Origin of the sequence: Hymenobacter frigidus (genome assembly GCF_014640435.1) — a bacterium.
Taxonomy (GTDB): domain Bacteria; phylum Bacteroidota; class Bacteroidia; order Cytophagales; family Hymenobacteraceae; genus Hymenobacter; species Hymenobacter frigidus.
The window spans coordinates 1-115,060 of sequence record NZ_BMGY01000002.1 but is presented as its reverse complement, the minus strand read 5'-3'; the positions used below and the strand labels follow the sequence as shown (position 1 = coordinate 115,060).

Genomic DNA, 115,060 nt, shown 5'->3' with positions numbered 1-115,060 from the left:
TCCTTGTAATAGGCAGCTTGTTCCCCCGGTTTCCGGTGCAGCGTTTGGTGAGCGGTTATACGGCGGCAATTGGCATTGTACTGGCGCTGCTGATTACGGCCGACCTTGAACTGTACCGCGCCTGGGGGTTTCGGCTTGATGATACACCGCTACAATACCTCAACTCACCGACTGAAATGGCCGCGTCGGCGGGCAGCGCGCCGCTGCTGCTGCTGGCGTTGGCACTGCTAACCCTGGTGGGTGGCGGCTGGTGGCTTTACAGAAAAGTAGCGGGGCACCTTGCGCCACTACCCGCTTGGTTTGGACGCGGCCGGGCCACGTTGGCGGCCCTGCTCTACGCCACGCTGCTGGTAGTGCCGTTGCGCGGGGGCACGCAGCAGATTCCGGTGAATCAAAGCGACGTGTATTTTTCCCGCATTGCCTTTGCCAATCACGCAGCCGTCAACGCTCCTTGGAACCTGATGAGTGCGCTGGTGCTGCGGGCCGCCGAGCGCCCGCCACAGCCTTTTATGGCCGATAGTACGGCCCGGCGGCTGGTAGCAACTATCTACCCGCGCGCCGTGGGGAAGCCGGCCCCGGCCGATTCTTCGGCTTCCATCCTGGCCGAAGCCCGGCCCAATGTGCTGTTCATCATCCTGGAAAGCTTCACGGCCAAGCTGGTGGGCAGCGTGGGGGGCGAAGTCGGCGTGACGCCAAACCTGGACAGCCTGGCCCGGACGGGAGTATTGTTCAATAATATCTACGCGGCCGGCGACCGCAGCCAAAAAGGGCTGGTATCGCTGCTATCGGGCTACCCCAACCAGCCCACAACCAGCATTATCAAGTTCCCACGCAAAAACGAGCACCTGCCCCACCTGTGCCGCTCGCTGACGGCAGCGGGCTATAGCTCGCGCTATTACTACGGCGGTGAGCTGGCGTTCGCCAACATGAAAAGCTACCTGCAAACGGCCGGGTACGACCAACTCACCGAGCGCAATGACTTTGCTGCGGCCGACCAGAACTCAAAATGGGGCGCGCACGATGGGGCATTATTCAGCCGAGTGCTGAGTGACCTGAAGCAGCAGCCGCAGCCTTTCTTCGTCACGGCCTTCACCCTGAGCAGCCACGAGCCCTTCGAGGTGCCCATGAAGCCGCGCTACCCCAGCACCAATGAAGCCGACCTGTTTCGGAACTCGGTAGCCTACACCGACGCCACGCTGGGCCAGTTTCTACGCCAGGCCCGCCAGCAGCCCTGGTACGCTCACACGCTGATAGTATTGGTAGCTGACCACGGCCACGTACTGCCCGGCAACTCCTCCAACCAAAGCCCGGCCAAGTTCAAAATTCCGTTGCTGCTGGCGGGCGGCGCGCTGCGGCCCGAGGCCCGGGGCCGAATTATTTCAACCCTGGGCTCGCAAACCGATGTAGCGGCCACGCTGCTCCACCAGCTGCAGCTGCCGGCCGCCGCCTTCCACTGGAGCCGCGACCTGCTCGTGCCCCATGCGGTGCCCTTCGCCTACTACTGCTTCAACAACGGGTTTGGCTCGGTGACGCCAAACGGCACGATTACCTTCGATAACGTGAGCCGCCAAGTGTGGGAGCGCGACCCCGCCGTGACCGATGCCCAGCTGCAGTTGAGCCAGGCGATGCAGCAGGTTTCATTGGAAGATTTCGCCCGCAAGTAGGTCCGCAGCCCGGCCTTACCTTTGTGGGGCCATGACTACCCCCCAATCCGTTGCCTTTTACACCCTCGGCTGCAAGCTCAACTTTTCCGAAACCTCGGCCATTGGCCGGCAGTTTGAGGAAAAAGGCTTCCAGAAAATCCCCTTCGAAGCCGGGGCCGACCTCTACGTCATCAATACCTGCTCCGTCACCGACCACGCCGACCGCAAGTGCCGGAAGGTGGTGCAGCAGGCCCTGAAGCACAATCCCGAAGCATTTGTGGCCATTGTGGGCTGCTATGCCCAGCTCAAGCCCCAGGAAATTGCCAACATTCCCGGCGTGAGCGCCGTGCTGGGCGCGGCCGAGAAGTTCATGCTGGTTGATATTCTGGCTGATTTCAAGAAGCCTGCCGCTGGCCAGCCGGGCCAGGTGTACGCCTCGCCCATTGCCGAAGCTACCGAGTTTCACGCCGCGCACTCGTTCGGCGACCGCACCCGCACCTTCCTCAAAGTGCAGGACGGCTGCGACTACTCCTGCTCCTTTTGCACCATTCCGCTGGCGCGTGGCGGCAGCCGCTCCGGCAGCATCGCCAGCGTGGTAGCGCGCGTCGCAGCCCTGGCCGAAACCGGCGTGAAGGAAATTGTGCTCACCGGCGTCAACCTCGGCGATTTCGGTCTGCAAGGTGCCGAGCGCGAGCGCCGCGAAGATTTCACCCAGCTGGTCGGAGCCCTGGATAGCGTGGCCGGTATCCGCCGGTTCCGCATCAGCAGCTGCGAGCCCAACCTGCTCACCGACGAGATTCTGGACACCGTGGCCGCTTCGGCGCGCTTCATGCCGCACTTCCACATCCCGCTGCAAAGCGGCTCCGACAAGATTCTGAGCCTGATGCGCCGCCGCTACAAGCGGGCGCTCTACGCCAGCCGCGTGGCCCGCATCAAAGAGCTGATGCCGCACGCCTGCATTGGGGTTGATGTGATTGTGGGGTTTCCGGGCGAAACGGATGCGGATTTTCTGGACACGTACAATTTTCTGAACGAACTGCCCATCAGCTACCTGCACGTGTTTCCCTACTCGGAGCGGCCCGATACGCTGGCCCCCACCCTGCCCGGCCGGGTGCAGGACCGGGTGCGGCACGAGCGCACCACCCAGCTGCGCAGCTTGTCAGAGAAGAAAAAGCGGTTTTTCTATGAGCAACACCTTGGCCTGGAAACCGAAGTGCTTTTTGAAGACGACGTGACCGACGGCTACATGGAAGGCTTCACGCCCAATTACATCCGCGTGGTGGCGAAGTACGACCCCCTGCTGGTGGGCGAGCTGAAGCTGCTACGCCTGACCAGCGTAAATGCTTTCGGGTTGATGGAGGCCGAAGAAATGGGTGTGTTTGCCTAAACCATGGCCTGCCGAGCCATGGCCAGCATTTCACGCAGCATTTGCTGCTGCTCCACCAAGTGCTGGTTGCGTATTTCAGCCAGCGCCAATTGGTGCTGCAGGTGCTGGGCATGCAAGGCAGCCGTCACATAAACCTCGGGGGAAACGCCAGTGGGTGCCGCCTGCACAGGTGAAGCCACCGCAACTGGTGCCGTGGCAGCAACTGGGGTAACGGTCGCCTCGGGAAATGGCGTAAACCGGGCCGACGCCGGAGCCCCGGCCGCGACTTCGGGAACTGGCGATGCAGCGGGCGACGCCGCTAGCTCAGCTTCCTGATTCGGACGCGGAATTTCGGCAGCTTCGTGGGGTACCGACGCGGTGGCGCGGGCGGGCTGAGCTACCGCAGCCGCCAGCACCAGGGTGGCCGTTATTTCAGCGGGCTGAAGGCGGGAACCCGCTACGCCTGCCCCGGCCCGACGCTGAACCGGCACTTCTACATCGGTCAAATCAATGGGTTCCAGCGGTGGCTCAGCCGCGACTAGCGGCGCAACGGCAACTGGTTTTGGCGCGTGTTCGCCGCTCACCAGCATGGGTCCGCGACCAAGCAGCAGCCAGTCGCGCGACACATTTGGATAAATTTCAAAAACTTTGCAAAGCAAGTCATAACCGGGCTTATTCCGCCCATCGATGAGGTGCTGAACCACGCTCGCCGTTTTGCCCAGCGAAATTGCAAAGCTGTTTTTAGTCAAGCCAAACTGCTTGATAAGCTGCGCAAAGCGTTGGTCGATGGGAACTATAGCGGAGGCAACCATGGTATTTGCACAAATGAGTAGTTGTGCAAATGTATAAAGAACCCTCTTAGCAGTCCGCATTAACGACTTATTTGGCAATTGACACATATCCACAGAAAAGCCCCGCAAGAATAGTCCGAAGCAATATCGGCTCACTCTTGCGGGGCTTTGCTTTGGGCCAAAGGCCGCTCAGGCCAAGGCGTTATTTATTCGTAGCGTAGCGAATCAATCGGGTCCAGAGCGGCAGCCTTGCTGGCAGGATAGTAGCCCGAGGCCAGCCCTACGCCCACGCAGATAACGAGGCCCACAATCATCCAAACCCACGGCACGAGGAACGAACCGGAGCCGACGAACTTGGCCACAGCGTTGCCGCCCAGCACACCGAGGATAATGCCCAACGTGCCACCCAACAAGCAGATGACGATGGCCTCAATCAAAAACTGCAGACGGATTTGCTTGGCCGTAGCCCCCAGCGCCTTGCGGATACCGATTTCGCGGGTGCGCTCGGTCACCGATACCAGCATGATGTTCATGAGGGCGATGCTGGCCCCGAGTAGCGTGATAAAGGCCATGATGCTGCCCCCTACCCGCACTTTGCCCGAAATAGAATCCAGCGACGAAGCCAGTGACTCGCTGCTTTCCACCACGAAGCTGTCTGGCCGGCCCAATTTGTCCTGCCGCACGGCCCGCATGATGCCGGTGGCCTGGCCCATCACAAAATTCAGGGTTCCAGACTGGTCAGTGGCGGTCTTGATGTCGAAGGAGAGCGCCCGCTGCCGGGGCATGTGGTTGCCGGTTTCGAGGGGTACTAGGGCCAGGCGGTCGGCCCCGCCGCCGCCCATGCTGGCACCGCTCTTTTCCAACAGGCCCACAATGAGAAACCGGCGGCCCAGGGCAGCCACGTACTGGCCCACCGGACTCTGCTTGGGAAACAGCTTGAGGCGAATTTCATCGCCCACAATCAGCACGTTGGCTCCGCTATTGAGCTCGGTTTGCGAGAAGGTGCGTCCTTCGGCCAGGTTGTAGCCCTGAATTTTAAGGTAATTCTCATCGCCCGCAATGACCTGCATGTTGGGATTGGTTTTAATGCCGCTGGCTTTCATTTCCACGGCCCCGGCAATGAAGGCCGACACGCCTACCTGGGCTTCGTCGCCCATGGCTTTCTTGTATTGCCTGGCCTGGAAATAGCTGATGGGCGGGTACTGCCGCGCCTGCACCCCGCCGCGCCGGCCGCGATTGCTGTAGCCCTTGGCGTGCAGCTCGAACGAGTTGGCACCCAGGCTGGCGAAGGTTTCCGAGAGCGAATTCTTCATGGCATCGATGCCGGTGAGAATGCCGACCAGCGCAAACAGGCCAATGCTGAGAATAAGGGCCGTGAGGATGGTGCGCAGCAGGTTGGTGCGGATGGAACGGAAGGCTTCGCGAACGTTTTCGAAGGGACTCATAGTCGGTGATTACAGCCGGGGGCTGAATAATCGTGGAGAGGGAAATAGCCGGTTGCGCCGGCCCTGCGCCGACGGCGGGCCCGGCGCAACTGCCCAAAGTTCGTTGGGCGGCGCTTAACTTGAACCACTGCCCCACAAACCTCGTTGGTTCGGTGCCATTATTTCTCCCCTAAATATGCTGCTTAAGCGTCTTCTGCTCGTTCTGCTGCTGGCTGTAGCCGGCGTGGCCGCGCCCTTGGCGGCCCGCGCCAACCACGTGTTCATCCCGATGGATAACACCCAAAAAGAATGCCTCAAGGCTTACGGGGTGGCCTTTTGGCTGCTCCAGCGGGAGGTGCCCGTCGACTGGCTGCTGAACTACCGGGGCGGCTCGTTCGCGTTCGAAACCACGCCCGGGGCCGAAAATGAGCTGGCCGTGCGCGGCGTCACCTTTCAGGTTATCAGCGAAGCCCAGTACACCGGCATTCTGCAGGAAATAGCCGAGCCGAACGCCAACATGGACGTAATGAAGCTGGAAAAGGTGCCCAAAATTGCGGTGTACACGCCCAAGGGCAAGCAGCCCTGGGACGATGCCGTGACGATGGTATTGGCCTACGCCGAAATTCCTTACACCCAGATTTACGACGATGAAGTGCTGGCCGGTGCCCTCCCCAAGTACGACTGGCTGCACCTGCACCACGAAGATTTTACCGGCGAGTACGGCAAGTTCTACGCCGTGTACCGCTCCTACCCCTGGTACCAGCAGCAGGTGCGCGACGCCGAAGCCGCCGCCAAGCGCAACGGTTTTGCCAAAGTGAGCCAGATGAAAGCCACTGTGGCCGTGAAAATGCAGGAGTTTATCGCCGGCGGCGGCTTCCTGTTTGCCATGTGCTCGGCTACCGACAGCTACGACATTGCCCTGGCCGGCCTGGGCGTGGACCTGGTGGAAACGATGTACGACGGCGACCCCGCCGACCCCCAGGCCCAGTCCAAGCTCAACTACAACCGCTGCCTGGCTTTTCAGAATTTCCAGCTGACGCGCAATCCCTACGAGTACGAGTACTCTAACATCGACATGCAGCCCAACGAGCGCGGCCTGGGCGAGCAGAACGACTACTTCTCGCTCTTCACGTTTTCGGCCAAGTACGACCCGGTGCCCACCATGCTCTGCCAAAACCACGAGAAAACCATTCACGGCTTCATGGGCCAAACCACGGCTTTCCGCAAAAACCTCATCAAGTCCGACGTCATTTCGATGGGCGAAACCAAGCAGACCGGGGAGGCCCGCTACATTCACGGCACGTTGGGAAAAGGCACTTGGACCTTTTATGGCGGCCACGACCCCGAAGACTATCAGCATTTGGTGGGCGAAGAGCCGACGGACCTGGCCCTGCACCCCAACTCGCCCGGCTACCGCCTGATATTGAATAATATCCTGTTTCCAGCGGCCAAAAAGAAGAAGCAGAAAACCTAAGCCGACCCGGCCGTGTGCAAGTTTGAAGAAGCCTTGGCGAGTACAGCCAGGGCTTTTTTGTGCGCTGCCCTCAAAAGATTATGGCCAAGAGCCAAAAGACATTTATAACGGGCAACCAGCATGTAACTTTCAGGGCCCCAAATACAACTTACCCAGAAGTTATGCGTTTGCGCCTCGTTTTGCCTTTGTTGATTTTATGCACAGGGTTGCGGGTGCAGGCCCAGGTGCCGGTTGCGGACAGTGCCGCGGTAGTTGTAGTACGCCCGTTGCCGCCCAGTAGCTTGCGGTCGGTAGCGTTGCGCATAGCCGTGCCGTCGGTGCTGGTGGGTGTGGGCGTACTGGCCCACAGTCCCCGCTTCAACCAGACCTTATATGAGGCCAAGCGGGAGATGCAGGCAGAAACCCGGGAGATTTTTGGCGGCTTCAACTCCCACGGCATCGACGACTACACCCGCCATGTGCCGCTGGCTGTGGCCTACGGCCTAATGGCGACCGGCCACCGCGGCGAACGTACGGCCCTGGGCTTCACGCTCATCTACCTGGCCGCGCACGAGCTGGACGCTGGTGTGGTGAGTAACCTCAAGCGCATCACGGCTGAGGCCCGGCCCAACAACGCGAACGATTTGACCTCCTTTCCGTCATCGCACACGTCGCAAGCCTTCCTCACCGCCACGCTGCTGCACGAGCAATACGGCCGCCAATATCCCTGGGTGAGCGTGAGCGGCTACGCCGTGGCGGCCGCCACGGGTGCCATGCGCGTGCTCGGCAATAAGCACTGGGCCACTGATGTGCTGGCGGGCGCGGGCATCGGCTTTTTATCAGCCGAGACGGTGTGGCATTTGTATCCGGTCCTCACTCGCCTGTTGCCCAAAGGGGTTGCCCACAAGCTGCTCGTAATGCCCACCTATGCCGCGGGCGGGGGCACAGGTTTTGCCCTGGCATATCAACCCTAAGCGCCCCCAAAGGGCTGAGCGTTGGGAAGAATAGGGGTCTTGTAGCGGCATTTTCGAGCCAACGCCTTATTCGTTCTGCGCGGGATGAATGAGCTATTGCCGTCAAATGCATCGCTGGCCAGCGGTTAGCCGTTAGGCCTACATCATAGTCAGAATGCGGCTTTAAGACATGACCCGGGCCGCCGACTCTCATTTCAGCTTCTGCATGCACCCGTTGCTCCCCACCAACTACAGCACTTCGGTAAGTCGCGAAGAGCAGCCCACCCCGGCCAACCTCCTGCCCCGCGCCGTACTGCGGTCCAACAGCTACTTGCTACTCGATGGGCCTTGGCACTTTGCTCACGACATCGACGACCAGGGCCTGATTCACAACTGGGCCCAGGGCCACTCCTACGAACACATGGCCCAGTGGCCCGGGTCGGTTGAAACGCATTTGCGCGAAGCCCGGGGCCAGAAAGAAGGCAGCGCCTGGCACGACCGGGTGGTGGTATGGTACGAGCGCGAATTCGACCGGCCCGCTATGGACGTGCCGCCGGCGCTGTCCATGCTTCAACTCACGTTTGGCGCCTGCGGACATGAAACGCGGGTCTGGCTCAACGGGCAGCTCCTGAAAACCATCGAGGGCGAAGACGTGCACTACGGCGAGTACACGTCGTTTACCTACGAGCTGGACGAAGCCGCTTTGCTCCCCGTGAACCGCCTTACCGTGCGCATTGCCGATACCATGGATGCCGAGCTGCCCCGCGGCAAACAGGAGTCGCACGTGTACAAGCGCGGCGGAATCTGGTACCAGACGTATACCGGGGCCGTCCGTAGCGTGTGGCTCGAAGCCGTGGAGCGCAACCGCCTGCGCTCGCGGGTGGGTGTGGTGAGCGAAGTAGAAGACCAGCTGGTGCGCTTCAACCTGACGCTACGCCTGCACGATGCCGGGGATTACGTCATCCGCTTGCAGGTGTTTGACCCCGCGCAGCCGAATGATGCGCTGCCGCTGGCCGAGTCAGACTTTGGCCTGCACATGGCCGCCGGCCAATGGCAGCAGCGCGTGGTGCTGGAAGTGCCCGAAGCCCGCCTCTGGGCGCCCGAATCGCCGAACCGCTACCGCCTAGTGGCCCAGCTCATCGATGCCAACGGCTACGCTGCCCGCATCGAAACCCTGTTTGGCCTGCGTAAGATTGAAGCCCGTGGCCGCCATGTGTACCTCAACAACAAGTCGATTTACCTCGACGGCATACTGTATCAACCCGGTGAGGCCACTTACGAGGAAATGCAGCGCCACATGCACGCCATGAAGGCCTTGGGCTGCAACCTGGTGCGGGTGCACATTGCCGGCATCGACCCCCGCATCTACAACCTGGCCGATGAGCTGGGATTACTGCTGTGGGTGGAAGTGCCCAGCCCGCACAGTTCCACCGTGCGCAGTCGCATCAACCACCGCGCCGAGCTGCTGCGCATGCTCACGCTGAGCGAAACCCACCCGTCCATTGTCATTTGGAGCCTGTATAATGAAGATTGGGGCGTGCAGGACATCGCCACCAACGCCGACACCCGCAAGTACATCATCGACACCTACCACTTCATGCAGATTGCCTACCCCCAGTTTCTGGTGGTAGACAACGACGGCTGGCACCACGTGTCCTACACCGGCCGCCTAAAATCGGACCTGCTCACGGCCCACCTCTACACGCCGGATTTGGGGCGTTGGCAGGAGCTGCTCGACCGGCTGATAAATGGCGAGATGAACGGCACGGCGGCCTACCCGCTGGTCGTCGGCGACCCGTTCTTTTACCGTCATCAGGTTCCGCTCATCGTGAGCGAATGGGGCGGCTTTGGTTTTCCTGACTACGGCGGACCGCAGGACGCGGAAGCGCGCACGGCCAGCATCAGCGCATTCAAACAGGAGCTCCGCCGCCGGCCCATCGCGGGCGACGTGTACACGCAAGCCACCAACATCGAGGACGAGCGCAACGGCCTGATTGACCCGCAAACCGGAGCCCTTAGCGTGCCGGCGGGGCTGCTTGCTTCGGGGAAGTAGCTAATCGGGATAGTTCGGATTGGGGGCGCGGCGCAGCCGCTCAGTGTCTGAGCGATAACTCGGGCCGGCTCTCAGGTTGCGACCAGGGTAGCCGTGATGCACCAGACCGAACCCAGGGCCGTGTTGTTGGTCCGTAGTTGGGTGAGTATTTGCTTGGGCACAGTGCTCGTGATGGAAGCCGGATGCACCAGTTTGGCTACTGCCACGGACTGGCTCAGAGCAGGCACTTTGGCCGCTACGGGCACTACCAATTCAAAGGTAACTGATTGCTCGTTTTCTTCGCAATCAGCAAAGCAGCGCATATCTACGCTGCCGGAGGCGGAGGTTTTGTCGAAGTCTTGCATAAAAAAAGCGGATAGGGCGGTGCGTACTGGGCTTGAAGTCAGCCTGGTGAGGATGGGGTGAATTTATGAATTTATTTTGATTTATTTTAATAAAAATGCTAAGGCTGTGCTAATAACTATATTTTTTCTGCTAATACACTTTCCGGCACGCTGAGCAACCCAACTACCCCGGCAAGCGGACTTGCCATTCCCGGTGCAATATTTTTAGCTCACGATTGCCTGTACCTTGAAAAAGGCAATTTGCGCCGGCCCGAACCGGTCCGGCGCTTCCGGGGTTATCTTTGCGAGCCGCCATTTTCCGGCGCTTTGCAGCCTTATGACCATCACCAAAGAAGCCGTTCTCAAAGCATTGAGCTACGTGGAAGAGCCCGACCTGGGCCAGGACCTCGTGACCCTCAACATGATTGAGAATATTGAGATTGACGGGCTTACTGTCGCGTTCACCGTGGTGCTCACCACCCCGGCCTGCCCGCTCAAGCAACTCATTCACGATGCCTGCGAACGAGCCATCCACACAATGGTTGACAAGGATGCTAACGTAGTGATTACCATGACCTCGCGCGTGACCACGCTGCGCAACAACCGTGGCGACCTGCTGCCCGGCGTGAAAAACATCATCGCCATTGCCTCAGGCAAGGGCGGCGTGGGCAAAAGCACGGTTGCGGCCAACCTGGCGGTGGCGCTAGCCGCCACCGGAGCCAAGGTTGGCTTGGTCGACGCCGACATTTCAGGTCCCAGCATGCCCGTTATGTTCGGCGTAGAAAACGAGGCTCCGCACGTGTTTCAGGGGCCCAATGGCAAAAACCTGATTCAGCCCATTGAGAAATACGGTGTGAAACTGATGAGCATCGGTTTCCTGGCCCCGGCCGAAAGTGCCATCGTATGGCGTGGGCCCATGGCCTCGTCGGCCCTCAAGCAATTTATCACTGAAGTAGACTGGGGCGAGCTCGACTACCTGCTGCTCGACCTGCCGCCCGGTACTTCCGATATTCATCTCACGCTGGTACAAACCGTGCCCGTGACGGGGGCCGTTATCGTGACCACGCCGCAAAAAGTGGCCCTGGCCGATGCCCAGAAGGGCTTGCAGATGTTCCGCCAGCCCCAAATCAACGTTCCCGTGCTGGGCGTAGTCGAGAACATGGCGTGGTTCACACCGGCCGAGCTGCCCGACAACAAATACTTCATTTTTGGAGAGAATGGCGGACAGCGTCTGGCCGAGCAGCACGATGTGCCGCTGCTGGGCCAGCTGCCGCTGGTGCAAAGCATTCGGGAAAACGGTGACGAGGGCCAGCCCGCCGTGCTCGACCCGACTTCGGTAGTGGGCCAGCTATTTGCTAATTTAGCCGAAGCCGTGGCCCGTCAAATAAGTATTCGCAACAACGTGGCCCCCAAAACGGCCGTCGTGCAGATGAACTCCTAAATGCCCGTGGAAGAGACTATCAACATTGCGCCCGCTTTCGAGCATCCGCTTATGCCCCGCATTGAGGCGGCGCTGAATACGCTACGCCCCTACCTCGCCACCGACGGCGGCAACGTGCGCGTGGCCAACATCACGCCCGAGGGCGTGCTGCAGCTGGAATGGGAAGGCGCCTGTGGGGCCTGCCCCATGTCGCCGATGACCCGCGCCGGCCTGGAGGACACGGTGAAAAAAGCCGTACCCGAAATCACGGCTGTAGAAGCGCGATAAGCGTTTTTGGGCGGCTATGTTCGAAGAATAAGAAGAACGTCATGCTGAGCGTAGTCGAAGCATCTCTACCGCGTAAGTAATCATTTACTTGCGAAGTAGAGATGCTTCGACTACGCTCAGCATGACGTTTTTTTTCGTTTTGGTGCTCCGTCTGCCTTATTTTTGCCCCGTACCTCCCCCCTGCTATGCCCAACGCGCTCAACTCGCCCGCCCTCCGCTCCTGGATTGACATCCGCCCGGAAAGCGACTTCCCCATCCAAAACCTCCCATTTGGCGTGTTCGAAACCGAGGAGCGGGGTCCGCGGCTGGCGGTGGCTATCGGGGGCTACGTGCTTGACTTGTACGCGGCTAGTCAGTTGGGCTTTTTTGAAGACCTGACGGAGTTGGGGGATGCGCAGCCCAAGGTGTTTCGCCGCCGCTCGCTCAATGCCTTTTTACGCCTGGGTCGCCCAGCCTGGCGGGCCGTGCGCCAGCGCGTGAGCGAGCTGCTGCGCCACGATGAACCCCGCCTGCGCGACCACGAAGAAGCCGTGCGCGACTGCCTGCTGCGCCAAACCGAGGTGCGTATGCTGCGCCCCGTGAAGCCCGCCAACTACACCGATTTCTACAGCAGCATCGAGCACGCCACCAATGTGGGCACGATGTTTCGTGACCCCGCCAATGCCCTGCTGCCCAACTGGCGGCACTTGCCCATTGGCTACCACGGCCGCACCAGCAGCATCGTGGTATCGGGCACGCCCATCCGGCGGCCCAATGGCCAGCGCAAGGCCCCGGACGAAGCCCTGCCCACCTTCGGCCCCAGCCGACAGCTCGATTTTGAGCTGGAAATGGCCTTTGTGGTAGGCACCGGCACCGCCTTGGGCGAAACCGTACCGCTGGCTGATGCTGAAGCCCATATTTTCGGCCTGTGCCTGTTCAACGACTGGAGCGCCCGCGACCTGCAAAGCTGGGAATACGTGCCGCTAGGGCCCTTTCTGGGCAAGAACTTTGGCAGCAGCCTCGCGCCCTGGGTCGTCACGCTCGATGCCCTGGAACCCTTCCGCGTGGCGGGCCCCATGCAAGAACCAACGCCCCTGCCTTACCTGGCCCAATCGGGGGAGCACAATTTCGACGTGCACCTCGAAGTGGCCCTCACGCCCGCTCACGGCCCCGCCACGGTCATCAGCCGTGCCAATTTCGGCCTCATGTACTGGAGCATGGCCCAGCAGCTCACCCACCACGCTTCCAACGGCTGCAACCTCGAAGCCGGTGATTTGTACGCCTCCGGCACCATCAGCGGCCCCACGCCCGACTCCCTGGGCTCGATGCTGGAGCTGGCCTGGCGCGGCACCCGCCCCGTGCCCCTGGCCGATGGCTCCGAGCGCAAGTTCCTGCTCGACGGCGATACGGTGACCATGCGAGGCTACGCCGAAAAAGATGGCGTACGTATCGGTTTCGGTGAGGTTAGCGGCACCATTCTGCCGGCTGAATAATGCTAGAATTTATAATAAAATAACGTCATGCTGAGCGCAGCCGAAGCATCTCCACCGCAACACTGGAAGTTAATTAGTGGCGCAGTAGAGATGCTTCGGCTTCGCTCGGCATGACGTGCTAATTTACACCTCTTTCAATTAGTGCATTCTATCGTCGCGCACGGGCAGGTTGGTCACGATTTCACCTTCAATTAATAGCAATTCCTGCAGGCGCTCTTCTACCAGTTTCGGGTCGGCGTATTCTTTGGCTAATTCGACGTAGGCCACGAAATGCGCAGCTTCCGAAACCATCAATTCATAATAGAATTTACTCAGCTCTTTATCGGCGATATTCTGCCACAATAATTTGAACCGCTCGCAGCTACGAGCTTCAATCAGGGCCGAAACCAGGAGCTGGTCTATGAGCTGACGCTCGCGGGCTCCGCCCTTGCGCACGTGGGCCAATAGCTGCACCACGTACTCATCCTTGCGGGGCCGACCAAGCGCAAAACCGCGTTTGCGTAGCTCCAGCAGCACTCGCTCGAAGTGGCTCCACTCCTCGGCCACAAGGTCAGTGAGCTCATCTACGAGGCGCGTTTTCTCGGGATAATGGATAATCATGCTGATGCCGGTGCTGGCGGCTTTCTGCTCGCACCAGGCGTGGTCGACCAAAATATCTTCGATATTTTTCTCAGCAATATCTACCCAGCGCGGGTCGGTATTCAGCTTTAATTTTAGGATTGTTTTTTCTTTCATCTACTGATTTCTAATTAAAGAAATTCCATTTTAAACCCAGGGTGAAACGCCGCGGATACCCGCTGTAATATGGCGTCGTGAAATAGCCGTCATTGAGTATTCCTTGGTTAACGTATGATGCTTTCAGAAAGATGGAAACAGCCCTGATATCAGCGGAAAAAAACACGTTGACCACCGGATAATTCCGAATAGTGAAATGGTCCTGCTGATAAAACTGCTGCGTGCTAGGGCTGTAGTCAAAAGCCCGCAGGCGCGACTGGTAATACATTTCAGCCCCCACTTGGCTGAACATGGCTTTGCGGAAAATATAGCTCTCGTAATAAATCCGTGAGTTGCTCACCAGGGTGGGAATACGTACCCCATCGACGTTGCCGCCCTGGGTGTATGTGGCTTCATTATCAATCCCAACCCGGCCCAGCCGCACCTGATGCCGCGCATGGACAATCTGCAGATTGCGGGCAACGCTGGCTTGCTCCGGCACACCTTGCGTGTTGTAGAATATGAGGTCGGCAATATTTACGAGGCTGGCGCTGGCTTCGAAGCGCTGCTGCGTGAAACTACCGAAATCGGGCAGCTTAAGGCGCAGTCGGCCCGTGAGCTGGGTAGTAGAAGTATTTCTAAAAGCACTATCGCTTTTTGGCAAGTGGTGCCACTCGTAATTATTACCTACCAGCTCCTGCTGCGTGAGTGTGGGAGCATAGGATGAGCGGAGTATTTCGGCCGACAGCGGACCGGTGCGCACGGAAGCCCGCAGCCAGTATTCATCAAAGAATTTATATTCGCCCGCCGCCTCAATGGCATAGATTTTTCGGTAGTTAAATGCCGCCGTACCGCCCACGAATCCCTGCCAGATATTGCGCGTGGGAGCCCCTTGAACCAGAGCCAAACCGGTGGTGGCCGGCGTGGCCGAAAACTGGTTGATGGTCAGTGATTGGGAAGTTAAATTAGCATTACGCAAGCGGCCGTAGAGGCGGTATTCCACGGCTTCAGTGCGGCCGAGTACGCCCACGGTATTTTCTACTTGCTGGTATTCGGCGCGGTCCAGTATCGCAGTCGTGTTGCGTATTACGCGGGGATAAAACAGCACGCGTGGGTAATTCACCTCTCGGGTATTTAGTCGAACCAAGGATTGGTCTAAATAGCTGTTGTATTGTCGCTTGGCATCAAAGGTATGGTACACCGTGAGGCCACGACCGAGCAGGCGGTAGGTTTGGGTGAAGTAGAGTTCGTCGCGGGCTTCGGTGTTGGCAGCTTGGGTTAAATACACCCGCTGTTGCGCGTAGTTGAACAGGTCGCGGGGGCGGGTTTCGCCCGTGGGGATGCTGTCGCGACCAGCAGGGTTTTTCACAAGCCGCGTAATGGGCCAAATTCCACCCTGCTCGATGGACCGATGACGCACGTTACTAAAATTGAAGAGCAAATGGTACCGCTCGTTCTCCGACTGCAGACGCCCAAAAACCAGCAAGTTGGAGTGCTCCACCAGAGCATCGCGCGAGGAACGGGCTGCCAGAATTTTATTCGAGGCAATCCGTTCATAGACGAACCCGATGCTGAAATTCTTGCGCAGGCTCCGGCTGTAGCTAAGCTCGAACACCTGCTCGCCCGAACCCGACTGGATTACCCGAAAGAATGAATAAGGCGAACGGGAATCGTAGTACGGCACGGCCGTGGCATCGCGGGCATACCTATCAAATACGTTGCGGCCGAAGCGGGCCCCCAGCTGCAAGTTGGGCTGATAAAGCAGCGGCCGCGAAGCCGTGCCCAAAGCCCCCAAATCCTGCTGAAACGTGGTGTCGTGGACCCAGTACCGGGACTGCGGAAAGCGCGTGAGCGTGGTATCGAGCAGGGTGCCGCCAGTGGAATCGCGCAACACCTCGGCCTCGTAGATGACGCGCGTGGTTTTGGGGCCATAAAGAACCTTGGTGGAGTCGTCGAGCACCTGGGCGCGGGCGGCGGGCACAGCCAGCAACAGCAGGCAAGCCATTATGAGCCCCCAAAGTGGCCACAGCAGTAATGAATTTCGTTGCAGGGCCTTCAAGCAGGTAACAAATACGCCGGGCTTCGAGGAAGCAGCCGGCTGCGTAAGGGGTAAATCAGGGTTTCGAGGCAAACGCTTCGGGCAGGAGGCGACACAACCGTGCGGCTCCATCGCCCAAAAACGCCACCCGCACCGGAATGATATAGAGGGGCAGCCCGGTCAGAGCAGTCCGCAGTTCGGGGGCGAGCAGGCGCGTGGCGTCCTTTTCGGTCGTAAAAATAGGCCAGGCCGCCCGCCAATGCGCCCGCACCGCCACCAAGTCAGCGGGCTGGAAGGCGTAGTGGTCGGGAAAAGCAGCTTGGTATTGAATAGAGTAACCCCAATGTTCAAGGTGTTCGCGCAACGGGCCGGGCTGCGCTATTCCGGTGAGCAGCAGCGCCGGGACCGGCCCGGAACCGGCAGCTGGCAGCGTTAACGGCAGCGTTTCGGACATCACGGCCGTTGGCTGACCATAGTCATACGCTGAAAAAATAACCGGAATCACCGGCTGGCAATACCGCCGAACGCGCTGAACTGCAGCTTGCTGTGCGGCCAACGACAGGTCAATGGGGCACTTCGTGAAAATGATAATATCGGCCCGGCTCGCGCCGCCCCGGCTTTCGCGCAGGCGGCCCGCCGGCAGTACCTCATCGTCGTAAAAAGGCCGGGCAAATTCCGTTAGCAGCACATTCAGGGTGGAGCGCACGGCCCGGTGCTGGTAGGCATCGTCGAGAACGATGACCGTGATTTCGGGATGATAACGCAGAAGCAGATGAGCTCCCAGTCGGCGCTCTTCAGCTACTGCCACGGGCACGCCCTGCGCCGCGAAGGCCTCCATGTACTGCCAGGGCTCGTCGCCCACGGTCGCGGCCGAATCGGTGGGGCCAGCCAGCCGAGGGCCCTTCGTGCGGCGGCCGTAGCCCCGGCTCAATATGGCTGGGTGGTGGCCCTGGCGCAGCAATTCTTCCACCAGCCACATTACGTGGGGGGTTTTGCCGGTGCCGCCCACCCGCAGGTTTCCCACATTGAGCAGAGGCACCGCAAAGACTTCGGACCGTTTCCAACCAATGTCGTACAGCCAGTTGCGCACCGCCATCACCGCGGCGTAGAGCCAGGAAAACGGCAGCAGTAAAATAGCCAACACGGACAGCATACGGGGGCAAAAGGCCAAAGCAACGGCCCGCAAAAGTACGGAAATGGCCCGGCCGCCCGCACAAACTCACGGCGAGACGGTTGCTTGACCTCATTACGCTTCTCCAAAATGACCATTCCCATGCGCCTGCCCCCGCTCATTTTTGGGCTGATGAGCCTGCTGGCCACGCCGCTCGCCCAAGCCCAGGCCTTGGCCGACTCCCTGCCCAAAGCCTCGGCCGCGCCCCCGCTGGCCCTGGCCGATTTTGCCGCCGGCCGCACCCGCCTCGACCAGCGCGGGCTGACCGTATTAGGCGGCTGGGCCGCGGGCAATTTGCTGGTCAGTGGCATCGCCACGGGCCAAACCACCGGCTCCGAGCACTATTTTCACCAAATGAACATTGGCTGGGGGGCGGTGAACCTGGTGCTGGCCGGCACGGGCTACCTGGCCGCCCGCCGGGCCACCCGCCGCCCCGCCAACGACCGCGCCAGCAACGTGCGCGTCCAAATCAAGACCGAAAACCTGTACCTCTTCAACGCCGGCCTTGACGTGGCTTACCTGGCCACCGGGCTGTATTTGCTGGAAAAAAGCCGCAACCCCACCGCCGCCGGCTCCTCCGACCGCTGGCGGGGCTACGGGCAGTCGCTGCTGTTGCAAGGCGGCTTTTTGCTGCTCTTCGATGGGTTCCAGTACGCCGCGCACCACCGGCACGGCCAAAAGCTATACCCGCTGCTCAGCCGCGTAAGCATTGGCCCCGGCGCGATAGCCGTGACCTGGCCGCTGGGCCCGGCCGGGGAATAAAACTGCGGTTATTTGCACCGCGTGTTTAAAACCAAAACAGAAAAAATGCCCACCGTTCAAGACCTGGCCCGCCTGCTGGAAGCGGCCGCCCCCCTCGCTTACCAGGAAAGCTACGACAACGCCGGCCTGCAATGTGGTGACCCACAGGCCGAAATAACGGGCGTGCTGATAACGCTGGACTGCACCCCGGCCGTGGTGGCCGAGGCCCTGCGGCGCGGCTGCAACGTGGTGGTCGCGCACCATCCGGTCATTTTTCGGCCCCTGAAGCGGCTTATCGGGGCCAATGAAGTCGAGCAAACCATCATTGCCGCCCTCAAAAACGACGTGGCCATTTACGCGGCCCACACCAACCTCGACAACGTGCGCGGCGGCGTGAACGACAAGCTGGCCGAAAAGCTGGGCTTGACAAAAACCCGCGTGCTGGCCCCGCAGAGCGGCACCCTGGCCCGCCTCATCACCTACGTACCCAACCGGCCCGAAGACCAGCAAGCAGACCTGGCCGACCGCGTGTTGGCCGCGCTCTACGCCGCCGGAGCCGGCCAGGTGGGCCAGTACGCCGACTGCAGCTTCCGAACTGCCGGCACTGGCACCTTCACGCCCGGCGTGGGTACCCAGCCAGCCATTGGCACGGTAAATCAACCCGAAATCGTGCCTGAAGTGCGCCTCGAAGTGCTGCTGCCGCTGCACCGGCAGGCGGCCGTGCTGCGAGCCCTGCGCGCCGCGCATCCCTACGAAGAAGTGGCTTACGAGCTGATTAAGCTAGAAAACGTGCACACCGAAGTGGGGGCTGGACTGGTGGGCGAGTTACCCACCGCGCTGGCTCCGGCCGCGTTTCGGCAGTTGCTGAAGCAACAGCTGCTCGTGCCCGTGGTGCGGCACACGGCCTTTGAACAAGACATTAAAACCGTGGCCATTTGTGGGGGTGCGGGGGCGTTTCTGATTGGCGCGGCGCGAGCGGCCGGGGCCGACGCCTACGTGACCGGCGATGTGAAATACCACGAGTTTTTTGGGGCCGAAGGCCAACTCATGCTCTGCGACGTGGGCCATTTCGAGAGCGAACAGTTCACAAGTGAGGTGTTTCAGGATTTGCTAACCGCCGGATTTGGACGTACTTTTGCGGTCTTAATCTCCGAAACCCCTACGAACCCCGTTCAGTATGACTGCTAAAAGTGCCGCCGTGGCCCCCGCCGACGTTCCCGTAGCCGCCAAGCTCGAAGCCCTGCTCACCTTGCAGCACCTCGATTCGCAGCTCGATGAAATCCGGCGCGTGCGCGGTGATTTGCCCGAGGAAGTCCGGGATTTGGAAGACGAAATTGCTGGCTACGAAGTGCGGGTCAAGAAATTTGACGAAGAAATTCAGGGTCTGAACGACTTCATCAAGAGCCGCAAGCAGGCCAGCAAGGACGCCGAAACGCTCATTAAAAAGTACGACGAGCAGCAGCAGAACGTCCGCAACAACCGCGAGTTCGAAGCCATTGCCAAGGAAATTGAGCTTCAGCGCCTGGAAATCCAGATTGCCGACAAGAAAATCAAAGAGTCGCAGTACCAGATTGACGTGAAAAACGCCGAAATCAGCGGTACGAAGTCGAAACTGGACGAGCGCCGCAAGGACCTCGACAACAAGAAAGGTGAACTCGACACGATTGTGGGCGAGAACGAAGAGGAAGAGCGCGGCATCATGGTGCAGCGCGAAGCCGCCACCCAAGTGGTGGAAGCCCGCCTGCTGACAGCCTACACCCGCATTCGCGGCAACGTGCGCAACGGCCTGGCCGTGGTGCTGGTGCGGCGCGATGCCTGCGGCGGCTGCTTCAACACGGTGCCGCCCCAGCGCCAGGCCGACATCATCTCGCACAAAAAAATCATCGTGTGCGAGCACTGCGGCCGTGTTCTGGCCGACGTGGAAGCTCGCGCGGTTTAAGTGCAGGCTTGGGCAACTTCAGTTTTTGATTTGCTGATTGAAATTGTGAAAAGGAACGGCCCGGTGCCGTTCCTTTTTTTGTTGAGAACAAGTAGCTGATGGCGATGCTGGCCGAATTATTTCGAAATCTGCGGGGGCTTGGGCGGGTACCGGCGCGCCGGTGGCGGGGGACGCTGGGCGTAGCGGGCTGGGCGCTGGTTTCGGGTTTTATTATCCCACCGCAGGCTGCCACGCCCGCCACCGCTGCCACCAGCCTGCCTGCGCCCGCAGACGGGCAACTCACGCCCAATAGCCGCCGCGCCTACGCGGAAGTGCTGAAACTGCGCCTGGGTCCGGCCCGCGAGCTGCTGCGGCTGGAGTTGGCCAGTACCCCCACGGCCCCCGCTCCCCTATTGGTAGCCAACTGCGCCGATTTTGTCGAACTCGTGGTTTCGCAGGATGCCCGCCGTTTTAGTGAGTTGGAGGAAGCGCAGGAGGCCCGCCTGGCGGCGCTCGATAAAGCGCCCGCCAGCGCCCTGCGCGACTATGCCCGCGCCGAAATCACCCTGCACCTGGGCCTGAGCCAGCTGCTGTTCCAGCATCTGGTGATGGGCGGCTACCATTTGCGCAGCGGCTACCACCAGATGCAAAATGTGGTGCAGCGCTACCCGGCATTTGCGCCGGCCCGCAAGACGCTGGGCGTGTGCGAGTTTGCGGTAGGCTCGTTGCCCGAAGGCTACCACTGGCTCCTGCGCCTGCTGGGCTTCACGGCCAACGTGGATACGGGCCTGAAAAACCTTGCCCTGGCCGCCGCCCAACCCAACGACTTCCAGACCGAAAGCCAGATTTACCAGTCCCTGATTCGGGAGAGCTACTACAAAAAGCCGGAAGACTGCCTGCGGCTTACCGAGCGCCTGGTTGCCCAGCAGCCTGACAACCTGCTGTTTGCTTACCTGATGATGAGCGTGAGCAAGCGCCAGCACAACGGCGAAGCCGCCTTGGCGGCTTATCGGGCCCGGCCCACCGGTGCTGGCTACCTACCGGTGCCTTACCTCCACCACATGGCTGCCGATTTGTTGCTCTACAAGGGCGACTACGCAGCATCGGAACGCGAAAATCTGGCGTTTCTGCGCGATTTCAAAGGTCTGCATTATCGCAAGGATGCGGCGTTTAAACTGTATCTGGCCGCGTGGCTGGGCGGGCAGCCCGTCGTTAGCGTGGGCCGCTACCGCGAGCAAATCAACCGCCCTGGCCCTTCCGATGTGGAAGAGGACAACTATGCCCAGCACTACTACCACGAGGCCCAAGCGCTAAACCCCATTCTCACCCGTGCGCGCCTGCAATGCGATGGCGGCTACAACCAGCAGGCGCTGATTACGCTGCGCAGCTTTCGCGTCTCGCCCACAATGCTGTGGCGCGACCGGATTGAGGAGCCCTACCGCCGTGCCCGCGCCTTCCAGGGCCTGGGCCGGCTCGACTCGGCTTGGTTTTATTTTGAGCGCACCCAAACCGTGGCCGGCCCCAAGGCCCCCTACTATTTCGCCCCCCAGGCGGCGTTGCAGCAAGGCTACATGGCCCAAAACGTGGGCAAAAACGCGCAGGCCCGCTTCTATTTCGAAAAAGCGTTGCGCTACCCCTGGCACGAATACAAAAACAGCACCGATGCCAAAGCCAAACTGGCCCTGCGCGAGTTGAGATAGAGCCAAACCGAGCACTTTCTTGTTGAGTGAAAGCCCAGCCCTCGGGGTGTACTCTTTGATTGATTTTCTGTGTCTACTGCCTCTTCCACTACTACTCCCCTAAGCGTCGCGCTGGCTGACCTGCCCGCCGATTTTCGCGAACGGGCCCTGCAGTGGGCGGCCGGATTTGTGCACTGCGCGTATTTCGAGCCCAACGGGCTGGATTACCCATATGGTCCCTTCAGCCGGCTGCTGGCCGTGGCTCCCGCCGAAGCCGGCGGCGTGGACTCGCTGGCCGGATTAGCGGAGCCGTCGCCCGGGCAAGGGCCTCACTGCGGCTTTCTTACCTACGATGTTAAAAATGATATTGAGGCGCTGACCAGTCACAATTTCGATGAGCTGAATTGGCCGTCACTGCACTTTTTTACACCCCAAACCTGGCTGTATTGGCGGGCTGAGCAGGTGGAAATTCATGGGCAAACGGCCGGAATTCTGGACCTGATTCTGGCGCAGTCGGTACCGGCCGTGCCCGCGCCACAGGTACCGGCTATGCTCCCCCGCTTGCCCAAAGCGGATTATTTAAACGCCGTGGCCGCCATTCGCGAGGACATTCTCAACGGCGAAGTGTACGAGTTGAATCTTTGCCAGGAATTCTACGCCGAGAATGTGACGCTGGCTCCCGTTGATGTGTTCTTACGCTTGATGGCGGCTTCTCCCGCGCCATTTGCCGGTTTCGTGCGCTGGCACGACCATTTCCTGCTCTGCGCCTCGCCCGAACGGTTTTTGGCGCGTCAGGACTCCCGCATCATTTCCCAACCCATCAAAGGCACCATCCGACGCGGGGCCACCCCCATCGAAGACGAGCAACAGCGCCAAACCTTGCTCAATGACGAAAAAGAGCGCGCCGAGAACCTCATGATTGTGGACCTGGTGCGCAACGACCTCGCCCGCGTGGCCCAAACCGGGACCGTTCGCGTGCCCGAGCTTTTTGGTCTTTACCCCTTTCGCCACCTCTGGCAAATGATTTCGACCGTCACCGCTGACCTGCGCCCCGACACGAATTTGGCAGACGTGCTGCGCGCCACCTTCCCCATGGGCTCGATGACCGGGGCTCCAAAAATTCGGGCTATGCAGCTCATCGAGCACTACGAGAACAGCCGGCGCGGCCTCTACAGCGGCAGCATCGGCTACGTGTGGCCCAACGGCGATTTCGATTTCAACGTGGTTATTCGCTCGCTGCAGTACCGCCAGGATACCGGCTACCTCAGCTTCCAGGTCGGGTCGGCCATCACCTACGACTCCGACCCCGAGCGCGAGTACGAGGAGTGTTTATTGAAAGCCAAGGCTTTGCTGGAAGTGTTGGGCACCAGTATTTCGTAGGGGCGGGTTGCACCCGCCCGGCGTTACCCGATTCCTTGCGGCGTGGCTTAGGCGGCCAGTTGATTACCAGCGAAGTTGACTTGTCCGGCGTTGTCCGATTTCCGCCTGAGCGCTCAACGCCGGGCGGGTGCACCCTGCCCCTACATTATTCTGCCATTCTGTCATTTCTACCCATACCGACGTATCTTTGTGCCCCGCCGAAACGCGCCTTTATTATGTCCCAAGCCCTGTTAACCCTTGATTTTTTAGACAAAGAAGCGCCCGCTGCCGAAGCAACCCCCAGCGGTGAAGTGCGCATAACGGCCCCTACCCGCACTGGGCGGCAACGCAAGCTCTACATCGAGAGCTACGGCTGCCAGATGAACTTCTCGGATTCCGAAATCGTGTCGAGCATTCTGTTCGACGAAGGGTTTGACACCACCGACGACCTGGCCAGCGCCGATTTGGTGCTGCTCAATACTTGCTCTATTCGGGAAAAGGCCGAGCAAACGGTGCGCATGCGCCTCTCCCAAATCAACTCGCACAAAAAGCGCAACCCCGGCATGCTGGTGGGCGTGCTCGGCTGCATGGCCGAGCGCCTGAAAAGCAAGTTTCTGGAAGAAGAAAAGATTGTCGACTTAGTGGTGGGCCCCGATGCCTATCGGGATTTGCCCCAGCTTATCAGTCAGGTCGACGGCGGCCAGAAAGGCGTGAATGTGCTGCTTAGCCGCGAAGAAACCTACGCCGATATCACACCGGTACGCCTGAATTCCAACGGCGTATCGGCCTTTATCAGCATCATGCGGGGTTGTGATAACATGTGCTCGTTCTGCGTGGTGCCCTTCACCCGCGGCCGCGAGCGCAGCCGCGACACCCACAGCATCCTGCGCGAGGCCGCCGACCTGATAGCCGCTGGCTACAAGGAAGTAACCCTGCTGGGCCAAAACGTGGATTCCTACAAGTGGGCCAGCACCGACGGCACCGAGCACGTCAACTTCGCGCAGCTGCTGGAGCGCGTGGCCCTGCTCAGCCCCGCGCTGCGCGTGCGCTTCTCCACCTCGCACCCCAAAGACATTACCGACGAGGTGCTGCACACCATGGCGCGCCACGAGAATATCTGCAAATTCATCCATTTGCCCGCCCAGAGCGGCAATTCCCGCGTGCTGGCCCTCATGAACCGCACCTACGACCGCGCCTGGTACGAGGAGCGGGTGCAGGCCATCCGCCGGATTCTGGGCGATGACTGCGCCATCAGCTCCGACATGATTTCGGGCTTCTGCTCCGAAACCGAAGAGGAGCATCAGGACACCCTGAGCCTGATGAACCACGTGCGCTACGACATGGCCTACATGTTCTTCTACTCGGAGCGCCCCGGCACGCTGGCCGCCCGCAAGCTGGCCGACGATATTCCGCTGGAAACCAAAAAGCGCCGCCTGCAGGAAATCATCGACTTACAACAAGTCCACAGCGCCGAGCGTAACCAGCGCGGCATCGGCCGGGTACACCGCGTGCTGGCCGAAAACTTCTCCAAGCGCTCGAAAGAGCATTTGAGCGGGCGCAACAGTCAGAACCAGGTCGTCATTTTTCCGAGGCAGAGCTTTGTTAAAGGGGATTATGTGGATGTATTGGTGCATTCGGCTTCGGCTAGCACGCTGCTGGGCACTCCTGTTTAAACTAGCAAGCCTCGTGTATTTTACTGAACGCTTCAATGGCATTTGACAAAACACTAATCCTTGAACGCTGGGAAACTCCTTGCTCAGATGCAAAAGGGCTGTTTATCGTCAGACTAATTGAAGAAGAAGGCTTGACTTTTTGCGTACGAGACGACGAATACGAATACGCCTTCAAATTCGATAGTTTTGGCCCCTACCAAGTTGCAGATGAGGCGTTTTTGGAAGCATACCAGATTGATGTAGTAGAGTACAGAGCGTCAGCTAACTCAACTAAAAACGCTCTTGGTTGGACGTGTCTGGTTTCGAATTCACTTTGGGAAAAATCCTTTAATGAAGGCCTGATGCACCACATATATTTTCAAGAGGGGCTTCAGCACTATTCAATTCAAACCTGGGATAGCTGCTTGGATATCTTAGCGCCTCAGGCCCCTGTTATATCTATCTCAAGACTAACAGACAAAAAATAAACTCTCTGAAATTGACTACCCAGGAAATACAATCCATCAAGCTCCGCTTCGGCATCATCGGCAACGCGCCGGCGCTGAACTATGCCATTCAGGTAGCCGCGCAAGTCGCGCCGACTGATATGACGGTGCTCATCACTGGCGAAAGCGGGTCGGGCAAGGAGTCGTTTTCCAAAATCATCCACGCTTTGTCACCGCGCAAGCACGGGCAGTTTATTGCCATCAACTGCGGCGCTATTCCCGAGGGCACGATTGACTCGGAACTGTTTGGGCACGAGAAGGGCTCCTTCACCGGAGCCAACGAGGCCCGCAAGGGCTACTTCGAAGTAACCAACGGCGGCACCATTTTCCTGGACGAAATCGGCGAGATGCCGCTGGGTACCCAGGCCCGCCTGTTGCGCGTGCTCGAAAACGGCGAATTCATCCGCGTGGGCTCTTCCAAGGTTCAGAAGACCGATGTGCGCGTAGTGGCGGCCACCAATGTGAAGCTGCTCGACCGTGTGCAGGCCGGCACCTTCCGCGAGGACCTGTACTACCGCCTCAACACGGTGCCCATCACGGTGCCCGCACTGCGCGAGCGCGGTGAGGACATCTATTTGCTGTTCCGCAAGTTTGCTTCGGATGCAGCTGAGCGGTACCGCTCCCGGCCCATCACGTTGCTGCCCGATGCGGTGCCGGTGCTCACGCGCTTCCGGTTTCCGGGCAACATTCGCCAGCTCAAGAACATCGCCGAACAGATGTCGGTGCTTGAAACCGAGCGCGACGTAGACGCCCGCCGCCTCACGCCCTACCTGCCGCAGGACCAGGCCAGCCGCCTGCCCATGCTGCTGGGCCCCGGCGCGGCCGATGGTGCCACGGCCGGCTACTCCGAGCGGGATTTGCTCTACAAAATCCTGTTCGACATGCGCCGCGATATGACGGACCTGAAGAAAGTTGTGCTGGAGTTAGCCGCCGGCCAGCGCCCCCACGAAACCCAGGAGCTTTTACGTCAGAACAGCCACCTGTTTAGCAATACCGCGCCGGCCGGACCGTTTGAGAGCAGCCCAACCGCCGACTACTTCCTGCCCGTTGCTCCCAACGCTTACAAAAATGAGCCGGTGGCCAGCTACGACGACGAAACGCCGGTGGAAGATATTTCTCACGAAACCGAAGAGGAAACCCTCTCCCTCGACGTGAAGGAACGGGAAATGATACTCAAAGCGCTGAAAAAGCACAACAACAAGCGCAAATACGCCGCCCATGACCTCGGTATTTCGGAACGTACGCTGTACCGCAAACTCAAGCAATATGACCTGGAGCAAGTGTAAAATTGCTATCAGCTATCAGCTTTTAGCTGTCAGCTTTTTACTAAGCGGCTGCGGCGTGTACTCCTTCAACGGAACCAACATCGACCCCACGATACGGACCATTTCGATTGCCACCATTCAAAACAACTCGCCTACCGGGCCGTCCTTTCTCACCCAGCGTTTCACCGAGGACCTGAAGGACTACTTTCAGCGCAACACCAACCTTAAGCAGGTGCCGCGCGATGGCGACCTGCAATTTGAGGGCAACATCGTGGCCTACGACTTTGCGCCCGCCACGGTGCAGCAGGTCAATGGCGTAGAGCAGGCGGGTACCAATCGGCTCACTATTCAGGTCAAAATCCGGTTTACCAATACCAAGGACGACAAGCAAAGCTTCGAGCAGGTATTCCAGAACTTTGACGACTACCAGGCCAACCGCAACATTGCCACCATCAACAGCGACCCAACGGCAGTGCGCTCGACCACCGACAAAATCATTACCGATATATTTAATAAGTCGGTGGCCAACTGGTAATTTAACCGCCAGACTATTGAACGCGGCCGGATTCATTTCCGGGTTTCTGGCGCTTGGGTGCAGATTTATCGCGCCGTTGCTCGTTATTTTACAGATTCAACGCTTCGTAATTTAAACACAACAGTACTACTGTGACCCGCGCCACGCTTTTGCATGTTCTGGACCGCCCAACTGCCCTCGGTGCGGCAGAAGTGCGTGAGCTGGAACAGCTGGCCCAGGCCTTTCCCTATTGCCAAACCGCGCATCTGCTGCTAGCCAAAGCCGCTCACGACCAAGGCACCATGCTGGCGGGCCAGCGCCTGCGCCGCGCCGCCACCTACGCCGCCGACCGCACCTTGCTCCGCCGCCTCATCGAGCAGGTGGAGCCCGCCCCGGCAGCCACCTACTCCGAGCCCCCCGCTTTGGCTGCGGAAGAGCCATCAGTGGCTTACTACGACACCGAAACACCGGTTTCTCCAGCACCTGCACCTGATGTAGTTCCGCTGCCCGTAACGGCTGCTCCCGCTTTCCCAGCGCCTATTTCCGAGTTCGAAGCTCCCCAAATCCTCACGCCGGTTGTATTGACAGCAGTTGTGGAACCGGTGCCAGCAGTGGAGGTGCCAGCAGCGCCACACGTAGCCTTGCCCGAACCAGAACCGGCGGCTACGCCCGTAGTGACGGAAGCAGAAGCTGCATTAGAAGCCCAGGGAACGGCTACTCCCACTGCGGAAATCGAAGCGCCTGATACCACTTCAGCCGGACTAGTTACACCGACTCCAGTAGCTGAATTGGTACCGTTGGAATGTGAGAAAGCGCCGCTGCTTGTTGACCGGGAAGATGTAACCACCGAATCGGTGGCCCTTGGTGAAGAGGTAGTGTCAGCAGTTACCCCCGAACCAGCTGCTCCCGAAACCGGAACTGTTTTGCCGGCCCAGGCACCGGCTATTCGCCCGCCGGTAGAAGTTGGAGAAGCACGCTTCGAGTTCGGACTAGCCGAGCCATCATCACCGGCAGTGCCCACCTACGAGTTGCCGGGCTTGGTTGATGAGTGGGCCGCCTCGGCTGTTACGCGCAGCATGGGTACCCCCGAGGCGTTGCCGGTGGTCACCCAAGTCACAACTGTGGCCGTGTTCACTCCCAGCGCTTTCACCGGCGACGAAGAATTGGGCTATGCCTTTGGCGAAAGCAGCCGCTTGGGCCTCTCCCTGCAACTGCTTAACCTGTTCACCGACAAGGCTGAAAACGCTGATAACACGGCCCGCTACGCCGCAGCCGCCCAACCGTCCGCGTCCCCGCTGCCCCCAACCGGCACCTTCTTTGAACCCGACCAACTCCTATGCGAGCACTGGGCCGCCCACTGCCCGCCAGCCGTGGCGCTGCCCTCAACGGTCGACCTCATCAACAACTTCCTGCGCCGCCAGCCGCGCCTCACCCGGGCAGCCATGCTGCCACCCGCCGCCAGCCACCAGGCCGACTTAAGCGTACGCAGCACCCGGGCTGAGCCTGATTTGGTGTCCGAAAACCTGGCCCGCATCTTCGTGCGGCAGGGCAAAACCACCCGCGCTATTGAGATTTATGAGAAGCTCATGGTGAAACAGCCGGAAAAAATGGCGTACTTTACGGCCCAAATCAAACAATTGCAACCTTCTGCATAATTCGCTTTTTTAGCTTTTTTGCCCCTCATGTACACTGCTATCATCATCCTCATTCTCGTTGTGTGTTTCCTGCTGGCCCTCGTGGTATTGGCGCAAAACCCCAAAGGCGGCGGAATCTCCAGCCAGTTTAGCGCCGGCGGGGCCGCCAGCATGATGGGCGTGAAGCGCACCGGCGACCTGCTCGAAAAACTCACTTGGGGCTTCGCCATCGGCCTGGTTGTGCTCTCGCTGAGCACCCACATGCTCACCCGCAGCACCGCTGGCCCCGTGCGCAGCGTGAACCAGGAGCGCGCTCTGGAAACCAAGCTGCCGGCACCGGCCCCCGCACCTGGCGCACCGGCTCCGGGTGCTTCTGCTCCGGCTCCCGCAAACACAGCTCCGGTTCAGCCCACTGCTCCCGCGCCGGCCCCGGCTCCGACGCCCGCCAAGTAATCGCGCTTATTCATTCGACTTTAAAAAAGCCGGTGCTTCCCTCGGGAGACGCCGGCTTTTTTGTTAGCTATTGGGCCTATTCCGGCAGTCCTTATCCCAGCCAACTCCGGTTGAATTAATAGAACCCTGCCCGGCAATTACGCCACTTCTGCCACCTGTTGCATTCAAAAACTGCTCATTTTGTCAGGTTTGCGGGGCTGGCACGGGAAATGAGATAGGGCAGCACACCTAGTTTTTCCACCTAATTCAAACCAAACACACACAGAATGGCACTTAGCATGAAACCGCTGGCCGACCGCGTCATTGTCCGCGCTGCCGCCGCCGAGGAGAAAACCAAATCCGGCATCATCATCCCCGACACGGCTAAGGAAAAACCCCAGCGCGGTGAAGTAGTAGCAGTAGGCGAAGGCAAATTTGCCGACAGCGGCTCGCTCATCAAGCCTCAGGTGCACGTAGGCGACCAGGTTCTGTACGGTAAGTACGCCGGCACCGAAATCACCGTCGACGGCGAAGACCTGCTCATCATGCGCGAGTCGGACATTTTCGCCGTGCTCTAGGCCGGTTGAGAATTCTAAATTCCTAATTCTTAATTTTTAATTTCCCCAGAAGTGGCTAAGAACATCCAATTCGACACCGAAGGCCGTGCCCGCTTGCAGGCCGGTGTAAACAAACTGGCGAACGCCGTGAAGGTGACCCTCGGCCCGAAAGGCCGCAACGTCATCATCGACAAAAAATTCGGTGCCCCCACGATTACCAAGGACGGCGTGACCGTAGCCAAGGAAATTGAGTTGCGCGACCCAATCGAGAACATGGGCGCTCAGCTCGTGAAGGAAGTGGCGTCGAAAACGGCCGACCAGGCCGGCGACGGCACCACCACGGCTACCGTACTGGCCCAGGCCATCTACATGGCTGGCTCGAAGAACGTGGCCGCCGGTGCCAACCCCATGGATTTGAAGCGCGGCATCGACAAGGCCGTAATTGCCGTGGTCGCCAACCTGAAGTCGCAGTCGAAGAAGATTGAGAACTCGGCGGAGATTGCCCAGGTAGGTACTATTTCGGCTAACAACGACGCCGAAATCGGCCAGATGATTGCCGATGCCATGGAGAAAGTGGGCAAGGAAGGCGTTATCACCGTGGAAGAAGCGCGTGGCACCGAAACCGAAGTGAAAACGGTGGAAGGCATGCAGTTTGACCGCGGCTACCTCTCCCCTTACTTCGTGACCAACCCCGAGAAAATGGAGGTTGAGTTCGACTCGCCTTACGTTCTCATCTACGACAAAAAAGTGAGCACCATGAAGGAGCTCCTGCCCGTGTTGGAGCAAGTGCTCGGCACCGGCAAGCCCCTCGTCATCATCTCGGAAGATGTGGACGGCGAAGCCCTCGCTACCCTGGTAGTGAACAAGCTGCGCGGCTCGCTGAAAATCGCGGCCGTGAAGGCTCCCGGCTTCGGCGACCGCCGTAAGGCCATGCTGGAAGACATTGCTACCCTCACGGGCGGTACCGTTATCAGCGAAGAGCAGGGCTACAAGCTCGAAAACGCGACCTTGGAGTACCTCGGCACGGCTGAGAAAATCATCATCGACAAGGACAACACGACCATCGTGAACGGCAAGGGCTCGAAAGAGAACATCACCGGCCGCATCGCCCAGATTAAGGCGCAGATGGAAACCACCACGTCGGACTACGACAAGGAGAAACTGCAGGAGCGCCTCGCCAAACTGAGCGGCGGCGTAGCCATTCTCTACATCGGTGCCAGCACGGAAGTAGAGATGAAAGAGAAGAAAGACCGGGTTGACGATGCCCTGCACGCCACCCGCGCCGCCGTTGAGGAAGGCGTGGTACCCGGCGGCGGCGTAGCCCTGGTGCGGGCCATTGAGGCCCTAGCCGCAGTGGACACCCACAACAGCGACGAGCGCACTGGTGTCAACATCATCCGTACGGCCCTGGAGGCGCCCCTGCGCTGCATCGTGCAGAACGCCGGTGGCGAAGGCTCGGTAGTGGTGCAGAAAGTGCGCGAAGGCAGCGGTGACTTCGGTTACAATGCCCGCGAGGACCGTTACGAAAACCTGGTGGCCGCTGGCATCATCGACCCAACCAAGGTGACCCGTTTGGCCCTCGAAAACGCTGCTTCCATCGCCGGCTTGCTGCTGACGACTGAGGCTGTGATTTCGGACGAGCCCGAGCCCAAGGATGCTGGTCATGGCCACGGCGATGGCGGCATGGGCGGTATGGGTGGCATGGGCGGCATGATGTAAGTCGAGCCGCTTGTAGCCTCTCGTTACAAGAACGAAAAACCCCGCTGGTATTGCCAGCGGGGTTTTTTTGTGTCGATTGTAGTAGCGCCTCAGAAATTCAATGAACGGTCATGCTGAGCGCCGCTGAAGCAACTCTACCGCTTCGTTAGAGTTGCCCAACGAAGCGGTAGAGATGCTTCGGCGGCGCTCAGCATGACCGTTTTGATTATAATTAACAAGCAAAAATCCCCGCTGGAATGGCCAGCGGGGATTTTTGCTTGTTGCCTTCAATGACTATGCCGTTACCGGCTCGGCCATCATGGTGTTGAGCTTCTTGTAGAGCACGAACAGGATGAGTGAGGCCACGGCCGACAGGCCCACGAAAATCATGAAGAAATCGTAGAGGCTCGTGATTTGGAAGCCGAGGAAAGTGGGCCATTTGGCCGTCAGCTCCAGGGAAGTGAGCTTGGCGCTGATTTCGGCCGTCATCTGCGAGGCTCCATTGAGGATGCCGGGCAGGTTGATACCTTCCTTGGCAGCCTTGGCGAATTCGGCTGGGCCGGGAGGATACAGGCCGGAAAGTACACCGGCTAGCTTATTACCCGCCGCGGTGGCGAGGAACCACACCGCCATCAGCAGCGAGGCGAAGCGGGCGGGAGCCAGCTTGTTTACCAGAGCCAGGCCGATGGGTGACAAGCACAACTCGGCAAACGTATGCACCATGTACATGGTAATGAGCCAGAACATGCTCACCTTGGTGGAAGCATCTACGCCTTTCACCCCGAAGGCGATGATGAGGTAACCCACGGCCATCAGCATGAGGCTGATGGACATTTTTAGCGGCGACGAGGGCTCCGTGCCGCGCTTGCCCATCCAGGTCCACAGCACGGCGAATATTGGGGCGAAAATGATAATGAACAACGCGTTAGCCGATTGGAAGTAGGAAGCGGGCACGACCGTGGAACCCAGGGTCCGGTCGGTTTGCTCGTCGGCGAAGAACGTGAGCGAGGCCCCGGCCTGCTCAAACGTGCCCCAGAAAAAGATTACGAAGAAGCTCAGGATGAAGATGACGTAGATTTTCTGCTTCTCGCGGGATGTCAGCGAAGGGTCGGTGAGGATGGTGACGGGAGCTACAATCATGGCCGAAAACACCAGCGCGCCAATCCAGTCGCGGTTCATGAGCCAGGCAATGGCAGCGTACACCACCACAAACAGGCCGATGAGCATGGGCAGCTTGCTGGCGAAGCTCTTGGTGGGGGCGGCAATGGTTTCGGCGCGCACGGGGCCGTCGGTTTGCACCGGCACCACGGGCGAATGCTCCACCGTGCGCTCGGGCTTGGCCCCGAGGGGGTTACCTTCGGCAGTTACCACGTACTTGTGCTTCAGCAGCTCAAACGTGAGGCTGCCGATGAGCATGCCGAAACCAGCCGCCAGAAAGCCCCACTTGAAATCGGCCGGATTGCCGGTGTCGCCGAGCGTGCCACAGACCAGGGGCGAGAAAAACGCGCCCAGGTTGATGCCCATGTAGAAAATAGTATAGGCCGCGTCGATGCGCGAATCACCCTTGGGGTAGAGCGAGCCCACCATGGAGGAGATGTTGGGCTTGAAGAAACCGTTGCCGAAAATGAGGCAGCCCAGGCCCACGAAGAACAGTAGCAGCTGCGCCGAGGGCACGGCCGTTTGGCCGGTGGTGTACATCGAAGCCGAAAAAAACAAGGCAAACTGCCCGGCCGCCATCAGCAGGCCGCCCACCAGAATGGAACGGCGGTTGCCCCAGTAGCGGTCGGCCACGTAGCCGCCGAGTAGCGGCGTGAGGTACACGAGCGAGGTATAGTTGCCGTAGATGAGCGACGACATCTCCTTGTTCATCAGCAGAGCCTTGAGCATGTACAGCGACAGCAGGGCCCGCATGCCGTAGTAGCTGAACCGCTCCCACATTTCGGTGGCGAACAGGACGTACAGCCCCTTGGGATGACTCGTGGATGCCGCGGCGAGCGGATGCTCGGTTTGAGCAGGAACAGTTTGCATAGAGGAAACTAGCGTGAGAAATGAGTGAGTGAATAAGCGGAAAACCGACTCCGTTGGGCAAGCAATGCAATACGGGCACGGTAAATCTAGGAAAGTTTCGGCATTATGGGGCCAATCAGGTGTTGCAAGCGGATGCCGGTGCTGTCATCCTGAGCTGGCAAAGGACCTTATCGTGCCTGCGCCGATTGTGAGCAAATTTTCCAACGTGATAAGGTCCTTCGCAAGCTCAGGATGACAAGGCGGATTCCCCTCTCCCGTTCTTTCCTCCTCCCTCGCTGCGGTAGGCTTTAGCGCGGTAGGCGGCCGGCGCCAGGCCGGTTTGCTTGCGGAAAAACCGCGTGAAGTAGCCGGGGTCGACGAACTGCAGCTCGTAGGCAATTTCGGCCACCGAGAGCGACGTGTACAACAGATAGTTGTGGGCCTTGCGAATGGTGTGGGCCTGCACAATCTGCTGGGCCGTTTTGCCCTTCACTGCCTGGCAGATACGATTGAGGTGCACCTGCGTAATCTTGAGCTCGTGGGCGAACTGCGAGATTTTCTTCTCGAACGGCGCGGTGCGCTCAATGGCTTTCTGGAACTCGCGGAAGTAGTGCAGGGCGCGGTTGGGGCTCTCCTCTTTGCGGCGGTTGTGCTGCAGCAACCGGAATATTTTCACAAACAGCAGCTTGAAATAGCCATTCAGCGCGAGCTGCTTGCCGGGCAGGTCGGAGTAAATTTCTTCGTGAATCTGCTGCTCCAGAGCCAGCAAATCTTCGAAGCGAACCTCGGAGTTGAAATCGGACAGGATATGCACCGAGTTCAGCTCGACCAGCACGCCGGGCGTGGCCTGCAGGATGGTGTCGAGCAGGGCCTCCGAGAGGGTGAGCGTCCGGCCTTTCACCTGCGGGCTGAAGGTGAAGCCGTGCACCGTATTGGCCGGGATGATGACCAGGCAGGGCGTGTGCAGCTCCAGCGGCTCGGTGGCTTCGAAGGACGCGCGGCCGGCTTCCAGAAAAAACAGCTGGAACAAGTTTTCGTGCAAATGCGGCTTCAGGCCCCAGTCGGTGAGGCGCTGGCGGGGCACAATGGACTGGCTCTGCAGGTAGTCGTGCGAAATCCGGGCCTTGCTATCGCCGTAAATACCGTTGTAACGGGCAATGCTGGTAGTCATGGGGGAAATTAAAAGCAGGGACAAAGCAAACCTGAGCGCAGCTGGATATTCTAACTTTCTCCCCTCACGCGTGTTTCGCACCCTCTATTCTCTCTCAAATGTAGCGAATTAGCGGGGGCAGGTTTAATTTGTCCTGCTAATGAAACGAATTGTTTCACTGCGTCGCCGCCGAATAATTCTACCTTTGTCTCTTAATTCACGCCAACTCCCACCCAACTTTTTCTTCGCCATGCAAGAAGCCTCCAACCTTGCCGATTCGTCCCGCAATCGTTTGCAGCCGCTGGGCTTCACCGATACCGCTACGGTGCACCTCAACCTGACGCCGGCCGAGCTCGTGGAGCACGCCCTGCGCAACAAGGAAGGCCACCTCACCGACACCGGCGCCCTGATGGCCGACACCGGCAAATTTACCGGCCGCTCGCCCAAAGACCGTTTCGTAGTAAAAGACGAAAACACCGAAAACAGCGTGTGGTGGGGCGATATCAACATTCCGTTCGATGCCGACAAGTTCGACCAGCTGCACCAGAAAATGGTGACCTACCTGGCCGACAAGGAGCTGTATGTGCGCGAAGCCTACGCCGGCTCCAACCCCGACTACCAACTCAAGCTGCGCATCGTGAACGAGCAGGCTTGGCACAACCTATTCTGCTACAACATGTTCCTGCGCCCTGCCGAGGGTGCTGACACCAGCTGGCTGCCCGATTTCAGCATCATCTGCGCCCCCGGCTTCGAAGCCGACCCGGCCGTGGACGGCACCCGCCAGCCCAACTTCGCCATTCTCAACTTCACCAAGAAGATGATTCTGATTGGTGGCACGGGCTACGCCGGCGAGATGAAAAAAGGCATTTTCGGCGTGCTGAACTACTTGCTGCCCCACGAAATGAGCACGCTGCCCATGCACTGCTCGGCCAACGTGGGCGAAGCCGGCGACACCGCCATCTTCTTCGGCCTGTCCGGCACGGGCAAAACCACCCTCTCAGCCGACCCCAACCGCGGCCTCATCGGCGACGATGAGCACGGCTGGACGCCAGATGCCGGCATCTTCAACTTCGAGGGCGGCTGCTACGCCAAGGTGATTGACCTGAGCAAGGAGAAGGAGCCCCAGATTTGGGACGCCATCCGCTTCGGCTCCATCGTGGAGAACACGCGCTTTATCCCCGGCACCCACACCGTGGACTACGCCAACAAGTCGGTGACCGAAAACACGCGCACCGCCTACCCCATCAACTTCATCGATAACGCCATTGAGCCCTCGGTGGCCGATGCGCCGAAGAACATTTTCTTCCTCACCGCCGACGCGTTCGGCGTGCTGCCTCCCATCAGCAAGCTCGATAAGAGCCACGCCATGTACCTGTTCATGTCGGGCTACACCGCCAAGGTGGCCGGCACGGAAATGGGCGTGACGGAGCCGCAAACGACGTTTTCGGCCTGTTTCGGCGCCGTATTCCTGCCTCTGCACCCCACCAAGTACGCCGAGATGCTGGGCAAAAAGATGGACGAGAACCCCGACATCAACGTGTGGCTCATCAATACCGGCTGGACCGGCGGCAGCTACGGCACCGGCTCGCGCATGAAGCTGAACTACACCCGCGCCATGATTACGGCGGCCCTCAACGGCCAGCTCGAGCAGGTGAAGTTCACCAAGCACCCCATCTTCGGCATGGAAGTACCCGGTGCCGTGCCCGGCGTGCCCTCCGAAATCCTGGACCCGCGCAACACCTGGGCCGATAAGGCGAGCTACGATAAAACCGCCGCTTCACTGGCCGAAAAGTTCGTTGAGAATTTCAAGAAGTACGCCGACTTCGCCAACGAAGAAATTCTGGCCGGCGCTCCCAAAGTGGCGGTAGAAGCCTAAGATTACCCCACGTTCACTCACCAAAAAGCCCCGTCAGTTGCAGCTGACGGGGCTTTTTGGCATCTATTTTTCCGAGATTACATGTCCCAAACCTGTCATGAACTGCTTTAGCTCCTGATAGGCAGCAGTACCCGCCGTTACTTCCCGTTGCTGATGCGTAATCATTTTATCGAAGCCAAAACAGCTATTCAGCACCCCGCATAAATTGTCTTGGCCATCATAAAATGCCAACGCATCTCGATAGACCGGCGCGCACATCCAATGGTCCTGCTCCGAAACCGATGCCGCCATAATTACGGCTAAACACGCGGCTTCCGGTGTTTCTGCCGCTATTTTAGCTACCGGCGAAGCATGATTTGAAACGTCTTGAGTTCTTCCGTCAGGGGCAATAGCGTTAGGTTCCGCCCCCGCTCCAAACTCCTTAGATTCTCTCACATTGTCGGCAGCCACTCAGTGGGAGCCGGCAGTAATTCCTTGCGCACTTCCGCAAATTGCTGATTGGCGGCGTGGAGCAAGGCATCCAGTTTTGCCTCCTTGACTAAATGAGTAGGTTAAGTGCCCACGCATAAGTAACCGGATAAATAAGAACGTCATTCCGGGCTTGCCGAGGAATCCCGCTCGCGCCAGTAGGCGGCGCGGATGACTCCGGCGAGATTCCTCGGCAAGCTCAGAATGACTTTCTTTTTGGTTGACTACGGTTACTTATGCGAGACTGCTTAGGATGTAGCTAAACGATTGGGCGCGCCAGAATTGATTAGTTGTCATTTCTTCGGTTTTGGCGGGTTCGGAGGCTGTAGGTTACTGGTTGCCGTCATCGCCTTCAGCATAGCGTTGATATCGAAGCCGGGGCCAAGGTTGATGCCAGGACCGGGCGCGGCCGGTTTGGCCACCACTCGGCGCTGGTATTCGGCCAGCATGGTATTTTCCTGCGCCACAATTTCGCGCAGGTGCCTTAGGTCGAGGTTGTATTCGGCAAGGGCAAATTCTTCGGGGTCGAATTTGCCGAGGCCGGCGTATTCGCTGGGCAGGCGCTTGCGCGTGCCGGCGGCCTTTTCGGCCAGCACCTCCAGCAGCTGCTCGTAGCCGGGGAAGCCGCCGATGTCCTCTGGCGGGGCGGCGCGCTTGCCGGTGAGGCAGCGCACGGCGGATGCAGGGTGGCCTGCGGCCAGCGGAATCACCTTTTCCACCACGATGTCGTGCTCCCAGTAATCGCCGAAATCATACACGTAGGTGAGCTTGTCTTTGGGCTTGGTCAGGATTTCATCGAGCGTCGTTTCGCGCGGGTCGAGCTGCCACTCGGGCATGTTATCTTCATCACCGGGCAGCACGGGCGGCGAGCCGGTGAGGAAGTCGTTGATGAAGCCCCGCCCCTGCCGAAACTCGAATAAATGGCTGTTTTCCCAGTCGAACAGGATTTGCAGCACGAAGTGTAACTCCCAGAACGTGAGCGTATCGGGCACTTCCACCCGCCGCCAGATGGGCGGCTTGAGGTAGCGGAGGGCAATTTTGAGGTGGAGCAGGTTGGCCATAGCAGCGGACAGTGAGGGTGAAAACCGGGGCAAATTATTAGTTTTCGCCCGAACTTCGCGCCATGCTCACCTGCTTCGCCCCCGACCTCACCCCCGCCGCCGCCACCTACCAGCTTTCCGAAGACGAAAGCAAGCACGCCGTGCGCGTGCTGCGCTTAAACGAGGGCGATGCAATAGACCTACTCGACGGCCGGGGCGGCCTTTACACGGCTACCGTGGCCGCCGCCAACCCCAAGCGCTGCCAACTGCGCATCACGCACCACGAAACCGTGGCCCCTCGCCCCTACTTTACCCACGTAGCCGTGGCTCCCACCAAAAACCTCGACCGCATGGAGTGGTTCGTGGAAAAGGCCGTGGAAATTGGCGTGGAGCGCATCAGCTTCCTGCGCTGCGCCCGCTCCGAACGCCGCGAGCTGAAGCTGGAGCGGCTGGAGAAGATTGCCATCAGCGCCCTCAAGCAGTCGGGCCAGGCCTGGCTGCCGCAGCTGGATGAGCTGGTGGATTATGCCGCGTTCGTGGCCAGCGTAGCGCCGGAAACTACGTTTATCGCCCACCTGGAAGCGGGCGAGCGCACGGCGCTGGCGCAAGTAGCCAGCGCGGGCCTAGGCTGCTGCGTGCTTATCGGGCCCGAGGGCGACTTTACGCCCGCCGAAATCAACCTGGCGTTGGGCCGGGGCATTCGGCCAGTGACCTTGGGCACCTCGCGGCTGCGAACGGAAACGGCGGCGCTGGCGGCGGTATTCACGGCGCACCTGGCTCGGCCGCAAGGCTAGGTTGCGTGTGCTACACCGAGGCAGTACCGGCGGCTTGCGGTTGCGCAGCGCTGGGCTTGGCACCGCAAGTAGCGCAAAAAGGCAGGTGACTAAAGTTTTTACTGCCGCAGTTGTGGCAGTTTGAAAACAGTTCCAACCCGCAGTGGCGGCAAAAATCCGTTACCAGCCGGTACGCATTGGCTACGTCGGCGGAGAGTGGAAACTCCCATTTTCTCAAGATAAAATCTTTGCCACAGGAAGGGCAAAAATGGTTTTCCAAAGCTTTTTCCGCCACTTCCAGTTGCACGTGTTTGGCCCGCTCCTGGCTCGATGCCTGCAATTCTTGCTGCTTGCGCTCCATGTAGGTCCGGAAGGTTTTAATGGCGTAGTAGCCCAGCCCGACCGACAGCGCGACACCTACCGCCGAGCGCACGTAGCCACCGTAGCTTGGCAGGTAGGGCACCAGTCCAAAGAAAAAAGCGTAAAGCGAAAATAAGGTGAAGCCCATGTATAGGGGCCAAAACTTGTGCCGGCGGTAGCGAATGAAAAAGAAGATGCCTAGGCCCAGCACCGGCCCCACAAACAGCAGCCGGAGTAAAAACACCTTCAACTCGTAGCGCTTCAGCTCTGCCTCGAACTTATCTCCGGCCCGCCCGTTCTCTCGCTCCAGTTGCTGCTGCAGCTGCTCCTGCTGCCGCACTTTGCTTTCGATAGCGGCTTGCCGGACCGCCAGCTGCGCGCGCCACTCCTGCTCCACTTTGTAAAATTCGTCGAGCCGGGTAGCCCGGCTCACCACTTCCTCGTCTTTGTCGGGCGAGCCCAGGGTTTTGCGGGTTTTCACCCAGTTTTCGAACGACTGCTTCTCGTTGGCGTAGTTCTGCTGGGCGGTCTGCATCGTCTGCTCAATCACCGCGTTCTTATTCCGAATGGCCTGCACCTCGGCCTGCAGACTGTTTTCGCGGCGGGTGAGGTTAGCCACAACGTCTGCATCTAAAAAGCTTTCGACTTCCGGCCGAATGGTGGCCGTGTCCAGGTCGCCGATGAGCTGGTTGGAAAGCAGAATCAGGAAAGCGCACAAAACGATGGAAATGGCGTAGTAAACTAAGCGCGAAGTGCTTTCTAGTTTTTTGCTGTTGAATTCCATAATGAAACTTTTCGTTGCGGCTATCTGGGGGGTATAGAATTCACGCGTTTGCAATAGTAAGCACTGCCGCTCCGGCGGCGCTAATTTTACCTTTCTACGCCAGGCGCCGGCCCGGCACACTCGTCACGGCTCTGCTATTTATTTCCTCCTGACTTATGTTTAAGCTTCTGCTGCTCAGCTTTGCCTTTTTGCTCTCGCTCACTGCCGCCAGCCCAGCGCCCGCGCCCAGCTTCCGCATTGCCAAGCTGCACTACGGCGGCGGGGGCGACTGGTACGCCAACAAAACCTCGCTGCCCAACCTCATCAGCTTCTGCAACCAGAGCCTGAAAACCAACATTGCCCCCGACGAGGCCACCATAGAGCTCGACGCCCCTGAGTTGCTTTCCTACCCCTTCGTGCACATGACCGGGCACGGCAACGTGAGCTTTACGGCGGTAGAGGCCCGCAACCTGCGCCGTTACCTCACGGGCGGCGGCTTCCTGCACATCGACGATAATTACGGACTCGACAAATTTATTCGGCCCGAGATGAAGAAGGTTTTTCCCGAGCTGGAGTTTGTGGAACTACCCTTCTCGCACCCCATCTACCACCAGAAATACCAGTTTCCGCGCGGGCTGCCCAAGGTGCACGAGCACGAAGGCAAGCGCGCCCAGGGCTTCGGGCTGCTCTACAAGGGCCGGCTGGTGTGCTTCTACAGCTATGAGTGCGACCTGGGCAACGGCTGGGAAGACGCGGGTACCTACCCCGAGGACCCACCCGCCGCGCACGACGCCGCTCTGCGCATGGGTGCCAATCTCGTCAGCTATGCCCTGACGCAGGATTAGCGGATGCCCTTTTCGGGGAAGCGCCCGGTTTTGGTGCGGTAGAAGGCCTTGATTTTGGCTTCGTCGGCCTCGTAGTCGCCCGTGGGGTACACGGGCGGGCCGATGCCGGCTTCCTGGTGCTTGTAATCCAGATAGCCGAGGCGGATGGGCACGTGCGCGCTCAACGCGGCGAAGTAGTAGCCCTTGCGCCAGCGCGGCTGGTAGGCACGAGTGCCTTCCGGCGTGATGAGAATCACGAGCTCGTCGTGCTCATCAAACAGCTTCACCATGCCATCGACCAAGCTGTTGTTCCTGCTACGGTCGACGGGCAGCGCCCCGATGGACCGCACGAGGCCACCCAGCAGCCAGTGCTCGGTCCACTCTTTTTTCACGGTGAAGCGCACGTCCACATCCATCAGGTAAAAGGCCGCGCGGGCCATGATGAGGTCCCAGTTGCTGGTATGCGGGGCCGCAATCATCATGCTCTTCTTGATTTCCGGGTTGTGGATTTCGCCCAGTTTCCAGCCAGCAACCCAGAAGACAAACTTGGCCATGTAATACCAGAAAGTAGAAGTTTTGCGAGCGGGCATTCGAGGAGGCACTGATAAATGAGAAATTGATTGGCTGATTTCGGCAGTAGCCGTCTCCGCCGAACATTATTTTGAGGTGCAAAGATGAGCAATTAGCCCGGAATGGGGCATTTATCCTCACAGCAGTGCCTGCAAGGCAGCGGCTTGGCCCATGGTGTAGCGGTAGCCGATGTCGAACAGCTCGGGCCCGCGCCGGTAACCCAGCGGCCGGTAGTGGCGCAGCTCCGGCGGCTCCAAGAGCAGGTCGCACTGGCCTTTGCGGGACGACGTGTTGGCGTTGATGGCCAGATGCAGCGTGCGCTCGATAAGGCGCCGAAAATTGGGAATGCGGGCTTCCGGATTAATGGGGTTGCAGTTCACGCCTACCACCCGCAGGTTTTCGTGGCCGAGCAACGGCTCCACGGGCAGGTTGTTCAGCAGGCCGCCATCTACCAGCTGCCGGCCCTGGTACTCTACCGGCCGGTAAATGATGGGCACCGCCGACGAGGCCAGTAGCGGCGGTAGCAGAGGCCCCGAATTGAAGTACACCGACTCGCCCGCCATCAAGTCAGTAGCCACCAACGTCAACGGCCGGCTCAGGTCTTCAAAAGTGAGCGTGCTGCCCAAGTGTCGGGCCAGTAATTGCGCCACCGCATCGAGACGCAACAAACCAAACCGACTGAACGCCGGTCGCGTCAGCCGGAATACGTTGGTGGTGAGCAGCATCCGCAAAATCTCACGGGGAGGAAAGCCGGCCGCGTAAAACACGCTCGCAATGGCTCCGGAGCTCACGCCCGCCAGCCGGGCTACGGGCAGCTGCAGCTCATCGAGAGCGGCCAGCACCCCCAAGTGCGCAATTCCCCGGGCTCCGCCGCCGGATAAAGCCAAACCCAGCTCGGCCATATTGAAAGTTGTTTTGATGAAAAACGGTGGCTTACCGAACCGCCGCTGCTCCCGTTACGCAAAACGCCTCCCCAATAACCGACGCCAGGCTCGAAAACTACAAGTCGGCCAAGCGCAGTGTTTCGCCGAGGCGCACGCCCCTGTCCGTCATCTGCACGGTGCAGGCCTCGTTCGTAGGGTCGTGCTCCAGCAGCAGCACCCAGTTTTCTTCGGCCGCACGGCGCAGCACCGCTTCCTTTTCGGTCATGGTAATGAGCGGGCGCACGTCGTAGCTCATCACATACGGCAGCGGAACGTGGCCCGCGCTGGGCAGCAAATCGGCCATGAAAGCCAGCTTACGGCCTTTATACTCCATCAGCGGCACCATCATTTTCTCGGTGTGGCCATCGGCCCGAATAATCTCGCTGAGCTGCGGCAGCGCATCGGGCACGCCGGCCTGCAGGTCGATGAACTTCAAGTGGCCGCTTTCCTGAATCGGCAGAATATTTTCCTTCAAAAAACTGGCTTTCTCGCGCGGATTGGGTTCCACGGCCCAGTTCCAATGCGCTTCGTTGCTCCAATAAGTGGCATTGGGAAAAGCCAGCTGAAGCACGCCATCGGGCCGGCGCACAACGGAACCCCCGCAATGGTCAAAGTGCAAATGCGTCAGAAACACATCGGTAATATCGGCGCTGGTGAAACCCAGCTTGCGCAAGGACTTCTCCAGAGTGTCATCGCCGTGCAGGTAAAAATGGCCCCGAAATTTCTCATCCTGCTTCTCCCCGATGCCATTATCGATGAGCAGCAACCGGCCGCCATCCTCAACTAGGAGACAGCGCATAGCCCAGGTGCACATGTTGTTGGCATCGGGCGGGTTCAGCTTTTGCCACATGCTGCGCGGCACCACGCCGTACATAGCGCCGCCGTCAAGTTTGAACAAACCGGTGTCAATAGTATGAATTTTCATTCGTCAGTGAACAGTTATCAGTGAGCAGTGAGCAGTTGTCAGGAGTTGCCGAACGACGCTGTTCACTACTCGCTGATAACTGTCTACTGAATTTATTCCACCACCACGCCCATCGCCGAAAACTTGTCGATACGCTGCGAAATCCGGTCAGCCGGCGCAATGGCGGCCAGTTCTTTCAAGGTTTTGAGCAAGGTGCTTTTTAGTATGTCAATCATTTGTTCGGGCGCGGTATGCGCGCCGCCCAGCGGCTCCTTCACAATGCCATCGATGAGGCCCGCGCTTTTCATATCGATTGCCGTGAGCTTGAGCGCCTCGGCCGCCTGCTCCTTATAATCCCATGTGCGCCAGAGAATGCTGCTGCAGGATTCGGGCGAGATAACCGAATACCAGGTATTCTCCAGCATCAGCACTCGGTCACCGATGGCAATACCTAAGGCCCCGCCCGATGCCCCTTCGCCAATAATGATGCAGATAACTGGCACTTTCAGCATGAACATCTCCTTCAGATTGCGGGCAATGGCTTCGCCTTGCCCGCGCTCCTCCGCCTCCAAGCCGGGAAATGCCCCCATTGTGTCAATCAGGGTCACGATGGGCACGTTAAATTTTTCGGCCAGTTTCATCAGGCGTAGCGCCTTGCGATAGCCCTCGGGGTTGGCCATGCCGAAGTTTCGAAACTGCCGCTCCTTGGTATTGTGTCCCTTTTGCTGGCCAATGAACATAACGGAGTGGCCATCTAACTCTCCTAAGCCGCCCACCATGGCCTTATCGTCGCCCACGGTGCGGTCGCCGTGCAGTTCCGTAAACTTGTCGACCATCCCGCCGATATAGTCCAGCATTTGGGGCCGCTCCGGATGTCGCGACAGCTGCACCCGCTGCCAGCGCGTGAGGTTGGCGTACGTTTCCTTCTTCAGGGCTTTAATCTTGGCTTCGAGCGCCGCGACAGCTTCGCTTACGTCTACTTCACTCTCGGCCGCGAGTTTCTGCATTTCATGCAGCTTGCCTTCAAGGGCAACAATGGGTTGTTCAAAATCAAGGAGCATGGGCCGCGGAGGGAATTGCGTGAAGGGGGAAAGCTAAAAATACGGCTGCGCACCGGCAAGTTCCCGAGAACCTGCCGCCGCACGCCACCAAATACCGCTGCAAAAACGGTTGGCAAAGGTAAATCATCCACCGTTGCGATACCGCGCAAAAATTAATCCCCTTGAGAAACAACCCTCAAGCCCCAATTACGGGTTGTTTTCAGAAATATATTAGCCCATTGCTTGCAGGACGCGGTTTTCTTATCCTACCTTTGTATCACCAAAACGGAAAAGCACACGGCTTCTCCACCAAGGCAAACGGTTTGGTAGTTCAGTTGGTTAGAATGCCGCCCTGTCACGGCGGAGGTCGCGGGTTCGAGTCCCGTCCAGACCGCCAGTTTGCAAGTAAAGGCCCTGTAAGCATCTAACTTACAGGGCCTTTCTCTTTTAACAGATTTCTAGGGGACAGCTCAGGGGACAGATTTAAATCTTAATCCTGCCTTCGTGGGAGAAGGGAACATCACCTGTACTTTCCCAACTTCGGGTTAACAGTGACCCGTGTCCCCTACTGGTGAGAACGCAGGGGACGAACAACGCCGTCTGTAAAACGCAGGGCGGGTTGTGCCTTCCATCTGTATGGCTGTAGCCGGACGAGACACACCAAAAAAAGCACCCGTGCAGGGCTATCAGTGCCTATTTTACGCAGTAATATTCTTGCACAATCGGTAGCCCAACAGGCGAAAAACAGGTAACGGCCAGCATTAATCCTACAGCCCGTATCAGGGTAAAAAAACGAGAAAACGATAACCGGCAGTACCAGCCAGTGCCGGCTTAAGGTGCGGCCAGTAGCAAACCCAATCTCCTGAATCCGCTGTTCCGCCGCGGTGGTTCCAGCCTGCGGAAGGTCTGTATTTGGAACCGGGCCTCGCGGTCTAGCTGGACGGTGGTTGCATTGAGGTCCTGCGGCAGCTGCGGTCATGGCTGCTTATAGCGGGCTCGGGCTGGATGGGAGTGTCGGAAAATTCTTACGCTACGTTACGCTACGCGGTGGTTCATGAATAACTGCTGGTTCTGCGTGGCCATTTCAAAGTTTGCTTGGAGTTTGGTTCTGCCCAAGACGGAGCCTGGCAAACTCGCGCAGGGGGTAGAACCGTTTGCCGACCGTGGCCAGGCGCAGCCATCATCCGGCACTATCGCCTTAGCACCAACCGGCACACAATCCATGCGGCGCTGAATCACTAGCGCCGAAAGCACCGTGAGCCCGCCAATGGCTGCCAGTGCCGCCGCCAGCCCGAACGCATCGGCCAGGAGGCCCGTGAGCAGCGCCCCAATGGCGTAGCCCGCGTCGCGCCAGAAGCGGAAGATGCCCACGCTGCGCGCCCGCTGCGCCACCGGCGAGTACTCGGCTACGGCCGCCAGAAACGTGGGATACACCAGCGCCGTGCCTGCCCCGAGCAGCGCCGCCAGCCCCATAAATGCGGGGTAGGAATCGGTGAAGAGCATGGCCAGCAGCACCGCCCCTTGCAGCAGCATGCCCCAGAAGAGCAGGTCCTTCTTGCAGAGCCGGTCGGCCAGCGGGCCGGTGAACAGCTGGCCCAGGCCCCACACGGCCGGGTACGCGGCGGCCACCGTGCCGATTTGCGTCAACGAAAAGCCCTTGCTGGCCAGCAGCATCGGCAGCAGCCCCCACACCATGCCGTCGTTTAGGTTGTTGACCAGGCCGGCCTGCGTGACGGAGCCCAGGTTGGGATGCCGCCACGTGACGTCCCAAAACGACAGGGGCGGCCCCGCCGGACCGGCCGGGGCCTGCGCCGCCTCCAGCGCCACGTGGGCGCGGGTGTCGCGCACCAGCAGCGAGCCCAGCAGGCCCAGCACGGCCAAGGCGATGCCCAGGTAAAATGGGTAAGGCCGCAGGCCGTACTCGGTGGCCAGCCAGCCCGAGGCGAAAGCCGCGGCCCCCACCGCCAGATAGCCCGCCGACTCGTTCAGGCCCATGGCCAGCCCGCGCTGCCTGGGGCCCACCAAGTCCATTTTCATCACCACGGTGCTCGACCAGGCCAGGCCTTGGTTGAGGCCCAGCAGCACGTTGGCCGCAATCACCCAGCCCCAACTGGGGGCCCAGAGCAGCAGCAGCGGCACCGGCAAGCCGAAGAGCCAGCCGATAAGCAGCAGGTTTTTGCGGCCCACCCGGCCCGCCCAGGCCCCGGCGTAGTAGTTAGCCACGGCCTTGGTCAACCCAAAAACGACGATGAAGGAGAGGATGGCCGAGTGCGTCACCAGGTGAAATTCCTGCTCGGCCAGCCGGGGCAGAATGGTGCGCTCCAGCCCCACCATGCCGCCTACGAAGGCGTTGATGAGGACCAGCAGTAAGAATTGCCGCCAATTGGCGCGCAGACCGAGTTGGGTTGCCATGGCGTCAGGACGTTACGGATGCACGATGGCCCAGCCCTGGGTTTGGCGGATAATCAGCTCCCCGTTGCCGGTGGGCACGTAAAAGATGAACGGAAACAACTCTTCCTTGCTGATGCTGCGCTCTTTCATCGTGTTCAGGCACTGGGCCAAAATCACGCCTTTCTCCTTCAGCGCCAGTAGCTCGGGCTCGTAGGGCTGGGCCTTGCGGAACACATCCGTCCCTCCCCCGTAGGCGACCAGCTCCATTTGCAGCTTGCCCTTCAGGCGTGGGTCTTCCAGCGCGTTTTTCATGTTGCGCAGGGTCATCCTGATGAGCTTGGGGTCGTCGCTGTCGAGCTGGTACACGACTTTGTAAGCAGCCTGGTCGGCCACGGCCCCGGTAAATTCCGGGGTGGACGGCGCCGGAGTGGTTTTGGCCGCAGCGGGCCTAGCCGGGGCGGTTTGGGCCTGGACGACGGCACCGTCCACTATCAAGGCAGCGGCAGCGAAAAGACGAAGTGAAGCGTACATGTAGAATGGAAAAAGGGTAAGAACTCGTAGTTGAGAATCACATTCAGCAGGTGCATATCGACCTTATTGACCACGTAGCGGCCTTCGCCGCAGGTTCAACCCAAGGCATCCTTCCACACGTAGAGCAACAGCCCCCGCAGGCCCGGCAGCCAGGGGGGCCTGGCATAGCTCAGTGAGGCATTCAGCTGGTGGTACGCGGGCATGCCGTACTTATTGAAGCGGGTGTCGCGCACGTCGGGCAGGTAGTAGCGGCCGCAGCCCGCCTCGGCTTTGAGGCCCGGCAGGTGCGGTGTAGCCCAGCAGCAACACGGCCGCGTCGAGGCCCCCGAAGCCTTCCTCCCGCCTCGCGGGGCAAAAACATATAAAATGGCTCCCGCCCCCACTCGCGCGGAAACAGAAAGCGCCCGGCCCGGGTGATGCGGGCGAAAAAATAGCGCGCCGACTAATCCAGCCGGTTAGCGGGGCAGCTTTTCGCGCAGGGCGCTGTAGGTCCAGGTGCCGGCCAGGGCGGCCAGAATCATTACCAGCACCGCACCCATGCCCACGCCGGAGCCCAGCTGCGCGAAGAGCGGACCGGGGCAGGCCCCGGTCAGAGCCCAGCCCAGGCCGAAAATGGTGCCACCTATCCAGGTGCCGTGGCTGTATTTCTTGTCGGCGATGCTGATTTCCTCGCCGTTGATGGTTTTAAGGCGGTTGCGCTTGATGAGCTGAATCGAAATCATGCCCACCACCACGGCCGAGCCGATGACGCCGTACATGTGGAAGCTCTGGAAGCGGAACATCTCCTGGATGCGCCACCAGCTGATGACTTCGCTCTTGGTCAGGATGATGCCGAACAACGCGCCCAGCACCAGGTATTTACCGTTTTTCATGATTGCTAACTGTTAAAACAAGCGGGGGTAGATAACCCAGGTCATGAGCAGGCCGCCCACGAAGAAGCCGATAACCGCCACCAGCGACACCCACTGCAGATTCGAAAGGCCCGAGATGGCGTGGCCCGAGGTGCAGCCCCCGGCGTAGCGCGTGCCAAAGCCGATGAGAAAGCCGCCGAGCACCAGGAACACCCACCCTTTCCAGTTCGACAGATTCTCCAGGGCGAACAGCTCGCGCGGCAGCAGGCCCGTAAAGTCGGTCAGGCCCATTTCGGCCTTGAGGTCGCGCACGGTTTCGGGCGAAATGGCGATGGTATCCGGATGGCCCAGCAGCTGGTAGCCGATGAAGCCGCCGAGGGCGATGCCCACCACGAACACCAGGTTCCAGATTTCGGCCCGCCAGTTGTAGGTCAGAAAGGGAATGCCGGCCGGCACGCAGGCCGCACACACGTGGCGCAACGCGCTGCTGATGCCCAGGGCCTTGTTGCCGACGAGCAGCAGGGCCGGGACCGTGAGGCCGATGAGGGGCCCGGCCACGTACCAGGGCCAGGGTTGTTGCAAAAAGTCTATCATAATAAGGGGCGGATTTAGCGGGTAAGGGGCTGGGGCCAGTCGAGGACCCCGCCGGGCAGGTTGTACACCTGGGTGAAGCCGGCGGCGCTGAGCTGGGCGGCTGCTTTCGAGGAACGGGCCCCGCTGCGGCAGTACACGTAGGTGGGCTTGGCTTTGTCGAGCGCGGCCACTCGCTGCGCAAAATCGGGGGCCGTTACTTCGATGTTCACGGCGCCGGGAATATGACCGCCGGCAAACTCGTCGGGGCGGCGCACGTCCACGAGCACGGCACCGGACCGGCGCACGCCCTCGGCAAACTGCGCGGCCGTCAGGTTGTGGTACGCGGGCGGCGTACTTTTAAAAAGACCAAACATGGCAAGGAGGGAAAGAAAAAGGGAGTAGCTAAAAATAAAGGGAGGATAAAGGGGTATGAGTGGGGACGGCCGCTTCTGGAAAAACCCGCAGCAGCCACCGCCCCAGACCCGATTAGTGCGCAGCGGGAAGAAAGGTTTTCACGGCTTCGCCCAGGTCAAACACCTCGGTGCCGCGCAGCGCGGGGGCCACGATGCTGCTGCCCGCCGCCGAGCGGTAGCCGCCGGCGCAGTGCACCACCACGGGCTTGTTAGTCGGAATTTCGGCGGCCCGCTCGCGCAGCTCGGGCAGCGGGATGTTGAGCGCGCCGGCAAACAGGGGCTCGGCTTTCACTTCCGAGGCGTTGCGGATGTCGACAATCGTGTAGCGGTCGGGGTGAGCGCGGAAGGCTTCCACGTCCAGCTGGGGCAGGGTGGCCTCCGTGGACGGCGTGCCCACCATGCCCCCCTGGATTAGGGACTCGTAGCCGATTTTGGCAGTTTTCTCAATCAGGTCCTCCAGCGTTTTGTCGTCGGAGGCGACCAGGTAGAACATCTCTTCGGGGCCCACGATGGAGCCCAGCCAGGTTTCGAACTTGCCGTCCTGCTGCACGTTGAGGGCACCTTCGTAGTGGCCCTTTTTAAAGTCGGCTTCGGGGCGGGCATCCACCACCAGCACGCCGGGCGCGGGGTCGGAGCCGGGGGCCAGGCGGGGCACGGCGGCCACGCTGGGCGCGAAGGCGGGCGCGCCGGCTTTGTTGAGTTCCACGTCGTAGCCGAAGTACTTGGGGATGAAGGACTGGTCGGCCAGCAGCTCTTTCACAAATGCTTCTTCCGAGAGCGGGCGCAGGGCGTAGTTGCCGGTTTTCTCGGTGCCGATGGTGCTGCTGTTGGCCCCGCCCATGCCCTTGCTGCAGAGCGAGCCCGCGCCGTGGGCGGGGTACACCTGCACGTCGTCGGCCAGCGTCATGAGCTTTTCGCGGGTGGAATGGTACATCTGCTTGGCCAGCTCTTCGCGCCTGGCGGTCATGTTGCCGGCTTTTTCGCGCAGGTCGGGCCGGCCCACGTCGCCGATGAGCAGCGTGTCGCCCGTGAACACGGCCACATCTTTTTCCGCGCTGGCGAGCACAATGCTGATGGAATCGGGGGAGTGGCCGGGGGTATTCAAGGCGCGGAAGGTCAGCTCGCCCACCGTGAAGGATTGCCCCTCATCGAAAGCCTCGTGGGCGTAATCGGCCCCGAGCAGCTTGCTTACGCGGATAACCGCCCCGGTGTGCTGTGCAATTTCCAGGTGCGACGACACGAAGTCGGCGTGCGGGTGAGTTTCCAGCACGCACACAATTTTGGCGGCGTTTACTTTAGCGAAATCGTTGTATTGCTGCGGGTTGCGGGCCGGGTCCACCAGCACGATTTCACGGGTTTCTTCGCTCAGGATGGCGTAAGAGAAATGGGACAGGCTCTGGTCTTCAAACTGTTCAATTTTCATGACAACGAGTGGGTTGGAGGATGAGGAAAAAAGCGATTAGCTGACAGCTGTCAGCTCGGTGAAATAACTTAGTGAAAACCCAGCTCGCGCACCAAAATGAAGGTGCCCATGGCTAGCGTGAACCAGCCAAACGCCGGCTTGAGCTTGGCCCCCGGGATGAAGCGGGCCAGGTAGGTGCCCAGCACGATGCCGCCGAGGGCAAAGGCCAGAAAGCCGAGCAGGAACGACCAGGCGATGGGGGTGCCGGCGCTCAAATCGCCGGTGAAACCAATCAAGGAGTTCAGGGCAATGATGGCCAGGGACGTGCCCACGGCCAGCTTCATGGGCAGGCGCGCCCCCAGCACCAGGGCCGGGATGATGAGAAAGCCACCGCCCGCGCCGACAAAGCCCGTGAGCAGGCCCACCACCAAGCCGATGCCCAGAATGAGTGGGTAGTTGAGCGGGGCTTTGTGGCCCAGCTCGTGGTCGAGCACTTCTTCGGCCTGCTTGCTGCGAATCATGGATGTGGCCGCTACCACCATCAGCACCGCGAAGGCCACCAGCACCAGCAGGTCCTTGGTGAAGACGATGCTGCCCACCGTGAACAGCTCGTGGGGAATGGCCGGCATCAGGACTTTACGCACCAGAAACACCGCCAGCAACGAAGGCAGCAGAAACACCATGGCCGTGGGGATGGACACCAGTCCCTTGCGGAAGTAACTCGAGGCCCCCACCACCGACGTGCTGCCCACCACAAACAGCGAGTAGGCCGTGCTCAGCACCGGGCTCACGCCCATCAAATACACCAGCACCGGCACCGTGAGAATGGAACCGCCACCGCCCATGATGCCCAGCGAGAGGCCAATGAAGATGGCGGCGAAATAGCCGAAGTAGTGCAGCATGACAAAACAGGTGAACGTATGAAGTTATGAAAGGTTGTTCATGTTCATTTGCAAAAAAAAGCCGGGCGACCTACAGGAAGGTGCACCCGGCCAGGCACTGAATCACGTCAATGACTTCGCGCATCTTCAGGGCGTAGAAAATGTTTTTACCCTCCCGATGGGAGCTCAAAATACCTTTGAGCTTCATGCCCGAGAGGTGGTGCGAAAGCAGACTTTGCTCCACGTTCAGCTTTTCGCTGATATCGGTCACCGACAGGCTATCGGTAGCCGCCAGCAGCTGCACGATGGCAATGCGGGTGGGGTGGGCCGTGGTCTTGAGGATAAAGGCCACCTTCTCCATCTTCTCAGTGGTGAGGTTTAAGTCAACGGGCGTGGCAACGAGGGTGGCTGTCATATCTGACACAAATGTATGAACGTACTTTCATACGTACAATCTTTGCGCATTCATTGGTTCATCTTTTTTCAAAAAAACATGCCGCAGCGCTTCCTTATTCACCAAGCAGTTAACCGACCAGCCATCATGCGCTTCCCTTTTGCCTGGGCCGCGGTGGCGGTGCCGGGCCCTGGGCTAGTTCCAGTCCGTGCAGTCGCTGGTGTTTCCCGATACGCAACACCTGCGCGGCTATTTGCGCTCCGTCCAGCAGGCAGTACTCGTAACCAGGCAAGTCTTTAGACTTATTCCTCAATAAGAAATCGGTGGTTTTCCAAGTCGTATTTGGCGCCAGAAACGGGAACTGCTCAAAGGATACAAGCTTGGCCAAACCAAAAAGACAATTCAGGCATCATAGTCGGCTAAAATCTTTGACCATTTCTTATTCAAGAACAAGTCTATGATGCAACCGCCGCCGAATGTTGCAAGCGCTAAGCTCAATTCTACACATCTATTGCCAACGGAAAGGAGTTTAACAGGTGTTGTTAAGACGTCAGTGGTTTTCCCACTGGTTCGCACTGTACCTTACTTGCTATGGAAATTACCCAGCACCATCACCCGGCTCCTGCCGCGCCCGTGGGCCCGCCCCCGGCGCCAGTTGCCGGCACCGAAACGGCGACCCTCAACATTGAGGGCATGACCTGCGCTTCCTGCTCCAACTTTGTGGAGAAAGCCCTGAGCCGCACGCCCGGCGTCAAAAGCGCTACCGTCAACTTAGCCAGCGAAAAGGCCACCATCGAATACCTGCCGAGCCAGATTGACCGCGCTGGCCTGAAAGCCGCCGTAGAGCAGGCCGGTTACGGCGTGCACGAGGCCAGCCCGGCCGTGGCAGCCAACGTGCTGGCTTCCGACGAGGAGCTCGACGCCCGCAAAGCCGCCGCGTACGAAAATCTGAAGCGCCGCTTCCAGATAGCCGTGGCCCTGGCGGTCGTGGTCATGACCCTGAGCATGCTCATGCTCTGGCCCGCCATGATGAGCCGCATTTCGATGCCCGTGCTCAACTACGTGTTGCTGGCCCTGACCCTGCCCGTGCTGCTGTATAGCGGCCGCGAGTTTTACGTGTCGGCCTGGAACGGCTTCCTCCACCGCACCGCCAGCATGGACACGCTGATTGCGGTGGGCACCGGCGCAGCCTTCCTCTACAGCCTGGCCGCCACGCTGATTCCGCAGTGGTTCAAGCAGCACGGCATCATGCCCGAGGTCTACTACGACACCACCGCGACCATCATTGCCCTGATTCTGCTCGGCAAGGTGCTGGAGAGCCGCGCCAAGTCCAAGACCTCGGCCGCCATCAAGGCGCTGATGGGGTTGCAGGCCAAAACGGCCCGCGTGGTGCGGGGCGGCCAGGAAATGGACGTGCCCATCGAGCAAGTGCTGGTGGGGGACGAAGTAGTGGTGCGCCCCGGCGAGAAGGTGGCCACCGACGGCACGATTCTCTCCGGCAGTTCGGCCGTGGACGAGAGCATGCTCACCGGCGAGAGCCTGCCGGTGGAAAAGAAGGAAGGCGACAACGTGTTCGGCGCCACCCTCAACAAAACGGGCTCCTTCCGCTTCCGCGTGAGCAAAGTGGGGGCCGAAACCATGCTGGCCCAGATTGTGAAGCTGGTGGAGGAAGCCCAGGGCAGCCGCGCCCCCATTCAGCAACTCGCTGATAAGGTCAGCGCCGTGTTCGTGCCCGTGGTCATCATGATTGCCATTGCCACGTTCGTGCTCTGGTTTGACTTTGCCCCCGAAGCCAGCCGCGTGCCGCTGGCCCTGGTCAACTTCGTGGCCGTGCTCATCATCGCTTGTCCCTGCGCGCTCGGGCTGGCCACGCCCACGGCCATCATGGTGGGCACCGGCAAAGGGGCCGAGCACGGCGTACTGATTCGCAACGCCGAAGCCCTGGAAAAGGCGGAGAAAGTAACCACCGTGCTGCTGGACAAAACCGGCACCATCACCCGCGGCGAGCCCGCCGTGACGGATTTCGTGCCCACCAACGGCGACACGCCCGCCCACCTGCTGCCCCTGCTGGCTGCGGTGGAGCGGCAGAGCGAGCACCCCCTGGCTGAAGCCGTGGTGCGCTACGCCGACGCGCAGGGAAGCGCTTCCGGCACCGCGCCGCTGGTTGCCACCGCATTTCAGGCCTACGAGGGCCGGGGGGCCGGCGCTACCGTGGATGGGCAGATTATTCTACTCGGCAACCGGCGCTTGCTTAGCGAGCACAACGTGGTGCTCTCCAGTGAAACGGAGCAGGCCGCGGCCCAGCTGCTGAGCCAGGCCAAAACGGTGCTGTACGCCACCATCGGCGGGCACGTCGCCGCCCTGATTGGCGTGGCCGATACGGTGCGCGAGTCTAGCCTGGCCGCCATTCAGGCGCTGCAGGCCGATGGCATCGAGGTGGTGATGATGACTGGCGACAACCAGCAGACCGCCGCCAAGGTGGCCGAGCAGGTGGGCATCAAGCGCTACTTCGCCGAGGTGCTGCCAGCCGACAAGGCCAGCAAGGTGAAGGAGCTGCAGGCCGAAGGCCGCGTGGTGGCCATGGTGGGCGACGGCATCAACGACGCGCCGGCCCTGGCCCAAGCCGATATTGGGCTGGCGATGGGCGGCGGCACCGACGTGGCCATGGAAGCGGCCGGCATCACGCTCATGCGCTCGGACCTGCAGGGCGTGGTCACGGCCATCGACCTCTCCCGCCAAACCATGCGGACTATCAAGCAGAATCTGTTTTTCGCCTTCATCTACAACACGCTCGGCATTCCCATTGCGGCCGGGCTGCTGTACCCCTTCACGGGTTGGCTGCTTTCACCCATGATAGCTGCCGCGGCCATGGCCCTGAGCTCGGTGTCGGTACTGACCAACTCGCTGCGCCTGCGCGGCTTTGCTCCAATTAAAAATGAAGAGTTAAAAATGGAATCAGTTCCCTCCTAAACCCGGTTCGTTTTTACTCACCAATTTTTAATTCTTCATTTTTAATTTTTAATTCAAGAAGATGGATACTTCTCAAATAATCGTGACCCTGGTGGGCGCGGGCCTGCTGGCATTTGTCGGCTGGTTTTTCTTTCTGGCGCCGCACCGGGTGGCGGCGGCCGTGTCCTCCTCAGCGGGCGTGCAGCAGGTCGACATCGTGGTGAAGGGCGGCTACTCGCCCAACGTCATCGAGGTGGAGCACGGCAAGCCCGTGCAGCTCAACTTCTACCGCGACGAGGAAGGCACCTGCTCGGAGGAGCTGCTGCTGCCCGACTTCAACATCCGACGGGACCTGGCCCCGTTTAAAACCACGGCCATTGAATTTTTGCCCAAGCAAGCCGGCACCTTTGAGTTCACCTGCGGCATGCACATGCTGCGGGGCAGCCTGGTCGTTAAATAAGAGGGATGCTGCAATCCGCTACTTCGGTGTTGCCGGCCCCCGCGGCCGGGGCCATCCGCCTTTCCATTCGCAACATGGTGTGCCCCCGCTGCGTGCGGGTGGTGCTACTTTAGCCCTATAAATTTCAACGATAACAGCAACTTGGCAATGTCACCCAATTCTCTCCTGCTTAACCAGACCACCTCAGACCAGTGACCACTCCCTTGGTCCCTGACCGGCCCATGAGCGCCAACGCTGTACAGAGGGCCGGAAAAATGGCACATTCTCGCTCAGGCACGTAGTAGTGCTGTTCACCTTACCCGATTTGACCGATGCGTTACGCCCCACTCTTCCCGTTGGCCCTGCTACTGGGCTGTGCCAGCACCGAGCAGCCCACTTCCGAATCCCCGTCGATTACACCGGCATTGAGTTTGAACCGGGCTTTCGATGTGCCGGCCCTAATTGGCATGAACGCCGACCAGATAGCCAAACCCCTAACCGGCCAAGCCATTCGGCCCGACCACGACCGGACGCCTCGCGAATCGCCCACGGGGAACACGGAGGCGATTTACACCTATTGGCGCGATACCACCGCCTTGGTCGTTAGCTACAATCCGACTACGCTGAAAATCAATAATTTCTTCCTGAAAACGAAGCACGGCCTCACCTCCGACTACACCAGCCTGCTGAAACTGGCCAATGTTAGTCAGTACGATAAACGCCTGAGCATTGAGCCCATGGCTTCGGTAAGCAACCCGCAGCTATTTACCGGCGTGAGGCTGGTACCGGTACAATAGTTTACTGTCCGGCTTATTCCGCGCCCAGAGCTACTTAGGGGCGCGGGCTATGCCCCCACCGGCTGGTAGCTGCGCACAAAATCAGCCTGCTCATCGGTTTCCGGCGAGCGGAGTACGCGCTGGCTTTTCTCGACGCCTTTCCATTCTTCCGCAATGCGGGCCAGCGCCTCATCACCACTCAGACCGTGCTGGTGGCGCAGGTGGCAGCCCACCACGGTGCCGGTGCGCCCAATGCCGCCCCAGCAATGCACCACGGCCCGGCGGCCCGCTGCGGCACTGTCGGCCAGGGCCGCCAGCACCTCGGCCAACCGCTTGGGTGTGGGCACGCTCACATCCGGAATGGGGAAGCGGCGAAAGCGTACGCTTTCAGCTGACACTCCCAGATGCGCCGCCCGCTCGCGCAGCAGGGCTTCGTAGGGCTGTAATGGCTCATCGGCTTCGGTCAGGTCATAAAAATCGCGAATACCAGCGGCCAGTAACGCATCGAGCCGATGTACCGCAGTGGCCTCTTCCCTGGCTCCCGGGTACTCGGAGGCGAGCAGTAGTGGGGTGGCCCAATAGGAGTTGGGCAGCGGGCGGGGCATGGGGGTTGTGTTCATATAACAAGATAGCAAAATGAGGGCAACTTTAAACCCCTGATTAATATGCCTGACACCGCTTCCACAGCCTTCCTGCTAGCGTGTCAGGCGTGCCGCTAAATTTTCGATATCGGCGCGGCGCGCCACTGCTACCAGCCACTCAGCCGGTATTCCTGCTTCGCCATATGCTAAGCCCGCGAGGCCACCGGCCACAGCCCCGGTAGTGTCGGCATCATCACCCAGGTTCACGGCAGCCAGCACGGTGGCAGCATACGTGTCGTGCCTGAGCAGGCACCACAGGGCCGCTTCGAGGGTGTGCACAACGTAGCCGGAGGAATGAATTTGCTCCTCCGGGAGGCTGGACAAAGCGTCGTTCAATACGCGTTGGTAGTGCTTGACTTCAGCGACGGCCGGAATGCTTCCATTGTTCAACCACGGGGTTGCTTGGAGCCGCATGTGCTCACAAGCCTTGGCCGGTGAATGGCCAGCGAGCAAACTACGAGCCACCAGCAAATAAAGAAAACAACCCAGCGTAGAGCGCGGATGGCCATGCGTCACGTTCGCCACTGCTTCGGTCAGGGCCCAGGCAGCATTCAAATCCAGCGCTTCGGCTTGCCAGGTTTGATGAAACACCAACGGCAAAATCCGCATCAGCGCACCATTTCCGTTATCAAATTCGGAGCGAGGGCCGGCCAAAGAGGGCGCAGCGCCCCTTTCCAGGCGGTTGATGGCCGTGCGGGTGGCGTTTCCTACGTCGAAGGTTTCGCCCGTGGCCGTCCAATAGGAATTATTAAGCCAATCGATGCTCCGCCGGGCAAAGTCCCCCAGGTCGGGCACGGCAGACCGGCCATTGGGCAGGGCCAGCGTTTCGGCCAAACAAAAAGTCAGCGACGAATCATCGGACCAGGTACCAGCGGGCTGTCGGTGCGTGCCGTAGGCCCGCATACCGGTCACGGGGTCAGGGATGCGGGCCGCGCGCGGCTGGAATTCGACGGGGACGCCAAGGGCATCGCCCACCGCCAGGCCCAGCAGGGCGGCGCGGGCAGCAGCGGGAATCTTATCGGGCATGAGCATGGGTACAAAGTAAGTGCCGTGGCGGCCCAATGGAGTCGGTCAACCATTGGCGCACCATTCCGGTCAGTAGCGCCTGCAAGCTGCGAAGCGTTCCAGGCCCTTAATGCCGAGGGAAAAATCGCGCAGGGCGAGTAGGTTTGCGTATTGTGAAGCCATTTCATGGCTGGCTTCCTTCCTGCTTTTAGCGCTGCTTCTCGTGTCTGATATTGTTCCTGCTGCCCCCACCGGCCCTTCCCTCACCGATTTCGCCTGTTTTTATCTCTATGGCTTCACCAATCAGCCGTATCGGCAATCATCTGATTTAACGAGGTTTGGAGAGCTGTATAGCCTTGTTATCGGCAACCACGGCGGGCTGGGCGTGGCCAGCTCATTTCACCCCTACCAACTGATAAATCCAGCCGGTATATCGGTGTGGTACACGGCCTACGCGCAGTTCTACGCCCAGCCCAACCGCTTCGAGATGCACGCGGAAATGACCCTGGAGAAGGCGCAATTTGTGGTGGTACCACCAGCTTCCTTCGGCGAGTTTCACCTGTGGCCCGACACCCGGCTGACCAGCGATGAAAACCCGATTTTTAGCCGGTTTATCCCCTTCATAATTCCGTTTTTGGTGCGCAAAGACCCGGGGGCGTTGCGCTGGGACGCCGAAATGACTGCTGCCGATGGTGATAAGAACCGACTCAGCCCCTACTTGCAAGCGGTGAATCAAGCCATCAAATTTGTGCAGCCAGCCCCGGCCTTCGTGCTTGGCTTTGGGGAATTTGACGAGCAGCAGCCGGAGCAGCTCATTGAGAAGTTTCTGAGCTGCCGGGACATGCTGCTGTAGCATAGCGCAAACCTAGTGCGGCCACGCTACACCCGTTCCGCAGCGGCGCGCTCCGGCTCACTCGCCACTGCAGTACCGCCCAAAAACTGCTGGTACCAGCGCCCGGAGTCCTTCACAATCCGCTCCTGCGTTTCGTAATCGACGTGGATGAGCCCAAAACGGGGGCCGTAGCCTTCGGCCCATTCAAAATTATCGGTCAGGCTCCAGGCAAAGTAGCCGCCTACGTCGATTCCTTCCTGCTGGGCGCGCAGCACCTGGCCGATGGCGGCCTGCAGGTAGGCGCGGCGGGCGGGGTCGGGCACGCGGCCGTCCTGCACCACGTCCGGAAACGCTGAGCCACTTTCGGTTACCAGCAGCCTGGGGGCGTTGGGGTAGGCAGCAAACTGCTTCAGCATGTGGTAAATTGACTCTGGAAACACCTCCCAGCCCATGTCGGTGTGGGGCACGCCGCGCTGCTTGGCAGGCACCAGCGTGGCCCATTGCAAGGGCAGCCAGGGCGAGAATTTCACCACCTCGCGGGTGTAGTTCTGCACGCCCCAAAAGTCGAAGCTGAACTTCATGCGCTGGTCGTCGCCGGGCTTCAGGTAGCGTTCCAGCAGCCAGCGCAGGGCGGGTAGCTCAGCCACGGGGTAGCCCAGGCCGAGGGTAGGTTCCACGAAAAAGCGGTTTAGCAGGGCATCGGCGCGGCGGGTGGCGGCCTCGTCGTTGCGGTTGCCCGGGCGGTGCGGCGTGAGGTGCGAGCACGAAAACGTGGTACCAATCTGGGCCGAATCGGGCAGTAGGGCGCGCAGGGCGCGGCCACCTTCGGCCTGGGCCAGCGTGGCGTGGTGGGCCGCCGCCAGAAACGCCCCAAGGTGCCGCCGGCCGGGCGCGTGCACGCCCAGCAGGTGCCCCGCGCCCACAAATACCATTGGCTCGTTCAGCACCGCCCAGTGCTGCACCCGGTCGCCGAGGCGGCGGGCCATGATTTGGGCATAGTCTGAAAACCAGCCCACAATGCTGCGATTGGTCCAGCCGCCACGGGCTTGCAGGGCACTGGGCAAATCCCAGTGGTAGAGGGTGAGCCAGGGCCGCAGGTCGCGCTCTAAGCAGGCATCCACCAGACGGTCGTAGTAGTCGAGGCCGCGGCGGTTTACGGCCCCCAGGCCTTCGGGCAGCACCCGCGACCAAGCCGCCGAAAAGCGAAAATCAGTCAGGCCGAGGCCCCGCGCCAGGTCCAGGTCGGTTTCGTAGCGGTTGTAGAAATCGGCGGCCACGCGCCCGTGCTCGTTGCGCCGAATGGTGCCTTTGCGGCGCGTAAAATCGTCCCAAATACTGGGTCCCTTGCCCTGGTGCTGCCACGCGCCCTCCGTTTGGTAAGCCGCCGCGGCCGCGCCCCAGTGAAAGTCAGCCCCAAAATCAGCGCGAGAAAAGGGTAGCGGAGCCGAAGCCGGATAGAAAGCCGCCGGCAGCGGCTCGTGGTAGTTAATAGGTAATTTAATCATGCGCGGGGCGCGGGGGAATGGAAACGATAGGAATAAGATGAGGTGGGATACCTGAAGGATAGAATAGACAACAGAACGTCATGCTGAGCGCAGTCGAAGCATGACGTTCTGTTGTCTGCAGTTCAGTTCATCAACGGCTTTGCGCTGCCCCAACACGCTTCCGCTGCAATTGCTCCCGCAGCAGCTGGTCAATCACGGCGGCGGTCTGGTCGGGGTAATCAACGGGAATTACCTGGTCCTGGTGCAGCCATTGGTCTACTCTGTCCAGGTTTTTGTCTTTGAAGTTTTTGATGACGGGCACGCCCATTCCTGCCAGCGCCGCCGCGTTGCACTGCTGCTCGTACTGTTGCTTCATGGGCATCACCAGCAGCTTTTTACCGAGGAATAATGCTTCGGCCGGGGTTTCAAAACCGGCCCCGCAGAGCACGCCGGCCGAGCGAGCCAGGCTGTCGAGAAAAGCGGGGCCGCTCACGGGCCACACCCGCACGTTGCCGTATTCGGCGGGCGTATGGCTGTGCTTGCTGAACACCTCCCAGCGCACGCTGCGGCTCAGGTACTGCAGGCGCTCCACCAAAATTTCTTCTTCGTACGCCGGCAGATATACCGTGTAGTAGCCCTCGTTGGCGGGGCTCAGCTCGCGCACCTGCTGCCGGATGACGGGCGTGGAAATCTCCGGCGCATAGCGCTGAAAGTGAAAGCCATACTGCGCCGTGCTGGGTGCGTAGTGCTTCAGCACGGCGCGGCCGGCGGGGTCCTCGCTGTCGGGGCGCGGGGCGGCGGGGTTCAGCACGGCGCTCTGGTGGCTGAGGGCAATGCAGGGCACTTCGCGCAGCTTGCAGGCCCAACTGCTCACCGGCTCGAAGTCGCTGATAACCAAATCGTAGCTTTCCACCGGCAGGTGCCGCACCTCATGCAGAAACTTGGCCGAGTTGAATTGCAAAAAAGTTTTCACGAAGTTGATACCGCCCTTTTTGCCAAAAACGAAGCCCATGCCCTGGGCCTTGTATTTCACTGCGAAAGGCAGCGGTAAATCAGCCGGTGGGCCGCTCACCAACACGTCAAGTTGGTCGCAACGAGCTTGCAGCAGCGGTATCACATCGAGGGCGCGGCTAAGGTGGCCATTGCCAGTGCCTTGAATGGCGTAAAGTATTCGGGACATTTGGTTGATATCGGAATTAAATTTTTAGAATGTCATGCTGAGCATGACGTTCTACTGTGATACGCAATGGCCGTCTGTTATGCCCTAATTTTAAACTCGGCCAATAACCCTTCCAGCAACTGCGCCGGGTTTGAATCGGCTAATTCTTCCGCCGCATCCGCGGCATCAGCTTCGGCGGCTTGCTGCATCAGCGGGTCGTCGTTGTAATAATACAGCTGCCAGCCGGTCTCGGCCGTGTATTCCAGCGACGTCAGGTTTTCGACCCAGTCGCCGGAGTTCAGGTAAATCACCTCCCCTTTTTCGGTATGCAGCGTCTTGATTTCGGGCTGGTGAATATGCCCGCAGGCCACGTAGCGGTAGCCTTCGTCGGCGGCGATGGCGGCTGCGGTTTCCTCAAAATTACTCACCGCCGACCCCGCCGATTTCACCCGCTCCTTCACCAGCTTGCTCAGGGCCACGCGGGGCCGACCCAGCTTGGCCAACAGGTAGTTCACCGAACGATTTATCAAAATCAGCAAATCATAGCCGTGGCCGCCGAGCTTGGCCAGCCAGCGCGAGTGCCGCATGGTTACGTCGAACACGTCGCCGTGAAACAGCCAGGTGCGGCCGTGGGGCAGGTCGAGCACCAGCTTGTTATCGAGGCGGAAATTGCCCAGCTTCAAGCCCGCGAATTTGCGCAGCAGCTCGTCGTGGTTGCCGGTCAGGTAATGAATTTTGACGCCCTTGGCGGCCAGGCCGGCCAGGTAGCGCACCACCCGCATGTGGGCGGGCGGCCAGTAGTTTTTACTGAACTGCCAGATGTCGACGATGTCGCCGTTGAGCACCAGCACCTGCGGCCGAATGCTCTTGAGGTAGCGCAGCAGCTCCGTGGCGTGGCAGCCGTAGGTGCCCAGGTGCACGTCGCTGACGACGGCCACCTGCACCCGGCGCTTGCGGCGGGCCTTGGGCTTGGCGGGTTCGGCGGGAATAATCAGGATGGTATCGGGCATAGCAACGGTCACTGGGCTCATGCGGCGGCTGGCTGGGTGAAACGCCCCCCGCGGGCCGGGCCCACCGAACGGCGCGGCCGAATGGCGGGGCCCCGTTGGCCGTCCGGCGCCAACGCGCCCCCGCCCCCAAAGGCCGAGCGCAGGCTACCCAACGTGTGCAGGGCATAGGCTACAAACAGAACCACTTGGAACAACTCGTACACGAGCCAGCGCCCCAAGCGGCGCAGCCCCGAAACCAAAGCCGGGAAGTACATAGCAGGAATTTTAAAACCGGTGATAATCCTGCTTTCAAAGTTCGTCGGCTCCCGTGAAGCCCTCATTACGGTCATATTAACGTTAAGTCACCTTACCAGCTGGGCGCGCAGTCCAATTTCGCAACATTGGTGGCGCACCGGATTTCGGCTGGGTTTCTGTTTCTTTGTTGGCCCGATTATTCGTAGTTCGGTTATTCCCTTATTTCATTCTTCATTTTACGTCTCTTTATGCAGTTTTTACCCCGCCTGGCCCGCCATATTCTCACTGTGGGCCTGCTCACGCTGTGTGCCGGTACCGTCGCCCTGGCCCAGCCCACTGGCAAGGCCGCCAAAGGCCGCAAGCGCTATGCCTTCGCGCAGCGCGACTCTGAATCGTCCTACGTGCAAAACGTCACCAAAAACACCGATGAGGAGCAGGACGTCGACGGCTCCTTCACCCGCCTCGGCTACCGCTCCTACAATGACATGCTCACCGAAATCACGGCCCTCAAAAAGCTGCACGACTGGGCCGATACCACCTATCAGCGCCGCGTAGCCGCTATTCCGGCCGGTGGCGCAATGGTCGTCATAGTCCACCGCCAGGGCCCGAAAGGCGTGGAAATGTCCAACCTCACCCTTACCGCTACCGATAAAGCCGGCAAAGAGGTGTTCGCCCAAACCCTGGCTCCGGCCACCGGCCGCTTCTTCGGCCGCGACCTCTACCAAGGCAAAGCCGTCATCCCTTTCCCCAAAATGGAGCCGCAGGAATTGAACGTAAGCATCCGCGACGCGAAGCTGTACCAGACCTACGATTATACGCTGACGCTGCCAGCCGCGCAGTAGGTCTGATTTCTAATAAAATAGCAACAAAGAAGCCCGTCTGGTTCTCCAGACGGGCTTCTTTGCATTAGATTGGAACCGTTAGCTGCCTAACTTGGCTTTCAGATTCTCGTCCAGCGCGGCCAGGAATTCCTCGGTGTAGAGGTAGTCGCGGCCGTGCTCCACTTTGTTGCCGTGGATGCAGACGGCGAGGTCCTTGGTCATTTTGCCGCTTTCCACAGTTTCGATGCACACCGCTTCCAGGGCGTGGCAGAAGTCGATGAGCGGCTGGTTATTGTCCAGCTTGCCGCGGAATTCCAGGCCCCGCGTCCAGGCGAAAATGGAGGCGATGGGATTGGTCGAAGTGGGCTTGCCGGCCTGGTGGTCGCGGTAGTGGCGGGTCACGGTGCCGTGGGCGGCTTCGGCCTCCATCGTGCCCCCGTCGGGCGTCACCAGCGTGGACGTCATCAGGCCCAGCGAGCCGAAGCCCTGGGCCACGGTGTCGCTCTGCACGTCGCCGTCGTAGTTTTTGCAGGCCCACACGAAGTTGCCGTGCCATTTCAGGGCCGAGGCCACCATGTCGTCAATCAGCCGGTGCTCGTAGGTGATGCCGGCTTCCTTGAACTTGGCCAGGTAATCCTGTTCGTAAATCTCCTGGAAGATGTCCTTGAAGCGGCCATCGTACTTTTTCAGGATGGTGTTTTTGGTGCTCAAATACAGCGGCCAGCCTTTCATTAGGGCCTGGTTGAAGCAGGCGTGGGCGAAGCCGCGAATGGATTCGTCGGTGTTGTACATGGCCAGGGCCACGCCGTCGCTCTTAAAGTCGAAGACGTTGAACGACTGCACTTCACCGCCGTCTTCGGGCGTGAAGGTGATGGTGAGCTTGCCCTTGCCTTTGGTCACGAAATCGGTGGCGCGGTACTGGTCGCCAAACGCGTGGCGGCCGATGCAAATGGGCGCGGTCCAGTTCGGCACCAAGCGGGGCACGTTGCTCATCACAATGGGCTCGCGGAATACCGTGCCGTCCAGAATATTGCGGATTGTGCCGTTGGGCGACTTCCACATCTGCTTGAGATTGAATTCCTTCACCCGCTCCTCGTCGGGCGTGATGGTGGCGCATTTGATACCCACACCGTACTGCCTGATGGCATTGGCGGCGTCAATGGTCACCTGGTCGTTGGTTTCGTCGCGGTACTCAATCCCAAGGTCGTAGTACTTGATGTCCAGCTCCAGGTACGGGGTAATCAGTTTGTCCTTGATGAATTTCCAGATGATGCGCGTCATTTCGTCGCCATCAAGCTCCACTACGGGGTTAGCTACTTTGATTTTGGTCATTACTTCGTGGGTAGTCGTGGGTGGTTCAATTTCAGCACAATGCGTGGTGCTGTGACACGTTTTCAAGAGCTTCTCAAGCTGCCTGTATCAACGCAAAGGTATTTGTCCAGTCTTAGCATCGGCTATCAACATTTGGGTTTTGATAGCACTGAGAAATTCAGGAAATATCAATGACATTAGTTACAGATGTACTTTAAAGTAAAAGTATTCTCAAAGAGCCCGCTCCTAACAAATACAGTTAAGGAGTCCTTTTCTTTTTCGACATAATCTCCAATTTTGACAATTTTATACACTCGGCTTGTATCAGTAATGAAGTATAATTTCTGTAATGAGCCTTTATCATTAATTAACAAGGTTTTATAGTGGTGATTGAGTGTGTCACGGTACTTACCCAAGACCATACCTTGCCAACCAAGACCTTTATAGTAACTGATTCCTTCGCAATATTTTTCATTCGTATTTAAGCAATAAATCATTGAAGCGAGTAGAGCCATACAGGTTACGAATGCAATGGATTTGATAATAGCCTTCATTTCGATATTTTAATTTAGAACCAGATGTAGGCTTACCAAAAAAGTAGGCCACCCGAAAAACAGATGCTACTTCACCGGGTGTAATTCAAAACTACGCGGCTCTTCTTCAAGCAGGAAAATCGGACCTGTGTCTGATGCCCTCAACGATGCATAGAGGCCAGTACCGATGACCGATGAAAAGGGCAGCGCGTAGTTTTGAATTACACCCTACTTCACCCACGTTAGCTACAACCAAGCCCGCAGCCGCACCCACTGCACGGCAATCACCGTCTTCGCATCCCGCAGCGGCTCCGCTACCAAAGCTTCCCAGCTAAGCTCCACCATTTCGATGTGCTCGTGTTCCTCGGCCAGCCCGCCGCCATCGCCGGTCCGATGGCTCACTTCGGCGTAGTACACGGTGATTTCCTCGGAGCTGGTGCCCGGCGAGGGCCAGATGCACACGATTTCCTCCAGCTTGTCAATTTCGTAGCCCAGTTCCTCGTGAATCTCGCGGCGCACGGCCGTTTCGGGGGCTTCGTCGCCGTCAATCATGCCGGCCGCGATTTCCAGGATATCGGCTTCGGGGCCGATGCGGAACTGGCGGGTGAGGACGTACACCTGCCGGGCCGTGTCATAGACCAGCGCGGCCACGGCTTTGCCGGGCGCAAATTGCTCGCGCCGGAGCTGGTGCTCGCCGTCCTGAACGATTAGCTGGTTGACTTTGTAGTGCCCATTGAAAACACGGCTGCGCTCGATAATCTGCATGTTCGGATTACTGTGTTGTACCTTTGTTGACACCAGGGCCGCCGTCGGAGCAGCCCGCTGCCCGGCTGCGTCGGGCAAAGCCCCGCGCCTCGGCTGTCTCCGCGAAGTAAGCGCACCTCACTCCAATTCCTCTTCATTAAGGGAATCGGTCGGCCTCCGACGAGCCGCCCACCCCCGCCCACGCCTGGCTTCGTCCGGCGTGGCCATGCCCGCCTGTGCAACCCCGCAGGCTCAACCCCTCATTTTGTGGACGACTGTCCACCACTATTTTATTTCAGCACGAAGAGCCTGCTTTTAATGGCCCGGCATGCTGAGCACCGCCGAACCATCTTGCACGGGGCAGTAATTCAATCGCAAGAAAAGGATTGCTACCACACGCAAGATGCTTCGACTACGCTCAGCATGCCGAACCGCAAGGGCTGATTCCAGTGCGCCCAATTACCCCCTCAACATGACGTTTGACGATTTAAACCTAATTGACCCCATTCTCAAAGCCCTCAAAGAAGAAGGCTACACCACCCCTACTCCTATCCAGGAGCAGGCCATTCCCCACGTGCTCGAAGGCAAAGACCTGCTCGGCGTGGCCCAGACCGGCACCGGCAAAACGGCCGCCTTCACCGTGCCCATCCTGCAGGTGCTGCACCGCACGGCCCAGGTTTCGAACCACGCCCAGCGCGCCATCCGCTGCCTCGTGCTCACGCCCACTCGCGAGCTGGCCATCCAAATCAACGAAAGCTTCGGCGCCTACGGCCGCCACTTGAGCCAGATTCGCCACACTGTCATTTTCGGTGGCGTAAGCCAGGGCTCGCAGGTTGCGCAGCTCAAACGTGGCGTGGAGGTGCTCATCGCCACTCCCGGCCGCCTGCTCGACCTCATGAACCAGGGCTTCGTGGACCTGCGCCAAGTGGAAGTATTTGTGCTCGATGAAGCCGACCGCATGCTCGACATGGGCTTCATCAACGACATCAAACGCATCCTGCCCAAGCTGCCCACAAAGCGCCAGACCCTGTTCTTCTCGGCCACCATGCCCGGCCAGATTCAGGAGCTTGCCGGTACCATCCTGCGCCCTAACCCCATCCGCGTGGCCGTCACGCCCGTCAGCAGCACCGCCGATACCGTGACGCAGTCCGTGTACCTGGTTGAGAACAACGACAAGCCCGCCCTGCTCCGCCACATCCTGCAGGACAAGGAAATCAAGCGCGTACTCGTCTTCACCCGCACCAAGCACGGAGCCGATAAAGTAGTAAAGGCCCTCGCCGCGAATCAGATTCCGGCCGAAGCCATCCACGGCAATAAGAGCCAGAACCACCGGCAGCGGGCCCTCTCCAATTTCAAAGCCGGCAGCACCCGTGTGCTGGTAGCTACCGACATTGCCGCCCGCGGCATCGACGTGGACGAGCTGACCCACGTTATCAATTACGAAATCCCGAACGAGCCCGAAACCTACGTGCACCGCATTGGCCGCACCGGCCGGGCCGGGGCCTTCGGCACCGCGTTTTCCTTCGTGGAAGACGAGGAGCGCGCCTACCTCCAGGATATCCAGAAGCTCATCAGCCGCCAGATTGACATTGAGGCCGAGCATCCGTTCGTGACGGGCCGCGTCAAGCCCGTCATGCTGCACGGCAACGAGCGTATCATCCGGCCCAAGGGCCCGGCTGGTCGTCCGGCCCGCTCCGGTCCCCGCGAAGGCGGTCAGGGTGGCGGCGGGCGTTCGGGCGGTGGCCAGGGCGGCGGGCGCTCCGGCGGCGCCAGTAGCGGTGGTGGCCGCCCCAGTGGGGGCGGCGAACGCAGCCGTCCGGCGGCTCCGGCCAGCAATGGTCAGTCGGATACCGCTCGCCGCTTCGGCAGTGGCGGGGCCCGCGTGAACGTGGGCGGTGCCAGCCGCGAAGGTGGCGACCAGGGCGGTCGTCGTCGCGGCGACGCAGGCGGCTCGCGCCGTGGCTCGTTCTAGGCAGCGTATGAAAGCACGTCGGACTGAGCGCAGCCGAAGCATCTCTACCGCGCAACTAACCAGATTTAGTATAACAGTAGAGATGCTTCGACTGTGCTCAGCATGACGAACTCTTTAAACGTCGTTCAATTTCAGTTAAAAGCAGCAGGCCCCGGAAAACTTTTTCCGGGGCCTGCTGCTTTTAGGGGCCGGTAACTTGCTTTGACTGCGGATAATTAACCCTGCCTCCCCCCTATGGCTCAGCCCACACTTCCCGTTATTCAGGCCCTGCGCAACACGGCCCACCGTCTCGCAACTGCTCCCTACCAGTGGGGCCACATGGGCAGCTGCAACTGCGGCCACCTCGCCCAGACCATTACCCGTCTCACCAAGGCCGAGATTCATGCCCGCGCCATGCAGCGCTACGGCGACTGGGAGCGCCAGATTATCGACTATTGCCCCACCAGCGGCCTGCCCATCGACCAGACCATCGACGAGATGCTGGCCCTCGGTTTCTCCCGCGCCGACTTGACCCACCTGGAGCGCATCTCCGACCCTACCATCCGGGCCGCCATCCCTTTCGAGCGCCGCGATGCCCTCCGCCACAACCAACGCGACGACGTAGTGCTCTACCTCCGGACCTGGGCCGACCTATTGGAGCGCGACCTGCTGGCCGATATCAGCCTGCCAAGTTTCGAAACGGTGCCCACGCCCGTGCTGGTTGCCGCCGGCTAGTACCCCCCCGACAAAAAAACGAAAAAGCCCCCGCCAGATTTTTGGCGAGGGCTTTTTCGTTTTCTAACCAACATCGCCGCCTAAGCAAGCGCCGAATGACTGGCTGGTTTAATTACGCGTGACGTTGGAGCGCTGGGCTTCGCGGTAGCCTTCGGCACGGTGGGCACGCTTGTAGGCGGCATCGGCGCTAGGGTCTGTTTCAGCGTCGGGAGCCTGGGCGCAAGAGGCCGTCAGGAGCATTGCCGCGGCGGCGGCCAACCAAAGATTCATGCGGGTCAGTTTCATGACGCGAAGATAACCCCCCATCGTCAAACGAACAACCCCTGACAATTCCAACCCCTGTCGGTTGTGTAGGTAAGACAACATTTCTGCTCCTCTTTGCTTTCCGCATTTTCCGCTCTGCGAGAAGCAAATATCAAAGGTTAACAATTGTCAATTCAAGCCCGACAAGTGGCCTTGGCGATATGTTTATGCTCAGCAACCTGGAGCAGAAGAACCCCTATCAGTAATCGCATTTTTCTAGCCAGATAACTGTGACTTACCGGCTGTAGAAAAAAGCCAAGTCTGAACTCTATCCGTTAGCATCCCTCAATTCGTATGTTTCTGGTTTTTATAATTTTCCTTATCCGCGTATTTGTCAATATCATTAGCAGCAAGAACAGCTTGGGCTGTATTATGAATGCGCCATGATTACTAATGAAGCCGAATAACAAGGTTCCTACCACACGATACATGCATGAATGATACAGGTTGAATTACTTCCTCCAGTCATTTCATTAGTAGTAATTAATTTATTGAAAGTTAGTGATTTATGTAAGACATATAGATAGTAACAGCCTGCCCAAATTTGAAACCATACTCATTAGCAAAGCACAGAATGCGATATAAGATTTTTTTAGTAAAATCAGCAGCAGCATCCTTGTCAAAAAGCCTGCTGCCAGCGGGCACTGGACTAGCATGACAATTTATACTTTTCCCTATGGCACGGTACGCCGGGCATGAGTGAATACAAAGACCACTAAGTGCCTTAGAGCGCGTGATTGCCGCCCTATCTGCTCAGTATTTCTACAATACAAATAGCTCTTGAATCTGGGCATTGCACCCCTACATCCACTCAGAGCAACGAAAGAGATTTAGTAGAAATGCCGTCCTGAACTGGCAAGACACCTCCTTTGTATTTTCGTTTGGTCACGACACAGGACTGCCATTTGACCACGCTGTGAGCTTAGTCAAAGACCGATTCACCGAACGAAACAGCGGCTTTATTCGGGCTGATAGTCGGCAAAGGAGCCATCCCGATAGAAAATCACAATCCGTCGAATTGGCTTTTCAGCCCCGGCAAACAGCGCGGTGGCGATTGAAGCGTCATCCTTGAATGAGGCAGCCCCAACGACGGCAACTGGTAATGTCTCTACTTCGGGTGCTGGCTGTGGCTGGTCTGCCACTATGGGACTGGTTTCGCTAGCTGGGGCTGTGGCTGCGGGCGCAGTGAAGGCGGGTTGGGGCTCTGCGGCCTTGGGAGTGAAACGCTTGGGGGTAGGTCCGCCCATTACAACTCTTTTTGCAGGTTTTGCAGCTGAAAATGAGGCGTCTATCTGGACGGCACGCGAAGGCGCGACTATTAACGGGGGAGCAGTAGCGGTAATTGGAGGCACTACCCTTGATGCAGGCGCTGCTTCCGCTGCTTGAGTGACTTCCACATACTGCTTGTCAGCGGTGGCTGAGGGCGCGCTAGGAGCGGCCGAATACATGGGGCCGCTGCCATTCAGCAGCCAAGGCATTGAGAGGTCTGGTAGAGCTGCCAAAACGCGTTGCACCACTTCGAGGCTGGGCTTATTCCGGCCCGATAGAATATGGCTCACGATGGGCCGGGCCACGCCAATAAGGTCGGCGAATTGAGTAGGAGTTAACTGCCGGGTTTCCAGCAAATTTCGGATGCGCTCAACCATGATATTCTTTTGATTACAAATGTAGTCAAAAGAATGTGTTGGTGGGAAAGCGTCTATTCTCCCCTCTGTTTACATTTGAGTTAGCGCTGGTTCGGCTATTCAATTCCTTTGTCACTCATATGTAAACAGAGATTCCAACAAATCGCTGCGTCACATTTGTTATCATGCATTGCCGTTCCCGACGGAGTGCCCGTCTGTTTACATAATCTCACGCCTCATTCGTATCCGCTCAGGCCAGAGCTTCCTATTGGCAGCAAAAAAAGCCCGGCAACTTTGCAGTTGCCGGGCTTTCAAGAACGATGCCTTTGCTTTGTGATTGGCTAATCAAAGTACTCGCGAGCGAGTTTTTTATCGAGGCCGTAAATGTCATCGCGGAAGTGGGGGCGGCCGGCTTCATCGGCCCAAGCGGTGAAATAAACCAAGTACACGGGCAGTTTCTTTTTGAGCGTAATGTACTTTTCGCGCCGGGTAGCGACGGTATCGAGAATGGTTTGCTGGTCCCACTCCGGGCGGTCGCGCAGCAAGTAGCTGGCCAGTTTCATCGGTTCGGCCAGGCGCACACAGCCGTGGCTGAAGCTACGATTGCTCTGCGAAAACAGCTCGTCGTGGGGAGTATCGTGCAGGTAAACATCGTTGGAGTTCGGGAAGATGAACTTCACATCACCCAGGTCATTTTTGGGCCCAGGGCGGCGACGCAGGGTGTACTTGAAGGTTTCTTGCGTGACGTTGGCCCAATCGACCGAACCGGGGTCAATGACCTCGGCTTTGCGGCCGTAGCCCTTCACCACTTCCATATCGAGGCGGTCGAGGTAGTTGGGGTTGACAGCCAGCTTACCGCGCAGCTCTTTATCGATAATGCTGAAGGGCACATTCCAGTAAGGCGCCAGCACTACATATTCCAGCTTATCGCTGAACACGGGCGTCTCGTGCAACACTTTGCCCACAATCACGCGCATGTTAAACGCTTCCTTATTCTCTTCGATAACGTGCAGCGTATACTCCGGAATATTCACCAAAAGGTAGCTCGGCTCGAAGCGTTTGGGAAGCCAGCGCCAGCGCTCCATGTTGAGGATGAGTTGGTCGATGCGCGTGCCAATGGGCACGTTAAGCTGGCGCAGGGTTTCGCCCCGCACGATGCCGTCGGACTTCAGACCGGCATCCTGCTGAAACTGCTTAACGGCACTTACCAGTTCGGGGTCATACACCTGGGCAACGGGGGCTACCCCTGCCGCTGGGGCCGTAGCAGGAGCCGCAGTCGTGCTGGCGATGCTCCCGCCAGCGCTATCGAGCAGGCGCTTTCGCAGCGCTGCAATGGCCGGCGAGGTATCGCCGGGCTTCAGGGCCAGCGTGGTGGGCAGTATGGGCCAGCCACCGGCCCGCTCCTGAGCGCGGTAGGTAGCCAGTGCCTTTTTCAGCTGGTCGTATTCGGGGTGGAGCGGGGCAAACTCGTAGTAATTGTAGCGGCTTTTGCGGTCGCCCAGAAACGTTAGCAGAGCCTTGTTCAGCTTAATCTTATTGGGCTTCACCTGCCAGGCCGTGCTCTTGGTATCGCGCGGGTTGGCCACGCCCCTATAATAGTCATTAGCCCATTTCATGTATGTCCCGGTGAGGGCTACATCAATCTGGCGCTCGAGGGCAGTGCGACGTGCAGGGTCGTCACCGGCCTTGTCTAACGCTGCGAAAAGTTGCTTAAAGTCCTTAACTTGGTAATCTTTAGCATCAAGGCCTTCATCTGCTGCTTTAGCTACTATATTCTGTAGCGTTTGAGCCTGCGGCACGAGCTTGTGGTCTTTAAACCAACCAAGTCGGAAACCCCGCTCTCGGTAGAACCGACGAGCAGGCAGGAGTTGGGATTTGAAAGCTGGCTCGGCCCGGAAGGTCTTGATGAGGTAGGTACTGTCCATGAGCGGCTGCGCGCCAACCAAGGAATTATCGGCAGCAGTGCCACTCGACCGGCTCTCATCGGAACCAGGGCCGCAGGCTTGCAAAGTGACACCGCCTAATGCTGCCAGCAGCAGCACCCATAGCAGGGAAGTAAAACGAAGGAACAGGAACATTGAATAAAATAAAGCGGACGAAAGAAGCACGGCAGTTGCCGTAAGCCGGGCATTGTACTGCCAGGCCAAAGGTGGGGTTGCGCCAAGCTGCGTGTCGGCAGTCCGTTCACAAAGTACGCGACTATGGCGCACAGCCCACCCATGCCAAGACCGTAATCATGCCAACTTCGGGCTGTGAGCCCGTGGCCCAGTGGGTTAGCACAAGTAACGGGGCCATGTGTGTTCCCATTATTTACCGGTCAACCAAGGGTTTAGTTCTGGCTCAAGCCTCAATTAATGAGTTGTTAGGCCCACAAGCTTGTTCCTGATTTCATGGAAAGGTCATCGGAGGTTACTTACTTTGGCAGCCCCAGCGTTTCACTCATGGCAGTAATAGCTGCTCATTTTCTCACCTCTCTTTATGGCAATTCCAACTTCGCCCCCTATCAGCCTGCCCACCGACCCGCACAGCTATGCGGGCAGCAGCCCAGTCCGGGCGCATCATTTAGCCCTCGACCTGAGAGTTGACTTTGATAGTCGCACCCTGGCTGGCAGCGCGACGTGGCACCTCACACCGGCCGAGGCTGCCACGGAGGTTGTGTTCGACACCCGCGACCTTGCGATTGAAAACGTAGAGCATCTTAGGGTAGATGGTTCCGTTCACCCGGCAGAGTTTTCGCTGGATGCGCCAGACCCGACATTGGGGCAAGCGCTGCGCGTGGCCCTGTCGGCTGAGACTGCTGCCGTTCGCATTCACTACCGCACGGCTCCTACGGCGGCAGCGCTACAGTGGCTCCTCCCCTCCCAGACGGCCGGCATCCAACCCTTCCTGTTCACGCAGTCGCAGGCCATTCTGGCACGCACCTGGCTGCCGTGTCAGGACTCGCCGGGCATTCGCTTCACCTACGAAGCCCAGGTGCGCGTGCCGGCCCACCTGCTGGCCCTGATGAGCGCCGAGAACCCGCAGCAGCTTAACGCCAATGGCGAGTATCATTTCCGGATGAGCCAGCCCATTCCGGCTTACCTCATGGCCCTGGCCGTCGGCGACCTCGCCTTTGCTACGCTCAGCAACCGGACCGGCATCTATGCCGAGCCGGCCACGCTGCCCATGGCCAATCATGAGTTTGCCGACCTTGAACACATGGTGGCCGCCGCCGAAGAACTTTATGGCCCCTACCGCTGGGAGCGCTACGATTTGCTGGTGCTACCACCCAGCTTCCCCTTCGGCGGGATGGAAAACCCACGATTAACATTTGTAACACCAACTATTATGGCTGGCGACCGCAGCCTGACTAGTTTGGTGGCTCATGAGCTGGCGCACTCGTGGTCGGGCAACTTGGTTACAAATGCAACGTGGGATGATTTCTGGCTGAACGAAGGATTCACGGTTTATTTCGAGCGGCGCATCATGGAACATTTGTATGGCCGTGAGTACGCCGACATGCTACAGGTACTGGGCCGGGCAGCTTTGCATCACACCATCGCCGAAATCGGGGTGGCCAGCCCCGATACCCACCTGCACCTGGCGCTGGCCGGCCGCGACCCCGACGAAGGCCTCACCGAAATTGCTTACGAGAAAGGCTGCAGTCTGCTGCTGACGCTGGAGTCCCTCATTGGCCGGCTGCGGCTCGACACCTTTATTAAGGAGTACTTCGCTCGCTTCAGCTTTCAGGCCATGGACACGGCCACGTTTCTGCACTACCTCCGCGCCGAGCTACTGGACCAGGAGCCCGGCCTGGAAGACCGGCTGCAGCTGGCCGCCTGGGTCGACGGCCCCGGCCTGCCCCCCAATGCGCCGGCCGTCACGTCGCGCCGCTTCGAGTTGGTAGATGCCGCCCTGGCCCGCCTGAAAAGTGGGACTCCCTCCGGCACCTTCCGGGCCGATACCACCGAGTGGAGCAGCCACGAGTGGGTGCATTTCCTCCATGGCCTGCCGCCTACCCCGCCGGCCGGGCAGTTGGCGGAGTTAGATGCAGCGTTCCAATTCACGAATTCCGGGAACTCTGAAATTCTCACGGCTTGGTTTCCGCACACGCTGCGGGCAGAATATGCAGCTGCTACCCCGGCGCTGGAAAATTTTCTGAGGCACGTGGGGCGGCGCAAGTTTCTGGTGCCGCTGTACCGGGCGCTGTTGGCCCAGCCCGATGGAGTGGCCCGCGCCCGGGCTATCTATAAGGAAGCGCGCCCCAACTACCACTCTGTGGCCACCGGCACGCTCGATGCGCTGCTGGCCGTTCGGCCATAGCGTGGCCGTTTGGTCATCCGGCCCGAACTTTGCCCCGGGCTCAACTCCCACTGGCCGCCATTTGGCGCCTACTATTCTGCATCACTCCGTAATTTCCGCTATCCGTTGAAAACCATCATTCCGCTCGGCAAGCTCATCGCCGTCGGCGGCAACGAGGACAAGGGCACTTACCCCAACCCCCGGACCCGCCGCAAATACTACCTCAACTTTTTTGAGTTAGGCATTCTTAAGCGTATTGTGCTCGAAACGGGCAAGCTTGACCCGCGCATCGAAGTCATTACCACGGCCTCGATGATTCCGGAGGAGGTCGGCCCAGTTTACACGGGCTCCTACGCTATGCTCAACTGCCTGAATGTGGGCATCATGGACATTCGCACGCCCGAAGATGCCCGGCAGCCCGAGTACTTGGAGCGCCTGATGGCCGCCGACGTGGTCATGTTCTCGGGCGGCAACCAGTCGCGTCTGCGCGAGATGTTCGGCGAAACCGATTTCCTCAACCGCATGACGCAGCGCTATATCACCGAGCCCAACTTTGTAATTGCCGGCACCAGCGCCGGAGCCATGGCCATGTCGCACCTGATGATTCGTGGCGGCTCAGTGCCCGATGCGTTGCTGAAAGGGGCCGTAAAAATGGGCACGGGCTTGGGCTTGCTCTCAGCGGCCATCATCGACTCGCACTTTGTGAAACGCGGCCGGTTTGGCCGGCTCATCGAGTCGGTGGCCCTGCACCCTAAGCTCATTGGCATTGGCCTGGGCGAAGACACCGGCGTGCTCATCACCGAAGGCAACCTGGTTGAAACCATTGGTTCTAACCTGGTTATCATTCTCGACGGCCATAATATCCAGCACAACAACACCGCCGCCGCCAAGAAGGGCACCGTGATTTCCATCGAAAATATCACCATGCACGTGCTGGCCAAAGGCAACGTGTACGACATGCGCGAGCGAAAATTCTACGTCAGCAAAGAGGCACAAGCCCACCAAATCGCCTTGTCCATTACCGCTGCTCCTGAAGCAAAAGTGGCATAAGCAGCCTTCGGCTGAAACGACGAACTGCACCGAAGGGTGAGCAGCCACAGCGGCCGCTCACCCTTTTTTTAACATTTCTACTCCTTATAAATAGCTACCATAGCTCCGCCCCCTTCCACCCGGCTGGCGCGGTACATGCCTTCCGAGTTGAACGGCAGCGTCACGTTGCCGGCGGCATCCACGGCAATCAGGCCGCCCTCGCCGCCCACGGGCGCGAGCTTGTCCTGCACCACAATACGGGCCGCTTCTTCCAGCGACAATCCTTTGTATTCCATCAGGCAGGCCACGTCGTAGGCCGCCACGGCCCGGATAAAGTACTCCCCGTTGCCGGTGCAGCTGATGGCGCAGCGCGTATCGGCCCAGGTGCCGGCCCCGATGAGCGGCGTATCCCCGATGCGGGAGTAGCGTTTGTTGGTCATGCCGCCGGTGCTGGTAGCAGCGGCCAGGTGGCCGTGCTGGTCGCGGGCCACGGCCCCCACGGTCCCCTTTTTCCAGTTGGGGTCGGCGGCGTGGTCGAGCTGCATTTTGCCCACGGCAAGGGCGTCCTGCAGTTGGTCGTAGCGCTTTTGGGTGAAGAAATATTCCACGGGTTGCAGCGGCAGGCCGTGCTCACGAGCCAGCTCGTCGGCCCCCGGGTAGCTCAGCAGCACGTGCTCAGTCTGTTCCATTACCAAGCGGGCGGCCCGAATGGGGTTCTGTACCTGGCGCACGCCGGCTACGGCCCCGGCCAGGCGGTTGTGGCCGCTCATGAGGGCGGCATCCATTTCGTGGTGGCCGTCGTGGGTAAACACAGCCCCGCGCCCCGCGTTGAACAGCGGGCAGTCTTCGAGGCTGCGCACGGCGGCTTCCACGGCATCAAGGGCGGCCCCACCATCACGCAGCAAATCGTAGCCGATGCCGATGGCTGCTTCAAGGGCCGCACGGTAGCGCTTTTCGTCGTCGGGCGAGAGGGAGGCGCGGGCAATGGTACCGGCTCCGCCGTGGATGGCGAGTGCGAACATATAATAAGGAGTAAAAAAGCGAAGAAAAGTAGCCCCAAAGGTAGCCGGAGGGAACGGCGGACGGGCCGCTTGCGTTTTTTTTCGTAGGTTTGATGTTCAAGTCTACAAATCAAAAAACACCCCCTTTTTATGGCATACGACGTAACCGGCCGGCTGCACGAAATATTTGACGAACAGCAGGTAAGCGAGAAGTTTCGCAAGCGTGAGTTCGTGCTGGAAGTCCAGGACGGCCAGTATCCCGAGCATATTAAGTTTCAGATGGTTCAGGACAAAACCAGCCTCATCGACCCTTTCAAAATGGGCGATGAAGTGAAGGTGACCTTCAACCTCCGCGGCCGTGGCTTCAACAAAAACGGCCAGATGCTGTACTTCACCAACCTCGAAGCCTGGAAGATTGAGGCCGGCGGTGGCGGTGGTGCCAGCTACGGCGGTGGCCAGCAGCAGCAGGCGGCTCCCCGCCCGGCAGCCCAAAACCAAAACCCTACGCTCCGTGCGCAGCCGTCGGCCGCTCCTATCGCGAGCGACGACGACAACGACCTGCCTTTCTAAGGCGCGTCCGGTGTTCGGACTGCTCACTAGTCCAACATTTTAACTGAAAATGCCGTTTCCTTTGCTGGAAGCGGCATTTTTGTTGTCCGACAATTCGTACAGAAACGCATGGATTTATTGGAGCTAATAGCGCGGGGCGAAAGCGAGGAACTGGAATTCAAGCAGAAAACCACCCACCCGCACCGGATTTCGCGCACGCTGGTATCGTTGGCCAACACCCGGGGCGGGCACGTGCTGGTGGGCGTCGACGACGCCGGCCACGTGGTAGGCGTGCGCGATGCCGAGGAGGAGTTATTCGTGTTGCGTGATGCCGCCCAGCACTACATTGAGCCGCCACTGACCACGCTGCACTACCGCGAGCTGGAAGAAGACGGGCGTACCGTGCTGGTGGTAACTGTGCCCGAAAGCCCCCACAAGCCCCACCGGGCCCAGGTGGCCCCCGGCGACTGGCGCGGCTACGTGCGCGTGCGCGACGCCAGCGTGCAAACCAGCGGCCTCACCGAAAAACTGCTGGCCCGCCAGCATCCAGAGGAACCCCGCTTCAAACAAATCCCCCTTAACAAACAGGAACTAGCGGTGCTGGACCACCTGAAGAGCCACCCCCGCATTACCCTGGCCCAGTTCATGAAGCTGGTGAATTTTGGCAAGCGCCGCGCTTATCAAACCCTGATTAAGCTGGTCCTCCACGGTTATATCCGCCACCACGATAAGGAAAAGGAGCCATACTATACTGTCTGAACCACAAATTTGCAGTATTTGATGCACGAATGAACATATTACCTTCAAACAGAAAAGGCCCGCATCAGCGGGCCTTTTCTGTTTTTGTTGCGGGGTTCGCAAGAAGAAGCCCCAAAATCCGGGGTTCTTATTCCTGCTTACGGGCGCGGGCCACTTTCTTTTCGTCTTTCTCCGCCTTTTTTTCCTTCGTGGTTTTAACGGGTTCTTTCTTTTTTTCTTTGCGGGCGTCTTGCGCTTTGGCCATGATTGAAAAGTGTATAAAAGTGAAAGTTGGTTTACGGGTATTTCAACGCACGGCCGAGCCGAGGTGTTGTATCGGGCGAAGGTAGAAGTTTTACCGAAAACACCTACAGAATGGGCTGGTAACGCTCCCGAATGATGTTGAGGTGATGGCGCTCATGGCCGGGCACAATGTAGAGCAACGCCCGCACAGTGGCCGGACCGCCGTTGGCAGTGCCGCGGCAGTTCAGTTGCTCCTCGGTGAAGCTATCAAACAGGGCCACGGTGGCGGTGCGGGTAGCATCGTACTCGGCCAGCAGGCTGGCCACGGTGCGCTCATTGGCGGCGCTGTGGCTCACGTAGTCATCCTGCTCGAAACCAGGCAAGTCCTGGCTGTCGCCGCGGGCGAAGCGCATGGCCCGGTACGCGAATATGCGCTCAGAGTCAATCTGGTGCAACAGCATTTCCTTGAGGGTCCATTTGCCGGGCGCGTAGGCTTTTTCGGTCTGCTCCTCACTCAGGTTGGCAAATAAGGCGTGGATTTCGGCTGGTTGGGTGCGCAGGACTTCGCGTGGGTCCGCGTCGAGCGGTACGAGGTTGATGTAACCGGCGGAATAAGGCAGAAAATCGCCTTCGACGGGGCGGGTGATGGGCATAATGGGTGTATTGGAGTGAGGTGCAATGACAGAAGCGGCGGGCGGAAGTTGCCCGACCAGGCGGGTAGTAGATGGCAATACCAGCGGAACGGCTGCTTGCGCAGGGGCAATATCAGCCGTGGCTAGCAGAATAGTGGGGGCCAGGGCCGGGTTGAGCTGCAGCCGCACCATGGGCAACGGCCGGGGTAATTCGGCCCGGCGTCCCTCCTGCCCAAAGGCCCAGAGCAGGAAATCGGGCAGGACGCGCCCCCAGGTATCAGGGTGGTGGTGGCCACCCTCCACCTGCACGTAGCGAATGGACTGCTGGGCATCGAGACCGTGGCGAATCAGCTCTTCCATCAAATCGAGGCAGTCCTCAATGGAGTCGATGACGCCGTTTTCGTTGCGGTCGTTGCGCTCATCGAGGGTGCCGGTCTGGAACCAGAACCGATGATTTGGGTGCAAGCGGCCGGCCCGTACCAGGCCGTGCATAATGCGGTCGGCGGGTGTGTAGCCGGCTCCTACGGCGCGTTGCCGCCACCAAAAGGAGCCCGAAAAAACCCCGGCCCGGCTAAACGCCTCAGGGTGATGCCATACTAGGTCAAACGCCGACAGCCCGCCCAATGAGAACCCCGCCATTACCGCGTCTTCCGGCTTGGCAGAAACCTCGTAAGCAGCCTGGCAATAAGGCAATAGCTCCTGTAATACAAAATCGGAATAAGCCGCTGCCTGGCTGCCCCGACCGTTGAAATCGGGGTGGCCGGCGGTGCCGTATTCCTGCACACGCTGCTCGTTGGCGTGAATGGCCACCAGCACGAATGGCCGCACCGCCTGCCGGGCATAAATCGCCGCGAGCGTGGCCGGCAGACCCAACCGCTCCAGGTCCTGGCCATCGTTGAGGTACAACACCGGGTACGGAGCCGGGCCCGTAGCCAGCGGAGGCAGCAGCACGCTCAGTTCTACCTCCCGCACTAAGAATTGGGAAAAAAGCACCGCCCGAGCCAGCCGTGGTGCGGAAGGTGCCGTAAGTGGGTTGGTGGTTTCTAAAAGCATCAGACAAAGTAACGCAGCCGGTCGCAGTCGGGACGGCGCACCGAATTTATTTGGTGCTACTTGGCACTGTTCCGCTTTTCTTTATTAGTTTGCCTTGCCGCTTGAGTAAGTGTTGCCGCTTCACCCTTTTCCCATCATCGTGCAGGAACAACATCGCCGCTTTTACTCGCACCATCTCGGCCAGGACATCGACATGCTGGTTTTCGGTACCTGGGGGTATCCGGTACTGATTTTCCCCACCTCCGGCGGCCGGGAATACGAAGCCCGCGATTTCAAGCTCATCGAAGCGGCCCGCCCGCTCATTGAAGCCGGACGCGTGAAATTGTACTGCATCGACAGCATCGACCAGTATTCCTGGTATGCCAAGCACCTGCCCCCGGCCGTGCGCGTACAGAATCACGTTTTGTACGACCAGTTTCTGAGCGAGGAACTAGTGCCCCTGCTGCAGCAGGAATGCCACGTCGACAAGATTGGTGTAGCCGGATGCAGCTTTGGAGGCTATCAGGCCCTGAATTTCGCGTTTCGCCACCCCAGTCAGGTAGCGCACCTTTTCACGATGGGAGCGGCCTTTGACATCAGCCAGTTTGTGGACGGTTACCACGACGACAACGTGTATTTCAACAACCCGCCCGAGTATTTGCCCAATGCGCAGAGCGAGCATTTCCAGTGGATGAATATCATCCTGGGCACGGCCGAGCACGATTTCTGCAAAGAGTCGAATTTTCAGATGGCCAGCCTGCTGAGCCAGAAAGGCATTCACTACACCCTGGATGTGAAGCCTTTCGGCGACCACGACTGGCCCGTGTGGCGCGAAATGTTCCCGCAATACCTTAACACTGTTTAAAGGCCGTCGTGTCTTAAACCGTCATGTCGAGCGCCGCCGAGACATCTCGCGTGCAGAACTATACCAATCGTTGAACGAAGCGGGCGAGATGTCTCGGCTGCGCTCGACATGACCGTTCAAATCACTTCTTGCGCCCCTTCTTACACCAAGCACCAAACCCCTTTAGCATGAAAAAAATCGGCATCCTTTTCGGCCAGGAAAACACCTTCCCCCAAGCATTCGTCGACCGCGTAAACGAAAAGGCCCCGGCCGACATTCGCGCCGAGTTCGTGCACATTAACCAAGTAGAGCAGCACGTTGCCTCCGACTACGCCGTCATCATCGACCGGATTTCGCAGGACGTGCCCTTCTACCGCGCCTTCCTCAAAAATGCTGCCCTCATGGGTACAGCCGTGATTAACAACCCCTTCTGGTGGTCGGCTGATGAAAAATTCTTTAATAATGCCTTGGCTGTGCGCCTCGGCGTGCCCGTGCCCAAAACCCTGCTCCTGCCCAGCAAAGAGCGACCTGCCGACACCAGCGAGGGCAGTTTCCGCAACCTGGGCATGATGGATTGGGACGCGGCTTTCCAGCACATCGGTTTCCCGGCCTACATGAAGCCCCACTCCGGTGGCGGCTGGAAAAGCGTGTACAAGCTGGAGTCACCCGATGATTTTTTCCGGGCCTACGCCGAAACCAGCCAGTTGGTAATGCTGCTGCAGGAGGCGGTGGACTTTACCGATTATTTCCGGTGCTATTGCATTGGGGGCAAAGAAGTCCTCATCATGCCCTACGAACCCCGCAACGAACCGCACCTGCGCTACGCCACCGAGATGAAAACGACCGGTGAGGCCGGCCGCAAGCTCTTGGCTACCATGAAAGACTACGTATTGAAGCTCAACAAAGGCTTGGGGTATGACTTTAATACCGTGGAGTTTGCCGTGCGTGATGGCATTCCGCTGGCTATCGATTTCGGCAACCCCGCGCCGGATGCCGACGTGAACTCCGTGGGCCAGCAAAACTTTGAATGGGTAGTGGAAGCCGCGGCAAACCTGGCCATTGCCCGCGCCAAAGCCCAAAAGCCCGGCCAGGACAATCTGACCTGGGGTACGTTTGTGCACCCCACCACGGCCGTCGCCCGGCCCAAAGCAGCTGCCAAACCAGCCTCTGCCAAGGCCCCCGCCGCAAAAAAAGCCGCAGCTCCGAAAGAAACGACCCCGGCTAAAAAATCAGCCAAGAGTTCCAGCTAAGTCCTCTAGCCAACCGGCTTGGGGGTTTTCTTCTTTATTTTTCGCTTCCAGCTTCATTCCGGACGGGGCCGGTTTCCACTGGCCCCGTCCTTTAATACCCGCTGCATATGTCACTGCCCAAGTTCACGCTCGGAATCGAAGAAGAATTTCAGACCATTGACCCCACCACCCGGGAGTTGCGCTCGCATCTGTCGCAGATAGTGGAGGGTGGCCAAATGACCCTGCAAGAGCAGGTGAAGGCCGAAATGCACCAGGCGGTGGTGGAAGTGGGCACCACTATTTGCAATAATATCGACGAGGCGCGTTCGCAGGTGCTGTTATTACGCCGTCACGTTATCGAATTGGCCGACAAGCAGGGCCTCAAGATTGGGGCTGCCGGCACGCACCCCTTCTCCCGCTGGCAGGACCAGCCCATTACGCCCGATGTCCGCTACGACAAGATTGTGGAGGAGCTGCAGGAAGCGGCCCGCTCCAACCTGGTGTTTGGTATGCACGTGCACATCGGCATCGAGAACCGGGATATTGGCGTGTACATGATGAACGCGCTGCGGTATTTTCTGCCTCACTTGTTCGCTTTGAGCACCAATTCGCCCTTCTGGGAAGGCCGCGAAACCGGGTATAAATCCTTTCGCACCAAGGTGTTCGAGCGGTTTCCGCGCACGGGCATTCCGGGTTATTTCCACAGCGCGAGCGACTACGATGAGTTTATCGCCCTGCTGGTGAAAACCGGCTGCATCGACAACGGCAAGAAGATTTGGTGGGACTTGCGCCTGCACCCGTTCTTCGATACCATCGAATACCGCATTTGCGACATGATGATGCGCGCCGATGAAACCATTGCCGTGGCTGCTATCATGCAGGCGCTGGTGGCCAAAATATACAAGCTCAAAACCCAGAATCTTAATTTCCGCATCTACCGCAGCGCCCTGATTAAGGAGAACAAGTGGCGGGCTGCCCGCTACGGCATCGACGGGCGCATGATTGACTTTGGCAAGCAGGAGGAAGTACCAACCCGCAACCTGATTCTAGAGTTACTCGATTTTATCGACGACGTGGTGGATGAGCTCGGTAGCCGCCACGAAGTAGAATACGTGCTGAAAATGATGGAGATGGGCACCGGCGCTGACCGTCAGCTGCAGGTATTCCGCGAAACCAATGACCTGCACAAAGTGGTCGACTATATTCTAGCTGAAACGGCTTACGGGCTGTAAGACAATTATCTTTGTTGGGGCAACGTCAACCTCACGGTTGGCGTTATCTGTTTTTAGCCAGTATTGAGCGCGACTTTCCTCAAGCCTGAATCTGTATAAATCAGTCATTTTCATATTTTTATACAAAACACAGCCGATTCGCATCCCTCTGTTTGCCGGATTCATTCGGCCGCTTGCTCCCTGATTTTATGTCTTCTATTCGTATTGCCATCCTTGATATGTACAACAATGCCCCCAACGAGGGTATGCGCTGCATCCGACAGCTGCTCAGCCGTGGGGCAATCGAGAACGGCCTCCCCTTCAGCGTCGACACCTTCAATGTGCGCGCCGAGAACGAAATACCTGGTCTGAACTACGATATCTACATTTCCTCGGGTGGCCCCGGCAGCCCGCTGGCTTCATCTGAAGCCTGGGAGCCCCGGTACTTTGCGTTCATCGATTCGCTATTAGCTCATAACCAGACGCACGACCACAAGAAGCACCTGCTGCTGATTTGCCATTCGTTTCAGTTGGTGAGCCGGCATTTGGGCATTGGTGAGGTAAGCCGTCGCAAGTCCACCTCGTTCGGGGTATTGCCGGTACACCTCACGGCGGCTGGCCAATCCGAACCCGTATTTGAAGGCCTTCCCGAACCCTTCTTCGTCGTCGATTCCCGCGACTATCAGCTGGCCCACCTCAACTACGCCCGTCTTGCTGAGTTGGGAGCGGAAGTGCTGTGCCTGGAAAAAGAACGTCCGCATGTGCCCCTGGCGCGGGCAGTGATGGCCATTCGCTTCACTCCGGAAGTACTTGGCACGCAATTTCACCCCGAAGCCGATGGCGAAGGCATGCTCCGCTACATGCTCACCGATGAGCGCAAGCAGCAGGTTATCACCGCTTACGGTGAGATTAAGTACGACGAAATGGTCCGCTTACTTGCTGACCCGGACACCATTGAGCATACCGAATCAATTATCCTACCTACCTTTTTGCGACGAGCCGTAGCCCAGGTGGCTCAGCTTACCACTGCTTAGCCGGCCCTGGCCGCCGTTGCCCTGCCCATGATTCCGGAATACCGCCAAACCTACAACGCGGCCTTTAGCCCCGCCCGCTACCAGCAGATGCTGGCCGACATTGACCGTCAATTGCCGGGACAGCTCGAATTCCGGGTAGCGGAAACGCCGGTGTTTGTTCCAACTCAGCTACGCGATAAACTGATTGCGGCCGGCGAAAGTATCATTAAGGTAATTGAGCGGCCGGATTTCAAAGAATTAACCGAAGCGGCGATTCCACCGCATCAGCGGGTACCGAATGAAAGCCAGCGCCCCGAGTTCCTGACGTTTGATTTTGCGGTGTGCCGAAATAGTAATGGCGAACTAGAACCGCAGCTTATTGAGATGCAGGGCTTTCCCTCGCTCTACGCCTTTCAATCCTGGCTCCCAGGCGAGTTTGGTCGGTTTTTTCCCATCCCTGATTCGGTCTCTCCTTTCCTGACAGTACCCGATTTTGAGGCGTACCAGACCCGGATGCGTCAGTTTATTCTGGGCGGGCAACCTGCCGAAAATGTTATTTTACTGGAGCTATTTCCGGAGCAGCAAAAAACGCGTATCGATTTTGCGTTATCCAACAAACTCTGGGGTGTTGAAACCGTTTGCCTAACGAAAATTCGCAGGAAAGGACGGAAGTTGTTTTACAAGAAACAAGGACAATTACTTCCAATCACTCGTATTTATAACCGTATTATATTTGACGAATTAGCACGTTATCCCGAATTAAATACCGAATTTAATTTAACCGAAGACGTAGATGTAAGTTGGGTGGGGCATCCTAATTGGTTTTTCCGTGTCAGCAAGTACACGCTGCCGTTGCTACAAGGTCAATTCGTGCCGCCCAGCCACTTTCTACAGGACCTAAGCAGCTACCCACCAGACCTATCCAACTATGTTCTGAAGCCACTATTTTCCTTTGCCGGAGCTGGCGTACGCCTCCACATTACGGCTGCTGAGCTGGATGCTCTGCCAGACAAGCATAATTATTTATTGCAGCGCAAAGTAACCTACGAGCCGGTGGTGCAATCGCCCGATGGTTTAGTAAAATGCGAAATTCGGCTGCTGTATATCTGGCCCGATGGTGAGGCTAACCCGCAATTGCTTACGGGCCTCAGCCGATTGAGCCGGGGCGAAATGATTGGCGTCGATTTCAACAAAGATAAAGACTGGGTGGGCGGTACTACGCCGCTGTTTGAACGCTAGGCGCGGCATGGGCTTTCTTTAACTTAAAACAACGCGGGAGAGCGGTCGCGCGTAAGCCCCGCCTCACCACTCTCATGTTTCAATATGTCATCTCTATTCAACAAAGGCCTTAAAATCTCAAAAAACGCTCTTTTCAATGTCTTTATTGGTCGAGCTACTCAATTACTGGGGCGTCCTTTTAAAGTTGTAACGGTCCTCAACGAAGTGGCCAACAAACTGACGAGCAAAGAACGTAAGACCAATAAATTCCGTCAACTCTTCGAAGTAGCCCTAACCCTTGTGCGCCTCGTGCGCAGCTACATCAGTGGCGAATACCGTGAAATTTCGACCAGCACCATTATTTCCGGGCTGGCCGTGTTACTTTACGTGCTTTCGCCTATCGATTTGGTTCCGGATTTTATTCCCGTAGTCGGTTTCCTCGACGACCTCAGCCTCGTCAGTTGGTTTGTGGGCAAATTCCAGAGCGAAATTCTTCGCTTTCACGAGTGGGAAGAGTCGGCCCACCGCCCGCCGGCTCGCACGGCAATTGCTTTGCCCAACGCAGCTGCCCGGCCGGCTCTCGGCGATGCCACCCAGTCCAGCGCAGCTGAATTAGGACACTCCTAGATACCATAAAAACGCAAGAGCCCGAACCAGACCAATAGGTCAGCTTGGGCTTTTGTCGTTGTGTTCGGATTCGTAAGGGAGTCTTTTTTTGCGTCAAGCCGCACAGTAATTTCACCAAAGCACCAACCACATGCTACCGGGCCAGACAAACGCGCTTTTATCAACTTTCTAAAGACCGCAAGCATTAACTTATCAATTAGAGCGATTCTCCATTTGGTGTGCAATTGTTGGGCGATGTAGCAACGCATAGGTTGCGCCTCGTCGCTGAACAGCCGGACTTGAACCAATTAATCAACGTCCGCAACCACGAGACGCAAAGTGTTGCGTCTTTTACCACGTACACCAACCTGAGAGCCGCTGTAGCTCACCCTGTTTTATGCCTAAGTTTGTTGTTTCTCTGCGCTTACCGGATGCTTTTGACGGGGCGTTCATTAATCTTATTCCCCAGCACCGAACTTTCATCAACCAGCTATTTGCCGACAAAATGGTGGAGGTTTACGCTATTATCAGCAACCGGAGCCGGGGCTGGGTTACGATGAATGGCGACGATTCGGCCGTTGTTCAAGCCGTAATTGAGCAATTTCCGCTATACCCGTACCTACATGGCGTGGAAATTGATGAGCTATTTATTTTTGACAGCGCATCCTCGCGCTTCCCCCCGATTAGCCTTAATTGATTACCGCTAATCGGCAGTTTGGCACTCACCCGATTTTTATTCTATGTTCGCTTCGTTAGCTCCCTACGTTTCTTCTATTCCATTTCGCGCCGCTTTAGCTGTTGGAGCATTGGCGCTGGTAGGAGCTACTGCCCCCACCGCCCCGCCAGCCCTCACCACCGAGCAGCTCAGCACTCGCCTGAGTGCGGCTATCGAGAACCTGAAAACCCTGCGTTGCACCGTGAAGGCCCAGGAGCGAATTGGTGGAAACATCAACCAGACCCGCAGCACCATGAAACTGACGTACAAACCATTACGCATCTATATCAAAAACCAGAAAGGAGTTGAAGTCCTTTGGGTGGCCGGCCAGAACGGCGGCGATGCGTGGGTGTATCCAGCTAGCTTTCCCTACGTCACGCTCAGCCTCGACCCCAAGGGCAAGCTCATGCGGAGCAGCCAGCACCACACCGCTTTACAGGCGGGCTTCGGTACGATTTCTGACCTGCTTCGGACCACCGGCCTGCGGCAGGACAACTCCTTCAGCCGCTCGTTCCGGCTCGTTGGCGACACGGTGCTGCAGGGCCGTCCCGGCTACGTGCTACGGTCCGATTATCCGCAGTTCCGATACGTAAGCTACAAAGCCGGCAAGAACGAAACCATTTCCACGGTAGCCGAACGGTTTGGCTGTGGCGAATACCGTGTAGTTGAGCGCAACGGACTTAGTATTGGCGATAATATCCCGGAAGGCAAAGTGCTGCAGGTGCCTAATTCCTACGGCCGTCGCACTATTGTTTGCGTGGATAGCAAAACCTATTTGCCAACGGTTGTTCAGGTAAACGATGACAAAGGATTATTCGAAAAGTTTGAATTCTCTGACGTAGTTCCCAATCAAAACATTCCTTTAGCCGAATTCACGAAAGATTACAAAGAATACAAATTGTAATCTTTCACAGGCTCGAATTCTATATCAGGGCTTTAAATACAATAAGCTGCTCAATGAGCAGCTTATTGTATTTAAAGCCCTGATATAGAAGATGTTTAAGAATTAATCAAAGCTAAATTGAAACGTCATGCTTATCTGGCGTCCGCGCAGCCGAAGCATCTCGCCCGCTTCGTGTGAGCGGTTCAACGAAGCGGGCGAGATGATTCGGCTGCGCGGACGCCAGATGAGTATGACGTGCTTTCGACTTTCTGAATAGCTTTATATTCAATAGTTGCCTATTAGACTTGTTCCCTAATAAGAAACGCTGAGAAAAATTAGCAGTCATGCTGAGCTTGTCGAAGCATCTCTACCGAACGACACCCAAACGATGCGGTAGAGATGCTTCGACAAGCTCAGCATGACGTTCTATATGTACGTTTGCTAATTTAGGAACAAGTCTATTCAATAAACCAAGCGTTTAGCGACGCATTGTTTTTTCAATTTGGTCCCACATATCGGGGGTCAGCATTTCGAGCTTGTTAAATTCGCCTGCTCCGTTCAGCCATTCACCGCCATCAATGGTTACGACTTCGCCATTGACATAGGCTGAGAAATCCGACACCAAATAGGCCGCCAGGTTGGCTAGCTCCTGGTATTGGCCCACCCGCTTGAGCGGCACGCTGGCTGCCGGGTCGAGCTTGCTGGCCAGCGGCTCGGGGAAGAGGCGGCTCCAAGCACCTTCCGTCGGAAACGGCCCCGGCGCAATGGCATTGGACCGGATGCCATATTTGGCCCATTCTACCGCCAGGGAGCGGGTGATGGCCAGCACGCCAGCCTTGGCCGCTGCCGACGGTACCACAAACGCCGACCCTACCGAGGCGTAGGTCGTCACGATATTGAGGATGGTACCGGGCTTTTTATCAGCTATCCAGCGCTTGCCCACGGCTAGGGTGCAGTTGTAAGACCCACGCAGTACAATGTCCACAATCACATCGAAAGCCTTGTGCGACAGCCGCTCCGTTGGGCTGATGAAGTTGCCCGCCGCATTATTCAGCAATACGTCGACGCCGCCAAACTCCTGAATTGTTCGCTCCAGCATAGCCTCCACCTCATTGTACTTGCGCACGTCGCAAGCAATGGCCAAGACTTTACCACCGGTTTGCTGGCGTAGCTCATCGGCGGTTTTTTCCAGCACGTCCAGCTTTCGGCTGGTTATGGTAACGTTGGCCCCCAACTGCAGGAAGTAGGTGGTCATGGCCCGGCCCAGGCCGGTGCCTCCGCCAGTTACAATAATGGTTTTGCCGGCCAGCGCATTGTCGCGCAGCATGGGCTGGGTGTAGGGAGTTGTCATGCGCAAGCTGATAAAGTATTAAGGAGCGCGGCGTAATCCGCGGGCCGAAGGTACTAGGCTGCTGGTCCGATTATTAGGAGGCAGAGCCAGAAACTTCGCTTTTTTATTTTCGGTGTTGAATATAGGGTTACGCAATTTCTTCGCACCTTCGTACCTCCAAAACACACGTAGAGGCTGATGTATGACTAGTTCCAATTCTGAGGGCTCCTCGCGCGAATCTTCTGGAGCTGAGCCCCCCATTGTATTAATTCTCGGTTGTGGCTGGCTGGGCATGGCTTTGGCGCGCAGCCTGGTAGCAGCTGGCCACCGGGTATTAGGCACCACCACTTCGCCCGAAAACATTGACGGTATGCAGGCCGCTGGTATTGAGGCGCATCTGCTGCAGCTCGGCACTAACTTTGGCGCGCCAGGTGAAGCCCTGCTCCACAGCCTGTTGACCCAGGCCGATGTCCTGGTCCTAAACGTACCGCCCCGCACTGCTGCTACCGGGGCCTACCCCACGTTGCTACGGCCCGTGCACCGCGCCGTGGCCGCCGCCGGCACCCGGTACGTGCTGTTTGTGAGCTCTACCAGCGTTTACCCCAACGAGGCCCGCGAAATGCGGGAATCCGACGCTATTAGCACCCGCGACGCGGCTTCGGATATCTTGCGCGCCGAAGGACATTTCGTGCCGCGCTACGGCCAGTGGAAAAGCACAGTGGTTCGCCTCGGCGGGTTAATTGGCCCTGGGCGAGCTCCCGGGCGCTTCCTAGCCGGTCGCCGCGAACTTGCTCAGGGCAACGCTCCCGTAAACCTGGTGCATCTTACCGATGTGGTGGGCGTGCTGGCGGCCATCATCAAGCACGAAACCTGGGGCCACACCTTCAACGTGTGTGCGGCCCAGCACCCTTTGCGGCGGAATTTTTACCCGTTGGCCGCCCAATTTCTGAAGCTGGAGTCGCCCACGTTTAAGGACGAGCATGAGGCTACCGGCAAAACCATCGATAGCAGTTTGGTCCGCAGCTTGTTGCCTTACCAGTTTCAGCACGATGATGTGCTGGCGGCCCTTCCCTACTGTTAGGCAGCCCTACCCGACTGCCACGTCCGGCGTACCTTTGCCCAGTGAATAATGCAGTAGCTTCCCCCGTTGTGGCCGTGCTTGGCGGCGGCGCGGCGGGTTTTTTCGGGGCCATCGCCTGTGCCGAAGCCAACCCCAATCTATCGGTCATCCTCTTCGAAAAAACGGGCAAACTGCTCAGTAAAGTTCGTATTTCGGGCGGTGGGCGCTGCAACGTGACCCACGCCTGCGACACGCCCACCCAGCTGGCGGCCCATTACCCCCGCGGCAGCAAGCCACTTAAAGCCGCTTTCCAACAGTTTGGCGTGCCCGAAACCATTGCCTGGTTCGCCAAGCGGGGTGTGGCTCTGAAAACGGAGGCCGACGGCCGCATGTTTCCCACCACCGATTCCAGCGAAACCATTGCGCGGGCGCTGGAAGACGCCGCCCGTAAGGCCGGGGTACGCATTCTCACCAGTACCAGCGTCGAGACCATTGAGCCCTTGGCAGATGGTAGCTTTCGGCTGACTTTAAGCGGCAGCGGCGCAACTCAGCACAGTGGCAAACTGCTCGTCCGCCGCTTGCTGGTAGCTACCGGCGGTAATCCTAAAAGTGCTAACTACGACTGGTTGCGGGCTTTGGGCCACACCGTTGCCGAGCCCGTACCGTCGTTATTTACCTTCAATGTACCCCAATCACCCCTGAGCGAGCTGATGGGCGTGAGCGTGCCCCAGGCCCGCGTGGTGCTGGCCGGCGAAAAACTGCATTACGAAGGCCCGCTGCTGGTTACGCACTGGGGCGTGAGCGGCCCGGCCGTGCTCAAGCTTTCGGCCTGGGGTGCCCGCCGACTACACGAACTGGGCTACGTGGGCACGGCGCTAATCAGCTGGGTTCCCTCGTTTTCTGACGAAACCCTGCGGGCCTGGCTGCAGCAGTTCCGGCAGGAAAATGGCAAAAAGACCGTGGCCTCCAATCCCCAATTTGGCTTGCCCCAACGCCTGTGGCGCAACCTGACGGAGCAAGCTGGCATTACCCCGGATATTCGCTGGAGCGACCTACCCGCTAAAGCGCAGAATTTGTTGCTTGAATTACTGTTGCGCACATCTCTGGCGGTACGAGGCAAAACGACATACAAGGAAGAATTCGTGACTTGTGGCGGCATCACACTGGCCGAAGTTGACTTAAAAACAATGGAAAGCCGCCGGGTGCCTAATCTGTATTTCGCGGGCGAAGTGTTGGATATTGACGGCATCACGGGTGGTTTCAACTTTCAGGCGGCTTGGACTACGGGCTTTCTAGCCGGCCAAGCCATGGCAAAACGGATGGAGAACTGAGGAAGTGAGGTCCATTTCCCAAGCCTGCATTGACAGTAGTGTTTGTAACCTTCGCGGCAACGAGGCAGTAAAGAGTAGGGTAAGTTTTCATTTCATTTATTCCTTTTTCCACATGGAAGCCAAAGCAACCCAAGCCCTGCTCAACGAATTGGTTGAAACCCTCAAGGATGGCCAGAAAGGCTATGCCGACGCCATGACCGACGTAGAGGATGCCAGTCTGAAAGACACCTTCAAAAAATACGCTGCCCAGCGCGCTGAGTACCTCACCGAGATTGAGGACCAAATGTTTAAGCTGAACCTTACGCCAGACGAAAGCGGCTCCGCAACCGCCACTGTCCACCGCGCCTGGATTGACCTCAAAGCCGCATTGACCAATAAGGACAATAAAGCCGTACTCAGCGAGTGCGAGCGCGGTGAGGATTACGCCGTGAAAACCTACCAAACCGCCCTGAAAGCCCAAGACCTGCCCGCTCCCGTTAAGTCGGTTATCGAGAAGCAGTACCAAGGCGTGCAGGCAGCCCACAACGCCATCAAGTCGTTGCGTGATTCAGCCAAGTAATTCTGCTGTTGCGAATACATCAGAATAACACGAAGTTATTGACAACAAAAAAGCCGCTCAATTGAGCGGCTTTTTTGTTGTCAATAACTGATAGTACCTTAAAAAATAAACACTTCAATCGGATAATGAATAGCTAATTAGCGCACAAGAAATCGGAATAATTCTAATGGACTGACTGAAGCAACGCGCTATTCGTCGAAGCTTTCGTTGCGAGGTGTGCGGGGCGTTTCGTACTCGCGGGGCGCGCCGGCGCCGGGCTTGTTGCCATAGCTCGGCTTGTTACCATAGCTGGGCTTATCCCCGTAGCTGGGCTTATCCCCGTAGCTGGCCTTATTGCCACCGTAGCTCGGCTTGTTGCCATAGCTGCTGCCACCTTCGCGGTTGCCGTAAGCCGGCTTGTTGCCGTAACCGCTACCGCCTTCGCGGTTACCACCTTTGTAACCACCGCCGCTACCACCTTCGCGGTTGCCATAGGCCGGCTTATTGCCGTAACCGCTACCGCCTTCGCGGTCACGGTTGCCTTTGTAGCCACCGCCGTAGCCGCTGCCACCCTCGCGGCGGTCGCCACCGAACGAGCGGCGCTCACCACCACGGTCGCCGCCGAAGCCCCCGGGACCACCGCCGCCAGTGCGGCTGAAGCCTTCTTCCTTAGCTGCGCCTTCCTGAACGGGAGTAGCAATGCTGAAGCTGACCGGGGTGCCCTGGATGCTGGTGCGGCCCAGTTTACCCACGATTTCATCGGCATATTCCGACGGTACTTCCACAAAGCTAAACTTGTCGTAGAGGGCGATATCGCCTACTTTGGCACCAGTCAGGTTGCTTGACTCCGAAATCAGGTCCACGATGTCGCGGGGATGAATCCGGTCCTTCTTGCCCATCGTTACGAACAGACGAGTGAAGCCGGGGCGGGCCGTACCGGCCGCCTTGCTGGCGTCGAGGCTCTGCTGAGCACTCTTATCCTCCTTCATCGTCATTTTCAGCAGTGCGGCGGCGATGTCGAGCGAAGTAATTTCTTCGCTCTGGTCGAGCAGGCGCTGCACGCGGCCCACGTATTTTTCGAGATTGCCCTTTTCGATAAGCTCCTTGATTTGATTCAGGAACAGCGTGGTTTTTACTTCCGAAACATCGGCAAACGACGGCACCTGCTCCAGTTTAATCTGGGCCTTGGTGAAGCGCATGATATCACGCAGCTTGTAGATGTCGCGGCCGCTCACAAACGTGAAAGCTTTGCCCGACTTACCGGCCCGGCCCGTGCGGCCGATGCGGTGAACATAATATTCTTCGTCAGCCGGCAGGTCGTAGTTTACTACTGCTTCTACGTTGTCAACGTCGATACCACGGGCAGCTACGTCGGTGGCTACGAGTACTTCGATAGTTGACTTGCGGAATTTGTCGAGGGTATTCTGACGCTGCTGCTGGCCCATGTCGCCGTGCAGGCCTTCGGCAAAGTAGCCTTTAGCTTGCAAATCAGCCACAATTTCGTCCACCATACGCTTGGTGTTGGCGAATACGATGGTCGACTTCAGGTTGAACATGTCGAGCAAACGGGTCAGCACGTCCTTTTTCTGGGGGCCGCGCACCTCGTAATAGCTCTGCTCCACGTTGCTCACCGTCATGGTCTGGTGGTTCACCTTCACTACCTGCGGGTCGCGCTGGTACTTCTTGGTGAGCTCCATAATGGGCTTGCTCATGGTGGCCGAGAAGAACACCGTCTGGCGTTCCTTCGGCATCTTACTCAGAATGAACTCGATGTCATCGCGAAAGCCCATGTCAAGCATTTCGTCGGCTTCGTCCAGAATGATTTTGGTGGTGTTCTCCAGCTTCAGGGTGCCACGCTCAATGTGGTCCATGATACGGCCGGGGGTACCCACCACAATCTGCACGCCACGCTCCAGAGCACGCAACTGCCGGTCGTAGGGGCTGCCGCCGTAAATCGGCACCACCATCAAACCGCGCTTGTACTTGCCCAGCTTCTGGACTTCGCCCGACACCTGCACCGCTAGTTCGCGGGTGGGGCAGAGCACAAGCACCTGTACGTCACGGCTCTCGGTATCCACGCCATCAATGGCCGGAATGGAGAAAGCGGCGGTTTTGCCAGTACCCGTCTGGGCTTGGCCGATTACGTCTTTGCCGGCAAGCAGCACGGGGATAGCAGCAGCCTGAATGGCTGAAGCTTCTTCGTAGCCCATCTCGGTGATGGCGCGTTGTACTTCCTCGGAGAGGTTTAGTTCGTCGAAACGAACTACAATTTTTTCAGCTTCCATGAATGTGGAAAAAGGTAAGGGGTAAGAGACTCGCTCCGAAAACAGCCGTACTCAGCGACGTTTCCCCTCCTTCTACCTTGTCACAATCAGGCGGGAAAAACAACCAAAAAACTATGCGGCCAATGCGTTATGCCTCTCTTAGGCTTGCGCGGACTTAGGGCCGTCCTCAAATGCGGGTGCAAAGGTAGGATTTTTATTTTGAAAAAGCTAGAGAAAACCAAAATAAGGTCATGCTGAGCGTAGCCGAAGCATCTCGCGTGTGGCAGCAATCATTTATTCAACGATGAGTTACTACAGCAAGCGAGATGATTCGGCTGCGCTCAGCATGACGCTTTGATTTACACTAATCCGCCTCCCCCTACCGGGCACAAAAAAAGCCCACCAATGGCGGGCTTTTTTATTACAAAGTCAAGGCAGGACTAAACCAGCGATACTTTAACAGCGTTCGGGCCTTTTTTGCCCTGGGCTACTTCAAATTGAACTTTGTCGTTTTCGCGAATCGAGCTTACTTGCAGGTCGCTGATGTGTACGAAAATGTCTTCGCCAGTTTCGTCGTTTTTGATGAAACCAAAGCCTTTGGTCTCATTAAAGAATTTTACCGTTCCGGTGGGCATGGTGGTTGTGTTGTGGGTTTCCCTAAGCTTTTGGGCCACCGTGGCTTGGTTTCTTAGGTTACGTCAAAGATAGGCAGAAATTCCATATGACCAAGTCGATAGGTATTTTTTTCAACTGATACCGACCTTTGTCCTCCCACCCATCTCCTATATAGTATGCCCGACGCACCCGCTCACGCTTTTTCGCACGAATTTCAAGTTCCGGAAAACGCCATTGATGCCTTGGGCCATGCCAACAACGTGGAATACGTGCGCTGGGTGCAGGATGTAGCCGGCGCGCACTGGCTGAGCATTTGTCCGGCTGAGATGCGCGACAAAATAGTTTGGGTGGTGCGGGAGCACCGGATTCGTTACCTGCGACCGGCCTTCGCGGGCGAGACGCTACGGGCCACCACCTGGGTGGGCGAAACCAGCGGGGCCACGTCGCTGCGCTACACCCGCCTCACCCGTGCGGCCGATGACGTGCTGCTGTGCGAGGCAGAAACGACCTGGGTGCTGCTCGACCCCAAGAGCGGCCGGCCGGTGCGAGTGACGGCGGAGATGGTGAGTTGGCTGAATATTAACGCCTAATTTTTGTATCAATCATGAAGATGCTATTTGCTCTATTTGTGTTATTGTGTGCCACTTCTTGCAGGCAACAAAGCAAGCTTGTAACTGAATCCTGTGTACTGATTCAGCATAGAAATCAATTTGATTTAGTCATAATAAGCTCAAACAAATCATTAGACACATTAAGAAACATTGATAAAATAGCTTGGAGCAAACAAGAGTTATTACTTCATAAAAAAAGCAGTAAAAAAGGCTGGGTATATATATATTCGATTCCGGCGATATTATGATTAAAATCTATGGCCCTTATTCGAATAAAGAATGGCTATTAAGAAGCAAGGAACTCCAAGTTGAAAATAAATTTGAGGTAATACCTGTACTCAACGCTTGGGAGATTTTGAAATGAAGACGATTTACGTGCATTGGTTTGAAATAGCCGCATTCGATTTTTATTTAGTTTATTACAATATGTTAATTCTTGGTAACAAAAAAGATATTATCAATTAAAATGATATTAAAGACACAGTCCTTTGTTAACATACTAAATGCCTCCCTCCTTCCGCATCTACTCCTCTTCTGCCGGCTCGGGGAAGACGTACCAATTGACAAAAGAATACCTGCTGCTGGCGCTGGGGGCCGATGACCCGGCGTATTTTAAGCGCGTGCTGGCCATTACGTTTACCAACGATGCAGCGGGGGAAATGAAGCACCGCATTGTGGATGCGTTGCGGGATTTTGCCCGCCATGAGGAAGGCGAACCGGATACGCTACTGGCCGAGGTAGCTGATGAACTGGGCCTGTCGGCAGCGGAGGTGCGGCGGCGGGCGGCGGCCACGTTTCGGCTGGTGCTCTACCATTACGCCGATTTTGCGGTGAGCACAATTGACTCGTTCGTGCAGCGGATTGTGACGGCGTTTACCCGGGAGTTGGGCTTGCCAGCCACGTTTGAGGTGGAACTGGATACGGACGCCGTGCTGCAAAGCGCCGTGGCCGCGTTGCTGGACAAGGTGAACCGCGACCCGAATAGCAAGCTGCTCTCGCAAACGCTGGCAGAGTATGCGCTGGGGCAGGCCGAGGAGGGAAAAAGCTGGAGCCGGCTGCCGGAGGAGCTGGCCGGATTTGGCCGGGTGCTGTTTAATGAGTCGGTGCAGGAAGCGGTGGCGCAGCTGGACAAGCTGAGTTTGGCCGATTTTCGGCGGCTGGACCGGGAAATCCGCGCGCGGCGGGCGGAAATTGAAGCCGCGTTTGCGCAGACGCAGGAGGTGGGGGCCGCGATTTTGGAGCAGGCCGACGTGAGCGTAGACGACTTGTACTACGGTAAGAGTGGTATTGGGCAGTACGTGCAGAAGGGCGTGGCGCTACTGCAAGCCGATACCGGCCCGAACAGCTACGTGCGCAAAACCCTGGCCGAGGACAAATGGTACGGCGGAAAAATCAAAGCACCCGCCGACAAGGCCCGCGTGGATGCGGTGCGCCAGCCGCTGACCGATTTGGTGGCGACACTGGATAAATTACGCGAAGATTATTTGCCAAATTATTTATTATTGGCGGCAATGCAGCCATATCTATTTCACGCTTCTTTGCTGAGTGAATTAAATAAAATAGTAGAGCAAATTAGCCGGGAGCGGAACGTTGTTTTAATATCGGAATTTAACCGGCGTATTGCCAGCATTGTGCTCACGGAACCAGTGCCATTTCTATACGAACGACTAGGCGAGAAATACGAGCACATCCTGATTGATGAATTTCAGGACACGTCGGTGTTACAGTGGAATAACCTCCTGCCGCTGGTGGAAAATACGCTGGCAAATGGCCATTCCAGCCTGGCGGTAGGCGATGCCAAGCAAGCTATTTACCGCTGGCGCGGGGGCGAGATGGAGCAGATATTGCGCCTGCACCAAGGCAACACGGCGGCGCTGGTGGCGCGGGCGCGGGAACCGGAGATGCGCGACTTGCTGCGGGCCCGCTACGAGTCGTTTAATGGCAAGCTGGAGGCGAAAGCGTTGCAAGTCAATTACCGGTCGGCGCGCGCGATTGTCGATTTCAATAATACTTTTTTTAAAGCGGTGAGTGACCGGCACGAGGCGCTGGGGCTGGTGACCGGGATTTTTGATGAGCATTTCGGCCAGCAGGTACCGAGTTCCCTGAGTACAGCGGAGCAGGGACACGTTGAATTATTATTCACCCAAAAGGATGCACCGGCGCTGATTTACGACCCAGCCGCTGGCGCTTACACGGCCGAAGTCCTGCCCGGCCACGCGCCCGGCACCCTGCTGGGCTACGACGAAAGCACCTGCTACCTCACGCTGCAGCTGGTGGAGCAGGCCCTGCGCGACGGCTACGACTTGGCCGATATCGCGGTGCTGTGCCGTACGCGGGGGGCCAGCAAGACCATTGCCAAGTTCCTGAAAGAGCGGGGCTACGCCATTATTTCGGCTGATTCACTGGCGCTGGAATTTGCGGAGGTAGTGAATTTACTGGTGAGCATTCTGCGGGTGCTACACCAGCCGGCCGATACGCTGGCGCGGGCCGAGGCCCTGCTGCTTGTGGACAAGGTGGTGCGCGGGCTGGCCCCCACCCCGGCCCGCGCCCGGCACATTGCCGAAGTAGCCAACGCCGCGGGCGGCACGTCGTTTTTTGACGAGCTGCGCGACCTAGGCTACGACGTGCACGAAGGAATAACTGGCAACCTGGGCCTCTACGAGCTGGCCGAGCGGCTCCTGAATTTGTTCGGCCTGCTGGGGCGCAACGGCGAAAGCGACTACCTGTTCCGCTTCCTCGATTTGACGCTGGAATACAGCCTGAAATTTGGCAACAACCTGGGCAATTTCCTCACGCATTGGGAGGAGCGCAAGGGGCGCATCAGCATTAATGCGCCGGGCGGGCGGGCGGCCATCACCATCACCACGGTGCACAAGGCCAAGGGTTTGGCGTATGGGTGCGTCATCGTGCCCTTTGCCGATTGGAGCCTGGAGCCGCACCGGGGCACGCTGCTGTGGGGGCATCTGGAGGCGGGCCAAAAGCCCATCGAGCTCATGCCCGACGTGGCGGTGGTGAGCCTGAGCAAGGGCATTCAACAGACGGTACTGGGGGCGCAGTACGACGAAGAGCGCGAGAAAACCTTTCTCGAAGGGCTGAATACGCTGTACGTGGCTTTTACCCGGCCGCGCCACCGGCTGTACGTCATCAGCAAGCGGCCGGAGGAGAAGCGCAGCGCCAAGGCGACGGAAGAAACGGACGCGACTGCTCCCACCGCCACGGCCCGCACCGTGGCCGACTTGCTCCACGGCTACCTGCTGGGGCGCGGCGAGTGGCAGGAAGAGCAAGTATCTTTTATCGTTTCACAAGGCACGCCCGCCGCTGCAAAAGCTATTAGTCATCAGCCATTAGCTAATAGTTATGAGTTAACGAACCTGGCCGCCGCGCCTTGGGAAAACCGCCTGAAGCTGCGCCGCCATGCCACCGCTCTCTTTGATTTTGACGAGCAGCAGGCCCAGGGGGAGTGGAACCGCAAGCTGCACTTCGCGCTACGCCGCCTGCTCACGGCCGCCCACGTGGGCCGCGTGGCCAGCCAGCTCGTGGCCGAGGGCATCCTCAGCACCCGCGAGCGGCCGGAGCTGGTAGCAAGTCTCGAACGACTGGTGGGCGACCCGCGCCTGGCCCCCTACTTCGCCCCGCACCTGAGCGTGGAAACGGAGCGCGAAATCCTGGTGGGCGGCGTGAAGCTGCGCGACTACAAGCCCGACCGCATTGTGCTCGAACCCTCGCTCGAAGCCCACCACCGCCTGGGCGGCCGGGTCACACTGCTCGATTTCCGCCTGCCCCCGCCGCAGGAGAAACACCAGCGGCTGCTGCGAAATTATACCACGCTATTCGAGCAGTTGGGGTACGCGGAGGTGCGCGGCGTTATTTATTATTTCGGCACGGGGGAAGTGGTGGAGGTGTGAAAAAACAAACTAACCTGTTTGTAAGTTTTCCATTCGCATCAATAGGTGGGAATTCATAACCAATCAAGCCTTTCTTTACATTGAAATCGGCCTTTGGTTCGGCTGATACTCTATCCGCTTCGGCATTGTTGGATGAGCCACCCGTCGTATTCCCGATAATTGATTAGCGAACCACAATGCCGCTAAGAAAACGTCATGCCGAGCGCAGTCGAGGCATCTCGCGTGGGGTAGTAAACCAACCGATTTGGTTACTACCCCACGCGAGATGCCTCGGCTGCGCTCGGCATGACGTTCTTTTTTTGCTGGTGATAGCCCGTACCGCCCAGCCGGCCGACCTTTGCCCCCATGCATACCCTCGACCAACTGCGCGCCGGGCAGCTCGCTGGCACCAAACAGCTCAATCTTTCGGCTGACCTGACTGAATTTCCCCGCGAAATATTTGCCCTGGCTGATACGCTGGAAATCCTCAATCTCACCGGCAACGCCCTCTCCTCTTTACCGGATGACTTTGGCCGGCTACACCAGTTGCGGGTGCTGTTTTGCTCTGATAATCAGTTTGCCGAAGTGCCCGCCGTGCTGGGCCAATGCCCGCAGCTGCGCATGGTGGGCTTCAAGGCCAATCAGATTCGGACGCTGCCGGCGGCGGCGCTCACGCCGGCGTTGCGCTGGCTCATTCTCACCGATAACCGCCTGGAAGCGCTGCCGCCGGAAATAGGGAATTGCACGCAGCTGCAGAAGCTGATGCTGGCCGGCAACCAGCTGACCGAACTGCCCGATAATCTGGCTAACTGCACGAAGCTGGAGCTGCTGCGCATCGCCGCCAACCAACTTGCCGAGCTACCCGCGTGGCTGCTGACCATGCCGCGCCTGGCGTGGCTGGCTTACGCCGGCAACCCGTTCTGTGCGCGGGCCGAAGCGGCGGCGGTAGCTAAACACCCCATCCAAACGATAGATTGGGGACTGCTGGCACTGGAACAGCAATTGGGCGAAGGGGCGTCCGGGGTAATCTACCGCGCACGGTGGCAGCGCGGGGGCACCGCGCCGGCCGAGGTGGCCGTGAAAGTATTCAAGGGCGCAGTCACCAGCGACGGGTTGCCGCACAGCGAGATGCTGGCCTGCATCAGCGCCGGCGCGCACCCCAATTTGATTGCCGTGGAAGGCAAATTGGGTGGGCATCCGGCCGGAGCCGAAGGGCTCGTGTTGGAGCTGATTGACCCCGCATTCGGCAACCTGGCGGGGCCACCCAACTTTGAAACCTGCACCCGCGACGTGTACCGGCCCGGTACCACGTTCCGTCCGGAAACGGCGTGGCGCATTGCGCACGGCATCGCGGCCGCAGCGGCGCATCTGCACACGCAAGGCATCCTGCACGGCGATTTATACGCTCACAACATCCTGAATACGCCCGAAGGCGAGGCGTTGCTGGGTGATTTTGGGGCGGCCTGCTTCTTCGACCCCAGCCATACCGCTGCGGCCAACGCGCTGCAGCGGTTGGAAGTCCGGGCCTTCGGCTGCCTGCTGGAAGAGCTGCTGGAACACAGCCAGGCAGCGGCTGAGCCAACGGCGCTCGCGACGTGGGGGCAGCTGCAGCAGCAATGTATCGCGCCGGAACCCGCAACCCGGCCGCTGTTCAGCGAAATTGTGGGGGAACTGGAGCGGTGGCAGCCCGCCGTACCAGCGGCCCAAACTGAACGCTGACGCAGTTCGGGTAGTAGCCCAACCTCACTTATTCGGCCACTCGGCTAATATTCCAACCGTTGGTAGCGAATGCGCGGAACCTGGCTGGTGGTATCCACATAGAACGCGAAGCCGCTGCCGCTGCTTTGCAGCTCAAACCGGACTTCGGCGGGTTTCCGGGGCGGCGTGTAGGGCCTCATCGCCGCAAAGCGGACTTCGGTAGGCAAGTTGGCTTTAGCCAAGGGCACCAGGCGCAGGCCGCGCTGCTCATCGAGCAGGTAGTGGGTAGCGGTGCCGTGCAAGTAGTGCCGCGGAATGGTATAACCCAACTCCTCATAGAAACCGCCGTAGCGAAAACGACTCAGCACCCGGCCATTGTGGGTGTGGCGCACGTAGGCATTGGGGGCGCGCAGCTGCTGCTGGGTGGGCGTGCGGCCGTAAGTTTCGGGAGCGCCGGGCGACTGAATCAGGTGGGACTTGCCCGGCGCGTACACGACCAGCAACGTGGTGTCGCTCAGCAAAAAAGCACCGGCCAGGTCAGCATCGGGCTTGGTGAGGCGCAGGGGCGGCTGGTGGGGCCGCAGCAGCTCAGAGCCCGTGAGCAGGGCACGGCCGTCGGTGGTCAGGGCGGGGTCGCAGTCGGGGCCGCTGCCGGGGCCCCGGCCGTCGCTCAGGCGTAGTACCCGGCCCGTCAGGTCCAGCAGCAACACCACCTGGGAGCCCACGTCGCTGTCGGGCACCATGAAATCGAGGGTAAAAACCAAGGCCCCGAATGGTGCGCTGTACGCCAGCAGCTCGGGCAGCAGCGCTTCGCTTTCGGTCACGATGTCGCCACCGGCGCTTTTAAAGAAATCGGTCTTGCGCAGCTGCCGCCGAAACACCTGGCGGCCGCTGCCGTCGTGCAGCGTAAATGTAAACCGTCCCTGGTAGCCTCGCGCCTGCTCAAAGTGGCCCGCATAGGGCTGATAGGTGGTTTTGAGGCGCTCAGTGGAGTCCGTTTCGGCCCGCACATGCAGCCGATAAGGCTGCCCATTGAGCACCAAAGCAGTATCCAACACGGCGGGCGGGCTCCAGCCAGGCCGATACACGGTTGGCTTTTTTTGCACCGGGGCCGGGGGCGGCGTATTCGCCGGGGGCGCGGGCAGAGTCGCGGGCGGGCCAATGGTCGTAGAAAGCGGAGGGGCTTTCTCGGTCATAAACGCCTTCTGCTCGCAGCCAGCCAACGCCGGGGTCAAGACCAAAATGAATAAAAGCGGCCTCATCCTTAGTTAGCCAGCCACCCGTTGGCGTCCAGCCAGTTGCGGAGGCGGTCGGTCCACAGGTCTTTAGTGGTTTTGTTGTCGAGGCCGAAACCGTGGCCGCCCCGTGGGTAGAGGTGCAGCTCGGCGGGCACGCCGTGGCGCAGGCAGGCCTGATAGAACACGATGCTATTGTTTACGGGCACCGTTTTGTCGTCCTGGGCATGCACCAGGAAGGTGGGCGGCGTTTGGGCACTCACTTGCAGCTCGTTGGAATACTGCCGCACCTCCTCGGCCGAAGGACTGGGGCCCAACAGGCTCGTGCGTGAGCCGGCGTGCTGGAGGCTGTCGGCGAAGCTAATAACGGGATACAGTAGCACCAGAAACGCCGGCCGCACCGATTCGGAACCAGCCACAACCGGGCGCGCGAAGTGGGTGCCCGCCGTGGCCGCCAAGTGGCCACCAGCCGAAAAACCCATTATGCCAATCCGCTCCGGGTTGATGCCGTACTTGGCGGCCTGCTGGCGCACCAGGCGCAGGGCCTGCTGGGCATCCATCAGGGGCGCGGTGGATTTATCGGGCTGACTCTCGTCGTTGGGCAGGCGATACTTCAGCACGAAGGCCGTCACGCCCATTTCGTTCAGGCGCTTGGCTACGTCATAGCCCTCGCTGTCGATGGACAGCCGGGCATAGCCGCCCCCCGGGCAAATAATAACCGCCGTGCCGTTGGCCGTGCCCGCGGCGGGCAGGTAGGCCGTGAGGGTGGGCTGCACCACGTTGGCGATGCGCACCCCACCACTTGCCAGGGTCAGGCTGGTTTCCTGCACGGTGCTGGGCTTGGAATTGGGCACGGTACCGGAGTAGACAGGGAAAGTCTGCTGGGCCAGCAGGCGGCCGGAAAGCAGAAGCGCAAGCGCGGCGACACGGAGTACGGACGGTATTTTCATGATGGAAAGAATTGTACGCAGATGCTGTACAAATAGTCGAGCACTGGCATTTTGATAAAATCCTTTGGTATTATCGCCAGAACACTGTGCGAAGCGTAACCTAAAATGAACTCTGACGTAGCCGGGGCGGTCTGGTTGGCATGCGCAAGACCACTCTGCTAGCCGCCGCTGCCTTGCTGGGCAGCCCCGGCCTCGCCCTGGCCCAAAATACGCCGGAAGAAAACAACCCCAACGTAGATGCCCCTTTCGTGCGCAACATTCGCGCCGACCGCCCCGGGCAAACCATCACGGCCCAGGTGCTTCGGCCTGGCCGTTTTCAGCTCGAAACCGGATTTCAGCGCCAGTTTGGCGGCCCTGTCCCGGCTCAAAGTCTGAGCGCTGCCACACTCCGCATTGGCTTTTTCAACAGCATGGAGCTGCGCGTGAGCCAGCCCTATTTCCACAGTGGCCCCACCCGGCTGACCGAATCCGGCCCCGTCGATTCGAGCGGCTGGGCTCCGGTGATAGTGGGCGCGAAGTTCATGGTATCACCCAACTATGACACGCGCACTCAGGTAGCTATTCTCGTCGAGTCGGCAATACCCGGCACGGGCAGCGCGGGGCTGCGCGGCACCAAATGGGGCCCGGGCGGCCGCCTGCTGGTGAGTGAGCAGATTGGCGAACGGTTTGGGTTGGAAGCCAACTTTGGCTTTCACCAGCGCGGCCTGACCACCAAAGACATTGAAGCGGGCCAGTTTCTGGGCACCCTTGCCCTCAACGGGCCCTTGGGCAACAAAGCCGGCTTTTTTGTGGAAGCTTACGGCACCGGCCGCGCCACTTTGAGCACGGGTACCACGGCCGGGCTCTACTTCCGCCCCTCGCCCCTGCTGCGCCTCGATGTGACGGCGGGCCAGGCAGTGAGCGGCCCGGCCGCCGGCACCGCCCTGGTGGGTGCGGGCCTCACGTTTAAGGTTGGAAAGTAGCCCGCATGCGGGTATCGGCCCATAAGCTTAGTGCGTCAAGCTGCTATTGATGTGCTGCACCATGGCCGCGAGTTCTTTATCGGTCCGGGGTTTGGTTTTGGCATTCATTTTTGACGTGCTGCGCCCGAGCAAGAGGCAAGACACCAAGCCAGTGAAAGCAAGTTGCTTGGGCGCATAGCAGGGGTATAAGTCATACATTTACCTCATGCTTTACCGCTCCATTTCAGTAGTTGCCGTCATGATTGCGACGGCGGGTTGCCAATCCGGGCCGCCTACGCAGGTGGCCTCACCCGCTCGCACCGTACCAAATGCCGTCCTGCGCGAAACCCACTGGGTGCTACGCCAAATAGCAGAAAAGCCGATTTCAGTACCAGCCAACACCGCCGAACCGTTCCTGACGCTTCGCACCAACGGCGCGGCCGAAGGCAACGGCAGCTGCAACCGCTTTCAAGGTAATTTTTTCAGCGAATCGTCGAACGAGTTGACGTTCAGCCCGCTGATGAGCACGCGCATGAGCTGCCCGGCCATCGAAACGGAGAGTGATTTTATCCGGGTGCTGGACCAAAGCCATACCTATCGCATTAGCGGCGACACCCTGCGGCTATTTGATGCGGCGAATGCGCCACTGGCGCGACTGGAAGCGGTGTATTTACGCTAGCGCGCTTGGTCGTCGGTGAGCGACGGGATGCGTGTGGGGGTTTGGCGGCCAGCCACAATGCCGGTGGCACTCTGCGCAATGGCCTGGATGACGGCCGTCATGTTGGTCAGGTTCAGGCTTTCCACTTCGTCGTCTACCGAATGGTAAAGCTTATCGGTCGGAAGCTGGTCGGTGCTGATGGTGTGAGCCGGCACGCCCAAGCGGGCCAGCGTGGCGTTATCGGACCGGTAGAACAGGTTTTGCTCAGGGTACGGGTCGGGTTCGAACCGAAATTTGCTGCCGACCAGATTAGCCTGAAGCAACTTGCCGAAATCGGACTTGTCGTAGCCGGTGATGAAGGCGGTGTTGGGACCAAACTTGGCCTCTTTACCAATCATCTCAATATTAAAGAGGGCCGTGACCTGCTGCGGGTTGAGCTGCCGGGAGAAGTGCTGGGCCCCAAAACCCCCAATTTCCTCGGCTGCAAAAGCCACAAAAAGCAACGGGCGGGCATTGTCATTTCGTTTTTTGAAGTACTCGGCGAGGGCCACTACGGCAGAGGTGCCGCTGGCATCGTCGTCGGCCCCATTGGCGATGGAATCGCCGGCTACGGGTTTGATGATGCCCAAGTGGTCGTAGTGTCCGGAGAACACCACGTATTCGTTGGTCCGCTGCGGGTCGTGGCCCGGCAATTGGCCCACCACGTTGCGCAGCTCCACCGGCCGTACCGCCGTGCTGGCGCTGATGCGGTAGGTGAGCGCCACTGGCCGGGCACCCAGCACAAATACCGTTGAAAAAAGACTTGGCGGCTCGGCGCTGGTCGTGCCACGCGCAACATACCGGGCCAACTGACCGAAAGCTTTGGTGTGAGCTGTGTCCACGAATACCAACGTATTGGCCTTGGGCTGCCTGAATGAAAACAGCTTGCCCCGCTCCGCCGGCTCTGGGCCAATAACCACCACTGCGGGCGGCTGAGCGTCCTCACTCGTCCAACTCAAGGTAGGCTGCCCGGAGATGGCAATGGCCTGCTTCGGGGCCAGCGTTTGACCGTTGACGACGGCCCCGACCGGGCTGGTCTGGCTTTGGTACACGGTGAGCACCTGCTCAAAATCCGCTTGCCCCGGCAGCGGCTGCAAGCCAATACGGCCGTATTCGGCGGCCAGGAACTGCGCGGCCCGCAGGCCGCCGGGCTGGCCAGTACCGCGGCCCTGCATGTCGTCGGCCGCCAGGGCGCGCACCACGCGGGCTACCGTGGCCGCCGATACTGCCGTGGTTTTCCCAGCCCCGGGTTTAACCTTCGTTTTGATTTTGGTTTGGGCCGCGAGGGGCCCGGCGACCAGCAAGCAACTCAGCAATAGCAGGGATTTCATCGCCGTATTAGTTCAGGGTTAGCACCAGGTCATCGGCGGCTACGCGGCTGCCTTCTTGCAGCGTCACGGCCGCTACCGTCAGGTCTTGCGGGGCGGTGATGGTAGTTTCCATTTTCATGGCTTCAATGACGAAAAGCGGGGTGTTTTTGGGCACGGCCTGGCCGGCTTTCACCAGTACTTTGCTGAGCATACCTTGCAATGGCGCGCCCAGTTGGCGCGGGTCGGCTTTATCGGCTTTGGCGTTACTGATTTTGGTAACGGCTACCGAATTGTCACGAACCTGCAGGTTGCGGGTCTGGCCGTTGAGGGTGAAGAAGATGGTGCGCTGCCCTTCCTCGTTGAGCGTACCCACCGACTCCAGCCGCACGATAACGGACTTGCCCCGGGCAATTTCAATGATAGTTTCCTCGCCCGGTTTCAGCCCGTAGAAGAACACCGAGGTCGGCACCTTGCTCACGTTGCCAAACTTCTGGCGGAAGACCCAATATTCCTCAAACACCTTGGGATAGAGCAGCGAAGACAGCATATCGGTGAATTTCGCGCCGGAGAATTTTTTCTGAAACGCCGGCCATTCCTTGTCAAAATCAATGGGCGCGAGGTGCTCGTTGGGCCGGTCAGTGAAGGGCGTTTCGTTCTTGAGAATCAGCTTTTGCAGCTCGGCGGGCCAGCCGCCTTCGGGCTGGCCGATGTCGCCGCGAAACAGGTCGCGCACGGACTCCGGGAAGTTCAAACTTTCCCCGCGTTCCATCACATCGGCCGGCGTGAGGCCGTTGCTGACCATAAACAGAGCCATATCGCCCACCACTTTGCTGCTGGGCGTCACCTTCACGATGTCGCCAAACAGGTCGTTCACGTCAGCGAAACGCTGCTTCACTTCCTCAAACTTATCGAGCAGCCCCAGCGAAGCGGCCTGCGGACGTAGGTTGGAATACTGCCCGCCCGGAATCTCGTGCTGAAACACTTCCGACGTGCCCGCCTTCAGGCCCGACTCAAACGGGTAGTACATTTCGCGCACCGCCTCCCAGTAGTTGCTGAACTCGTTGAGGGAAGCTTGGTTGAACTCGCGGTGGCGCGGCGTGTGGCGCAGCATTTCGACCACCGAATTGAAGTTGGGCTGCGAGGTCAGGCCCGATAAGGAGCCCAGGGCCACGTCGATGACGTTCACGCCAACCTCCACAGCCTTCAGGTAAGTGGCGGTCTGCAGCGACGACGTGTCGTGGGTGTGCAGGTGGATGGGCAGCTTCACCGTGTCGCGCAGGCCCTGAATCAGCTCCGTGGCGGCGTAGGGCTTCAGCAAACCGGCCATGTCCTTGATGCAGAGGATGTGGGCGCCGGCATCTTCCAGCTGCTTAGCCAGCTTGAGGTAATAGTCGAGGGTGTACTTGGTGCGGCTGGGGTCGAGGATATCGCCGGTGTAGCAGATGCAGGCTTCGGCCAGTCGGTCGGTTTTGTTCCGCACGAAGCCGATGCAGGATTCCATACCCTTGAGCCAGTTCAGCGAGTCGAAAATGCGAAATACGTCAACGCCGGTTTCGGCGGCCTGCTGCACAAACCGCTCGGTGAGGTTGTCCGGATAGGCCTTGTAGCCCACGCCGTTGGCCCCGCGAATGAGCATTTGCAAGAGGATGTTCGGGACGGCTTCGCGGAGCTTGGCCAGCCGCTCCCACGGGTCTTCGTGCAGGAAGCGCAGGGCCACGTCGAAGGTGGCCCCGCCCCAGACTTCGAGCGAGAAGGTTTGGGGGTGCTGCTGGGCGTAGGCCCCGGCCACTTTCAGCATGTCCCAGGTGCGCATGCGGGTGGCCAGCAGACTTTGGTGGGCATCGCGCAGGGTGGTGTCGGTGTAGTGAATCAGGGGCTCATCGCGCAGCCATTGGGCAAAGGCTTCGGGGCCCAGCTCGGTCAGTTTTTGCTTGGTGCCGGGCGCGGGCGCGGTGTGGTTGGAGTGCGGCTGGCGCGGGCGGCGCGGGTTGTGGCGCGGGTCGAGCAGGTTCTTCACATCGGGGTTGCCGTTCACCACCACATCGCCGATGAGGCTGAGCAAGCGCGTGGCACGGTCCTGCCGGGGGTCGAAGGTGAACAGCTCAGGGTGGTCCTTGATGAAATCGACGTTGGCGTAGCCTTCCTGAAACTCCTTGTTGCCAACGATATTTTTCAGAAACTGAATGTTGGTCTGCACGCCGCGCACCCTAAACTCATCCAGGGCGCGCAGCATTTTCTGGGCCGCGCCGTGCAGCGTGGGCGCGTGGGCCGAGATTTTGACCAGCATCGAATCGAAAAACGGCGACACGACCACACCTTGGTACACCGAGCCCTCATCGAGCCGAATGCCGAAACCGCCCGCCGCCCGGTAGGCCACGATGGTGCCGTAATCGGGCTTGAAGTCGTTCTCGGGGTTCTCCGTCGTCACGCGGCACTGCATGGCAAAACCAATCCGCAGCGGCACCACGTCGGGGCCCAGGCCAATTTCGGGGTCACTGAGCTTGTAGCCGGCCGCGATGAAAAGCTGCGTTTTAATCAAGTCCACGCCCGTAATCATCTCCGTCACGGTGTGCTCCACTTGGATGCGGGGGTTGACTTCAATGAAGTAAATCCGGTCGTGCTCGGGGTTCACCAGGAATTCTACGGTGCCCACGTTATCGTAGCCCACGGCCCGGCCAATGCGCAGGGCGTACTCATACAGCAGGTGGCGCTGGTGGTCGGGTAGGTTCATGGCCGGGGCCACTTCCACCACTTTCTGGAAGCGGCGCTGCACCGAGCAGTCGCGCTCGTAGAGGTGCACGAGGTTGCCGTGCTGGTCGCCCACCAGTTGCACTTCAATGTGCTTGGGGCGCTCCACGAATTTCTCCAGGAACACGGTGTCATCGCCGAACGCATTCAGGGCCTCGTTACGGGCTTCAAAAAAGCCTTTTTCCATCTGCTCATCGTCGCGGATGACGCGCATGCCGCGCCCGCCGCCGCCGCTGGCCGCCTTCAACATCACGGGGTAGCCAATGCGGTGGGCCTCGGTACGGGCGGTTTCGAAATCGACCAGCTCGGCCACGCTGCTTTCAATTTGGGGCACTTGGCACTGCATCGCCACTTCCTTGGCCCGCACTTTGTCGCCGAGGGCTTCCATCACCTCGGGCCGGGGGCCGACGAAGATGATGCCTTCCTCGGCACAGCGCCGCGAGAGCGTGGCGTTTTCGGAAAGGAAGCCGTAGCCGGGATGAATGGCATTGGCCCCGTTCTCCTTGGCTACGCGCAGCAGGCCTTCAATGTCCAGATACGGCTTGAGGGGCTCGTCGTCGCGACCAATTTGGTAGGCTTCATCGGCCTTGTAGCGGTGCAGCGAGTACCGGTCCTCGTAGGTGTACACGGCCACCGTGGGGATGTTGAGCTCGGTGGCGGCGCGCAGCACACGAATGGCAATTTCGCCGCGGTTGGCGACCAGGAGTTTAGTTATATTCATGGAGTGGGGTGGGAATTTGGCGCGCTTACGGCGAAACTACGCACAAGGCTGCTAGCAGCGCTTTATCAGGAGCGAAAATTCGCTGTTTTTCTCTGGCGCGGCCAATCTGGCCGGTGGACGACTCCCGCGCTTCACCGGGCCAAACCTTACACGCTTTCTGGGGTTTGCAAACCACGCAAACCTCACCTGAACAGCCTCCGGCATGCAATTCTCCGACAAAAACATTCTCATTATTGGTGCTTCCTCGGGCATTGGCTTAGCCACGGCCACCCTGCTGCACGGCCTCGGCGCGAACCTGTTCACGGCCTCGCGGCACCGCTCGCCGGAGTTGGAAGCGTTGCAAACCACTCACTTTGAATACAATGCCACCCAGGAAGTGGGCACAACATTCGATACCCTACCCGACGTGTTGCACGGCGTGGTGTACTGCCCCGGCAGCATCAAGCTGCGCCCTTTCGAGCGGATACCAGTAGCTGACTTTGCCGCTGATTTTGACCTGAACGTGCTTGGTGCCGTGCGGGTACTCCAGGCCACTATCAAACGACTGAAAAAGGCTGAAGGCACAGCATCTGTCGTACTTTTCAGTACCGTAGCGGCCGATACGGGCATGAGCTTCCACGCCAGCATTGCCACGGCCAAGGCCGCCGTGGAGGGCCTCACCCGAGCCCTGGCCGCCGAATATGCCGCCAGCAATGTGCGCGTGAACTGCATTGCGCCCTCGCTCACCAACACGCCGCTGGCCGCCGTGCTGCTCAGCTCGCCCGAAAAGGCCGAAGCCGGAGCCAAGCGCCACCCCTTGCAACGCATCGGCCAGCCCGAGGATTTGGCCTACACGGCCTCCTTTCTGCTGTCGGACCACAGCTCGTTCGTCACCGGCCAGACCATGGCCGTGGATGGCGGCATGGGCAAGCTGAAGTAACCAAGAAGCATGAAAATCTGCATTTTCTGGCACCGGCGCGACTTGCGCATTCACGATAATGCCGGGCTGGCGGCGGCGCTGGCCAGCGGCTTGCCCGTGGTACCGCTGTTCATTTACGACAAGGAAATTCTCAACCATTTGCCCGATAAGGCCGATGCCCGGCTCACCTACATCTTTGACGAAGTAGAAAAGCTGGCGCAGGAAACCGAGGCAGCGGGCGGCACTTTTTTGGCCCGCTACGGCCAGCCGCTGGCCGTGCTGGAGGCGTTGGTGAAGGAATTTGAGGTGGCCGCCGTGCACACCAACGAGGACTACGAGCCCTACGCCGCCGAGCGCGACACCGCCGTGGCCAAGCTGCTGGAGAAGCACGGCGTGGACTTCTACCTATATAAGGACCAGGTCATCTTTGCCAAGGATGAGATAATGACGAAATCGGGCACGGTGCCCAAGGTATTTGGCGCTTATTTAAAGACCTACACCGCCAGGCTGACCGACGAAATGCTGCTGCCCTACGGCTCGACGGGGGACTTCAACAAGGAAAACCTACACCCAATAGCCCCGGAGAGAGCCGGCAAGCGCCCGACCCTGGAAAGCATGGGTTTCGAGCGCCGTGAGCAATACTTTCCGCCCGATAAGCTGCCGGCCGATAGCCTGGTCCGCAACTACCACAACACCCGCAACACCCCCGCCAACGAGCACGGCACCACCCGCGAGTCGCTGAGCCTCCGCTTTGGCACGCTTAGCGTGCGCCAGGTGATGCAGCAGGCCAAAGCCCTGAATCAGAAGTTGCTGGCCGAAATTATCTGGCGGGATTTCTTCATGATGCTGCTCTGGCACTATCCTAACACCGCCACCGAGAGCTACGACCCCAAGATGCGGCACCTCTCCTACCGCAACAACGAGGACGAGTTCCGGGCCTGGTGCGAAGGCCGCACCGGCTACCCGCTGGTAGATGCCGGCATGCGCGAGCTCAACAAAACCGGCTACCTCCCCAACCGCGTGCGCATGACCGTGGCCGGCTTCCTGGTGAAGCACCTGTTCATCGACTGGCGCTGGGGCGAAAAGTATTTTGCCGACAAGCTGCTCGACTACGAAATGGCCAACAACGTGGGCAACTGGCAGTGGATGGCCGGCACCGGGGCCATTTCCGCCCCGTGGTTCCGGGTATACAGCCCGGACAGTCAGCTCGAAAAAGTGGACCCCGAAATGAAATACGTGAAGCGCTGGGTGCCGGAGGTCGGAACGTCGAAGTACCCCGCCCCGATTGTAGAGCACAAGTTTGCGCGAGAGCGTTCGGTGGAGGCCATTCGGGCGGCCCGGATTGCGGCCTCGTAATAATACAGACCGAACCTACCGGCCTTCCAATCGGTTACATTGGCATGGAAAAAGACCGCATCAAACAAGCCTATCTTGACTTCGTGCTCAACGAAGGCCACCCGCCGCAGTCGGTGTTCAAGCTCACCAAGCAGCTGGGCATAGCCGAGCAGGAGTTCTACAAGTTTTACGCCGATTTCAGCGCCATCGACCGCGAAATATGGTCCGACTTTGGCCGACGCGCCCGCGAAACCGCCGCCGCCGAACCCGTGTATGCTGGCTACGGCAGCCGCGAAAAGCTGCTGGCATTCTATTACACGCTGCTTGAAATCCTCAAAAACAACCGCTCCTACGCCCTGATGAGCCTGCGCCGCTCCATCCAGAAAATGCCCGGCCTCACGCCCCGCGTGCTCGACGATTTTCGGCAGGACTTTGAGCACTTCGTGGGCGACTTGCTGCGCGATGGCCGCGTGAGCGGCGAAATTGCCAACCGCGCGCTGGTGCAGGATGGTTACCCGCGCTTTTTCTGGCAGCAGGTGCTGTTCGTGCTCGGCTTTTTTGCCAAAGACAAGTCCGCCAATTTTGAGCGTAGTGACGCCGCCGTGGAAAAAGCAGTGACCTTGAGTTTCGATTTGGTGGGCCGCAACACGCTGGATTCGGCCGTGGACTTCGTGCGGTTTCTGATACAGAGGTAGTTCGTGATTAGTGGTGAGTAATTAGTGATTAATCGAACGTCATGCCGAGCGCAGCCGAGGCATCTCGCGTGCAGCAGTGACTCAATCGATTGGTTTACTCCCCCACGCGAGATGCCTCGGCTGCGCTCGGCATGACGTTCGATTAATCACTAATTACTCACCACTACTTACAGATGCCCGGGTGGCTCTCGGCACGACGTTCAATTCGCTAAACTGATAACTGCCTTAATGGATGAACCCCAAACTTCGCTGCCTACCACCAAGGTAGCCCGCGCCGCCCGCTTTGCCAAAACTGGCTTCAACGTGGGGGCCAACTACGTGAAGCACTACGCCAAGAGAGCCGTCGGGGCCGAGTCGACCACCGAGGACCTGCACACCGCCAACGCCGCCGAACTCTACGGCACGCTGAGTGAGATGAAAGGCTCCGTGCTGAAAGTGGCCCAGATGCTGGCCATGGAGAAAAATATGCTGCCCACGGCCTACGCCGACCAGTTTGCCAAGGCCCAGTACTCGACGCCGCCGCTTTCCGGCCCGCTGGTGATAAAATCCTTTCGGGACGCGTTCGGGAAATCGCCGTTTCAGCTTTTTGATGAGTTTGAGCCCGAGGCCCGGCAGGCCGCCAGCATCGGGCAGGTTCATTTTGCCCGCAAGGATGGCAAAGCATTGGCTGTGAAGGTGCAATACCCCGGCGTGGCCGACAGCATCAAGTCGGATATCCGGCTGGTGAAGCCCATTGCTCTGCGCGTCATGGGCCTGAACGAAGCCCAGGTACGCCCCTACCTGGAGGAAGTGGAAACCCGGCTGCTCGAAGAAACCGACTACACCCTGGAGCTGCGGCGCGGCCAGGAAATTGCGGCCCGATGCCAGGAGCTGAAAAACCTGGAGTTCCCCGCCTACTACCCCGAGTTCTCCACCAAGCGCATCCTGACCATGGACTGGCTCGGCGGCCAGCACCTCAAAGAATTTCTGGCCACCACCCCCACTCAGGAGGTGCGCAACCAGCTCGGCCAGGCGCTCTGGAATTTCTACCAGTTCCAGTTCAACACGCTGCACCAGCTGCACGCCGACCCGCACCCCGGCAATTTCCTGTTGCGCGTTGAGAACGGCGGCACCCTCGGCGTGCTCGATTTTGGGTGCGTGAAAGACGTGCCGATGGACGTGTACCATCTCTTCACCGCTCTGCTGGCCGCTGAGACCATAGCCGACGAATCCCGACTGGCCGAGCTGCTCACCGAAGCCGGTGTACTCCGCTCCACCGACGCGCCGGCCATGTGGGCGCTGTACCTGCGCACCATGCAAGTGTCGTTGGAACTGGTGGGCCGCCCCTTCCGGCAAGCCACCTTCGACTTCGGCGACCCCAGCTACATGGCGGCCCTCTACGCCCTGGGCGACGACCTGATGGCCGACCCCGAGCTGCGCAAACAGCGCGAGCCCCGCGGCTCCGAGCACTTCATTTACCTCAACCGAACCTACGTGGGCCTGTTTGCGCTGCTCACAGAGTTGGGCGCGGTGATTGAAACCCACATTGTACTGAGCTAAGCCAATCCGTTTTTTGGTACCGCAGCCCTGTTCCGCTTACCGAGCGCCGGCCCCCATTGGCCGGCGTTTTGCTGCCACTCGCCCCCAAGACACAGGTTGACTTAGAACGAGCCGGGTAGTTTTGGAAATTAGCTGTTGGTACATCAATCAGTTTCTCACTCACACTCTCCATTTCACCTTACCAATGAAAAAAATTCTCACCCTCGGGGCCCTGGCCTTGGGCCTGACCTTCTCCGCTTCGGCCCAAAAAATGGCCAGCTGCTGCGCCCGGCCCGCCGGCAACCTCTCGGCTTCGGCCACGGAGGCCTTCGCCATGCTCGCCGCCGACAAAGACTTCTCGGGCGGCCACGATGCACCCCTGCCCTACGAATTTAAGGGCGAAGGCAAAATGATTGAATTCAAAACCCCGGACGGCAGCACCGGCAAGGGCTTCGAAATCAAGAGCGCCAAGCCTTCCAACAAATACCTGTTCGTGATTCATGAGTGGTGGGGCCTGAACGATTACATCAAAAAGGAAGCCGCCACTTTCGCCGCCGAAATGCCCGGCGTGAACGTCATCGCCGTGGATTTGTACGACGGTAAACTGGCCACCACGCCCGAAGATGCCGGCAAATACATGGGCGAGGTGAAAACCGAACGCGCCGCGGCCATCCTCAAAGGTGCCCAACTGTACGCCGGCCCCAAGGCGCAGCTGGCCAGCATCGGCTGGTGCTTTGGCGGCGGCTGGAGCCTACAGGAAGCCCTGCTCGGCGGCAAGCAAACCGTGGGCTGCGTGATGTACTACGGCATGCCCGAAAAGGACGTGGCCAAGCTCAAAACCCTGAATACTGACGTGCTGGGCATCTTCGCCAGCCAGGATAAATGGATTAACGCCGAGGTGGTGGGCCAATTCAAAAAGGACATGGCCAGCGCTGGCAAAAAGGTAACCGTGGTGAGCTACGAAGCCGACCATGCCTTCGCCAATCCCTCCAACCCCAAGTTCAACAAGGAGTACGCCGCCAAGGCCCACGGCCAAGCCCTTACCTACCTGCGCGGCAAGTTCAAGGTGAAAGCGTAAGCTTTTGGTCTGCCGAAATCCGAAAAGCCTTCCCGATTGGGAAGGCTTTTTTTGTGCTAATTTGGCGGGTGTCCGTCCCGCCTTCTTTCATTCTCTATGGCCGCCCTCTCCGCCCTGCTGTCCGAATACGGCGAAAGCCACTAAAACTCCACCAACAAGCTGGTGCACTGGGTGTGCGTGCCGCTGATAATGTTCTCGCCGCTGGGCCTGCTGTGGTCAATACCAGCTCCCGTGGCCATCCAAAACAGCAGCCCGTGGCTGAACTGGGGCACCCTGGTAATGGCGCTGGCCCTGCTCTACTACGTGCGCCTGAGCGGCCGGCTGGCGCTGGGCATGGTGCTGGTGTGGGTGGCCATGGCGGCTATGCTGCGCGTGGTAGCGGGCGTGGCGGTGCTGCCGTTATGGGGCATTTGCCTCATCATTTTTGCCCTGGCCTGGGTGGGCCAGTTCTGGGGCCACAAAGTGGGAGGCCAAAAACCCAGCTTCCTGAAGGACCTGCAGTTCCTGCTGATTGGGCCGCTGTGGCTGCTGCATTTCGTGTACCGCCGCTTGGGTTGGGGGTATTAAGTAGTCACGCAAAAGTAACGGTGTACTTTTGGCCGACCTCCATTAAGACGTGTTCGATGCGT

The 115,060-nt window shown here is 58.9% G+C and carries 102 protein-coding genes, 1 tRNA gene and 1 pseudogene; 59 read left to right on the top strand and 45 right to left on the bottom strand.

Annotation, left to right across the window (positions count from 1 at the left end):
- Positions 1-17 precede the first annotated feature (17 nt).
- The gene (locus IEW17_RS01545) at positions 18-1,664 is read left to right on the top strand and encodes an LTA synthase family protein (RefSeq protein WP_229748727.1); all 1,647 of its coding nucleotides are present in this window, start codon (positions 18-20) and stop codon (positions 1,662-1,664) included.
- Positions 1,665-1,695: 31 nt separating this feature from the next.
- Entirely contained in the window at positions 1,696-3,030 is a 1,335-nt protein-coding gene (mtaB, locus tag IEW17_RS01540) for a tRNA (N(6)-L-threonylcarbamoyladenosine(37)-C(2))-methylthiotransferase MtaB (protein WP_188560252.1), read from the top strand.
- Here the strand turns inward: mtaB and IEW17_RS01535 are convergent.
- Complete coding sequence (locus IEW17_RS01535) at positions 3,027-3,821, bottom strand: helix-turn-helix transcriptional regulator (RefSeq protein ID WP_188560251.1); 795 nt, start codon at positions 3,819-3,821, stop codon at positions 3,027-3,029. The genes mtaB and IEW17_RS01535 overlap by 4 nt on opposite strands.
- A 185-nt stretch (positions 3,822-4,006) precedes the next feature.
- Positions 4,007-5,245 carry an ABC transporter permease gene (locus IEW17_RS01530; RefSeq protein WP_188560250.1) on the bottom strand — a complete coding sequence of 413 codons (1,239 nt, stop codon included), beginning with the start codon at positions 5,243-5,245 and terminating at the stop codon, positions 4,007-4,009.
- 175 nt (positions 5,246-5,420) lie between these two features.
- Here IEW17_RS01530 and IEW17_RS01525 point away from each other — a divergent pair, with 175 nt between their 5' ends.
- The 3 genes from IEW17_RS01525 to IEW17_RS01515 all read left to right on the top strand — a co-directional run bounded on the left by IEW17_RS01525 (position 5,421) and on the right by IEW17_RS01515 (position 9,683).
- Positions 5,421-6,698 carry an asparagine synthetase B gene (locus IEW17_RS01525; RefSeq protein ID WP_188560249.1) on the top strand — a complete coding sequence of 426 codons (1,278 nt, stop codon included), beginning with the start codon at positions 5,421-5,423 and terminating at the stop codon, positions 6,696-6,698.
- Between the two features lie 188 nt (positions 6,699-6,886).
- On the top strand, positions 6,887-7,651 hold the full coding sequence (locus IEW17_RS01520; RefSeq protein WP_229748725.1) for a phosphatase PAP2 family protein: 765 nt from the start codon (positions 6,887-6,889) through the stop codon (positions 7,649-7,651).
- Positions 7,652-7,856: 205 nt separating this feature from the next.
- The gene (locus IEW17_RS01515) at positions 7,857-9,683 is read left to right on the top strand and encodes a glycoside hydrolase family 2 TIM barrel-domain containing protein (RefSeq protein WP_188560247.1); all 1,827 of its coding nucleotides are present in this window, start codon (positions 7,857-7,859) and stop codon (positions 9,681-9,683) included.
- Positions 9,684-9,754: 71 nt separating this feature from the next.
- On the opposite strand, the gene IEW17_RS01510 is transcribed toward IEW17_RS01515, so the two are convergent.
- A complete protein-coding gene (locus IEW17_RS01510) occupies positions 9,755-10,027 on the bottom strand; it encodes a hypothetical protein (RefSeq protein ID WP_188560246.1) in 273 nt (90 codons plus the stop codon).
- Between the two features lie 316 nt (positions 10,028-10,343).
- Between IEW17_RS01510 and IEW17_RS01505 the strand changes: the two genes are divergently transcribed.
- The 3 genes from IEW17_RS01505 to fahA all read left to right on the top strand — a co-directional run bounded on the left by IEW17_RS01505 (position 10,344) and on the right by fahA (position 13,186).
- Positions 10,344-11,447 carry an Mrp/NBP35 family ATP-binding protein gene (locus IEW17_RS01505; RefSeq protein WP_188560245.1) on the top strand — a complete coding sequence of 368 codons (1,104 nt, stop codon included), beginning with the start codon at positions 10,344-10,346 and terminating at the stop codon, positions 11,445-11,447.
- A gap of 51 nt (positions 11,448-11,498) precedes the next feature.
- Entirely contained in the window at positions 11,499-11,714 is a 216-nt protein-coding gene (locus IEW17_RS01500; RefSeq protein ID WP_198069023.1) for a NifU family protein, read from the top strand.
- Positions 11,715-11,899: 185 nt separating this feature from the next.
- Positions 11,900-13,186 (top strand): fumarylacetoacetase, encoded by a 1,287-nt coding sequence (gene fahA, locus IEW17_RS01495; protein ID WP_188560243.1) that lies wholly within the window; start codon positions 11,900-11,902, stop codon positions 13,184-13,186.
- A gap of 138 nt (positions 13,187-13,324) precedes the next feature.
- Here fahA and IEW17_RS01490 read toward each other — a convergent pair whose 3' ends face one another.
- From IEW17_RS01490 to lpxK, 3 genes are all read right to left on the bottom strand, one after another.
- On the bottom strand, positions 13,325-13,921 hold the full coding sequence (locus IEW17_RS01490) for a MiaE family protein (RefSeq protein ID WP_188560242.1): 597 nt from the start codon (positions 13,919-13,921) through the stop codon (positions 13,325-13,327).
- Between the two features lie 10 nt (positions 13,922-13,931).
- Positions 13,932-15,905, bottom strand: coding sequence for a putative porin (locus IEW17_RS01485; RefSeq protein ID WP_188560241.1), 1,974 nt, complete (start codon positions 15,903-15,905; stop codon positions 13,932-13,934).
- 109 nt (positions 15,906-16,014) lie between these two features.
- On the bottom strand, positions 16,015-17,091 hold the full coding sequence (lpxK, locus tag IEW17_RS01480) for a tetraacyldisaccharide 4'-kinase (protein ID WP_229748723.1): 1,077 nt from the start codon (positions 17,089-17,091) through the stop codon (positions 16,015-16,017).
- A gap of 108 nt (positions 17,092-17,199) precedes the next feature.
- Here lpxK and IEW17_RS01475 point away from each other — a divergent pair, with 108 nt between their 5' ends.
- The 13 genes from IEW17_RS01475 (at position 17,200) to groL (ending at position 31,085) form a co-directional block, all read left to right on the top strand.
- Positions 17,200-17,871 carry a DUF6992 family protein gene (locus tag IEW17_RS01475; protein ID WP_188560240.1) on the top strand — a complete coding sequence of 224 codons (672 nt, stop codon included), beginning with the start codon at positions 17,200-17,202 and terminating at the stop codon, positions 17,869-17,871.
- 45 nt (positions 17,872-17,916) lie between these two features.
- Complete coding sequence (locus IEW17_RS01470) at positions 17,917-19,038, top strand: Nif3-like dinuclear metal center hexameric protein (protein ID WP_188560239.1); 1,122 nt, start codon at positions 17,917-17,919, stop codon at positions 19,036-19,038.
- Positions 19,028-19,789 carry a zinc ribbon domain-containing protein gene (locus IEW17_RS01465; RefSeq protein WP_188560238.1) on the top strand — a complete coding sequence of 254 codons (762 nt, stop codon included), beginning with the start codon at positions 19,028-19,030 and terminating at the stop codon, positions 19,787-19,789. The genes IEW17_RS01470 and IEW17_RS01465 overlap by 11 nt, the downstream gene beginning before the upstream one ends.
- Positions 19,790-19,893: 104 nt before the next feature.
- Positions 19,894-21,468 carry a DUF3808 domain-containing protein gene (locus IEW17_RS01460; protein ID WP_188560237.1) on the top strand — a complete coding sequence of 525 codons (1,575 nt, stop codon included), beginning with the start codon at positions 19,894-19,896 and terminating at the stop codon, positions 21,466-21,468.
- A 69-nt stretch (positions 21,469-21,537) separates the two neighbouring features.
- Positions 21,538-22,827, top strand: a complete 1,290-nt coding sequence (pabB, locus tag IEW17_RS01455) for an aminodeoxychorismate synthase component I (RefSeq protein WP_188560236.1) — start codon at positions 21,538-21,540, stop codon at positions 22,825-22,827.
- Positions 22,828-23,042: 215 nt separating this feature from the next.
- Positions 23,043-24,479, top strand: a complete 1,437-nt coding sequence (miaB, locus tag IEW17_RS01450; protein WP_188560235.1) for a tRNA (N6-isopentenyl adenosine(37)-C2)-methylthiotransferase MiaB — start codon at positions 23,043-23,045, stop codon at positions 24,477-24,479.
- Positions 24,480-24,514: 35 nt separating this feature from the next.
- Positions 24,515-24,946, top strand: coding sequence for a hypothetical protein (locus tag IEW17_RS01445; RefSeq protein WP_188560234.1), 432 nt, complete (start codon positions 24,515-24,517; stop codon positions 24,944-24,946).
- Between the two features lie 11 nt (positions 24,947-24,957).
- Positions 24,958-26,250 carry a sigma-54 interaction domain-containing protein gene (locus tag IEW17_RS01440; protein WP_188560233.1) on the top strand — a complete coding sequence of 431 codons (1,293 nt, stop codon included), beginning with the start codon at positions 24,958-24,960 and terminating at the stop codon, positions 26,248-26,250.
- Positions 26,251-26,305: 55 nt separating this feature from the next.
- Positions 26,306-26,764, top strand: a complete 459-nt coding sequence (locus IEW17_RS01435; RefSeq protein WP_188560232.1) for an LptE family protein — start codon at positions 26,306-26,308, stop codon at positions 26,762-26,764.
- Between the two features lie 149 nt (positions 26,765-26,913).
- Positions 26,914-28,398, top strand: coding sequence for a DUF8458 domain-containing protein (locus IEW17_RS01430; protein WP_188560231.1), 1,485 nt, complete (start codon positions 26,914-26,916; stop codon positions 28,396-28,398).
- 27 nt (positions 28,399-28,425) lie between these two features.
- Positions 28,426-28,830 carry a preprotein translocase subunit SecG gene (gene secG / locus IEW17_RS21200; RefSeq protein WP_188560230.1) on the top strand — a complete coding sequence of 135 codons (405 nt, stop codon included), beginning with the start codon at positions 28,426-28,428 and terminating at the stop codon, positions 28,828-28,830.
- Between the two features lie 266 nt (positions 28,831-29,096).
- Positions 29,097-29,387: a co-chaperone GroES gene (gene groES, locus IEW17_RS01420; protein WP_188560229.1), complete on the top strand. Its 291-nt coding sequence runs from the start codon at positions 29,097-29,099 to the stop codon at positions 29,385-29,387.
- A 51-nt stretch (positions 29,388-29,438) separates the two neighbouring features.
- The gene (groL, locus tag IEW17_RS01415) at positions 29,439-31,085 is read left to right on the top strand and encodes a chaperonin GroEL (protein WP_188560228.1); all 1,647 of its coding nucleotides are present in this window, start codon (positions 29,439-29,441) and stop codon (positions 31,083-31,085) included.
- 273 nt (positions 31,086-31,358) lie between these two features.
- Here the strand turns inward: groL and IEW17_RS01410 are convergent, their stop codons facing one another.
- On the bottom strand, positions 31,359-33,092 hold the full coding sequence (locus IEW17_RS01410; protein WP_188560227.1) for a peptide MFS transporter: 1,734 nt from the start codon (positions 33,090-33,092) through the stop codon (positions 31,359-31,361).
- Positions 33,093-33,318: 226 nt separating this feature from the next.
- Complete coding sequence (locus IEW17_RS01405; RefSeq protein ID WP_188560226.1) at positions 33,319-34,242, bottom strand: AraC family transcriptional regulator; 924 nt, start codon at positions 34,240-34,242, stop codon at positions 33,319-33,321.
- Positions 34,243-34,471: 229 nt separating this feature from the next.
- Here IEW17_RS01405 and pckA point away from each other — a divergent pair, with 229 nt between their 5' ends.
- Positions 34,472-36,097, top strand: a complete 1,626-nt coding sequence (pckA, locus tag IEW17_RS01400; RefSeq protein ID WP_188560225.1) for a phosphoenolpyruvate carboxykinase (ATP) — start codon at positions 34,472-34,474, stop codon at positions 36,095-36,097.
- A 63-nt stretch (positions 36,098-36,160) separates the two neighbouring features.
- Here the strand turns inward: pckA and IEW17_RS01395 are convergent, their stop codons facing one another.
- On the bottom strand, positions 36,161-36,547 hold the full coding sequence (locus IEW17_RS01395) for a hypothetical protein (protein WP_188560224.1): 387 nt from the start codon (positions 36,545-36,547) through the stop codon (positions 36,161-36,163).
- 311 nt (positions 36,548-36,858) lie between these two features.
- A complete protein-coding gene (locus IEW17_RS01390) occupies positions 36,859-37,626 on the bottom strand; it encodes a plasmid pRiA4b ORF-3 family protein (RefSeq protein WP_188560223.1) in 768 nt (255 codons plus the stop codon).
- A 62-nt stretch (positions 37,627-37,688) separates the two neighbouring features.
- On the opposite strand from IEW17_RS01390, the gene IEW17_RS01385 reads away from it, so the two are divergent.
- Positions 37,689-38,399: a 16S rRNA (uracil(1498)-N(3))-methyltransferase gene (locus IEW17_RS01385; RefSeq protein WP_188560222.1), complete on the top strand. Its 711-nt coding sequence runs from the start codon at positions 37,689-37,691 to the stop codon at positions 38,397-38,399.
- Between the two features lie 10 nt (positions 38,400-38,409).
- On the opposite strand, the gene IEW17_RS01380 is transcribed toward IEW17_RS01385, so the two are convergent.
- The gene (locus IEW17_RS01380) at positions 38,410-39,522 is read right to left on the bottom strand and encodes a zinc ribbon domain-containing protein (RefSeq protein ID WP_188560221.1); all 1,113 of its coding nucleotides are present in this window, start codon (positions 39,520-39,522) and stop codon (positions 38,410-38,412) included.
- A gap of 155 nt (positions 39,523-39,677) precedes the next feature.
- Here IEW17_RS01380 and IEW17_RS01375 point away from each other — a divergent pair, with 155 nt between their 5' ends.
- A complete protein-coding gene (locus tag IEW17_RS01375) occupies positions 39,678-40,346 on the top strand; it encodes a DUF4159 domain-containing protein (RefSeq protein ID WP_188560220.1) in 669 nt (222 codons plus the stop codon).
- On the opposite strand, the gene IEW17_RS01370 is transcribed toward IEW17_RS01375, so the two are convergent.
- The 4 genes from IEW17_RS01370 to IEW17_RS01355 form a co-directional block, all read right to left on the bottom strand.
- Complete coding sequence (locus tag IEW17_RS01370; RefSeq protein ID WP_188560219.1) at positions 40,343-40,915, bottom strand: 1-acyl-sn-glycerol-3-phosphate acyltransferase; 573 nt, start codon at positions 40,913-40,915, stop codon at positions 40,343-40,345. The two genes, IEW17_RS01375 and IEW17_RS01370, sit on opposite strands and share 4 nt — an antisense overlap.
- A 117-nt stretch (positions 40,916-41,032) precedes the next feature.
- The gene (locus IEW17_RS01365; protein ID WP_188560218.1) at positions 41,033-41,797 is read right to left on the bottom strand and encodes a patatin-like phospholipase family protein; all 765 of its coding nucleotides are present in this window, start codon (positions 41,795-41,797) and stop codon (positions 41,033-41,035) included.
- Positions 41,798-41,894: 97 nt separating this feature from the next.
- Positions 41,895-42,743 carry an MBL fold metallo-hydrolase gene (locus IEW17_RS01360; RefSeq protein ID WP_188560217.1) on the bottom strand — a complete coding sequence of 283 codons (849 nt, stop codon included), beginning with the start codon at positions 42,741-42,743 and terminating at the stop codon, positions 41,895-41,897.
- A 92-nt stretch (positions 42,744-42,835) separates the two neighbouring features.
- Positions 42,836-43,783 (bottom strand): acetyl-CoA carboxylase carboxyltransferase subunit alpha, encoded by a 948-nt coding sequence (locus tag IEW17_RS01355; RefSeq protein WP_188560216.1) that lies wholly within the window; start codon positions 43,781-43,783, stop codon positions 42,836-42,838.
- Here IEW17_RS01355 and IEW17_RS01350 point away from each other — a divergent pair.
- Both IEW17_RS01350 and IEW17_RS01345 read left to right on the top strand, forming a co-directional pair.
- The gene (locus IEW17_RS01350; protein ID WP_188560348.1) at positions 43,733-43,939 is read left to right on the top strand and encodes a hypothetical protein; all 207 of its coding nucleotides are present in this window, start codon (positions 43,733-43,735) and stop codon (positions 43,937-43,939) included. The genes IEW17_RS01355 and IEW17_RS01350 overlap by 51 nt on opposite strands.
- Positions 43,940-44,082: 143 nt before the next feature.
- Positions 44,083-44,159: transfer RNA gene (locus tag IEW17_RS01345), tRNA-Asp, on the top strand.
- A gap of 638 nt (positions 44,160-44,797) precedes the next feature.
- On the opposite strand, the gene IEW17_RS01340 is transcribed toward IEW17_RS01345, so the two are convergent.
- From IEW17_RS01340 to IEW17_RS01300, 9 genes are all read right to left on the bottom strand, one after another.
- The gene (locus tag IEW17_RS01340; RefSeq protein WP_188560215.1) at positions 44,798-46,174 is read right to left on the bottom strand and encodes an MFS transporter; all 1,377 of its coding nucleotides are present in this window, start codon (positions 46,172-46,174) and stop codon (positions 44,798-44,800) included.
- Between the two features lie 12 nt (positions 46,175-46,186).
- Positions 46,187-46,684: a DsrE family protein gene (locus tag IEW17_RS01335; protein ID WP_188560214.1), complete on the bottom strand. Its 498-nt coding sequence runs from the start codon at positions 46,682-46,684 to the stop codon at positions 46,187-46,189.
- A gap of 95 nt (positions 46,685-46,779) precedes the next feature.
- Positions 46,780-46,917, bottom strand: coding sequence for a hypothetical protein (locus IEW17_RS01330; protein WP_188560213.1), 138 nt, complete (start codon positions 46,915-46,917; stop codon positions 46,780-46,782).
- A 222-nt stretch (positions 46,918-47,139) separates the two neighbouring features.
- Complete coding sequence (locus tag IEW17_RS01325; RefSeq protein WP_188560212.1) at positions 47,140-47,556, bottom strand: DUF6691 family protein; 417 nt, start codon at positions 47,554-47,556, stop codon at positions 47,140-47,142.
- A gap of 12 nt (positions 47,557-47,568) precedes the next feature.
- Entirely contained in the window at positions 47,569-48,129 is a 561-nt protein-coding gene (locus IEW17_RS01320; protein ID WP_188560211.1) for a YeeE/YedE family protein, read from the bottom strand.
- Positions 48,130-48,143: 14 nt separating this feature from the next.
- Complete coding sequence (locus IEW17_RS01315; protein ID WP_188560210.1) at positions 48,144-48,482, bottom strand: rhodanese-like domain-containing protein; 339 nt, start codon at positions 48,480-48,482, stop codon at positions 48,144-48,146.
- Positions 48,483-48,594: 112 nt separating this feature from the next.
- Entirely contained in the window at positions 48,595-49,944 is a 1,350-nt protein-coding gene (locus tag IEW17_RS01310; RefSeq protein WP_188560209.1) for a rhodanese-like domain-containing protein, read from the bottom strand.
- Between the two features lie 68 nt (positions 49,945-50,012).
- Positions 50,013-50,825 (bottom strand): sulfite exporter TauE/SafE family protein, encoded by an 813-nt coding sequence (locus tag IEW17_RS01305; RefSeq protein ID WP_188560208.1) that lies wholly within the window; start codon positions 50,823-50,825, stop codon positions 50,013-50,015.
- Between the two features lie 70 nt (positions 50,826-50,895).
- Positions 50,896-51,219: an ArsR/SmtB family transcription factor gene (locus IEW17_RS01300; RefSeq protein ID WP_229748721.1), complete on the bottom strand. Its 324-nt coding sequence runs from the start codon at positions 51,217-51,219 to the stop codon at positions 50,896-50,898.
- Between the two features lie 570 nt (positions 51,220-51,789).
- Between IEW17_RS01300 and IEW17_RS01295 the strand changes: the two genes are divergently transcribed.
- From IEW17_RS01295 to IEW17_RS01285, 3 genes are all read left to right on the top strand, one after another.
- Positions 51,790-54,168: a heavy metal translocating P-type ATPase gene (locus IEW17_RS01295; RefSeq protein ID WP_188560207.1), complete on the top strand. Its 2,379-nt coding sequence runs from the start codon at positions 51,790-51,792 to the stop codon at positions 54,166-54,168.
- A 61-nt stretch (positions 54,169-54,229) separates the two neighbouring features.
- Positions 54,230-54,607: a cupredoxin domain-containing protein gene (locus IEW17_RS01290; protein ID WP_188560206.1), complete on the top strand. Its 378-nt coding sequence runs from the start codon at positions 54,230-54,232 to the stop codon at positions 54,605-54,607.
- A gap of 311 nt (positions 54,608-54,918) precedes the next feature.
- Positions 54,919-55,383: a hypothetical protein gene (locus IEW17_RS01285; protein WP_188560205.1), complete on the top strand. Its 465-nt coding sequence runs from the start codon at positions 54,919-54,921 to the stop codon at positions 55,381-55,383.
- 47 nt (positions 55,384-55,430) lie between these two features.
- On the opposite strand, the gene IEW17_RS01280 is transcribed toward IEW17_RS01285, so the two are convergent.
- Positions 55,431-55,982: a protein-tyrosine phosphatase family protein gene (locus tag IEW17_RS01280; protein WP_188560204.1), complete on the bottom strand. Its 552-nt coding sequence runs from the start codon at positions 55,980-55,982 to the stop codon at positions 55,431-55,433.
- Positions 55,983-56,057: 75 nt separating this feature from the next.
- Positions 56,058-57,029: an ADP-ribosylglycohydrolase family protein gene (locus IEW17_RS01275; protein ID WP_188560203.1), complete on the bottom strand. Its 972-nt coding sequence runs from the start codon at positions 57,027-57,029 to the stop codon at positions 56,058-56,060.
- Positions 57,030-57,231: 202 nt separating this feature from the next.
- Here IEW17_RS01275 and IEW17_RS01270 point away from each other — a divergent pair, with 202 nt between their 5' ends.
- Positions 57,232-57,861 carry a hypothetical protein gene (locus tag IEW17_RS01270; RefSeq protein WP_188560202.1) on the top strand — a complete coding sequence of 210 codons (630 nt, stop codon included), beginning with the start codon at positions 57,232-57,234 and terminating at the stop codon, positions 57,859-57,861.
- A gap of 26 nt (positions 57,862-57,887) precedes the next feature.
- Here IEW17_RS01270 and IEW17_RS01265 read toward each other — a convergent pair whose 3' ends face one another.
- From IEW17_RS01265 to IEW17_RS01250, 4 genes are all read right to left on the bottom strand, one after another.
- Entirely contained in the window at positions 57,888-59,345 is a 1,458-nt protein-coding gene (locus tag IEW17_RS01265) for a GH1 family beta-glucosidase (RefSeq protein WP_188560201.1), read from the bottom strand.
- A gap of 130 nt (positions 59,346-59,475) precedes the next feature.
- The gene (locus IEW17_RS01260) at positions 59,476-60,504 is read right to left on the bottom strand and encodes a glycosyltransferase family protein (protein ID WP_188560200.1); all 1,029 of its coding nucleotides are present in this window, start codon (positions 60,502-60,504) and stop codon (positions 59,476-59,478) included.
- Between the two features lie 77 nt (positions 60,505-60,581).
- The gene (locus tag IEW17_RS01255) at positions 60,582-61,514 is read right to left on the bottom strand and encodes a UDP-2,3-diacylglucosamine diphosphatase (RefSeq protein WP_229748720.1); all 933 of its coding nucleotides are present in this window, start codon (positions 61,512-61,514) and stop codon (positions 60,582-60,584) included.
- The gene (locus IEW17_RS01250) at positions 61,511-61,747 is read right to left on the bottom strand and encodes a hypothetical protein (RefSeq protein ID WP_188560198.1); all 237 of its coding nucleotides are present in this window, start codon (positions 61,745-61,747) and stop codon (positions 61,511-61,513) included. Before IEW17_RS01250 ends, IEW17_RS01255 begins: the two co-directional genes overlap by 4 nt.
- Positions 61,748-61,975: 228 nt before the next feature.
- Here IEW17_RS01250 and IEW17_RS01245 point away from each other — a divergent pair, with 228 nt between their 5' ends.
- Positions 61,976-62,569, top strand: coding sequence for a hypothetical protein (locus IEW17_RS01245; protein WP_188560197.1), 594 nt, complete (start codon positions 61,976-61,978; stop codon positions 62,567-62,569).
- A 78-nt stretch (positions 62,570-62,647) separates the two neighbouring features.
- On the opposite strand, the gene IEW17_RS01240 is transcribed toward IEW17_RS01245, so the two are convergent.
- From IEW17_RS01240 to IEW17_RS01230, 3 genes are all read right to left on the bottom strand, one after another.
- Positions 62,648-63,880 (bottom strand): isocitrate dehydrogenase (NADP(+)), encoded by a 1,233-nt coding sequence (locus tag IEW17_RS01240; protein WP_188560196.1) that lies wholly within the window; start codon positions 63,878-63,880, stop codon positions 62,648-62,650.
- 176 nt (positions 63,881-64,056) lie between these two features.
- Entirely contained in the window at positions 64,057-64,413 is a 357-nt protein-coding gene (locus tag IEW17_RS01235) for a hypothetical protein (RefSeq protein WP_188560195.1), read from the bottom strand.
- A 225-nt stretch (positions 64,414-64,638) separates the two neighbouring features.
- Positions 64,639-65,157 carry an NUDIX domain-containing protein gene (locus IEW17_RS01230; RefSeq protein WP_188560194.1) on the bottom strand — a complete coding sequence of 173 codons (519 nt, stop codon included), beginning with the start codon at positions 65,155-65,157 and terminating at the stop codon, positions 64,639-64,641.
- Positions 65,158-65,608: 451 nt separating this feature from the next.
- On the opposite strand from IEW17_RS01230, the gene IEW17_RS01225 reads away from it, so the two are divergent.
- The gene (locus IEW17_RS01225) at positions 65,609-67,108 is read left to right on the top strand and encodes a DEAD/DEAH box helicase (RefSeq protein WP_188560193.1); all 1,500 of its coding nucleotides are present in this window, start codon (positions 65,609-65,611) and stop codon (positions 67,106-67,108) included.
- Positions 67,109-67,342: 234 nt separating this feature from the next.
- Positions 67,343-67,822: a hypothetical protein gene (locus tag IEW17_RS01220; protein WP_188560192.1), complete on the top strand. Its 480-nt coding sequence runs from the start codon at positions 67,343-67,345 to the stop codon at positions 67,820-67,822.
- Between the two features lie 108 nt (positions 67,823-67,930).
- Here the strand turns inward: IEW17_RS01220 and IEW17_RS01215 are convergent, their stop codons facing one another.
- The 3 genes from IEW17_RS01215 to IEW17_RS01205 all read right to left on the bottom strand — a co-directional run bounded on the left by IEW17_RS01215 (position 67,931) and on the right by IEW17_RS01205 (position 71,828).
- Positions 67,931-68,107, bottom strand: a complete 177-nt coding sequence (locus IEW17_RS01215; protein ID WP_188560191.1) for a hypothetical protein — start codon at positions 68,105-68,107, stop codon at positions 67,931-67,933.
- A gap of 977 nt (positions 68,108-69,084) precedes the next feature.
- Positions 69,085-69,771, bottom strand: coding sequence for a helix-turn-helix domain-containing protein (locus IEW17_RS01210; protein ID WP_188560190.1), 687 nt, complete (start codon positions 69,769-69,771; stop codon positions 69,085-69,087).
- 320 nt (positions 69,772-70,091) lie between these two features.
- A complete protein-coding gene (locus tag IEW17_RS01205; protein WP_188560189.1) occupies positions 70,092-71,828 on the bottom strand; it encodes a L,D-transpeptidase family protein in 1,737 nt (578 codons plus the stop codon).
- A gap of 400 nt (positions 71,829-72,228) precedes the next feature.
- Here IEW17_RS01205 and IEW17_RS01200 point away from each other — a divergent pair, with 400 nt between their 5' ends.
- Both IEW17_RS01200 and IEW17_RS01195 read left to right on the top strand, forming a co-directional pair.
- Positions 72,229-74,052, top strand: coding sequence for a M1 family metallopeptidase (locus IEW17_RS01200; protein ID WP_188560188.1), 1,824 nt, complete (start codon positions 72,229-72,231; stop codon positions 74,050-74,052).
- 105 nt (positions 74,053-74,157) lie between these two features.
- Positions 74,158-75,081, top strand: coding sequence for a cyanophycinase (locus IEW17_RS01195; RefSeq protein WP_188560187.1), 924 nt, complete (start codon positions 74,158-74,160; stop codon positions 75,079-75,081).
- 77 nt (positions 75,082-75,158) lie between these two features.
- Here IEW17_RS01195 and IEW17_RS01190 read toward each other — a convergent pair whose 3' ends face one another.
- Positions 75,159-76,082: an isoaspartyl peptidase/L-asparaginase family protein gene (locus tag IEW17_RS01190; protein WP_188560186.1), complete on the bottom strand. Its 924-nt coding sequence runs from the start codon at positions 76,080-76,082 to the stop codon at positions 75,159-75,161.
- 129 nt (positions 76,083-76,211) lie between these two features.
- Between IEW17_RS01190 and IEW17_RS01185 the strand changes: the two genes are divergently transcribed.
- Together IEW17_RS01185 and IEW17_RS01180 are read left to right on the top strand one after the other, a co-directional pair.
- The gene (locus tag IEW17_RS01185) at positions 76,212-76,631 is read left to right on the top strand and encodes a DUF3127 domain-containing protein (protein ID WP_188560185.1); all 420 of its coding nucleotides are present in this window, start codon (positions 76,212-76,214) and stop codon (positions 76,629-76,631) included.
- A 108-nt stretch (positions 76,632-76,739) separates the two neighbouring features.
- The gene (locus tag IEW17_RS01180) at positions 76,740-77,369 is read left to right on the top strand and encodes an AlbA family DNA-binding domain-containing protein (protein WP_188560184.1); all 630 of its coding nucleotides are present in this window, start codon (positions 76,740-76,742) and stop codon (positions 77,367-77,369) included.
- A 347-nt stretch (positions 77,370-77,716) separates the two neighbouring features.
- On the opposite strand, the gene IEW17_RS20730 is transcribed toward IEW17_RS01180, so the two are convergent.
- Positions 77,717-79,195, bottom strand: coding sequence for an alpha/beta hydrolase-fold protein (locus IEW17_RS20730; protein ID WP_229748717.1), 1,479 nt, complete (start codon positions 79,193-79,195; stop codon positions 77,717-77,719).
- A gap of 220 nt (positions 79,196-79,415) precedes the next feature.
- Here IEW17_RS20730 and IEW17_RS01165 point away from each other — a divergent pair, with 220 nt between their 5' ends.
- From IEW17_RS01165 to IEW17_RS01130, 8 genes are all read left to right on the top strand, one after another.
- The gene (locus tag IEW17_RS01165) at positions 79,416-80,120 is read left to right on the top strand and encodes an esterase family protein (RefSeq protein WP_188560333.1); all 705 of its coding nucleotides are present in this window, start codon (positions 79,416-79,418) and stop codon (positions 80,118-80,120) included.
- Between the two features lie 167 nt (positions 80,121-80,287).
- Positions 80,288-81,349: an ATP-grasp domain-containing protein gene (locus tag IEW17_RS01160; RefSeq protein WP_188560183.1), complete on the top strand. Its 1,062-nt coding sequence runs from the start codon at positions 80,288-80,290 to the stop codon at positions 81,347-81,349.
- A 113-nt stretch (positions 81,350-81,462) separates the two neighbouring features.
- Positions 81,463-82,560 (top strand): carboxylate-amine ligase, encoded by a 1,098-nt coding sequence (locus IEW17_RS01155; protein WP_188560332.1) that lies wholly within the window; start codon positions 81,463-81,465, stop codon positions 82,558-82,560.
- Positions 82,561-82,748: 188 nt separating this feature from the next.
- Positions 82,749-83,573 carry a type 1 glutamine amidotransferase gene (locus tag IEW17_RS01150; protein ID WP_188560182.1) on the top strand — a complete coding sequence of 275 codons (825 nt, stop codon included), beginning with the start codon at positions 82,749-82,751 and terminating at the stop codon, positions 83,571-83,573.
- A gap of 27 nt (positions 83,574-83,600) precedes the next feature.
- On the top strand, positions 83,601-84,791 hold the full coding sequence (locus tag IEW17_RS01145) for a hypothetical protein (protein ID WP_188560181.1): 1,191 nt from the start codon (positions 83,601-83,603) through the stop codon (positions 84,789-84,791).
- Between the two features lie 204 nt (positions 84,792-84,995).
- Complete coding sequence (locus tag IEW17_RS21390; RefSeq protein ID WP_373286146.1) at positions 84,996-85,397, top strand: YkvA family protein; 402 nt, start codon at positions 84,996-84,998, stop codon at positions 85,395-85,397.
- 376 nt (positions 85,398-85,773) lie between these two features.
- Positions 85,774-86,073 (top strand): hypothetical protein, encoded by a 300-nt coding sequence (locus IEW17_RS01135; protein ID WP_188560179.1) that lies wholly within the window; start codon positions 85,774-85,776, stop codon positions 86,071-86,073.
- Positions 86,074-86,116: 43 nt separating this feature from the next.
- Complete coding sequence (locus IEW17_RS01130) at positions 86,117-86,995, top strand: LysM peptidoglycan-binding domain-containing protein (protein WP_188560178.1); 879 nt, start codon at positions 86,117-86,119, stop codon at positions 86,993-86,995.
- 457 nt (positions 86,996-87,452) lie between these two features.
- Here IEW17_RS01130 and IEW17_RS01125 read toward each other — a convergent pair whose 3' ends face one another.
- On the bottom strand, positions 87,453-88,325 hold the full coding sequence (locus IEW17_RS01125) for an SDR family oxidoreductase (RefSeq protein WP_188560177.1): 873 nt from the start codon (positions 88,323-88,325) through the stop codon (positions 87,453-87,455).
- 271 nt (positions 88,326-88,596) lie between these two features.
- Here IEW17_RS01125 and IEW17_RS01120 point away from each other — a divergent pair, with 271 nt between their 5' ends.
- The 3 genes from IEW17_RS01120 (at position 88,597) to IEW17_RS01110 (ending at position 91,254) form a co-directional block, all read left to right on the top strand.
- Entirely contained in the window at positions 88,597-89,385 is a 789-nt protein-coding gene (locus tag IEW17_RS01120; protein WP_188560176.1) for a Rossmann-fold NAD(P)-binding domain-containing protein, read from the top strand.
- Positions 89,386-89,426: 41 nt separating this feature from the next.
- Positions 89,427-90,695: a BaiN/RdsA family NAD(P)/FAD-dependent oxidoreductase gene (locus tag IEW17_RS01115; RefSeq protein ID WP_229748715.1), complete on the top strand. Its 1,269-nt coding sequence runs from the start codon at positions 89,427-89,429 to the stop codon at positions 90,693-90,695.
- 112 nt (positions 90,696-90,807) lie between these two features.
- A complete protein-coding gene (locus IEW17_RS01110) occupies positions 90,808-91,254 on the top strand; it encodes a PA2169 family four-helix-bundle protein (protein WP_188560175.1) in 447 nt (148 codons plus the stop codon).
- Between the two features lie 188 nt (positions 91,255-91,442).
- On the opposite strand, the gene IEW17_RS01105 is transcribed toward IEW17_RS01110, so the two are convergent.
- Positions 91,443-93,518 (bottom strand): DEAD/DEAH box helicase, encoded by a 2,076-nt coding sequence (locus tag IEW17_RS01105; RefSeq protein ID WP_188560174.1) that lies wholly within the window; start codon positions 93,516-93,518, stop codon positions 91,443-91,445.
- A 419-nt stretch (positions 93,519-93,937) separates the two neighbouring features.
- Positions 93,938-94,132, bottom strand: coding sequence for a cold-shock protein (locus IEW17_RS01100; RefSeq protein WP_035564390.1), 195 nt, complete (start codon positions 94,130-94,132; stop codon positions 93,938-93,940).
- A 156-nt stretch (positions 94,133-94,288) separates the two neighbouring features.
- On the opposite strand from IEW17_RS01100, the gene IEW17_RS01095 reads away from it, so the two are divergent.
- From IEW17_RS01095 to IEW17_RS01085, 3 genes are all read left to right on the top strand, one after another.
- Entirely contained in the window at positions 94,289-94,702 is a 414-nt protein-coding gene (locus IEW17_RS01095; RefSeq protein ID WP_188560173.1) for an acyl-CoA thioesterase, read from the top strand.
- Positions 94,703-95,226: 524 nt separating this feature from the next.
- Positions 95,227-98,628: a UvrD-helicase domain-containing protein gene (locus IEW17_RS01090; RefSeq protein WP_188560172.1), complete on the top strand. Its 3,402-nt coding sequence runs from the start codon at positions 95,227-95,229 to the stop codon at positions 98,626-98,628.
- Positions 98,629-98,973: 345 nt separating this feature from the next.
- Positions 98,974-100,326 (top strand): leucine-rich repeat-containing protein kinase family protein, encoded by a 1,353-nt coding sequence (locus tag IEW17_RS01085; RefSeq protein WP_188560171.1) that lies wholly within the window; start codon positions 98,974-98,976, stop codon positions 100,324-100,326.
- Positions 100,327-100,370: 44 nt separating this feature from the next.
- Here IEW17_RS01085 and IEW17_RS01080 read toward each other — a convergent pair whose 3' ends face one another.
- Together IEW17_RS01080 and IEW17_RS01075 are read right to left on the bottom strand one after the other, a co-directional pair.
- Positions 100,371-101,540: a hypothetical protein gene (locus IEW17_RS01080; protein WP_188560170.1), complete on the bottom strand. Its 1,170-nt coding sequence runs from the start codon at positions 101,538-101,540 to the stop codon at positions 100,371-100,373.
- A gap of 29 nt (positions 101,541-101,569) precedes the next feature.
- On the bottom strand, positions 101,570-102,490 hold the full coding sequence (locus IEW17_RS01075) for an alpha/beta hydrolase (RefSeq protein ID WP_188560169.1): 921 nt from the start codon (positions 102,488-102,490) through the stop codon (positions 101,570-101,572).
- Positions 102,491-102,630: 140 nt separating this feature from the next.
- Between IEW17_RS01075 and IEW17_RS01070 the strand changes: the two genes are divergently transcribed.
- Together IEW17_RS01070 and IEW17_RS01065 are read left to right on the top strand one after the other, a co-directional pair.
- A complete protein-coding gene (locus IEW17_RS01070; RefSeq protein ID WP_188560168.1) occupies positions 102,631-103,452 on the top strand; it encodes a transporter in 822 nt (273 codons plus the stop codon).
- A gap of 205 nt (positions 103,453-103,657) precedes the next feature.
- Positions 103,658-104,110, top strand: a complete 453-nt coding sequence (locus IEW17_RS01065) for an META domain-containing protein (protein ID WP_188560167.1) — start codon at positions 103,658-103,660, stop codon at positions 104,108-104,110.
- Here IEW17_RS01065 and IEW17_RS01060 read toward each other — a convergent pair.
- Positions 104,107-105,459 (bottom strand): M20/M25/M40 family metallo-hydrolase, encoded by a 1,353-nt coding sequence (locus IEW17_RS01060; RefSeq protein WP_188560166.1) that lies wholly within the window; start codon positions 105,457-105,459, stop codon positions 104,107-104,109. The two genes, IEW17_RS01065 and IEW17_RS01060, sit on opposite strands and share 4 nt — an antisense overlap.
- A 7-nt stretch (positions 105,460-105,466) precedes the next feature.
- Complete coding sequence (locus tag IEW17_RS01055; protein WP_188560165.1) at positions 105,467-108,907, bottom strand: pyruvate carboxylase; 3,441 nt, start codon at positions 108,905-108,907, stop codon at positions 105,467-105,469.
- A gap of 202 nt (positions 108,908-109,109) precedes the next feature.
- Here IEW17_RS01055 and IEW17_RS01050 point away from each other — a divergent pair, with 202 nt between their 5' ends.
- The 6 genes and pseudogenes from IEW17_RS01050 to IEW17_RS01025 form a co-directional block, all read left to right on the top strand.
- Complete coding sequence (locus IEW17_RS01050) at positions 109,110-109,826, top strand: SDR family NAD(P)-dependent oxidoreductase (RefSeq protein ID WP_188560164.1); 717 nt, start codon at positions 109,110-109,112, stop codon at positions 109,824-109,826.
- 9 nt (positions 109,827-109,835) lie between these two features.
- Entirely contained in the window at positions 109,836-111,161 is a 1,326-nt protein-coding gene (locus IEW17_RS01045) for a cryptochrome/photolyase family protein (RefSeq protein WP_188560163.1), read from the top strand.
- A gap of 44 nt (positions 111,162-111,205) precedes the next feature.
- On the top strand, positions 111,206-111,835 hold the full coding sequence (locus IEW17_RS01040) for a TetR family transcriptional regulator C-terminal domain-containing protein (protein ID WP_188560162.1): 630 nt from the start codon (positions 111,206-111,208) through the stop codon (positions 111,833-111,835).
- 228 nt (positions 111,836-112,063) lie between these two features.
- Positions 112,064-113,374 (top strand): ABC1 kinase family protein, encoded by a 1,311-nt coding sequence (locus IEW17_RS01035; RefSeq protein WP_188560161.1) that lies wholly within the window; start codon positions 112,064-112,066, stop codon positions 113,372-113,374.
- Between the two features lie 184 nt (positions 113,375-113,558).
- Positions 113,559-114,431, top strand: a complete 873-nt coding sequence (locus IEW17_RS01030) for a dienelactone hydrolase family protein (RefSeq protein WP_188560160.1) — start codon at positions 113,559-113,561, stop codon at positions 114,429-114,431.
- Positions 114,432-114,587: 156 nt separating this feature from the next.
- Positions 114,588-114,998, top strand: a pseudogene (locus tag IEW17_RS01025) (Mpo1 family 2-hydroxy fatty acid dioxygenase); the annotation flags it as partial.
- Positions 114,999-115,060: the final 62 nt, after the last annotated feature.

Excerpts from the sequence above, each read along its gene's own strand:
- IEW17_RS01405 (WP_188560226.1), bottom strand. The coding sequence starts at position 34,242 with ATGACTACCAGCATTGCCCGTTACAACGGTATTTACGGCGATAGCAAG.
- IEW17_RS01145 (WP_188560181.1), top strand. The coding sequence starts at position 83,601 with ATGATTCCGGAATACCGCCAAACCTACAACGCGGCCTTTAGCCCCGCC.
- IEW17_RS01230 (WP_188560194.1), bottom strand. The coding sequence starts at position 65,157 with ATGCAGATTATCGAGCGCAGCCGTGTTTTCAATGGGCACTACAAAGTC.
- IEW17_RS01060 (WP_188560166.1), bottom strand. The coding sequence starts at position 105,459 with ATGAAATCCCTGCTATTGCTGAGTTGCTTGCTGGTCGCCGGGCCCCTC.
- IEW17_RS01235 (WP_188560195.1), bottom strand. The coding sequence starts at position 64,413 with ATGAAGGCTATTATCAAATCCATTGCATTCGTAACCTGTATGGCTCTA.
- IEW17_RS01515 (WP_188560247.1), top strand. The coding sequence starts at position 7,857 with ATGCACCCGTTGCTCCCCACCAACTACAGCACTTCGGTAAGTCGCGAA.
- IEW17_RS01190 (WP_188560186.1), bottom strand. The coding sequence starts at position 76,082 with ATGTTCGCACTCGCCATCCACGGCGGAGCCGGTACCATTGCCCGCGCC.
- IEW17_RS01375 (WP_188560220.1), top strand. The coding sequence starts at position 39,678 with ATGTTTAAGCTTCTGCTGCTCAGCTTTGCCTTTTTGCTCTCGCTCACT.
- IEW17_RS01085 (WP_188560171.1), top strand. The coding sequence starts at position 98,974 with ATGCATACCCTCGACCAACTGCGCGCCGGGCAGCTCGCTGGCACCAAA.
- IEW17_RS01065 (WP_188560167.1), top strand. The coding sequence starts at position 103,658 with ATGCTTTACCGCTCCATTTCAGTAGTTGCCGTCATGATTGCGACGGCG.
- mtaB (WP_188560252.1), top strand. The coding sequence starts at position 1,696 with ATGACTACCCCCCAATCCGTTGCCTTTTACACCCTCGGCTGCAAGCTC.
- IEW17_RS01260 (WP_188560200.1), bottom strand. The coding sequence starts at position 60,504 with ATGTCCCGAATACTTTACGCCATTCAAGGCACTGGCAATGGCCACCTT.
- IEW17_RS01135 (WP_188560179.1), top strand. The coding sequence starts at position 85,774 with ATGCCTAAGTTTGTTGTTTCTCTGCGCTTACCGGATGCTTTTGACGGG.
- IEW17_RS01275 (WP_188560203.1), bottom strand. The coding sequence starts at position 57,029 with ATGCCCGATAAGATTCCCGCTGCTGCCCGCGCCGCCCTGCTGGGCCTG.
- IEW17_RS01110 (WP_188560175.1), top strand. The coding sequence starts at position 90,808 with ATGGAAGCCAAAGCAACCCAAGCCCTGCTCAACGAATTGGTTGAAACC.
- IEW17_RS01100 (WP_035564390.1), bottom strand. The coding sequence starts at position 94,132 with ATGCCCACCGGAACGGTAAAATTCTTTAATGAGACCAAAGGCTTTGGT.
- IEW17_RS01505 (WP_188560245.1), top strand. The coding sequence starts at position 10,344 with ATGACCATCACCAAAGAAGCCGTTCTCAAAGCATTGAGCTACGTGGAA.
- IEW17_RS01040 (WP_188560162.1), top strand. The coding sequence starts at position 111,206 with ATGGAAAAAGACCGCATCAAACAAGCCTATCTTGACTTCGTGCTCAAC.
- IEW17_RS01160 (WP_188560183.1), top strand. The coding sequence starts at position 80,288 with ATGAAAAAAATCGGCATCCTTTTCGGCCAGGAAAACACCTTCCCCCAA.
- IEW17_RS01225 (WP_188560193.1), top strand. The coding sequence starts at position 65,609 with ATGACGTTTGACGATTTAAACCTAATTGACCCCATTCTCAAAGCCCTC.
- IEW17_RS01290 (WP_188560206.1), top strand. The coding sequence starts at position 54,230 with ATGGATACTTCTCAAATAATCGTGACCCTGGTGGGCGCGGGCCTGCTG.
- IEW17_RS01320 (WP_188560211.1), bottom strand. The coding sequence starts at position 48,129 with ATGATAGACTTTTTGCAACAACCCTGGCCCTGGTACGTGGCCGGGCCC.
- IEW17_RS01370 (WP_188560219.1), bottom strand. The coding sequence starts at position 40,915 with ATGCCCGCTCGCAAAACTTCTACTTTCTGGTATTACATGGCCAAGTTT.
- miaB (WP_188560235.1), top strand. The coding sequence starts at position 23,043 with ATGTCCCAAGCCCTGTTAACCCTTGATTTTTTAGACAAAGAAGCGCCC.
- IEW17_RS01490 (WP_188560242.1), bottom strand. The coding sequence starts at position 13,921 with ATGAAAGAAAAAACAATCCTAAAATTAAAGCTGAATACCGACCCGCGC.
- lpxK (WP_229748723.1), bottom strand. The coding sequence starts at position 17,091 with ATGCTGTCCGTGTTGGCTATTTTACTGCTGCCGTTTTCCTGGCTCTAC.
- IEW17_RS01295 (WP_188560207.1), top strand. The coding sequence starts at position 51,790 with ATGGAAATTACCCAGCACCATCACCCGGCTCCTGCCGCGCCCGTGGGC.
- IEW17_RS01460 (WP_188560237.1), top strand. The coding sequence starts at position 19,894 with ATGCTGGCCGAATTATTTCGAAATCTGCGGGGGCTTGGGCGGGTACCG.
- IEW17_RS01335 (WP_188560214.1), bottom strand. The coding sequence starts at position 46,684 with ATGTACGCTTCACTTCGTCTTTTCGCTGCCGCTGCCTTGATAGTGGAC.
- IEW17_RS01485 (WP_188560241.1), bottom strand. The coding sequence starts at position 15,905 with ATGGCTTGCCTGCTGTTGCTGGCTGTGCCCGCCGCCCGCGCCCAGGTG.
- IEW17_RS01125 (WP_188560177.1), bottom strand. The coding sequence starts at position 88,325 with ATGACAACTCCCTACACCCAGCCCATGCTGCGCGACAATGCGCTGGCC.
- IEW17_RS01410 (WP_188560227.1), bottom strand. The coding sequence starts at position 33,092 with ATGCAAACTGTTCCTGCTCAAACCGAGCATCCGCTCGCCGCGGCATCC.
- IEW17_RS01250 (WP_188560198.1), bottom strand. The coding sequence starts at position 61,747 with ATGTACTTCCCGGCTTTGGTTTCGGGGCTGCGCCGCTTGGGGCGCTGG.
- IEW17_RS01120 (WP_188560176.1), top strand. The coding sequence starts at position 88,597 with ATGGCTTTGGCGCGCAGCCTGGTAGCAGCTGGCCACCGGGTATTAGGC.
- IEW17_RS01045 (WP_188560163.1), top strand. The coding sequence starts at position 109,836 with ATGAAAATCTGCATTTTCTGGCACCGGCGCGACTTGCGCATTCACGAT.
- IEW17_RS01210 (WP_188560190.1), bottom strand. The coding sequence starts at position 69,771 with ATGGTTGAGCGCATCCGAAATTTGCTGGAAACCCGGCAGTTAACTCCT.
- IEW17_RS01350 (WP_188560348.1), top strand. The coding sequence starts at position 43,733 with ATGCAGCTTGCCTTCAAGGGCAACAATGGGTTGTTCAAAATCAAGGAG.
- IEW17_RS01325 (WP_188560212.1), bottom strand. The coding sequence starts at position 47,556 with ATGAAAAACGGTAAATACCTGGTGCTGGGCGCGTTGTTCGGCATCATC.
- IEW17_RS01240 (WP_188560196.1), bottom strand. The coding sequence starts at position 63,880 with ATGACCAAAATCAAAGTAGCTAACCCCGTAGTGGAGCTTGATGGCGAC.
- IEW17_RS01310 (WP_188560209.1), bottom strand. The coding sequence starts at position 49,944 with ATGAAAATTGAACAGTTTGAAGACCAGAGCCTGTCCCATTTCTCTTAC.
- IEW17_RS01365 (WP_188560218.1), bottom strand. The coding sequence starts at position 41,797 with ATGGCCGAGCTGGGTTTGGCTTTATCCGGCGGCGGAGCCCGGGGAATT.
- IEW17_RS01200 (WP_188560188.1), top strand. The coding sequence starts at position 72,229 with ATGGCAATTCCAACTTCGCCCCCTATCAGCCTGCCCACCGACCCGCAC.
- IEW17_RS01055 (WP_188560165.1), bottom strand. The coding sequence starts at position 108,907 with ATGAATATAACTAAACTCCTGGTCGCCAACCGCGGCGAAATTGCCATT.
- groES (WP_188560229.1), top strand. The coding sequence starts at position 29,097 with ATGGCACTTAGCATGAAACCGCTGGCCGACCGCGTCATTGTCCGCGCT.
- secG (WP_188560230.1), top strand. The coding sequence starts at position 28,426 with ATGTACACTGCTATCATCATCCTCATTCTCGTTGTGTGTTTCCTGCTG.
- IEW17_RS01510 (WP_188560246.1), bottom strand. The coding sequence starts at position 10,027 with ATGCAAGACTTCGACAAAACCTCCGCCTCCGGCAGCGTAGATATGCGC.
- IEW17_RS01360 (WP_188560217.1), bottom strand. The coding sequence starts at position 42,743 with ATGAAAATTCATACTATTGACACCGGTTTGTTCAAACTTGACGGCGGC.
- IEW17_RS01265 (WP_188560201.1), bottom strand. The coding sequence starts at position 59,345 with ATGATTAAATTACCTATTAACTACCACGAGCCGCTGCCGGCGGCTTTC.
- IEW17_RS01130 (WP_188560178.1), top strand. The coding sequence starts at position 86,117 with ATGTTCGCTTCGTTAGCTCCCTACGTTTCTTCTATTCCATTTCGCGCC.
- IEW17_RS01285 (WP_188560205.1), top strand. The coding sequence starts at position 54,919 with ATGCGTTACGCCCCACTCTTCCCGTTGGCCCTGCTACTGGGCTGTGCC.
- IEW17_RS01185 (WP_188560185.1), top strand. The coding sequence starts at position 76,212 with ATGGCATACGACGTAACCGGCCGGCTGCACGAAATATTTGACGAACAG.
- IEW17_RS01090 (WP_188560172.1), top strand. The coding sequence starts at position 95,227 with ATGCCTCCCTCCTTCCGCATCTACTCCTCTTCTGCCGGCTCGGGGAAG.
- IEW17_RS01220 (WP_188560192.1), top strand. The coding sequence starts at position 67,343 with ATGGCTCAGCCCACACTTCCCGTTATTCAGGCCCTGCGCAACACGGCC.
- IEW17_RS01355 (WP_188560216.1), bottom strand. The coding sequence starts at position 43,783 with ATGCTCCTTGATTTTGAACAACCCATTGTTGCCCTTGAAGGCAAGCTG.
- IEW17_RS01075 (WP_188560169.1), bottom strand. The coding sequence starts at position 102,490 with ATGAAAATACCGTCCGTACTCCGTGTCGCCGCGCTTGCGCTTCTGCTT.
- IEW17_RS01390 (WP_188560223.1), bottom strand. The coding sequence starts at position 37,626 with ATGGCCAACCTGCTCCACCTCAAAATTGCCCTCCGCTACCTCAAGCCG.
- IEW17_RS01280 (WP_188560204.1), bottom strand. The coding sequence starts at position 55,982 with ATGAACACAACCCCCATGCCCCGCCCGCTGCCCAACTCCTATTGGGCC.
- IEW17_RS01445 (WP_188560234.1), top strand. The coding sequence starts at position 24,515 with ATGGCATTTGACAAAACACTAATCCTTGAACGCTGGGAAACTCCTTGC.
- IEW17_RS01035 (WP_188560161.1), top strand. The coding sequence starts at position 112,064 with ATGGATGAACCCCAAACTTCGCTGCCTACCACCAAGGTAGCCCGCGCC.
- IEW17_RS01070 (WP_188560168.1), top strand. The coding sequence starts at position 102,631 with ATGCGCAAGACCACTCTGCTAGCCGCCGCTGCCTTGCTGGGCAGCCCC.
- IEW17_RS01180 (WP_188560184.1), top strand. The coding sequence starts at position 76,740 with ATGGATTTATTGGAGCTAATAGCGCGGGGCGAAAGCGAGGAACTGGAA.
- IEW17_RS01300 (WP_229748721.1), bottom strand. The coding sequence starts at position 51,219 with ATGACAGCCACCCTCGTTGCCACGCCCGTTGACTTAAACCTCACCACT.
- IEW17_RS01530 (WP_188560250.1), bottom strand. The coding sequence starts at position 5,245 with ATGAGTCCCTTCGAAAACGTTCGCGAAGCCTTCCGTTCCATCCGCACC.
- fahA (WP_188560243.1), top strand. The coding sequence starts at position 11,900 with ATGCCCAACGCGCTCAACTCGCCCGCCCTCCGCTCCTGGATTGACATC.
- IEW17_RS01385 (WP_188560222.1), top strand. The coding sequence starts at position 37,689 with ATGCTCACCTGCTTCGCCCCCGACCTCACCCCCGCCGCCGCCACCTAC.
- IEW17_RS01150 (WP_188560182.1), top strand. The coding sequence starts at position 82,749 with ATGTCTTCTATTCGTATTGCCATCCTTGATATGTACAACAATGCCCCC.
- IEW17_RS01095 (WP_188560173.1), top strand. The coding sequence starts at position 94,289 with ATGCCCGACGCACCCGCTCACGCTTTTTCGCACGAATTTCAAGTTCCG.
- IEW17_RS01475 (WP_188560240.1), top strand. The coding sequence starts at position 17,200 with ATGACCATTCCCATGCGCCTGCCCCCGCTCATTTTTGGGCTGATGAGC.
- IEW17_RS01500 (WP_198069023.1), top strand. The coding sequence starts at position 11,499 with ATGCCCCGCATTGAGGCGGCGCTGAATACGCTACGCCCCTACCTCGCC.
- IEW17_RS01030 (WP_188560160.1), top strand. The coding sequence starts at position 113,559 with ATGAAAAAAATTCTCACCCTCGGGGCCCTGGCCTTGGGCCTGACCTTC.
- IEW17_RS01315 (WP_188560210.1), bottom strand. The coding sequence starts at position 48,482 with ATGTTTGGTCTTTTTAAAAGTACGCCGCCCGCGTACCACAACCTGACG.
- IEW17_RS01340 (WP_188560215.1), bottom strand. The coding sequence starts at position 46,174 with ATGGCAACCCAACTCGGTCTGCGCGCCAATTGGCGGCAATTCTTACTG.
- IEW17_RS01050 (WP_188560164.1), top strand. The coding sequence starts at position 109,110 with ATGCAATTCTCCGACAAAAACATTCTCATTATTGGTGCTTCCTCGGGC.
- IEW17_RS01525 (WP_188560249.1), top strand. The coding sequence starts at position 5,421 with ATGCTGCTTAAGCGTCTTCTGCTCGTTCTGCTGCTGGCTGTAGCCGGC.
- IEW17_RS01305 (WP_188560208.1), bottom strand. The coding sequence starts at position 50,825 with ATGCTGCACTACTTCGGCTATTTCGCCGCCATCTTCATTGGCCTCTCG.
- IEW17_RS01465 (WP_188560238.1), top strand. The coding sequence starts at position 19,028 with ATGACTGCTAAAAGTGCCGCCGTGGCCCCCGCCGACGTTCCCGTAGCC.
- IEW17_RS01380 (WP_188560221.1), bottom strand. The coding sequence starts at position 39,522 with ATGGAATTCAACAGCAAAAAACTAGAAAGCACTTCGCGCTTAGTTTAC.
- IEW17_RS01215 (WP_188560191.1), bottom strand. The coding sequence starts at position 68,107 with ATGAAACTGACCCGCATGAATCTTTGGTTGGCCGCCGCCGCGGCAATG.
- IEW17_RS01535 (WP_188560251.1), bottom strand. The coding sequence starts at position 3,821 with ATGGTTGCCTCCGCTATAGTTCCCATCGACCAACGCTTTGCGCAGCTT.
- IEW17_RS01470 (WP_188560239.1), top strand. The coding sequence starts at position 17,917 with ATGCCCACCGTTCAAGACCTGGCCCGCCTGCTGGAAGCGGCCGCCCCC.
- IEW17_RS01205 (WP_188560189.1), bottom strand. The coding sequence starts at position 71,828 with ATGTTCCTGTTCCTTCGTTTTACTTCCCTGCTATGGGTGCTGCTGCTG.
- IEW17_RS01105 (WP_188560174.1), bottom strand. The coding sequence starts at position 93,518 with ATGGAAGCTGAAAAAATTGTAGTTCGTTTCGACGAACTAAACCTCTCC.
- IEW17_RS01245 (WP_188560197.1), top strand. The coding sequence starts at position 61,976 with ATGCAGTTTTTACCCCGCCTGGCCCGCCATATTCTCACTGTGGGCCTG.
- pckA (WP_188560225.1), top strand. The coding sequence starts at position 34,472 with ATGCAAGAAGCCTCCAACCTTGCCGATTCGTCCCGCAATCGTTTGCAG.
- IEW17_RS01255 (WP_229748720.1), bottom strand. The coding sequence starts at position 61,514 with ATGAGCCCAGTGACCGTTGCTATGCCCGATACCATCCTGATTATTCCC.